Source organism: Streptomyces sp. NPDC051018 (genome assembly GCF_044456085.1).
In the GTDB taxonomy this organism is placed as follows: domain Bacteria; phylum Actinomycetota; class Actinomycetes; order Streptomycetales; family Streptomycetaceae; genus Streptomyces.
Map to the genome: position 1 here is coordinate 707,850 of NZ_JBITFN010000001.1, position 115,343 is coordinate 823,192.

The following is a 115,343-nucleotide window of genomic DNA, read 5'->3' on the forward strand; positions in this document are numbered from 1 at the left end:
CAGTCGACCTGTCGCCGGGCGGCGCGGGCATCACCCGCACCGCCCGGCGGCGCACGGAACGGAGCCGCGAACATGGCCGTACGGCCCACCGCCGGGGGACCGGCCATCAGTCTTCGCAAGGTCGAGGAGACGGCGCCCGCGCTGGTCAGCCTCTACAAGTCGGCGGGTACCTCCCTCGACAGGCACGGCCTCGGGGGCGGGCGTGCCGCGGTGTATCTGGTGCTCGACTACTCCGGTTCGATGCGGGACTACTACAAGGACGGCAGTGTGCAGGCACTGGCCGACCGGGTGCTGGGGCTGTCGGCCCATCTCGACGACGACGGCCGGGTGCCGACCGTCTTCTTCTCCACCGATGTCGACGCGGTCACGGACATCGCTCTGGAGGACCACCACGGCCGGGTCGACCGGATCGTCGCCGGCCTCGGGCACATGGGCAAGACCAGCTATCACCTGGCGATGGACGCCGTGATCGACCATTATCTGGACAGCGGCTCGACCGCCCCCGCGCTGGTCGTCTTCCAGACGGACGGCGGTCCCATCAACAGGCTCGCGGCCGAGCGCTATGTCTGCAAGGCGGCCAAACTGCCGCTGTTCTGGCAGTTCATAGGCTTCGGCAACACCCACAGCAAGCAGTTCGACTTCCTCCGCAGGCTCGACGAACTCGCGGTGCCCGCCAAACGCCCGGTCGACAACACCGGCTTCTTCCACGCGGGTCTCGACCCCCGCCAGGTCTCCGACGCCGAGTTGTACAACCGGCTCGTCGGCGAGTTCCCGCACTGGCTGGCGGCGGCGCGGGCGCAGGGCATCGTCCGCTGAGGCGTCACTCCTTGCCGGGCAGCCAGTGGTTGTAGACCTCGGTGACCTGCGGACGGTCGGGCGCCATGGGGAGACCCAGGCGCTCGGCGACCGGCATCATCACCGTGCCGAACTTGTCCATGGCCTCCTCCGACTCCCAGAGGTCGAAGACCTCGATGCCCCCGCCCGACGGCACACAGACATGGGCCAGACAGCCGGCGAAGGTGTCCCCGGGCAGATTCCGGAGTTCGTCGTTGAGCGTGTCGTACTGCGCGGTGCTGATGCCCGGCAGTGTGGCGTGCATAAAGATCGTCATGAGGATGCTCCTCGGCCGGTGGAGCCGGGCCTCCCCGCCGCCACGGTGGCGGCCCTGCCCCTGTCCACCAGCACAGCACGTTCCGGTGCCGATGTGAATCCCGACAGAAGGTGTCGGGATTCGGTGGTCTGCTGAGTCCATGACGAACGAGACATCCCTCCTGCCGTCCGCGCGTTCCCCCTGGTCGGACTTCCGGAAGGCGGAGCCGGAGTTCGCCCGCGAGGCCGAGGCCCGGTTCGGCGCGTACCGGCATCATGTGCTCGCCACCCTCCGCAAGGACGGTTCGCCCCGGCTGACCGGTCTGGAGATCACCTTCCAGGACGGAGAGGTGCTCCTCGGGATGATGCCGGACTCGCTGAAGGCGAAGGACCTGCGGCGTGATCCGCGCTTCTCCCTGTACGGGAACCCGGGGCCCGGGGACGACATGGACGGCGGCGATGTACGGATCACCGGGCGCGCCACGGAGGTGACCGATTCCGCGCTGATCGCCCGGTACACGGGGCAGGTCCGGCCGCCCGAGCCGTTCCACCTCTTCCGGGCCGACGTGGACGAGGTGGTACGCGTCCGGGTCGAGGGCGACCGGCTGGCCATCCGCTCCTGGCACCCGGGCGCACCGGCGATCACCCGCCGGCGGCGCTGAGGGGCGCGCCGGGCGGGGCCGGCGGCGGACCGGGGGCGCCGTGGCCTGAGCGGCCGGTGCTTCCCCTGGCCGCGGTGGCCGGTCACGTCGGCGGCCCGTCCGTGCCGGTGCTCGCCGGTGGTCCGAAGTGCCGGGCGGGTGCCCGGCGGCCGTGGTCGGCCACGCCGGTGTTTCCCCTGGTCGCGGTGTCTGATTACGTCGGCGGCCCAGTGTCCGTGGCGGTCTCTGCCGGTGCTCCGAGGTGCCGGTCCCGACGGGCCGGTGTCCCGCCCGGTGTTCCGTCCGGTACCGGAGACCGGCTCATTGGGTGCCGTCCAGTACCGCGGACCGGCAGACGGCCGGGGTGCCCCAGGCGTCCCGCAGAGGGCGGGCCTTGCGCAGCCAGAGGGCGAGGTCCAGTTCCTCGGTGTAGCCGACGGCCCCGTGCAGTTGGAGGGCCGTACGGGCGGCGGCGTACGCGGCCTCGCCGGTGGCGGCCTTCGCGGCGGCGATGTCCACGGGGTCCATGGTCACGGCCGCCCCGTACAGCAGCGGCCGGGCGAACTCCAGCCCGAGCAGGGTGTCGGCCAGCCGGTGCTTGACGGCCTGGAAGGCGCCGATCGGTGCCCCGAACTGGCTGCGCTGGCGGGCGTACGCCACCGTCCGGTCGAGCAGCGCGAGCCCGGTGCCGAGCGACTGCGCCGCGGTGGCGAGCCGGGCCACCCGTCCGGCCGCGATGGCGGCCCGTTCGAGGTGAGGGCCCTCGGCGAGGATCTCGCCGCCGGGCGCGGGTAGGGCGATCCGGCGTACGGGATCGGCCGAGACCCTCGGCGTCCCGTGGCCCGGCGCCAGCCGCAGCAGCGTCCGCGCTCCGACGGGCGAATCGCCTCCGGGGCCGTCCGGCCCGTCTCCCGAGCCCGTCGGGCCCGGCCCACCGGCCCCGACGCCCGGGACCGGCCCGCCCGTCTCATCCGGGGCGCCTCCGGGATCCGGTCCGGCCTCCGGACCCGTATCGCCCGGTCCTTCTGCCGGACCCGTGCCTCCAGGCCCGGCCCCCGGACCTGTACCTCCAGGCCCGGCCCCCGGACCCGTACCCCCATCCGGCGAGCCCTCCCCTTCCACCACCAGCACCGCCTCCGCCGCGTCCGCGTCCAGTGCGTAGCGTCCCCCGCCCGGGAGGGTGAGGGTCGCCAGGGTGTCGCCCGCCGCCAGCGAGGGCAGCAGCCGCTTCGCCGCCGCCGTGTCGCCCGACTCCGCGAGCCCGGCGAGCAGTACGGCGGCCGCGACCGTCTCCACGAGCGGCCCCGGCACCGCGTGGCGGCCCAACTCGACGAAGGCGACCGTCAGTTCTACGGTGAGCAGTCCCACACCCTCGTACGACTCCGGTGCGGCGAGCGCGAAGACGCCCGCCTCCCCGAGACGCGTGAACAGCTCGCGCCCCGGGCCCGGGGCGCCCGCCGCCCAGGCGCGGGCCACCGCCGGGGTGTCCGAGGCGGACAGCATGGCGTCCAGGGAGCGAGCGAACGCCTCCTGCTCGTCCGTGAGGAGAAAACGCATCAGCGGCGCCCCTTCGGCAGGCCGAGCAGGCGCTCGGCGATGATGTCGCGCTGGATCTCGTTCGTACCGGCGTAGATCGGACCCGCGAGGGCGAAGACATACCCCTCGGCCCACGGGGTGTCGCCGAGTTCGCTCTCCTCGCCCAGCAGATCGAGCGCCGTCTCGTGCAGCGCGATGTCGTACTCCGACCAGAAGACCTTGTTGAGGCTCGACTCCGCGCCGATGCTCCCGCCCGCCGCGAACCGTGCCGCCCCGGCGGCGGTGAACAGCTGATACGCCCTCGCCCCGATGACCGCGTCCGCGACTCTGTCCCGGGGCCCGGGTTCGGAGCCGCCCGCCCTCCACTGCCGTACGAGACGGTCGGCCGCCGCGAGGAAACGGCCGGGGGAGCGCAGGGTCAGCCCCCGCTCGTTCCCGGTCGTGGACATCGCGATCCGCCAGCCGCGGCCCGGCTCGCCGATGACGTCCTCGTCGGGCACGAAGACGCCGTCCAGGAAGAGTTCGGCGAAGGCGGGCTTGCCGTCGAGCCGGCCGACGGGCCGTACCGTCACCCCCGGCGCCGACAGGTCGAACATCAGATACGTCAGACCCTGGTGCGGCTTCGGCGCGCCGGGGTCGGTACGGAAGATCCCGAACGCCCGGTCCGCGAACGCCGCCCGGGACGACCAGGTCTTCTGCCCGGTCAGCAGCCAGCCGCCGTCCGTCCGCTCCGCGCGTGAGCGCAGCGACGCCAGATCGGAGCCCGCCTCGGGCTCCGACCACGCCTGCGCCCAGATGACCTCGCCGCTCGCCATCGGCGGCAGTACGCGCTCCCGCTGCTCCTCGGTGCCGTGGTCGAAGAGGGTGGGCGCCAGCAGGCTGATGCCGTTCTGCGAGACCCGGCCGGGCGCGCCCGCCGCCCAGTACTCCTCCTCGAAGACCAGCCAGCGGAAGATGTCCGCGTCCCTGCCCCCGTACCGCCCCGGCCAGGAGACGGCGGACCAGCCGTCCGCGTACAGCTCCGCCTCCCACGCCCGGTGCGCGGCGAAGCCCTCCCCGGTCTCCAGGGACGGCAGCGGCGTACGGGGCACATGTGCGGCGAGCCAGTCGCGGGCCTCGGCCCGGAAGGTCTCCTCGCCGGAGGAGTGGTGCAGATCCATGGGTACGCCCATCCTTCCCTAACAAGTGTTTGGTAGGTTAACGTGCCCCTGTGATGAACAAAAGGGCGGAGAACCACAGGGCGGGGAACGCACCGGACTACGTCCCCGGTCACGGACTCCTCCGGGGCCGCACCGCGGTGATCACCGCCGCGGCCGGCGCCGGGATCGGCGGCGCGACCGCGCGCAGATTCCTGGAGGAGGGCGCGCGGATCGTCGTCAGCGACACCCACGCTCGCCGGCTGCGGGAGACCGAGGCCGCGCTAGCCGGGGAGTTCGGATCGGACGCCGTCGCCGCGCAGCCCTGTGATGTCACCGACGAGGCGCAGGTCAGGGCCCTGTTCGCGCGTACGGCAGAGGAGCACGGCGGTCTCGACATCGTCGTCAACAACGCCGGACTCGGCGGCACCGCCGCGCTCGTCGACATGAGCGACGAACAGTGGGACAGTGTGCTCGACGTCACCCTGAACGGCACGTTCCGCTGCACCCGTGCCGCCCTGCGCTCCTTCCGCGACACCGGGCGCCGGGGAGTGGTGGTCAACAACTCCTCGGTCGTGGGCTGGCGCGCCCAGGCCGGGCAGGCCCACTACGCCGCCGCCAAGGCCGGGGTCATGGCGCTCACCCGCTGCGCGGCCGTCGAGGCCGCCGCGTACGGGGTACGGGTCAACGCGGTGGCACCCAGCCTCGCCATGCACCCGCATCTGGTGACGGTCACCTCGGCCGAGCTCCTCGAAGAACTGACCGCGAGAGAGGCGTTCGGGAGGTACGCCGAGCCGTGGGAGATCGCCAACACCATCGTGTTCCTGGCCAGCGACTACTCCTCGTATCTCACCGGCGAGGTCGTCTCCGTCAGCAGCCAGCGCGCGTGAGCGGACAATGAGAGCGTGCCGAACAAGAAGAAGACCCAGGTGACCGCCTCGCCCGAGCGCCGTCGCGAGCTGCTCCGCCTCGCTGCCGAGGTGTTCGCCGCCCAGGGGTACAACGCCACCACCGTCCGCAGGATCGCGGACGAGGCGGGCATGCTCGCCGGAAGCCTCTACTACCACTTCGACTCCAAGGAGTCGATGCTCGACGAGATCCTCTCCGGCTTCCTGGACGAGCTGTGGCGCGGTTACGACGCCGTACTCGCCGCCGGTCTCGGCTCCCGGGAGACCATCGAGGCCCTTGTCACCGAGTCGTTCCGGGAGATCGACCGTCACCGCGCCGCCGTCGCGATCTACCAGAAGGAGTCCCGGCACCTCGCCGCGCAGCCCCGCTTCCACTATCTGACCGAGTCCCAGCAGAAGTTCGAGAAGGCATGGCTCGGGACGCTGGAGCGGGGGGTCGCCGACGGAGCCTTCCGGGACGACCTCGACATCCGTCTGACCTACCGGTTCGTCCGCGACACCGTGTGGGTCGCCGCGTCCTGGTACCGGCCGGGCGGACAGCACAGTCCCGAGGAGATCGCCCGCCAGTACCTCTCGATGGTGCTGGACGGGATCGCCGTACGCACATCACCCACCTAGGAGTTGACATGGGCGAGGCCTTTATTGTCGAAGCGGTACGCACCCCGGTGGGCCGGCGCAGGGGCGGCCTCGCCGGCGCCCACCCCGCCGACCTGGGAGCGCATGTTCTGACCGCGCTCGTCGAACGCTCCGGAGCCGACCCGGCCGCGGTGGAGGACGTCGTCTTCGGGTGCCTGGACACGGTGGGCCCTCAGGCGGGCGACATCGCCCGTACGGCCTGGCTCGCCGCCGGACTGCCCGAGGAGGTGCCGGGCGTGACGATCGACCGCCAGTGCGGATCGTCGCAGCAGGCGGTCCACTTCGCCGCGCAGGCCGTGCTCTCCGGCACCCAGGACCTCGTCGTCGCGGGCGGCACCCAGAACATGTCCATGATCCCCATCGCCTTCGCCTCCCGGCAGGCCGCCGATCCGCTGGGGCTGACCGAGGGCCCCTTCGCGGGCAGCGAGGGCTGGCGGGCCCGGTACGGCGACGCGCCGGTCAACCAGTTCCACGGCGCCGAACTGATCGCCGCCAAGTGGGGCATCACCCGCCGCGACCAGGAGGAGTTCGCGCTCCGCTCGCACGAGCGCGCCGTCCGCGCGGCCGACGAGGGCCGCTTCGCGCGCGAGACGGTGGCGTACGGGGACGTCGTGGCCGACGAGGGACCGCGCCGGGACACCACCCTGGAGAAGATGGCCGGACTGAACCCGGTGGTGGAAGGCGGCACGATCACCGCCGCCTGCTCCTCACAGGTCTCGGACGGCGCCGCGGCCATGCTGATCGCGAGCGACCGCGCCGTACGGGAACACGGGCTCACCCCGCGCGCCCGGATCCACCATCTCTCCGTCCGGGGCGAGGACCCGATCCGTATGCTCTCCGCGCCCATCCCGGCGACGGCGTACGCCCTGAAGAAGACGGGCATGTCGCTCGCCGAGATCGATCTGGTCGAGATCAACGAGGCGTTCGCGCCGGTGGTACTCGCCTGGCTGAAGGAGACGGGCGCCGACCCTGACCGGGTCAATGTGAATGGCGGGGCGATCGCGCTCGGCCATCCGCTGGGCGCGACGGGCGTCCGGCTGATGACCACGCTGCTCCATGAGCTGGAGCGCACGGGGGGCCGGTTCGGGCTCCAGACCATGTGCGAGGGGGGCGGTCAGGCGAACGTCACGATCATCGAACGGGTCTGACCGGCCGTCCGGGGTGTCACCGCGCCGAAGGGACCGGTGGCGCCCGGCGCCCCCACCGGCTCACCCGGGACCCTCCGGCGCACTCCCGGCGCTGTGGGACACCAGGGCGGTGCCCGCAGATGTACGCATGAACGATTACCTTAAATCTCAGAACTCTGTTCATCAATACAGAACATCCGAAAATCTCTGACACTCCCCTGCGGCGGACGGCGACCGTTGTCCTGCTCCGCTGACCGAGCCCCCGGCGCGCCGCCGGGGGCTTTCTGCTGCCCACTTCCCGGCGCGGTCGCCGAACCTCTTGACAGGCGTGAAACACGGACTTAATTTTTCGGAACGCTGTTCATTGATGATGAACAACAAGGAACAGCCCGCCGGGATGTCGATGGCCTTCCGGTTCCCCCGAGCCGGCCGCCAGGTTGCCCGACCCCGACCACCTGGCGGCCCCCTCCCTTCACAAACCCGCTCACGCGGAGGAGGTGAGGCGCCCGTGCGACGCGGCACGGGCGCCCGACTATGGAAGAGAACACCTACTCACAGAAGCTTCTCGCCGAGACGCTGGGCACCGCGGTACTGGTGTTCATCGGCGTCGGCTCGGTCCCCGCGACGCTCATCGTCGGCGGTGACGCGCCGTTCACCATGGCGCAACTGGGAATGATCTCCCTGGCGTTCGCCACCGCGGTCGTCGCGATGGTCTACGCGATCGGCCATATCTCCGGCTGCCAGATCAACCCGGCCGTCACCCTGGCGCTGGCCGTCACCGGGAAGATGCCCTGGCGGGACGTCCCCGGATATCTCGCGGCCCAGGTGGCCGGAGCGGTGCTGGGCGCGCTGGCGATCGTCGGCGTACTGGGGAAGAAGGCGGTCGACGTCGGTCTCGGTATCGCCGCCTACGGCGCCGGTGTCCAGGCCGGCCAGGCCTTCTTCGCCGAGGCGGTCGGCACGTTCATCCTCGTGTTCGTCGTGTTCGGAGCCATCGACCGGCGTGCGGCCGGAGGCTTCGCGGGCCTGGCCATCGGCCTCGCCGTCTTCGCGATCATCATTCCGGTGGCGCCCGCGACCTCGGCGTCGATCAACCCCGCCAGAACACTCGGCCCCATGATCACCGGCGAGCTGTTCGACGGCACGGTCCACTGGGACCAGCTGCCGGTCTATGTGTCCGCCGAGGTCGTCGGCGCGATCGCCGCCGGCCTGCTCTACACCGCCCTCAACGCCCACCGAAGGCCGGCTCGCGCGAGCGCGGCCGAGAACCCGGCGGCCGAGACCGCCAAGGCCGAAGGAGCCCTGTCGTGAAGAAGCTCATCAACGCTCCCGAGACGGTCCTGGGCGATGCCCTGGCCGGTATCGCCGCCGCTCACCCGGAGCTGACGGTCGATACGGAGAACAAGGTGATCGCCCGCGCGGGCGGCAACCGCGGCGGCAAGGTGGCCCTCGTCTCCGGGGGTGGTTCCGGGCACGAGCCCCTGCACGGCGGTTTCGTGGGACCGGGCATGCTGGACGCGGCCTGCCCCGGAGAGGTGTTCACCTCTCCCGTACCCGGCCAGATGCTGTCCGCGGCCCGGAGCGTCGACGGCGGCGCGGGCGTGGTGTTCATCGTGAAGAACTACACAGGTGACGTCCTCAACTTCCGGATGGGCGCCGAACTCGCCGCCGAGGAAGGCATCGCGGTGGAGACCGTCCTGGTCGACGACGACGTCGCCGTCCAGGACTCCACCTACACCGCGGGCCGCCGGGGCACCGGGGCCACCGTCTTCGTCGAGAAGATCGCCGGGGCCCTCGCCGAGCAGGGTGCGGACCTCGCGGCCGTCGCGGAGATGGGCAAGCGCGTCAACGCCTCCTCCCGGTCCTTCGCCGTGGCCCTGACCGCGTGTACCACCCCCGCCTCCGGCAAGCCCGGATTCGAGCTGCCCGAGGACGAGATGGAGGTCGGCGTCGGTATCCACGGCGAGCCCGGCCGCCGCAGGGAGAAGCTGCGCACCGCGAAGGAGATCGTGGCCACGGCGCTGGACGCCATCCTCGAAGACCAGCCGCCGGCCGCCGGGGACGAGACCATCGTCATGGTCAACGGTCTGGGCGGCACCCCGCTCATCGAGTTGTACGTGGTCTTCAACGAGGTGGCCGCCGCACTGGCGGACAAGGGCGTGGCCATCGCCCGCAACCTCGTGGGGAACTATGTGACCAGCCTGGACATGGCAGGTGTCTCCATCACGGTGTGCAGGGCCGATGCCGAGATGCTGTCCCTGTGGGACGCGCCCGTGAACACCCCCGCCCTGCGCTGGGGCGTCTGAACCGGGCCGGGGGCGGGGCGGTTGTCACGGAGGACCGGGCCGGGCATCTCCGGAGCCTCAGCCGGCTCTCGGCGGACCGTACACCTCCGGATCCGGCCCCCGCCCCCGGCTCATCTCCTGCGCCGCCCGGCCCCCTGCTCATGGCCCTGCTCATGGCCCTGCTCATGGCCCTGGACGGGGCCCACCCCTGCTCACCCCCTCGTGAACCCGCTGCGTGAATCCGCCGTGAATCCGCCGTGAATCCGCCGCGCAAGCTTTGAACGGAGACCCCATGGACCTTGACCTCGACCTCGCCCCCGTACGGGCGCAGGCCATCGCCGTCGCCGTGGACCGGCACAGGGACCATCCCACCCGTGGTGCCTTCCGCGCCCCGGGTGCCTTCCGCGCCCCGGCGCAGACGGCGGAGGCCCGATGACCGGCCGCCGCACCTATGAAGGGCGCACCGCCGCCTCCGGCACGGCCCTGGGCTTCCTGTGCCGCACCGACCGCCCCACCACCCGCGGTCCCCTGCCCCAGCGCACCGGCGGCGACCCCTCGGAGCAGATAACCGGCGCCTTCGACGCGGTTGCCGCACGCCTGCTCGACCTCTCCGCCTCCCTGCGCGAACAGGGCAAGGACGAACAGGCCGACATCATGGAGGTCAACGGCTATATCGCCCAGGATCCGGATCTACGCGACCAGGCCGTCGAGCGAGCACTCGGCGGCAGCCCGGTGGCGGTCGCCGTCCGGGGGGCCATCGACGCCTACGCCGGAACCATCGCCGCCCTGGACGACCCGACGCTCGCCGACCGTGCGGCCGACGTCCGCCAGGTCGGCCGCCGTGTCGTGGCGTATCTGTACGGAGACAGCGGCCCGGCCCCCGACCGTCCCCTCGTCCTGGTCGCCCATGAGATCGGTGCCGCCGATCTGCTGGAACCCGGCCGGACGGTGACTGGAGCCGTCTCCGTCACCGGCGGCCCGAACTCCCATGCCGCGATCGTCGCCCGCTCCCAGGGCATCCCGCTGCTGCTCGCCGTCGACCCGGGGCTGCTCGACCGGCCCGACGGGCAGGAGATCCTCCTCGACACCGACCGGGCCACCGCCGTCGTCCATCCCGGCGACGACGAACGCGTCACGGCCCGCGATGCCATGGACGCCGCCAGGACCCGGGCGCTCGCACTCGCGAAAGAGCGCCATCTGCCGGCCCGGACACTCGACGGGCACGACATCGTTCTGCGGGCCAACGCGGCCACGCAGGCCGAGGCCCGGGCAGCCCTGACCGCGGGCGCCGACGGCGTCGGCCTGCTCCGTACCGAGCTGCCCTTCCTCAACCATGCCGCCTGGCCCACCCGCAACCAGCACGCGGCGGCCCTCGTCCCCGTCCTTCGCGCCCTCCACGGGCAGACCGTCACCGCCCGGACGCTCGACTTCGCCGACGACAAGCTGCCGCCGTTCCTCGCCAGGGGCCGCCGCGAGGGCGAGCGGCTCGGCCGTGGCCTGCCGCTGATGCTGGCCCGGCCCGACGCCTTCGCCGACCAGTTCCGCAGTCTGCTCGGCGCCGGAGCCGACACCGGCCTGCGCATCATGATCCCCATGGTCGCGAGCGTCGGCGAACTGCGCGCCTGCCGTGCCCTTCTCGACGGCGCCGCCGCCGAACTGGGTGTCGACGCACCCCCGCTGGGCATCATGGTCGAACTGACGGAAGCCGTCGCCGCCGCCGATGAACTCGCCCGTGAGGCGGCCTTCCTCTCCATCGGCAGCAACGACCTCACCAGCCAGATCCTCGGCATCGACCGGCGCGACCCCGCCGCCGGACCGGCCATGGCCGGACACCCCGCCGTACTGCACTCCATCGCCCGGGTCGTCACCGCCGCCCACCGCCACCACCGTCAGGTCTCCGTCTGCGGTGACGCCGCCGCGCACCCGCTCGTCACCCCTCTGCTCATCGGACTCGGCTGCGACAGCCTCTCCGTGGCCCCCGCCGCGCTCGACGAGGTCCGCGCCCGTATCCGCCGTCTCAGCCGTGAGACCTGCGCCTCCGTCGCCGCCGAAGCCCTCACCCGGGAGAGTCCCGAGGAGGTCTGGCGACTCGTACGGGAGTCCTGTATGCCGTCGCTGCCCTGACGCGAGTCCCGGCTGTGCGGTCGGCACGGCCGGGAAAGGGAGGCGAGGGAGTCGGTGCCGAGGGCGCCCGGACGGCGGCCCCGGCACCGACCGCGAAGAGGCCGTCGCGAAGAGGCCGTCGCGAAGGGGGCGAGGCGAGGAGGGTGCGAAGGGCCCGGCAGCGCGGCTTACGCCCAGGGCAGCCGGGACCGGTGCGCCCAGTAGGCGCTCGCCGGCTGGGCCAGCTCGCCGAGCCGCTCCAGCCGGTCGGGCGGGAGCTGAACGCGCGCCGACGCGAGATTGCTGGTGAGCTGGTCGACCGTGGCGGCTCCGGAGAGCACGATGTCCGCCCAGGGCCGCGCGGAGACGGCCGCGAGGGCGACGGCATCGCACGAGGCGCCCTCCTGCTCGGCGATCTCGCGCAGAGCGTCCATTCCGGGGGCGATATGGGGATCGGCCAGGCGGCCGTTGGCCAGGGCTTCCTTGACGATCACCGCCCAGCCGGCGTCGTGCGCTTCGGCGAGAGCGGCGCCCGCGGAGGGCTCCAGCAGGTTGTAGGTGCTCTGGACGCTGCCGAACAGCGGCCTTCCGCCCACGGTGACCGACAGCGCCGCGCGGATGGTGTCCGCCTGCCCCGGGCCGCTGGTGGACAGTCCGACGGTCACCCCCTCGTCCGCCAGTCGTGCCAGCCGCTCATGCAGGGCGGTGTCGCTCAGCGCGGGGCTGTCCGGGGTGACGGAGTGAATCTGGTACAGGTCGAGCCGGCCTCCGAGCAGGGCGCGGGATTCGGCGATCTGGCGGTCGTACGCGTCCGTGCTGTGGTCCTTGACCTCATGGACCTCCGCCCGGGTGCGCCAGCCGGCGGTGTAGGTGTAGCCCCATTTGCTGCCCACCACGACATCGGTGACGGCGGGACGGGCCCGCAGCCACTCGGCGAGGTAGGTCTCCGCCAGTCCGTAGGACCGGGCTGCGTCGAAGTAGCGCACGCCCTGGGCATGGGCCGCGTCCATCAGGGCGAAGGCCCGTGCCTTGAGGGCCTCGGCCGAGCGTACGGAGGGCAGATCCGTGTCCCGGCCCAGCGTGATGTACCCGGGACGGCCGACGGCGGCCAGCCCCAGACCGATCCGCGGGGGCGGGAGCGTCCGGAGTGTCGGACTCATACGGGGGAACCTTCCTGGCAGTTCGTACGACCGTGACCCGCCACAGCGGCCACAGCGGCCACAGCGGCCGGAGCGGCCGGAGCGGCCGGAGTCGCCGGAGTCGCCGGAGTCGCCGGAGTCGCCAGGACCGCCGGAGCCTGTGAGCGCCGGAGGGGCGTACCGGGCCGGTAACGGTACGCCCCCGATGCCGTAGGGCGGTCGGTCACGGACGCCCCGCCGTGTCGGCGAGGGCGCGGAAGATCAGGGCGGTCGACGTGGCCCCCGGGTCCTGGTGGCCGACGCTGCGCGCCCCGAGGTAGGAGGCGCGGCCCTTGCGGGCCTGCAAGGGGGTGGTGGCGCGCATGCCCTCTTCGGCGGCGTCGGCGGCCGCGGCCGCCGCGGTGGCGAAGTCACCTCCCTGCCGGGCCTGTTCCCCGAAGGCGGCCACGGCGGGCGCGTACGCGTCGGTCATCGTCTTGTCGCCGAGGGCGGCCGTCCCCAGCTTCTGGATGCTCTCCAGGCCCGCGGCGAGTGCCCCGGTGAACGCGAGCGGATCGGCGACAGGGGTGTCCAGAGCCTTGCCCAGGGCGCGGAACGCGCCCCCGTACAGCGGTCCCGAGGCGCCCCCGATGGTGGAGATGAGGGTGGTGCCGGTCTTGGTCAGGACGGCTCCGACCGTGTCGGGGGCGAGGTCCGACACGGCGACGGCTGCGGCGGTGAACCCGCGGTCCAGATTGGTCCCGTGGTCGGCGTCGCCGATCGCCGAGTCGAGCTGGGTGAGGTGATCCTTGTGCCGGCCCACGGCAACGGCGATGGCCTGCACCCACGCCCGGGCGAGGTCTATATCCATGGGGGTCTCCGTTCAATGATCGGTGCATACGGGGTCGGTGGTGAAAGGAGCCGGGGCGGTTCACCCTCGCGGTGCCCCGTGGCGGTGCCGATGCGGACACTCCACCGCGTGACGCGGATCGTGGAGGCCGGGCCGCCGGAGTGGTGAAGGGGAGTGGCCACAGGATCCCCCTCGTGGGGCGGAACCGGCGGCCGTGGGGAATCGGACGATCCACCCTCCCTGGCATTGTTCATCATTGGTGAACGTTGTTCCGGAAGTTAAGCCCACGTTTCCCGCCTGTCAAGAGGCGCGGTTCCCGGGCCGTCCGGATGCCCGGTCTCGGACGGGGGCGCGATACAGGGCGCTCTAGTGCTGTGACCGGAAACGTTCACCGGCCCGCGACGCCCTGCACGGCTCCCCTGGGCCTGGCGGCCCGGAGGTACCCCCAGCTGCGTTGTCGGACCGCGCGAGTACGGCGAGTACGAGCTGCGGACCTCCGCCTTGCGCTGCACCGCACCGGACGCCGCGGGCCCACGGCAAACCTTTCCGGCCACAGCACTAGGTGCCCGGGGTGTAGGCGCCCCGGCGCGGGGCTCCCAGGTCGCGGGAGAGGTTGCGGGCGGTCTCGCGTACCGCCACGGCGAGTTCCTGGCGCGCCGGCGCGGCCAGCATGCGCTCCGCCGGTCCGACGATGCCGATGGCGCCCGCCACCGCGCCGGAGCGGTCGAAGACCGGCGAGGCGATGCCCGCGTCCCCTATCGCCGACTCCTGGTCCTCGATCGCGTAGCCGGCTTTGAGGACCTCGTCCAGATGGCCCGCCAGCGCCTCCCGGTCGGTCATGCTGGTGCCGGTGAGCACCGCCAGCTCCCCGGCGAGCAGCCGCTCGCGTACGGCCGCGGGCGACGACGCCGCGATGGCCTTGCCCAGGGCGCAGGTGTTCCACGGGATGCTCGCGCCCACTTCGAGGATCTGTACGGCGCCCTCGGGGCGGAACGCGTGGTGGACGATCAGTACGTGGTCACCGGTGAGGAGCCCCACCCACACGGCCTCCCTGGTGCGGTCGGCCAGGGACGCCGCCCAGGTCAGCGATCGTGTCCGCAACTCGTGCGTATCCAGATAGGCGTTGCCCAGCTGGACGAGGTTGGGTCCCAGCTGGTACTTCGAGCTGTCCCGGTCCTGGGCGACCAGGCCCTCGATCTCCAGGGTGCGCAGCAGTGCGTGCACCGTCGGCTTCGCGACGCCCAGCCGGTCGGCCAGCTCGGTCACGCCCAGCCGGGGACCGCCGGAGGCGAGTTCCCGCAAGATCTGCACTGCCCTGTGCACGGACTGGACCATAGAGATCTCCGATTCGGTATTGCTGAACGGTGTTCCGAGATTTAATGTGGCTGTTCATGAGCACACCCGTCGGCATCGTACTCGTGTCCCACAGCGCCGAGCTTGCCGCAGGCCTGCGCCTGCTGGTGGAGCAGATCGGCTCCGACGCCGTTCCCGTCGTCACCGCGGCCGGAACCGGCGACGGCAGGATCGGCACCAGCTATGACCTCGTTCTCGACGCGATCAAGGAAGCGGACCGGGGCGGAGGGGTCCTGGTCCTTCCCGATCTCGGCAGTTCCGTACTGACCACCCGTACCGTCCTGGAAGACCACCCCCGCCCCGATGTCGTCATCGTCGACGCCCCCTTCGTCGAAGGGGCCGTCGCCGCCGTGGTCGCCGCCGCATCCGGTGCCGACCTGTCCACCGTCGCCCACTCCGCCGAAGAGGCCCGCCATGTCCGCAAGCTCTGACGCCACCGGCACCACCGGCCACGAAGCAGCCGTGGTCCTCCCCGCCAACCTCCACGCCCGTCCCGCGGGGCGGCTCGCCCGCGAGGCGAGTCGGTTCTCCAGCACCATCGAGCTGGACTTCAACGGCAGGACGATCAATCCCACCGGGGTTCTCGGTGTGATGGGGCTGGGGGCCACGGCCGGAAGCACGGTGATCGTACGAGCCGCCGGTCCCGACGCCCGGGACGCGGTGGCCGCGCTGACCGACATCCTGGCCAACGCCGAATAGCCGTGCCGGTGGTCATGAGGCCGTGGACGCGGGGCCGTGAGCTGTACGCGGCCCCGGCCGGAGCCGCGCCCGCCGGGGACACCCGTCCGCTGCCGCGCCTCGGAGAGACGGCCCGGCCCCGAGCCGCCGGGCGCGCACCCTCCCCGGGCATCGGCCCGTGCCCGGCGGAAACGGAGCGGGACGCGATCCCGGTGATGTCCGAACCGCTCACCGCCCCCGGCGCGGGCCCGCGATCGCGGGAGGCGGGCGCATCCGCCCGTCGCCGTCCGTCCGCACCGCCGGGAAGAAAGCCCGCCCGCCGGAGCCGCCCGAGAACCAGGAGCCACCGGAGGGCCAGGAGCCACCGGAGGACCAGAAGTCGCCGGAGAGCCAGGAGTCCCCGGAGCAGCAGAAGCCGCCAGAGCACCAGAAGCCACCAGAGCACCGGGAGTCCCCGGACCGGAGGACGGCCGCGGGGGCGGGGAGCGCGGTGCGGCCCCGGGGGCGGGAGCCCTGGGAGCCGGGCGCCCACCCCAGTGCGGGAGCCGAGTCCCACCCGGGGACCGGCCCCCTCACACCCTCCCCAGCCCCCGTACCACCTCCGACGCCTCCTTCATCATCCGCTCCACCAGCTCCGCGCAGCTCGGCAGATCGCCGATCACCCCGGCCACCTGGCCCGAGGCCATCACACCGAGATCCGTGCGCCCCTCGACCATCGAGGCGCGCAGCAGCATCGGCGTATTGGCCGCGAGCAGGACCTGTCCCCAGGTCAGATCCTTGCCGTGCTTCATCGCGAGGCCGTCGCGGACCATCGCCGACCAGGAGAGCCCGGACAGTTTCCGGAAGCCCGCCGCGTGGCGTACCGACCGCAGGAGGGTCCGGGCGCGGCCGTGGCGCTCCAGGGATCTGACCAGTTCCGTCCGCAGCATCCGGTGCGGCAGCCCGTCCACCGCCGTCGTCACCGTCACGTCCTTCACCGTCGCCTCCAGATACCGCGCCTTCACCGCGTCCGGCACGGTCGAGTCCGAGGTGAGCAGGAAGCGGGTGCCCATCGCCACGCCCGCCGCGCCCAGCGCGAGCGCCGCGACCAGGCCCCGGCCGTCGTGGAAGCCCCCGGCCGCGACGACCGGGATGTCCACGGCGTCCACCACCTGCGGCAGCAGTACGGTCGTCGCCACCTCGCCGGTGTGACCGCCGCCCTCGCCGCCCTGCACGATCACCGCGTCCGCGCCCCACGCCGCGACCTTCTCGGCGTGCCGGCGCGCGCCGATCGACGGGATGACGACCACACCCGCGTCCTTGAGGACGGCGATCAGCTCACGAGAGGGGGCCAGCGCGAAGGAGGCCACCCGTACGCTCTCGTCGACGATGATCCGCACCCGCTCCCGCGCGTCCGTCGCGTCCGCGCGCAGATTGACCCCGAACGGCGCGACCGTACGGGACTTCACCTCGCGTACGGCGGCGCGCAGCTCGTCCGTGGTCATCGTCGCCGAGGCGAGGATCCCGAGCGCGCCCGCGTTCGCGGTGGCGGACACCAGCCGGGGGCCAGCGACCCACCCCATCCCGGTCTGGACGATCGGGTGGCGGACTCCCGTCAGCCGGGTCAGCGCGGTCTCCAGCTCGCTCATCAGGACCCGACCTCCCGTTCGCGCAGCCCCCGCGGATCGATCACCTCGCGGATCAGCCGCAGTTCGTCCGCGGTGGGCTCGCGGGTGTACGGCACCTCGTCCGGGACCGTGAGCGCGAAGCCGGTGGCCTCCCTCACCCGCCCGACCGTGACCCCGGGGTACAGGGACACCAGCCGCATCGAGCGGTCGGGCGTCGCGAAGTCGAAGACGCCGAGGCCGGACACGACCCGGGGGATACGGTGGTACCGGGTCGCGCTCGGGCCGGCCGCGGCGGCGTTGTCGTACCCCACCCCGCACACCATGTCGACCTTCTCCACGAACACCCGCGCCGAGTGCTTGGGCACCCAGTAACTGACCGGGTTGTTGAGGGTGTTGACGGGCGCGCCCCGCACCCCGAGCAGTTGGCGCGCGGGCCGCTCCCAGTCACCGATGCAGGAGATGTTCTGGTTGCCGTACCGGTCGATCTGGCTCGCGCCCATCATCACGTGCCGCCGCCCGCCGGTGACCATCGTCAGATGACGGCGGTACGGCAGCCAGCCCTCCGGGCGGCCGTCGAGCCCGACCAGCATGGCCTCGCCGTCCGTGAGCAGGAGATCGGGGGAGAAGGTCCGCTTCGCCAGCCGGGCGCCGACGGACGGGATCAGCCCCATGGGACTGGCCAGCACCTCCCCGTTGTCGCGCCACGCCTCGGCGCAGGCGACGACGCAGTACTCGGCGCGTGAGACGGCGGCGCCCTCGGCGGCGCTCATCGGGACTCCTCCCGCCAGGTCTGGACGGCGGCCTGATAGCTCTTCTCGTCGCCGTGCAGAAACCGCCCGGCGAACTCCTCCCAGGGGGTGGCCGCGTACATCTTCTGGAACGCCTCGTCCCGGTCGTAGTCGGGCACACAGGAGGTGAAGTGCGCGCCGTTCGGGGCCTCGACGACCCCGGTGACCGAGTGCCGGCTGACCAGCAGGGTCTGGGGTACGGCGCCCGTGAAGCCGTCGACCACCTCCTCACAGGAGACATACGCGCTGTCGGCGGCCTCGCAGAACAGATCGTCGAAGTACGGATCCGGGCCGAGGTACTGCCCGTTGCCCGACCGGTCGGCGCGGTTGAGATGGACCAGTGCGGCGTCCATCCGCAGAGCCGGTACGGCGACGAACTCCTCGCCGTCCCCGTACGGCGAGGTGACCGTCCGCAGTTCCGGGTTGACGCGCATCACATCGGAGCCGATGCCGGCCCGCACGGGCAGGAACGGCAGCCGGTTCGCCGCCGCGTGCAGTCCCCACATGAACATCGCCTCGTCGATCTCGGTGAGCGCGAAGCCGCCGCGCTGGCGCGCGGTCCGGTAGTGGGGTTCGAGGGGGATCGAGTCCAGGGTGACGAACGCGGTGACCAGCTTGCGGATCCGCCCCGCGGCGGCCAGGAGGCCCACATCGGGACCGCCGTACGAGATCACCGTGAGATCGGTGATCCCGGACCGGAGCAGCGCTCTCACCAGGGCCATCGGTTTACGGCGCGAGCCCCAGCCGCCGATCCCGATCGTCATCCCGCTGCGCAGCCGGCCGACGGCCTCCTCGCAGGTCATGGTCTTGTCGGTCATGGCCCCTCTCCCTCATTCCTTCCGAAGGTGTCCCGGACGCGGGCGGCGACCCCGGCGAGATTCGCCTCGAAGGTGAAGCCCTGCTCGAAGCGGTAGCTGCGGCGTACGTCGACCGGGTCGATGCCGTTGATGGCGGCCTTGGCCAGCCGGATCAGAGTGCCGTCCTTGCGGGCGATCTCCCCGGCCAGCTCCAGGGCCGCCGCCATGAGGCCGGCGCGCGGGACGACCCGCCAGACCGAGCCGTGGTGGTGCAGTTCGGCCGCCGTCGCCGTCCGCGAGGTGTAGTAGAGCGCCCGCATCAGATGCTGGGGGACCAGCCGGGCCAGATGGGTGGCCGCGCCGAGCGCGCCCCGGTCCAGCTCCGGCAGTCCGAAGACGGCGTCCTCCGAGGCGACGATCGCGTCGGCGTTTCCGGCGAGCCCGATACCGCCGCCCAGACAGAATCCCTGGACCGCGGCGACGACCGGCACCTCGCACTCGTACACCGCGGCGAACGCCTCGTAGCAGCCGCGGTTGGCGCCGAGCAGCGCGTCCTGGCCGGGATCGCGCTGCAACTCCTTGATGTCGACCCCCGCGTTGAAGCCGCGGCCCTCCGCGGCCAGGACGACCGAGCGGACGGCGGGGTCGCGCCCGGCCGCGCGGACCGCGTCGGCGAGGTCGTACCAGCCCTGGACGGGAAGGGCGTTGACGGGCGGATAGTCGGCCGTGACGAGACGGACGCCCTCGGCCGGGCTCGCGGTGGAGACACCCATGACAGGATCAGCTACCTTTCCACCAAACATTTGTTAGGTGGAAGGTAGCAGCCCATGGAGCTGGACGGGAGGGTCACCGTCGTCACCGGTGGCACACGGGGCGTCGGCGCGGGCATCGCGCGCGCCTTTCTCCGGGCGGGCGCGAAGGTGGTGATCTGTGCCCGCCGGGAGCCCGAAGTCCCGGTCGAGGGAGCCGACTTCATCGCGCTCGACCTACGGGACCCGGAGGCCGTGGAGACGTTCTTCGACCGGGTCGCGGAGCGTTACGGCCGGCTGGACACCCTGGTCAACAACGCGGGCGGCACCCCCTACCGGCCGCTGGCCGAGGGCGGGCCCGCCCGGCACGCCCGGGTGATCGGACTCAATCTCACCGCGCCGCTGACCGCTTCACTCGCCGCCCACCGCCATCTCCGGGCCTCCCAGGGCTCGATCGTGATGATCGGCAGCGTCAGCGGCGGGCGCCCGTCCCCGGGCTCGGCGGCGTACGGGGCGGCGAAGGCGGGACTGGAGAGCCTGGCCCGCTCCATGGCGGTCGAATGGGCCCCCGAGATCCGGGTCAACACCCTGGTCCTCGGCTTGGTCCGCACCGAACTGGCCGCTCTGCACTACGGCGACGGGGACGGGGTCGCCGCCATCGGCCGCACGGTGCCGCTCGGCCGGCTGGCCGAGCCGTCGGAGATCGGGGACGCGGCCGTGTTCCTCGCCTCACCGCGAGCGGCCTACATCAGCGGCGCGTCCCTGCTCGTGCACGGCGGCGGGGAACGCCCCGCCTTCCTCGACGCCGCGACAGCCAACAAGGAGGCATAGGAGATGACGGGTATCTGCGAGGAACGGGTCGTCGTGGTCACGGGCGCCGGGCGCGGCCTCGGCCGGGCGCACGCCCTGGCGTTCGCCGCCGAGGGGGCGAAGGTCGTCGTCAACGACCTGGGAGCGGGCCTCGACGGCGGGGGATCGTCGACGAGCCCGGCGGCGGAGGTGGTGGCCGAGATCCGGGCGGCGGGCGGCGAGGCGGTGCCGCACGGCGGCGACATCGCCACCACCGAGGGTGCCGCCTCACTGGTGACGACCGCCCTGGAGACGTACGGGCGGCTGGACACCCTGGTCAACAACGCGGGCTTTCTGCGCGACCGGATGCTCGTCAATCTCGACGAGGACGACTGGGACGCGGTCGTCCGCGTCCATCTCAAGGGCCATTTCCTCCCGCTCCGGCATGCGGCGGCGCACTGGCGGGCCGCGTCCAAGGCGGGCCGCCCGGTCGAGGCCCGGGTCGTCAACACGACCTCCGGCGCGGGCCTGCTCGGCAGCGTGGGCCAGGGCAACTACGCGGCGGCCAAGGCCGGGATCATCGGCCTCACCCTGGTCGCCTCGGCGGAGATGGCCCGTTACGGGGCCCAGGTCAACGCCATCGCCCCGGCGGCCCGTACCCGGATGACCGAGAAGACCTTCGGGGATCTGACCGCGCTGCCCGAGGACGTCTCACCGCTCGTCGTCTGGCTCGGCTCCGGCGCGAGTGCGGGTGTCACGGGGCGCATCTTCGAGGCGGAGGCGGGCCGGATCACGGTGATGGAGGGCTGGCGCCGGGGACCGACCGCCGACAGGGGCGGACGCTGGAGCGCGGCCGGGGCGGGGGAGGCCGCCCGGGAACTGCTCGCGCGCTCGGCGGAACCGGCGCCGGTGTACGGAGCGGGCTGAACGCCGCCCGCCGTGTGCGGCCGGAACCGGGTCGGGCACGGGGCGCGCCGGGGCAGGGCCGGGAGCGGGGCACATCGGGGCCGGGCGCGGGCCTGGCCTGGCCGGTCGCGTCACGGCCTTGAGCCGGCGTACGCCCGTACGGCCCGGAGCACTCCACAGCGGCCCGGAACCGGAGCACCGCCGGACCGCACCGCGCACCGCCCCCGCAGCACCCCGGGCCCGCACCGCGCCCGGACACGCGCCGCCCCCGGTACGCGCCGACGCGCCGCGTACCGGGGGCGGTGGGGCCGCGGGCCCCGCGATGACGCGGGGCCCACCGCCGGTCAGACCAGGTCCTGCGCCATCTGGTCGCGCTCCTCCTTGGTTCCGTAGGGAATCTCGTAGGTGCGTTTGCCGCGGGTCATCCACAGGATCGCGGCCAGCGCGAGGACCGACAGCAGCGCGACGGGCGCGTAGTTGAACGACGCGGTCGTGATCGGGCTGACGGGCGGCAGGCAGAACAGCACGGTCACGAAGCCCACCCAGATCACGGCCGTCCAACCGATGGGTCTGCTCCAGCGGCCCAGCTGCCACGGGCCCGGTATGAACCCGCTGCCGGCCCGCAGCCTCAGATAGATCGGGATGGCGTAGGCGGGAGTGATGCCGATGACGTTGATCGAGACGATGGCGGTGTAGGCGGTCGTGGAGTAGAGCGACGGCAGGGCGATCAGGAACGGCACGGCGACCGCGAGCCACACGGCGGGCACCGGAGTACGGGTACGGGAGCTGAGGCGCCGCCAGGTGCTGGCGAACGGCAGGGCGCCGTCCCGGGAGAACGCGAAGACCATACGGGAGGCGGAGGCCAGTCCCGCGTTGGCGCAGAAGAGCTGCGCGATGATGATGACCAGCAGCAGCGCCTTGGCCGCGTTCACCCCGAGCGCGTCCAGGAAGATCTGCGCGGGTGGCACCCCGGTCGCGGTGCCGATGGTGCCCGCGTAGTCCTGGATGGCGAACAGCATGCCGGCGAGCAGGATGAAGCCGACGACCCACGACAGGAAGATGGAGCGGACGATGCCCCGGGCGGCGCTGACCTGGGCGTGTTTGGTCTCCTCGCTGAGGTGCGCGGACGCGTCGTACCCGCTGAAGGTGTACTGGGCCAGCAACAGGCCCAGCAGACCCACGTAGAGGGGATTGCTCCACCCGGTCTCGTTGGCGAACTCACCGAAGACGAATCCGGCCGACTGGTGGCTCGACGGCACGATGGCGAGCGCGCCGACGATGACCGCGACACCGCCGAGGTGCCACCAGACGCTGATCGAGTTGAGGATGCTGACCAGCCGTACGCCGAACAGATTGAGCGCGGCGAGCAGCAGCAGTATGCAGCCGAATATCAGGAGTGTCTTCTCCGGCGTCGGCGTCACGCCCCACTGGAGGTTCAGCCACGCGCCGATGAACAGCGCGGAGCCGTAGCAGCCTCCCGCCATACCGCCGAGCAGGCCGAGCAGGTTGAACCAGCCCGTGACATAGCCCCAGCGGGGGCCGCCGAGCCTGCTCGCCATGTAGTACAGCGCCCCGGACACCGGGTAGGCCGAGGTGACCTCCGCGAGCGCGGCACCCACGGCCAGCACCATCAGGCCGACGAAGGCCCAGCCCCACAGCATGACCGCCGGACCGCCGGTCATCAGTCCGAAGCCGAAGAGGGTCATACAGCCGGACAGGATCGAGATGATGGAGAAGCTCAGCGCGAAGTTCCCGAACGGGCCCATGCGCCGGGCCAGTTCGGGCTGGTAGCCGAGTCCTCTGAGGACATCTTCGTCATCGGGGACGGCTTTGCCGTTATGCGTATTCGCCACGGAAGTAACCTCCGGAAGAAGCGGACGGTGGATACCTGGGGGCCCCGGGCGCGGGGCCGCGCAGGGATGGCGCCTATTCGTCGTTCAGGCAGCGTCGACGGGCCTGAAGGAACTCCTCCTGCCACCGGTCCGGGGCATCGGCGACATAGCGCCAGGGCACCGGGGTGGCGCAGGAACCGATCGCCTGGAATACCTCGGCACAGGCCGCCGGTCCGAAACCACCGGAATAGAGGGCCTGTGCAAGGTAGTTCAGGTCGAGCGGAGACCAGGACGAGCGATCGGCGTGGGGGAACCACCGCTCCAGTGCGTGCCGGGTGTAGTACGAGACGGGCGCGGTCGTCCAGAACAGCGAGGTGAGCTGTCCGCTCTCCCGGCGCTCGCGGTATATGTCCGCGTACACGTACAGCGGGATCACCGCGAGCGGGGAGCCGGGCTCGGCCCAGGAGGACACCCAGCGTGCGAAATCCGATGTGTTGCGGCCGTATGCCTGAAGTGCCTGGAGCAGCCGGTGCCATGCCTCCCGGCTGCCCCGGTCGCGCTTGAGTACGGCGGCGAGCAGCCCCCATGGCCCCGCGGGCAGCGGAGGCTCCCAGGCGGCGATCCGGTGTTCGGGCCGGCGGTGGTACTCGTCGGAGGAGTCCACCTGGGCAAGCGTCAGCAGACCCAGCCACGGAACGGGATCGTCCGGGTGCTCGGCCGCGGCGTGCTCACAGGCGAGCCTGGCCCGGTCGGTACGGCTCTCCGCGTCGCGGTCACCGGTCCGGTGGGCGTTGAGCGCGCGCTGTACCTCGACCCGGGCGCGCATCATCCGGGCCGGGTAGGAGCGCGGCTCCTCCTGGGCCCATGCCTCGACCGCGTCCCCGCCGGCGGCCGCCGCCGCCAGGATCTGGCTGCGCGAGGTCCACGACGCCCAGGTGCTGGTGTTGTGCAGCAGCTCCCGCATCGCTATCCACCGCCCGGCGCGCACGTCATCGAGGGCAGGACGCAGTTCCACGTCGAAGCCCGCCGGATTGAACAGGGGTGCCGCCGCCGCCATCAGAGCGTCCCGCCCGGCGCGGCGGGGAGGCGGCGGCCCGACCCCGGCGAGAGGCGTAAAAAGGCCACCTGCTCTAAAAAGGCGACGGTGCGGGCACCGCCTGTGACGCACGGTGCCGACGCAACGGCTTGCCTGAGCGGGCTGAACATGAGGGTCCTCGGCAGGAAATCATCTGGCGGCAGGCCGCCGGTTACGGGGCGTGACGCGGTGGACGAGCGGCTCCTCACCGCCCCCGGCATGGCCGTGTTCCGACCGCGGTTCGGCGGGCACACTCCGGGTTCCGACTGCTTGCAGGCAATGGGCAAGAACACCGGCCGCGCGACCACGGGTATTTCTTGGGTCGACACGCGATATTCGGGCCAGGACCACGGCCTGCGCAACCCAATCACAGAAATCACCTCTCAGCAGCACTTCGCGTTACCGCTTGACACCCCTACTGCCCGACCTCTAGGGGAAGTTGAGGCTCCTGGGGCCTGTGTGACGAGTTGGAGACAACAGGATGCGGAGGCTCCGGATCCGATCCCGGGGTCGCTCCACCGTTGCGGCCCCGGTGAGGCACCCGCCCGCGGCGGAAGTGGAGCCGGTGCCACCGCCTCAACGGTTTCCTCGCGGACTGCTCGTCGATTCCGACCTGTTCCCTCCGGATTCCGTCCGGTTCTCTACGGTCGGTCCCCGGGGCGCTCGCTCTCTGTGACCGCCGGCCGCCGGTCACCCACAGTGCGCGGCGTACGGGTTCCCGGGCCGTCCCCCGCGCCCGGCCCGCGGCGGGGTTTCCGGCGGTACGGCCCCGGGCGGGGGTGCCGCCCGTGCCCCGGGACACAGCGGGCGGTGTCAGGGCGCGCGAGCCCGGCGGGATCCAGGGGAAGCGCCCTACCGGCACCTCGGGTGGATCCCCTCCAGCCGGGTCCGCAGGCTCTCGTCCTCGATCAGTCCCACCGCGTCAAGCGCCGTCTGCCGTGCGTACCCCTTCGGGTCCTCGTCCGCCAGGATCCGGATCAACACCGGTATCGCGCGCGGATCCTGACGCTTTGCCAGGCCAGCCACCGCCTCCGCCGCCGTCGTGGTGTCCCGGTCGTCGAGCCGGTCCGCCAGTGCCTCGCGGACCCCGGGCGCGTCCGTGTCGAGGACGGCCAGCGCGGTCGTCGCCCAGTCCCTGATCCGTTCGTCCCCGTCACGGCTGAGGGCGATGAGCGCTCCGACTCCCTCGGTGTGGTCACCGGGGACCAGCCCGAACAGCGCCTGCGCCACCTGGAGGCGCACCCGGGCCTGCGGGTGCCCGGCATGGCGCAGGATCTCCGGCAGCGCGGCCGGATCGCCGTGGTGGCCGAGCGCGAGCACGGTCGCCCGGATCAGCTCGGGGTGCACCGCCTCCCGTGCCGTCTCCCGCAGCACCGGTACCGCCCGCGCGCCGAACGGCCCCGGCGGGGCTCCGTCCGTCACCCCCAGATGCCCCAGCACATCGGCCCCGAAGGCCCGCCGCCGGGGATCGTCGCTCGCGCACCAGGCGACAGCGGCCTGGAACGTCTCCTCGCCGCCGCGCCGCCACAGCGTGCGCACCTGCTCGATCCAGTTGTCCTGCTCGCGGTCGCCGGGTCGGCCGGGTTCGCCGGGTTCGCCGGGTTCACCGCGGCCGTCGCGGCCCTCGCGGCCCAGCGCCCGTCCCGCCAGTTCCTCGTACGGGGTCCGGATACCGAGCTCGGCCTCCAGCAGCGTCGCTATCGCCGCGTGCCCGCACCCCCGCTCCCTGCCCGCGGCGGGCCTGCCGTCGCGCAGCAGCTCGACGACGACGGTCGTTCCGCCGTCCTCCGCCACCCGGCGCGAGACGGTCTCGTGCTCCGACTCGTACGGCTCCAGGAGTTCCCGGCGCAGTTCCTCCCCGACATCGAGCGCGAGCTGGGCGCGGGCCTCGGCCAGCGCCGCCTCCTTGGCACTCGCGCCGTGCTCCAGGAGTGCCCGTACGGTCGGCGGGGAGCCCCGGCGCACGGCGGACACCAAGGGCGGCTCGCCCTGCGGGCCGGGGAGATCGGGGTCGGCGCCGTGCTCCAGCAGCACCCGGACGGTGGCCGCGTACCCCTGCCGCACCGCCCAGGTCATCGCCGTGAAGCCCATCGACTCGGGCGTGCCGGGCCGTGCGCCCGCGGCGAGCAGCGCCCGCACCACCTCCGTATGACCGCCGACCGCGGCCCCGCACAGCGGGAGGTCGCCGCCCTCGAAGCCGCTGGGCCGCTCGGGCTCGGCGCCCGCGGCCAGCAGCAGCCGCACCGCGCAGAGATCGTTCTGGAGGGCGGTCAGATAGAGAGGGGTCTGTCCGTCCCCGTCCGTGGTGTCGGCCGGGAGCCCGGCCCGCAGCAGCCGTACGACGGCGTCCTCGTCGCCCTCGTACAGCGCCGTGAACAACTCCGCCGCCGACGGCTCCGGTTCCCGACTCATGCGCCGAGGCTACGGAGTCCGCTCAGGTGTCGCATTCCAGAACCGTGCGGCAGAGCCCGCAGCGGGCCCGCACCCGCCCGCGCACCGGGATCCGGATGCGCTGGTGGCAGGTGGGGCAGGGAAAGGAGACGCGCATACCGTCGGGCCCGTGCTCGAAGGCGTACGGCACGGCCGGGCCGCCTCCGGTGCCCGGGCTCCCCGGCCCCGGCCCGGCGTTCTCCAGCGCGTGCCGCCGGTCCTTCGCGTAACGGTGGCGGCCCGCCCAGCCCGCGGTGGTGAGCGGCGGCTGCTGCGCGTCACGCAGGGCCCGGGCGCGCCCCTTGGTATACGCCGTGTACCCCTGCGGGCTGGTGAACCACACGGAGGGGTCCTCGTCGAACGCCAGCGCCCGCTTGGCGAGGACGTATCCGAACTCCTCCGGAGTGAGATAGCCCAGCTTCTGGCTGGAGACGCCGTCCTCCCGGAACGCGTCGAGCAGCAGCCAGCCCGCGCCGAGATACGTGGTCACGGTGTCGGTGAGGATCTCGTTGGCGCCCGTGTCCGGGAACGCCAGCCCGAGCCGGTGCAGCAGCACATGGGTGATCTCATGGGCGAGGGCGGCCCCGATGTCCCTGCGGTGGGTGCGGAAGCGGTCGTTGAGCTCGATGAAGTACTCCGGTCCCGCGGTCAGTTCGACACTCGCCGCGTGGTGCATCTCCCGGAAGCTCACGATCATCCGCGCGTCCGGGAGATGCAGATGCTGCACCAGCGCGCGGGCCACCCGCTGCGCCCCGAGGTGGAGGTCGTCCAGATCCGAGAAGGCCACATCGGCCGGGAGCACGCTCGGGGCGTAGGAGAGGAGGGCCTCGGGCGACAGCGTCCGGTGCAGCGCCGTGATCGCCTCCCGTACGGTGCCGAGGTGCGGATAGCCGTGCGCGACCTCGCCACCGCTGCTTCCGCTGCCCTTCGCCACCACGTCCCGTACCCCCTGTACGACGGTCGGTCCCACCCAACTCTACGGGGAGCGCCCGGCGGATCCGGGCCGGTGACATGCCGGGGGCATGGCCGAAAAGTGCGCCTTGTGTGGCGGGCTCCGGGCTCCACATAATCCCACCACGTCTTGTCGGGCCCATGACAGATTCACGGTGTCTTGCGCCGTGGACTTCTTGGGTACGGCTTCGGCGTCAGACCGAACCCCCCACGAAAGGCAGCCCGTTGAAGCTCCTCCGTATGTTCAAGAGATGCGCCGCGGCCGGTGCCGTCGTCCTCGCCGCGATCAGCCTTCAGCCCACCTCGGCCTCCGCCGTCCCCGCGCCCGTCGTCGGCGGCACCCGGGCCGCCCAGGGTGAGTTCCCCTTCATGGTGAGACTCTCCATGGGCTGCGGCGGCGCGCTCTACACCCAGCAGATCGTCCTCACGGCCGCGCACTGCGTCCCCGGCTCCGGCAGCAACACCAGCATCACCGCCACCGCCGGGGTCGTGGACCTCCAGAGCACCGGCGCCATAAAGGTCCGCTCGACCAAGGTCCTCCAGGCCCCGGGCTACAACGGCACCGGCAAGGACTGGGCGCTGATCAAGCTCGCCCGGCCGATCGCCCTCCCGACGCTGAAGATCGCCGGCACCACCGCGTACAACAGCGGCACCTTCACCGTCGCGGGCTGGGGAGCGGCCCGCGAGGGCGGGGCCCAGCAGCGCTATCTGCTCAAGGCCCAGGTGCCCTTCGTCTCCGACGCGACGTGCCGGCGGTCGTACCCGGGCCTCGTCGCCTCCGAGGAGATCTGCGCCGGATACCCGCAGGGCGGTGTCGACACCTGCCAGGGCGACTCCGGCGGCCCGATGTTCCGCAAGGACAACACCAACGCCTGGGTACAGGTGGGCATCGTCAGCTGGGGCGAGGGCTGCGCCCAGCCCAACTACCCGGGCGTCTACACGGAGGTCTCCACCTTCGCCGCCGCGATCCGAGCCGCGGCTGCCACGCTCTAGTCGTGTGACCGTGGTGGTGGGGCAGGCCGCTCGCCTGCCCCATCGGCACCCCGTCCCACGTCCGGTGCACGCCCCGGCCGTCCTGTTTCGTAGGGCCGGCCTGGGATCGGCCCCGGCACATCGCGTCCGAGGCGCCCGGCCGGCCCGGCGCCCCGGCTGCCCGCCCTGCCGGCCCGTTCCACGCACACCGACACCGGATCCGCGGGCGGCCACCGGGGTACGGCAGCCGGGTCGGCTCGCGGTCACCGGGATACGGCCGGGCCCGTACGCGGACGCACGTGCGCGGCACCGGGGTACGGCAGCATGCATGCCCGGACACCGGGCCCGTACACGGACGCAGGTGTACATCCGTAGGCGTGCACGCAGGTGTTCAAACCAGCCGCAGGTGCGCCCGGACACCGGGCCCGCCCGTGCTCACCGGGACACGGCCGCCGGGACGGTACGGAATCCGGGCCGACCGGTCCCGGGACGGAAACCGGCCCCTGCCGACGCCCGGCACACGGCCCGGGACCGGCCGACCGTCCCGCACACGGCCCCGGACCGGCCGGGTGTCCGGCACACGGACCCGGCCCCCGGGGCGCCCCACCTGCCCGTAAGCTCGACGACCATGACGACCAGGGACATCGACGAGGGCGTGCGCGCCGAGCTGGACCGCCTGCGCGGGAGCATCGACAACATCGACGCCGCCGTCGTCCATATGCTCGCCGAGCGCTTCAAGTGCACACAGCAGGTCGGCCACCTCAAGGCCCAGCACCGGCTGCCCCCGGCGGACCCCGCCCGCGAGGCCCGCCAGATCGAACGGCTGCGACAGCTCGCGGAGAGCGCCAGGCTGGACCCCGCGTTCGCGGAGAAGCTGCTGAACTTCATCATCGCCGAGGTGATCCGCCACCACGAGACGATCGCGGCGAACCCCGTGACGGCGCCGTCGGACCCCGCCGCGAACCCCCGCTGACCCGGCCCGGGGCCCCTGCGCTGAGAGCGCAACCACTACCCCGTGTGCGAACCGGCCCTCATCAGGCAGCATGGCCCCCATGCCCGTACTCACGCGCGCCGAAGCGCAGACCCGAGCCCAGCTCCTCGACGTCCACCGCTACACGATCGCCCTCGACCTGACGGTGGGGGCCGACGCCCCCACCCGTACCGGGGAAGAGATCTTCGGCTCCCGGAGCGTCATACAGTTCACCGCTCGCGCGGACGGGGACACCTTCGTCGAGCTCAGGCCCGCGATACTGCGCTCCATCACCCTCGACGGACGGCCGCTGGACCCCGAGGCGCTCACGGAGAACCGGTACCCGCTGACCGGGCTGACCGCGGGCGAGCACGAGCTGGCCGTCGAGGCGGACATGAGCTACTCCCGCACCGGCGAGGGGATGCACCGCTTCACGGACCCCACCGACGGTGAGACCTATGTCTACAGCCAGATGTTCCTGGAGGACGTCCAGCGGGTCTTCGCCGCGTTCGACCAGCCGGATCTGAAGGCCGTCTTCGAGCTGTCCGTGACCGCGCCCGAGGGCTGGAGCGTCCTGGGCAACGCCGTCGCCACCGACCACGGCGACGGCACCTGGACCTGTGCGCCCACCCCGCCGCTCTCCACCTACTTCGTCGCCGTCGCCGCCGGACCCTGGCACTCCGTGCGCACCGAGCACGCCGGGCTCCCCTTCGGACTGCACTGTCGCCGCTCGCTCGCCCCGTACCTCGACGCGGACGCCGACGAGCTCTTCGAGATCACGCGCCAGTGCTACGACCGGTACCACGAGAAGTTCGAGGAGCCCTACCCCTTCGACTCCTACGACCAGGCGTTCGTACCGGAGTTCAACGCGGGCGCGATGGAGAACCCGGGGCTGGTGACCTTCCGCGACGAGTTCGTCTACCGGTCCGCCGTCACCGACACGGAGCGCCAGACCCGCGCCATGGTCATCGCCCATGAGATGGCCCATATGTGGTTCGGCGACCTGGTCACCCTCACCTGGTGGGACGACATCTGGCTGAACGAGTCCTTCGCCGAGTACATGGGCTACCAGATCCTCACCGAGGCGACCCGCTTCACCGACACCTGGGTCGACTTCGCCGTCAACCGCAAGGGCTGGGGTTACGACGCCGACCAGCGGCCCTCCACCCACCCGGTCGCGCCCGCCCCGGACGCCGTCCCCGACGTCGCGTCCGCGATGCTGAACTTCGACGGAATCTCGTACGCCAAGGGCGCGTCCGCGCTGCGGCAGCTGGTGACCTGGATGGGGGAGAAGGACTTCCTCGCCGGTATCAACATCCACTTCGCCCGGCACCGGTTCGGAAACGCGACCCTCGCCGACTTCATCGACTCCCTCGCGCAGGCCACCGACCGCGATGTGCACGCCTGGGCGGAGTCCTGGCTGCGGACCAGCGGTGTCGACACACTGAGGCCGGTGGTCACCGACGTCGGCGGCACCTGGTCGCTGACCGTGACGCAGAACGGCAGCCGTCCGCACCGCGTCGCCGTCGCCGCGTACGACACCGACCCGGTCGACCCGGACCGGCTGGTGCCGCGCGGGCGCTTCGAAACGGACGTCCCGGACGGCGGGGCGCCCGCCGAGGACCACCCCGGCCGCCGGCCGTCGCTGGTCGTCCTCAACGAGAACGACACCACCTACGCCAAGGTCCGCTTCGACCCGACCTCCTGGGACACGGTCGTACGCTCCCTGTGCTGCGTGCCCGAAGCGCTGTCCCGCGCGGTCGTCTGGAACACGGCCCGGGACATGGTCCGGGACGGAGAACTCGCGCCCACGGAGTATCTGGACGCAGCCCGTGCCCATCTGCCGCGCGAGTCGGACCTCGCGATCGTGCAGGGCGTCCTCGGCTTCGCGGCGACCCAGATCGCGGACCGGTATCTGCCGGCCGACCGCCGGCCCGCCGCGCTCGCCACGATCCGGGACATCTGCCGCGACTTCCTGCGTCGCACGGAGGACGGCAGCGACGGCAGTCTGCGCCTGATCGCCGTACGCCACTACATCGCCGCCGCCGCACAGCCGGAGACCATCCAGGAGTGGCTCTCCGACGGCAGCGTCTCCGGCGGCCCCGAACTCGACCCCGAACTGCGCTGGCGCATCCTCTACCGGCTGGCCGTCCTCGGCGCCCTCGACGAGGCCGCGATCGCGGCGGAGGAGCGGCGCGACCCCAGCGCGACCGGCCAGGAGGGCGCGGCCCGATGCCGGGCGGCGCTCCCGCTCCCCGAGGCCAAGGCCGCGGCCTGGGAACTCCTCTTCACCGACGACACGCTCTCCAACTACCTCTTCATCGCGACCGCCCAGGGCTTCTGGCAGCCCGAACAGGCCGATCTCGTACGGGAGTACATCCCGCGTTACTACACCGACGCCGTCGCCCTCGCCGACCGCCGGGGCCCGGCCATCGCGGACGCCGCGGGCCGCTACGCCTTCCCGCTCCACGCGGTGGACCGGGAGACCCTGGACCTGGGTGAGAGCTGCCTCGACGACTCCTCCATGATCCCGGCCCTCCGCCGAAAGCTCGCCGACCAGCTCGACGACCTCCGCCGCGCCCTCTCCACCCGCCCCCCGTCCGCCTGACCCCCGAGGCCCGGCCCCCCGCGGCTACCCGCGGGGGCGGCTTCCTCCGACTCCCCGGCGCTCCGGGGCCGCGCGTGCCACCGTATTTCCCGGGGCCGGGGCGGGCATTTCAGCCTCTCCGGTGTTCTGGCAGCTGTGTGTGCCACCGTGTTTCCCGGGGCTGGGGTGGGCATTTTCAGCCTCTCCGGCGTTTGAGGAGCGGGGTCCGGGGCGGCGCCCCGGCAGGGGCCCGCGCCGGGTCGTGCGGTTGTCTGCCGGTGTTCCCGTCGGTGAGGGGCTTCGTGCCGGCGCCCGTATCCGGTTTTTCCCGTAGGGCGCCTCGGACCAGGGCGGGCATTTTCAGCCTCTCCGGCGTTTGAGGAGCGGGGTCCGGGGCAGCGCCCCGGCAAGGGCCCGCACCCGCCCGCACCCGCGACACCGCGTCCCACCCCAACACCTCCCGCCCCTCCGGCTCGTTGAGCACACGCACCCCCTCCACCCGGGGGCGCCGCCCACCACCGGAGGAGCCCGCGATGACCGTGCCCCGCACACCCTCGCTCGCCGGCACCCCCGGCGGCACCGGACGGGGCGGTACGGAACCCGCCCCCAGGCCCCCCGGCCACCACGGACCCGCCCCCACGGCCCCCGCCCCCGCCGAAGACGGCCACCCCGAAGACGACCGCCCCGAACACAGCCACCCCGGGGACGGCCACCCCGAACACAGCCACCCCGGGGACGGCCCACCCGGAGACGGCCACCCCGGAGGGGACCCCCGTGGGCCGGACGCCCTCCGCACGCTCCTCGCCGTCGCCCTCGACGCCCTCCGCACCGGCGCGGCGGCCCGCGGCGGCCCCTTCCCGAAGGGCGGGCCCGACGCCGTCGCCGCCCGGACCCGGGAAGCGCTCGGCGAGGTGTTCCCCACCCACGGCACCGGCGCCGAGCCCGCGCTCCGACACCTCGTCCACGCGACGGCGGAAGGCGCGGCGGACCCAGCCGACCCCCTCTGCGCCGCCCATCTCCACACCGCCCCCCTCGCTCTCGCCGTCGCCGCCGATCTCGCCGTCAGCGCGCTCAACCCCTCACTGGACTCCTGGGACCAGGCCCCGGCCCCCTCCGAGGTGGAGAAGGCCGTGACGGCCGTGCTGGCCGCCGAGGTGTATCCGGGGCACCCGGGCACACCGACCGCGGACGCCCTGGTCACCACCGGCGGTACCGAGTCCAACCAGCTCGCCCTGCTGCTCGCCCGCGAACTCCACGGCGCGGTACGGGTGATCTGTCCGGCCGGAACCCATCACTCCGTGGTAAGGGCCGCTTGGCTGCTGGGACTGCCCGAGCCCGTCGTCGTACCGGCCCCCCGGGGCGTCCTCGACCCCGCCGCGCTGGACGACGCCCTCACCCGTACCCCCGGGCCCCGTCTGGTCGTCGCCACCGCCGGGACCACGGACACCGGACGGATCGATCCGCTGCCCCTGATCGCCTCAGTGTGCGAGCGCCACGGCGCCGAACTGCACGTGGACGCCGCCTACGCGGGCGCGCTGCTGTTCAGCGCGCGCCACCGGGCAGAGCTGGCCGGTATCGAGCGCGCCCACAGCGTCACCCTCGATCTGCACAAACTGGGCTGGCAGCCGGTCGCCGCGGGACTGTTCGCGGTACGGGACCGCACCCGTCTCGCCCCCCTCGCGGTCACCGCCGACTACCTCAACCCCGACGACGACACCCAGGCCGGGCTCCCCGACCTCCTCGGCCGTTCGCTGCGCACCACCCGGCGGCCCGACATCCTCAAGATCGCGGTGACCCTCAAGGCCCTGGGCCGTACCGGACTGGCCGATCTGGTGGACCGTACGCTCCGCCTCGCCCAGGAACTCGCCGACCGTATCGAGGCCGCCCCCGGGCTCGAACTGTGGGCGCGGCCGGCCCTGACGACCGTGCTGTTCCGGCCCGCCGGGGTCAGCGACGGCACGATCGCCGAGATCCGCCGGGCCCTGCTCACCGAGGGCCGCGCCGTCCTCGGACGGGCCACCGCCGATGGGCGGCTCTGGCTGAAGGCCACCCTGCTCAACCCTCACGCCACCCCCGGCGACCTCCGGAAACTGATCGAACTCGTGGAAGGCGGCACCCGCAGATGACCGGCACGCCCGCAACCGGATCCCCCGCAACCGGATCCCCCGCAACCGAATCCTCCGCAACCGAATCCTCCGCAACGACCCAGGAGACCTCCGCGGGGAGCGCCCCCGCTCCGGGCCCCTGGGGAGACTCCCGTCCCCGGGACCTCGTGGGCATCGGCATCGGCCCGTTCAACCTCTCCCTGGCCGCGCTCGCCGACGGCGTCCACGGCGGCCTGGACGCCGCGTTCTACGACCAGCGCCCCCACTTCAGCTGGCACTCGGGGATCCTGATCGAAGGAACGACCCTGCAAGTCCCGTTCCTCGCCGACCTGGTGACCCTCGCCGACCCGTCGAGCCCCTGGAGCTTCCTCAGCTATCTCCGCTCGCGCGAGCGGCTCTTCCCGTTCTACTTCGCCGAGAAGTTCCACATCCACCGCGCCGAGTACGACGCCTACTGCCGCTGGGTCAGCGGCAATCTGCCGTCCCTGCGCTTCGGCCACCAGATCGACGCGGTCCGCTGGAACCCCGAACGCGACCTGTTCGAGATCGACTTCACCCAGCTCGACGCCGAGGGCGAGGTGGAGGCCCTGGGCCGTACCCACGCCCGCAACGTCGTACTCGGCGTCGGCTCCGAGCCGTACGTCCCCGACCCGCTGCGCCCCCTGACCGACGCCCCCGCCGTCCCGGTGATCCACTCCGCCGACTATCTGGCGCACCGCGACCGGCTCCTCGCCGCCGGGCATGTCACCGTCGTCGGCTCGGGCCAGTCGGGCGCGGAGGTCTTCCTCGATCTGCTGAAGGCGCGCCCGGCCGGGGCCGAGGGGCTGCACTGGCTGGCCCGTACGGAGGCGTTCACGCCGATGGAGTACTCCAAGCTCGGTCTTGAGCACTTCACGCCCGACTACTCCCGCTACTTCCACGCGCTGCCCCAGCAGACGCGCGACCAACTCCTTCCGGGCCAGTGGCAGCTCCACAAGGGCATCGACGCGGGGACCGTCTCCGCGATCCACGAGGAGCTGTACCGGCGCAGCCTGCACGGCGGCTGGCCGGACGCCGTGCTGACCCCCGGGGTGCTGGTCCGCACGGCGGGCCGGGTCGCCACCACCAAGGTCGAACTCCATCTGGAGCATGTCCGGCAGGGCACCCGCTCCCGGCTCACCACGGACGCCGTCGTCCTCGCCACCGGCTACCGCGAGCGCCCGCTCGGCCCGATGCTCGCCGGGCTCGACCCGTATATGCGGTACGACTCGGCCGGACGGCCGCGTATCGACGAGGAGTCCCGGATGGTCCTGGACTCCTCGGTGACCGGCTCGCTGTACGTGCAGAACGCCGGGACCCACTCCCATGGCGTGGGCGCCCCCGATCTCGGCCTCGTGGCCTGGCGCAACGCGGGGATCCTCAACTCGGTCACCGGGCGGGAGCCGTATCCGATGCCCCGTCGCACCGCTTTCACCAGCTTCGGGCTGGAGCGGCACCAGGAGCCCGTGATCCCGGGGCAGGGCAGGGAACTCACGCCCCTGGCCCACGGAGCCTGAGGTCGGACGCCGGCGAGGGCGCGGCCGGGTGCCCGCCGGTTTCCCCGGGCACTCGCCGCCGGGTGCCGGGGAATGTGAGAGTGTCGGTACGGCGGCGGACGCCGGGCGGCCGACACCGCGCGACGCCCGGCGCCGGACGCCGAGGCCCGGCGGCGCGCCCGCCCGCCCCGGCCCTGAGCCGGCTTTGGGGAGAGGGAGAGAGCACGTGACCACCGACGTACCCGTACCCGGCGCACCGCCCGCCGCCGCGCCCTTCGGCACCCCCGAGGCACCCCGGGTCGCGGTGAGGGGTGAGGCCCGGCTGGAGTTCGATCCGGAGATCGCGCGGATCTCGGTCTCCGTCAAGGCCCGCGGAACGGACCGGCGCAGCGCGCTGGAGGACCTCACCCGCCGCAACTCCGCGGCCCTGGAGCTGATCAAGTCCTACGGTGACGCGGTGGAGAAGCTGGAGACCGGCGCCTTCTCCATCACCCCGGAGCTGACCCGCCACGGCAGGGGCGAGCGCGTCCGTACGTACCACGGCCATGTCCATCTGGGGGCCACGCTCTCCGACTTCACCGCGCTCGGTGAGCTGACCACCCGTCTCGCCGATCTGGAACTGAGCAGTGTCGGCGGCCCCTGGTGGGCGCTGCGGCCCGACTCGCCCGCCCATGGCGAGGCCCGCCGCCGGGCGGTGCTGGAGGCCGTCAAGCGGGCCCGGGAGTACGCGGGCGCGCTGGGCGCCCGGCTGACCGCCCTGGTCGAGCTGGCCGATCTGGGCGCGGAGGCGCCGACGGCCTACAGCGCGGCCCTGCCGGTTCCGTCGGGCACCCGCGCGGGCAGCTTCGCGGGTGCCGCCGAGGCTGCCCCGGCCCTCGATCTGGAACCCCGCCGCCAGACCGTCTACGCACAGGTGAACGCCCGTTTCACGATCACGCCCCCCGAGTTGTGACCCAAAGCCACCGCGCATTCACGCAGCGGCGCCCCGAAATGCTCATCGGAGCACCTCTCCGCACAATTCAACACTTGTCAATAAGCGTTAACGCAAAGGATGTTGGGCAGTCATGCGGTACCAATTCTCTACCCGCCGGTAAGCAATAGGCTCAGCCCATGCGCCGAGCAAAAATCGTCTGCACCCTGGGTCCCGCCACGGACTCCTACGACCAGATCAAGGCATTGGTCGAGGCCGGAATGGACATCGCCCGCCTCAACCTCAGCCACGGCTCGTACGCCGAGCACGAGGAGCGCTACGAGCGCGTCCGCAAGGCGTCCGACGAGACGGGGCGCAGCGTCGGGGTCCTCGTCGACCTTCAAGGTCCGAAGATCCGGCTCGGCCGCTTCCGCGAGGGGCCCGTACTCCTTGAACGCGGAGATGAATTCGTCATCACCGTCGAGGAGACGGAGGGTGACCGCAATCTCTGCGGCACCACGTACGACGGGCTCGCCGGCGATGTCACCACGGGGGAGCGCATCCTCGTCGACGACGGCAAGGTGACCCTTGAGGTCACCGCCGTTGACGGCCCCCGGGTGCACACCACCGTCGTCGAGGGCGGCATGGTCTCCGACAACAAGGGCCTGAACCTCCCCGGTGTCGCGGTCTCCGTGCCGGCGCTCTCGGAGAAGGACATCGAGGACCTCCGCTGGGCGCTGCGGACCGGTGCGGACATCATCGCCCTCTCGTTCGTGCGCAGCGGGCGGGACATCGTCGACGTGCACCGGATCATGGACGACGAGGGCCGCCGGCTCCCCGTCATCGCCAAGGTGGAGAAGCCCCAGGCCGTCGAGAACATCGACGACATCGTGGCGGCCTTCGACGGCATCATGGTCGCGCGCGGCGACCTCGGCGTCGAAATGCCCCTGGAGCAGGTGCCGATCGTCCAGAAGCGTGCGATCAAGCTCGCCCGGCGCAACGCCAAGCCGGTCATCGTCGCCACCCAGATGCTGGACTCGATGATCGACAACTCCCGCCCCACGCGCGCCGAGGCGTCCGATGTGGCGAACGCGGTCATCGACGGCACGGACGCGGTGATGCTCTCCGGCGAGACCAGCGTCGGCAAGTACCCCGTGGAGACGGTGCGCACGATGAGCCGTATCGTCGAGGCGGCCGAGGAGGACGTGCTCGCCAAGGGGCTGCCCCCGCTGACCGAGCGCAACAAGCCCCGTACGCAGGGCGGGGCGGTCGCCCGGGCGGCGGCCGAGATGGGGGACTTCCTCGGCGCGAAGTTCCTGGTGGCGTTCACCCAGTCCGGGGACACGGTCAAGCGGCTCTCCCGTTACCGCTCACCGATTCCGCTGCTGGCCTTCACGCCCGACCCGGCCACCCGCTCCCAGCTGAATCTGGTCTGGGGTGTGGAGACCTTCCTCGGCCCCCATGTCGAGTCCACGGACGCGATGGTCGCCCAGGTCGACGAGGAACTTCTGAAGATCGGACGCTGTGAGCGCGGCGATATCGTGGTGATCACGGCGGGTTCCCCGCCCGGAGTGCCGGGGTCGACCAACTTGGTGCGTGTACACCACATCGGGGAGAGTGATTCCCCCGGGTGACGCACCGAGGCCCCTCCGCGGAGGGGCCTCATCTATGACCTTGGAATGTGAGGGAAAGTACCCCGGGTGGGATTCGAACCCACGCTGGATGGTGTTTGAGACCATTGCCTCTACCGCTGGGCTACCGGGGCGCCCTTGGAAACTAAGGACTACGAACACCCTTCGTGCCCCAACCATACAGGAGCTGGGTAGTCTCATGGGGAGCACCCTGCCTTGGAATGAGGAGTCCTGTGACCGCCCCCGACCAGCCCCACCCCGTCGCCGACGACGACAAGTCCCATGTCCCTCCGCTCACGACCCGCGTCGTGATCGCCGAGGACGAGGCCCTCATCCGGCTCGACCTCAAAGAGATGCTGGAGGAAGAGGGATACGCGGTCGTCGGTGAGGCCGGGGACGGTCAGGCGGCCGTCGAGCTGGCCCGGGAACACCGGCCCGACCTGGTCATCCTTGATGTGAAGATGCCCGTCCTCGACGGCATCTCGGCGGCGGAGAAGATCACCGAGGAATCCATCGCACCCGTACTGATGCTCACCGCCTTCTCCCAGCGCGATCTGGTGGAACGGGCGCGGGACGCGGGGGCCATGGCCTATCTCGTCAAGCCCTTCAGCAAGAGCGATGTGGTGCCCGCCATCGAGATGGCCGTCTCCCGCTTCACCCAGCTGAGGGCGCTGGAGAAGGAGGTCGCCGATCTCTCCCAGCGGCTGGAGACCCGTAAGCTCGTCGACCGCGCGAAGAGTGTTCTCCAGACGGAGTACGGGCTGACCGAGCCCGCCGCGTTCCGCTGGATCCAGAAGACCTCCATGGACCGGCGGCTGTCGATGCAGCAGGTCGCCGAGGCGGTCATCGAGGACGCGGAGGAGAAGAAGGCGGCCAAGGGCGGCCAGTAGGCGGGCCCCTCGGCGGAGGCCGGCGGACCGGCGGACAGCGCTGACCGGCACGGCCGACGGACCCGTCCGGCTATGGACAGAGCAGAGCAGGGCCCGCGCTCCTTCCGGAGCGCGGGCCCTGCTGGTCTTCGTGCCGGTCGTCCCGGTACCCCGCCGGCCGGCTCGCGGCGGGGCGGCCCCGGGCCCGGATCAGTCCTCGCCGAGATACGCCTTGCGTACGGACTCGTCGTGGAGCAGATCCTGCCCGGTGCCGGACAGGACGACACGGCCGACCTCCATCACATGCCCCCGATCGGCCAGCGAGAGCGCGGCCTGGGCGTTCTGCTCGACCAGCAGAATCGTGGTGCCCTGCGCCTTCAGCTCCGAGATCGTCGCCATGATCTTCAGCATCATGATCGGCGACAGTCCCATGGAGGGCTCGTCCAGCATCAGCAGCTTCGGCTGGGACATCAGGGCCCGGCCCATGGCCAGCATCTGCTGCTCACCGCCGGAGAGAGTGCCCGCGGCCTGCTTGCTGCGCTCTCCCAGGATCGGGAACAGCTCGTAGGCCCGTTGGATGTCCCGCTGGATACCCGCCTTGTCCGTCCGCAGAAACGCACCGAGCTGGAGGTTCTCCGCGATCGTCAGCCGGGGGAAGATATGCCGGCCCTCGGGGGAGTGGGCCAGGCCCAGCGACACGATCTTGTGCGCCGGAACGCCCGTGAGCGGCCTGCCGTCGAAGTGGATCCGTCCGGCGGTGGGCTTCAGCAGTCCGGAGAGCGTACGCAGGGTGGTGGTCTTGCCCGCGCCGTTCGTCCCGATGAGGGTGACGATCTGCCCGGCCTCGACGCTGAAGGAGATGCCCTTCACGGCCTCGATCTTGCCGTAGGCGACCCTGAGGTCCTCGACCTCTAGCAGTGCGGTCACTGGGCTTCCCCTTCCGGGCCGGTGGCGGTGCTGGTGCCGCTCTGTGCCTCCGCCTCGGCCGCCTCGACCTCCGCGACTTCCTCCGCTCCGGGCGCTCCGTCGAAGGGGGTGCCCAGATAGGCGGCGATCACCCGCTCATCGCCCTGGACGACCTCGGGCGTGCCCTCGACGAGTTTCTCCCCCTGCACCAGACAGGCAACCCGGTCGCAGAGATTGAAGATGAAGCGCATGTCGTGCTCGATGACGAGCACGGCGATGCCCTGGTCCCGGATGGCGAAGATGAGGTCCTCGGCGGTCCTGGTCTCCTGCGGATTCATACCGGCCGTCGGCTCGTCCAGGAGCAGCAGCCCCGGATCGCTCGCCAGCGCCCGGGCGATCTCCAGCTTGCGCTGCTCGCCGTAGGGCAGATTGCGGGCCAGATGGTCGGCCTTGTGGTCGAGGCCGGTGAACGCCAGGAGTTCCATGGCCCGCTGGTGCGAGGCGGCCTCGGCCTTCTTGAAACCGGGGCCGCGCAGCAGTGCGGACCACAGGCCCTCCTTGGTCCGGGTGTGCCGTCCGACGAGGACGTTCTCCAGGACCGTCATATTGGGGAAGAGCCTGATGTTCTGGAAGGTGCGGGCCACGCCCGCCTTGGTGACCAGATGGGGTTTCGGCGGCAGGACGGCGCCCTTGTAGCTGACCCTGCCCTCGGTGGGGACGTAGAGACCGGTCAGACAGTTGAAGAAGGTGGTCTTGCCGGCGCCGTTGGGGCCGATGAGACCGACGATCTCGCCGGTGCGGACCGTGAGATCGACCGAGCGTACGGCGGTCAGACCGCCGAAGCGCATGGTCACTCCGCTGGCTTCGAGCACTGCCTCGGCCGTGGCCTTCGTGGTGGTGGTCGTCGTCATGCCGTTCACGCCCCCGCCTTGGCGATGCTGACGCCGGAGTCGGGACGTCCCTGGTCCGGGGTGTCGAGTTGATCGGTCTCGTGGAACTCCAGCTGCGCACGGCGGTTGGCGATGAGACCTTCGGGACGGAAGCGCATCAGCAGGATCAGGGCGATGCCGAAGCCGAGGAGCTGGTAGTCCTGGAGGAACTGGAGCTTCGCCGGGATCATATAGAGCAGGGTGGCGCCGATCAGCGGGCCGCTGATCGTGCCCATACCGCCGAGGATGACGGCCGCCAGCAGGAAGGCCGAGTTCGGGGGCACCGGACCGGCGAAGACGTACATCTCCGGGACCACGGTGTGCTGGACATGGGCCTGTACCGTTCCGGCGAGACCGGCGAGGGTCGCGCCGAGGGCGAAGGCGATCAGCTTCACCCGGAAGCCGTTGATGCCCATGGCGGTCGCCGCGGTCTCGTCCTCGCGGATGGCGACCCAGGCACGGCCGATCCGGGAGTTGCCCGCCCGGCTGAAGACCAGGACGACGACGATCATCGCCAGCAGCATCAGCAGGTAGTAGTTGGCGTACGCGCCCAGTTCGACGCCCAGCACGGTGTGGGGCTCGCCGAAGTTGTACCCGAAGAACTCCAGGTCCGGGATGTTGGGGACGCCGTTGGGGCCGTTGGTGAGCCGGGGCCCGGAGGTGCCGTCCAGATTGTTGACGGTGATACGGAAGATCTCACCGAAGCCCAGGGTCACGATGGCGAGGTAGTCGCCGCGCAGCCGCAGGGTCGGAGCGCCGATCACGACACCGAAGATCAGTGATACGGCCGCGCCGGTGAGGACGGCCGCCCAGAAGGGGAACTGCACGCCGAAGACGGACGCCGTCGATCCGGAGACGAGGGCGGCCGTGTAGGCGCCGACGCCGAGGAAGGCCACGTAACCGAGGTCGAGCAGGCCCGCCAGGCCGACGACGATGTTCAGGCCCAGGGCCACGGTCGCGAAGATGAGGATGTTGACCGCGATGAGCGTGTAGGTGTCGGTGCTCTGGGTGAAGGGGAACGCCGCTGCGGCGGCGAACGCGGCGACGACGGTCACCTGGCGGTACTTGGTGGTCAGGTCCGAGATCCTGGCCAGCAGGCCGGACTTGACGATCGCGGCGGCGGCGAAGCCGACGATGATGAGATAGCCGGTGAACAGCTCGGCGTACTCGGTGTCGATGCCGTAGGTGATGACGTACAGCCCGGTACCGAACACCGCCACGATGATCAGGATCTCGGCCCAGGAGGGGAGTTCCTTCGCCCGTTTGGCCTTGCGGGTGTCGTCGGGGAGCCGGAACGCCACCAGTGGTATGAGGGACGCCACGGCCGCGACGAAACCGCCCGGCTCCAGGTTCACCACACCGCCGAGCTTGGCCGCGATGGCGATGACGGTGTACCAGGTGGTGCCGAGGGCCCCGAGGGCGAGCAGCCTCAGCGCCCTGGTCGTGCCGGCGGGCGCGAGCCAGCCGAGGCCCTTGACGCCGAGCGCGCTCAGGGCGTGCACAACGATGAGCACTCCGGCCAGCAGGGTGAGAACCTGCAGGCCGCCCGGGTATCCGTAGACGGTCAGATCGCCGGGGAACTCATCGGTGAACGTCCAGGACATAAAGGTGCTGGCGACGGTGGCGAGGCCGCCGAACGCCGTGACCCACCGGAGTGCGGCGGTACGGGATTCGCTGTCCGCGGGTGTGATGTCCGCGGTCTTTGTGGTGTCGGTCATCGCCCTCACGCCCGATCCGCGACGCGCTCACCGAGCAGACCCTGCGGCCTGACCAGGAGCACGAGGATGAGAAGTACGAATGCCCAGACGTTGGACCAGGCGCCACCGCCGAGCTGCTGCATGCCGGGTATCTCCGCGATGTACGCGATGGACATCACCTCGGCGAGGCCGAGGACGACTCCGCCGACCATGGCTCCGTAGATATTGCCGATGCCGCCGAGCACCGCCGCGGTGAACGCCTTCAGCCCGAGGATGAAGCCCATCTCGTAGTGGATCTGCCCCTTGTCGAGACCGTAGGCGACCGCCGCGATCGCGGCGAACGCCGCGCCGATGGCGAAGGCCATCACGATGATGCGGTCCGTGTTGATGCCCATGAGCTTCGCGGTGTCCGGGTCCTGCGCGGTCGCCTGCATGGCCCGTCCGCTGCGGCTCTTCGAGACGAAGAAGCCGAGGGCGAACATGCACAGCGGGGCGAGCACCAGGAGGAACGCGTCGGCACGCTGGATGGCGAGATTGTCGAGGATCTTGAAGGAGCTACCCGTGAACTCCGGGAAACTCCGGGCCTTCTTGGCATCGGGATACCAGGCCCAGACGGCCTGCTGCAGGGCGAGGGACAGACCGATCGCGGTGATCAGCGGGGCCAGCCTGGGTGCGCCTCGAAGGGGCCGGTACGCGAACCGCTCCGCTGCCGTGGCGACGGCGACCGCCGCGACGGCGCCACCTATGATCATGAGCGGGACTGCCACGAACAGTGAGATCCCGTCAGGGAGCGCCATATAGGTGGTGAGGGCGCCGAAGCCCCCGATCATGAAGATCTCGCCATGGGCGAAGTTGATGAGCTGGACAATGCCGTAGACCATGGTGTACCCGATGGCGATGAGGCCGTAGAGGGCACCGAGGGCAAGGCCGTTGGCCAGCTGTTGCGGCAGTTCGTTCACCGCAGGGCCTCCGATGAGCGTGTCGGATATGACTCCGCGCGAGGGCGCTGTTTGCGCCCTCGCGCGGCATGAAGGTCAAGTGCTGCGGGGCTGAGGTTCGGGTCAGTCCTCGAAGGTCGAGCTCTTGATCGAGGTCCAGGCGCCGTTCTTGACGGTGTAGACCGTGAGCTGCTTGTTCGTCGTGTCACCGTATTCGTCGAAGGCGACCTTGCCGGTCACACCGTCGAAGGAGACCTGGGACACGGCCTCGGTGACCTTGGCGCGGGCGTCGGAGGGGACCTTGCCGTCGTTGGCGTCGACGACCGTCTTCACGGCCTGGATGATGGCCCAGGCGGCGTCGTAGGAGTAGCCGCCGTACGCTGCGTACGGGTCCTTGAACCCGGCCGCCTTGTAGTCGTCGATGAACTTCTTCGCGGTCGAGAGCTGCTCGATCGGGTAGCCGACCGAGGTCGCGAGGTCACCGTCGTTCGACTGGCCGGACGCCTTGATGAAGGCGGGGTCGTAGAGCGCGTCGCCGCCCATGGTGGGAATGTTCGCGCCGGCCTTCTTGACCTGGTCGGAGAGCAGGCCGCCCTCGGGGTACTGGCCGCCGAAGAAGACCGAGTCCGCGCCGGACGCCTTGACCTTGTCGGCGGTGCCGGAGAAGTCGGTCTCCTTCACCGTGACGTTGTCGGTGCCGGCGACGGTGCCGCCGAGGCGCTTGAACTCCTCCGCGAAGATCGCGGCGAGACCGGCGCCGTAGGTCTGCTTGTCGTCGACGACGTAGACCTTCTTCTTCTTGGCCTCGTTGAACAGGTACTGGGCGGCGAACTTGCCCTGGATGACGTCGGTGGTGGCGGTGCGGAAGTAGGTCTTGAAGGGGCGCTTCTTGTCGCCCGAGCCCCACTTGTCGCCCTGCGACAGCGACGGGTTGGTGTTGGCCGGGGAGATCTGGACCAGGTTGGCCCTGCCGAACTCACCCTGCATCGACTGCGCGACCCCGGAGTTGAGCGGGCCGACGACACCGAGGACGTCCTTCATACCGACCAGCTTGACGGCATTGGCCTGGCCGGACGCGGGCACGGCCTGGTCGTCGAAGGACTCGACCTTGAACTCGACGCCGGGCACCACCTTGTCCTTGTTGGCGGTCCTGGCCGCCAGCTCGACCGAGTTCTTGATGCCCTGGCCGAGCGCGGAGAGCGAACCCGTCAGAGGAGCGTCGAGGCCGATGACGACGGTGGTCGTCTTGTCCGTGTCCCCGTCGCCGGAGCTGTCGTCGCGCGATCCGCAGGCGGTGAGGGTGAGCGCTCCCGTGGTGACCACGGTGGTGAGTATGAGCAAGGAACGGTTTCGCACGATAAGTCCTTTCCCTGGCACGGCCCTCCCCTGAGGTGCCGTTTGGTCGCCGGGCCGTACGGGAATGCGCCGTGCTGGTATTGCCCGGCGGCGCGGTGACTGGCGGTGACTCTAAGCGCAGGTGGTTGGGTGGGGCAGTCTCGGGGTCAGGATGTGACTCTCTTGTTATGCCAAGCTCAAAAATCGCTCAGATCACGCGTGGGCGGACCGGGCGCGGCCCCGTCGGCGCGCCCGTTCACATGCTGAGAATGCCCTGTTCCACCAAGGCGCTTGAGGTGATCTTGGTGTGATTGGCATGGGTCCGGACCCGGGATTGGGGGCGAGTTCGCCCGTACGGAAAGGGCGTGGGGCGGGCGTTGTTTTGTCGATCTCTCCATTATTACGGAGAGTGAAGTTCAGCGAAGGTGATCTTCAAGGTCCATGGTGGGGCCACGCGGTGTTGCGCCGCGGTCGCGTGAAGTTCGCCCGGGGTGTCCGGAGAGGGGGCGCACGGCCCTTCGGCGCTTGAGCCGGAGCCCCGGTCATCGGTGTGCGCCGGGCCGTCGGCCGGACTCCGGACGCTGGATCACAGGCAGCGGACAGGGGTGAACGCCCGGGTGCGGTGGCCGGGTTGGCGGCTGACGGTTCGCTGTGTGCGAGGTTCGGCGCGTGCTGCCCTGCGGAGTGTTCCCGGTGGTGGTCGGAGCCCCGGGGTCATGGTCTCGCCGGGGAGGGCCCCACCCCGGACCGGGGGCGCTCCGGCGGTGGCGGAGCCGAGTCGGGATGCCGGGGGAACGCGGCGGTTCCGGTGTACTGACCACGGACAATGGTCGGCGGTCGGACGGCGGGTACGGGTATCCGGTGCCGCCGCTCACCCTGGTGGCCGCCAGTTCTCCGAGCTGCCCGTGGCCCCGTTCAGTGCCCGGCACTCCTGTCTGGTCCGGGCGTCGATCAGAGTGAGGGCCGCCCGGCGGCCCAGGCGTCTCTCCTCGGCGCGGGCCGCCGCGACGACCTCTTCGTGGAGGTCGTACTGCTCGTTGGAGAGCCCTTTCTGCTCCCAGTCGAGCCCCGCCCACTTACCGCCCTTCAGCGCCTCTTTCGCCCAATAGGCAACAAGTTTGGTGCAGATGTCGGCAAGTGAGGTCTTCTGCGGGGCGGGAGTTGCCGTCGCGGGCGGTGGGGCGGATGGGGGCGCCGTGCAGCCGCCGAGGGCCAATATGAGGAGAAGTGTGCCCAGGGTGTGCCGGATCGGGGTGTGCCATGAGGTCCCCATGGCGGCACGCTAAACCGTCACGATCGGTGACACAACGAGTCCCCGGGTGACCGCCGCGGAGGGCGGGGCTGCTGTTGGGTGATCGTCGAGGGCGGGCCGGTGACCACCCGGCGGGGCCGCCGGGTGGTGGCGCGTTGAACGGGGGTGCTACGCGGGACCGGAGCCCGGCGCGCCCGGCAGCAGGTCGGCGTCACCGGGACGCACTTCCCGCAGCATGCAGGTCAGCCGGGCGGTACAGACCCTTCTGCCCTGATCGTCGGTGATCACGATCTCGTACGTCGCCGTCGAGCGCCCGCGGTGCACCGGCGTCGCGACCCCGGTCACCAGCCCGGAACGCACACCCCGGTGATGGGTGCAGTTGAGGTCCACCCCGACCGCCATCCTGGTGCTGCCGCCGTGCAGCATCGAGCCGATCGAGCCCAGCGTCTCCGCCAGCACGGCCGACGCGCCGCCGTGGAGCAGTCCGTACGGCTGGGTGTTGCCCTCCACCGGCATGGTGCCGACCACGCGCTCCGCCGCCGCCTCGACGATCCGGACGCCCATACGGTTGCCCAGATGCCCGGCGGAGAAGAGCGCCGGGAGATCCACCCCGAGGGCGGCGTACTCGGCGACGACGTCTTGCGGGAACTTCACGGTGTGCTGCTCGCCCATGGGGCCCGGCTCCGATCTCGGTGTCTTGCGTGCGTATACACCGTCATACCAGATGCCTGAGCAAACGCTTAGCCGGGCGGTCGCATTCCCCCCAGCCCCTGGCCCCCGGGTCCCCGGACGATTACCCACTCGCCCCGTCCGCCGCCCGAGTCCGGACTCGGTGGGCGGGTGCGTGATCCCAGCCCGTCCGGGGCGTGAGGCCGGACGGTGCCCGCGGGCAGGGCTGCCTGTTTCCAGCCTGTCGGGCGTCTGAGGCCGGATGGTGCCTGCGGGCGGGGGTGGACTGTTCAGCCTGTCCGGCGTTTGAGGTCGGACCTGGTGGGTGGGGCCGGCCACTCGGCGAGGGCCCGCGGGTGGAGACCCGGCCCCACCCCATCCGCTCCGGACACCCCGGACCCGCCTACACCGCCTCGAACCGGACCACCACCGACTTGCTCGCCGGCGTATTGCTCGTGTCCGCCGTCGAGTCCAGCGGCACAAGCACATTCGTCTCCGGGTAGTACGCCGCCGCGCACCCCCGCGCGGTCGGGTAGTGCACGACCCGGAAGCCGGGGGCCCGCCGCTCCACCCCGTCCTGCCACTCACTCACCAGATCGGTGTACGAACCGTCCGCCAGGCCCAGCTCGCGCGCGTCGTCCGGGTTCACCAGGACGACACGGCGCCCGCCCTTGATCCCGCGATAGCGGTCGTCCAGTCCGTAGACCGTGGTGTTGTACTGGTCGTGCGAGCGCAGTGTCTGGAGCAGCAGCCTGCCTTCGGGCACCTCCGGGAACTCGACCGGCGCGGCGGTGAAGTTGGCCTTTCCCGTGGCGGTCGGGAAACGCCGCTCGTCCCGGGGCGCGTGCGGCAGGGTGAAACCGCCCGGACGGGCGATCTTCGCGTTGAAGTCCTCGAAGCCGGGGATCACCCGTGCGATCCGGTCGCGGATCGACGCGTAGTCCCGCTCGAACTCCTCCCACGGCGTCGACGAACGCGCCCCCAGGACCGCCCGTGCCAGCCGCGCCACGATCGCCGGTTCGGAGAGCAGATGCGGGCTCGCGGGCGGCAGGTTGCCGCGGGAGGCGTGCACCATGCCCATGGAGTCCTCCACCGTCACCACCTGCCGTCCGCCCGCCTGGACGTCCCTGTCCGTGCGCCCCAGCGTGGGCAGGATCAGGGCGCGTCTGCCCGTCACGGCGTGCGAGCGGTTGAGCTTGGTGGAGACATGGACGGTCAGCCGGGCCCTGCGCATCGCCGCCTCGGTGACCTCGGTGTCCGGCGTCGCCGCCACGAAGTTCCCGCCCATCGCGAAGAAGACCTGAGCCTCGCCGTCGCGCAGCGCCCGGATGGACCGTACGACGTCGAAGCCGTGGTGGCGCGGCGGCGCGAAGCCGAACTCCTTCTCCAGGGCGTCCAGGAAAGCGGGCGCGGGACGCTCGAAGATGCCCATCGTCCGGTCGCCCTGGACGTTCGAATGACCGCGCACCGGGCAGACGCCGGCGCCGGGGCGGCCGATGTTGCCGCGCAGCAGCAGGAAGTTGACCACCTCCCGGATGGTGGCCACCGAGTGCTTGTGCTGGGTCAGGCCCATCGCCCAGCAGACGATCGTCCGCTCGGACTCCAGCACCATCTCCAGCGCCCGCTCGATTCCGGCCCGGTCGAGCCCCGTCGCCGCGAGGGTCTCGTCCCAGTCGGCGGCGCGGGCCGCCGCCGCGAACTCCTCGTACCCGTGGGTGTACTCGCGGACGAACTCCTCGTCGACGGCTCCCGCGGTCTCCAGGATCAGCTTGTTCAGCAGCCGGAACAGCGCCTGATCGCCGCCGATGCGGATCTGGAGGAACAGATCGTTCAGCGCGACGCCCTTGAGCATGCCGCGCGGGGTCTGGGGGTTCTTGAACCGCTCCAGACCGGCCTCGGGCAGCGGGTTCACCGATATGATCCGCGCCCCGGCGGCCTTGGCCTTCTCCAGGGCGGCGAGCATCCGGGGGTGATTCGTCCCGGGGTTCTGTCCGGCCACGATGATCAGATCGGCCCGGTGCATGTCCTCCAGGGAGACACTGCCCTTGCCGACGCCGAGCGTCTCGGTGAGCGCCGAGCCGGAGGACTCGTGGCACATGTTGGAGCAGTCGGGCAGATTGTTCGTGCCGAACTCGCGGGCGAAGAGCTGGAGCAGGAACGCCGCCTCGTTGCTGGTACGGCCCGAGGTGTAGAAGAGCGCCTCGTCGGGGGAGGAGAGGGCGGTCAGTTCCTCGGCGATGATCGCGAACGCCCGCTCCCAGCTCACCGGCTCGTAGCGGTCCCCGCCCTCGGCCAGCAGGACGGGCTGGGTGATACGGCCCTGCTGCCCCAGCCAGTAGCCGCTGCGGGAGGCCAGATCGCCGAGCGGGTGCGCCGCGAAGAAGTCGGGGGTGACCCGGCGCAGGGTCGCCTCCTCCGCCACCGCCTTGGCGCCGTTCTCGCAGAACTCGGCGGTGTGGCGCTTGTCGCCCTCGGGCCAGGCGCAGCCGGGACAGTCGAAGCCGTCCTTCTGATTGACCTTGAGCAGGGTCTGCGCGGTGCGGCGGACACCCATCTGCCGCTGGGCGGTCCTCAGAGTGTGTCCGATGGCGGTGGCGCCGGCCGCCGCGTGCTGCGGGGCGGTGACCTGCGGCGCGTCCTGGACCGGGTCGTCTGTGGGCGGCTTGCTGGCCATCGTGCTCCCCTCGCGAGAGATCCCACCGCCGGGCGGGCGCAGCCCCCGCGCACCGCCGGTCCGCGCGGGCGACCGGTCACCGTACGTACGGACTGTGCTGCCGCCATGCGGATCTGTCACGGGCAATCCTGCCACGGGCCACCGACAGCGCCGCTGGTGAGCCCGGTGTGGGCGGCAATGTCAGTGGGGCGTGGCAGGATCGTGTCCGTGGCTGAGACAGCATCGAGGAAGACCCCAGACGACAACCGTCCGCGCCTGCTCCTCATGGACGGGCACTCCCTGGCGTACCGGGCGTTCTTCGCGCTGCCCGCGGAGAATTTCTCGACCGCGAGCGGTCAGACGACCAATGCCGTCTACGGCTTCGCGTCGATGCTGGCGAACACGCTGCGCGACGAGGCGCCCACCCATTTCGCGGTGGCCTTCGACGTGTCCCGCAAGACCTGGAGGTCCGACGACTTCCCGGAGTACAAGGCGAACCGCTCGTCGACCCCCGACGAGTTCAAGGGCCAGGTCGAGCTGATCGGCGAGCTTCTCGACACCATGAACGCGGTGCGGTGCGCGGTCGACGGCTTCGAGGCCGACGACATCATTGCCACCCTCGCCACCCAGGCGGAGGCCGCGGGCTTCGACGTGCTGATCGTCACCGGCGACCGGGACTCCTTCCAGCTGGTCAGCGACCGTGTCACCGTGCTCTACCCGACCAAGGGCGTCTCCGAGCTGACCCGCTTCACCCCGGAGAAGGTCCAGGAGAAGTACGGACTGACCCCGCAGCAGTACCCCGATTTCGCCGCGCTGCGCGGGGACCCGTCCGACAATCTCCCGGGCATCCCCGGTGTCGGCGAGAAGACGGCCACCAAGTGGATCAACCAGTTCGGCTCCTTCGCCGAGCTGGTCGAGCGCGCCGACGAGGTCAAAGGCAAGGTCGGCCAGGCTCTGCGCGATCATCTGGAGGCCGTCAAGCTCAACCGGCACCTCACCGAGCTGGTGCGGGACGTCGAGCTGTCCCGGACGGTCGCCGACCTGGAGCGGGCTCCGTATGACAGGACGGCGCTCAAGGGCTTCCTGGAGGTCCTGGAGATCCGCAATCCCAGCCTGCGCGAGCGGCTGCTCGCCGTCGACCCCGGCGCGGCGGCCGAGGAAGCCCCGGCCCCGGCCGCGGGTGTCGAGCTGGACGGTTCCGTTCTCTCCGCAGGAGAGCTGGGCCCCTGGCTGGAGCGTCACGGCGAACAGCCGCTCGGCGTGGCCACGGTCGGCAGCTGGGCCCTCGGTGTCGGGAGTGTCGCCGAGGTCGCGCTCGCCGCGGCCGACGGGAAGGCGGCCTGGTTCGACACGACCCAGCTGGACGAGGCCGACGAGCGGGCCTTCGCCGCCTGGATCGCCGACCCGCGGCGCCCCAAGGTCGTGCACAGCGCCAAGGAGGCCCTGCGGGTCTTCCCCGAGCACGGCTGGCGTATCGCGGGCATCACCATGGACACGGCGCTCGCCGCCTATCTCGTCAAGCCCGGCCGTCGCTCCTTCGCCCTGGACGCCCTCTCGATCGAGTATCTGGGCCGTGAGCTGGCCCCGGCCGCGGCCGACGGCCAGCTGGCGTTCGGCACGGACGAACAGGCCGAGGCCGACGCGCTGATGGCCCAGGCCCGTGCCGTCCTCGACCTCGGGGACGCGTTCGGCCTCCGGCTCACCGAGGTCGGCGCGACCGAGCTGCTGCACGATGTGGAGCTGCCCACCTCCCTGCTGCTGGCGCGGATGGAGCGGCACGGCATCGCCGCCGACCGCGCCCATCTGGAGGCGATGGAGCAGCTGTTCGCCGGAGCCGTCCAGCAGGCGGTGAAGGAAGCCCACGACGCGGTGGGCCACGAGTTCAACCTCGGCTCGCCCAAGCAGCTTCAGGAGGTCTTCTTCGGGGAGCTGAATCTTCCCAAGACCAAGAAGACCAAGACCGGTTACACCACGGACGCCGACGCGCTGGCCTGGCTCGCCGCCCAGACCGAGCACGAGCTGCCGGTCATCATGCTCCGCCACCGCGAGCAGGCCCGGCTGCGCTCCACGGTCGAGGGCCTGGTCAAGACCATTGCGGCGGACGGCCGTATCCACACCACGTTCAGCCAGACCGTCGCGGCCACCGGCCGTCTCTCCTCCACCGACCCGAACCTGCAGAACGTTCCGGTGCGTACCGACGAAGGCCGCGCCATCCGCCGGGGCTTTGTGGTCGGCGAGGGCTTCGAGTCGCTGATGACCGCCGACTACAGCCAGATCGAGCTGCGCGTCATGGCCCATCTCTCCCAGGACGAGGGCCTGATCCAGGCGTTCACCTCGGGCGAGGACCTCCACAACACCGTGGCCTCACAGGTGTTCGGCGTGGAGACCTCCGCCGTCGACCCGGAGATGCGCCGGAAGATCAAGGCCATGTCGTACGGCCTGGCGTACGGACTCTCCGCGTTCGGCCTGTCCCAGCAGCTGAACATCGAGGCGGGCGAGGCGCGGGCCCTGATGGACACCTATTTCGAGCGCTTCGGCGGGGTCCGTGACTATCTGCACCATGTCGTGGAGGAGGCACGGGCCACGGGGTACACGGCGACGATGCTCGGCCGCCGCCGCTATCTGCCCGATCTGAACAGCGACAACCGCCAGCGCCGGGAGGCCGCCGAGCGCATGGCGCTGAACGCCCCGATCCAGGGCACCGCCGCGGACATCGTCAAGATCGCCATGCTCAAGGTGGACGACGCGCTCCAGGAGGCCAAGCTGTCCTCCCGGCTGCTGCTCCAGGTCCACGACGAAATCGTGCTGGAGATCTCGCCGGGGGAGCGGGAGGACGTCGAGGCGATCGTACGGCGCGAGATGTCGTCGGCCGCGTCCCTGAGCGCACCGCTGGACGTCTCGGTGGGCGTCGGCCCGGACTGGGAGTCGGCGGCACACTGAACGCCTCCCGGGCCCTCCGCCTTCCCGCTTCCCGGTCGGTGACCGTGGCCTGGACCGGGAAACGGGGGCCCGGAGCTGAGGGTGTGCTCGGGGCTCGCGGGATTCCCAGGGGCGAGGGTCGCGCGTGGCGTATGCAGCGGGCGTACGGCGCCCGGGAGTTCCTTGCGTACCCGGCACCGGCCGAAGCGTTCGGACGGCCGGAACTCGGCGGGCGGGCCGGAAGGTATCGGGGCGGTGCGCCCCGGGGGTGTACGGCGAGCACCTGACGGCGTACGACACACCGGCCAGAGGCCGCGAGGTGGGCGCCCGGACGGTGAGGCGCGCCCTCGGCCGGTCTCCGTCGGCGGCGCAGGCACCGTCCGCTTGCGCTGCGGTGCGGTCGCCGGATCTCAGAGTCGGACGGACGTCCGTTCCCTCGCCCGCTCGCGCCGGCGCATTCCCGCCCCGTACACCACCAGGCCCAGGGCCAGCCCCGCCCCCGCACCGAAACAGGCGGTCCGGGATGATGTCGAGCACCGAACTCACCGGCCCGTTGACCCCGTACCACCGCACACATCGCTCGACGGCCCCGGCCAGCAGACACCCGCCCAGGACCGCGGCCGCGAGCCGCCGCGACCGTCGGTCCAGCACCGGTACTCCGGCAGGCGCGGGCAGCGCGGGCTGTCGGCGCAGCGCGGACACCGCCCAGCAGAGGATCACCGTGGCCGCGAGCACCGACGAACCGTACTGCGCCAGCTGATAGCCGTGAAGTCCGCCCACCCGCTCATTGAGTACGGGCAGCACCTCCGTACCCCATCTGCTGTGGTGGGTGAACGCGTCCCAGACGACATGCGTGGTCGCACCGATCACCGCCGACACGCAGAACCACCACCCCGACGCAAGGGACTTGTCCCGGCGCCGCCCGCGCAGTACGGCGTGGACACGGCCCTGCCACGCTCCCGGCAGCAGGGCGAGCAGGGGCTCGCGCATCATCAGCCACAGAGCCACCAGGACCGCCGTCACCGCCACATCGACGGTGAGCACGCCCGCAGGGGAGTGGGTGAAGCGCCCGAACCCCATGGCCCCGGGTACGAGCGTCGCCGCGAAGTACGTCATATCCGGTGCCAGCGAGCCCATCACCAGCGCCGAGGCGACCAGGGGACCGCGCGCGGTCCCGTCCGCGCGAAGGCCCGGCAGCACCGCGGCGACATGGCTCAGTGTGAACGGCATCGACGAACAGCCCCCCGTGACCCTTGCTGACCGGACCGGTCAGGAGTGTTGATCACCGCCGCCCAGTATGCGTGATCCCGTGTCGCTGATTCCGGGCGGCGGCGCGGAAGTGTCTAATCGGTGAATAACGGTCAAGGTCCGGTGTTCTGGCGCCCGTGGTTGCCGTAGGGTCGCCTGAGTCGACGCATCGGGAGCGCGGTCAGCCGCTCGGGGAGGGGACATACGTATGGCAGCGCAATTCCGCCGCCGGTTCCGCAGGGGAGCGACCACCACCGCGGTCGCCGCTGCCGCGGTAGCGGCACTCTCCGCATCACAGGCGCCCGGCATTACGCATGCCATCACCATTGACGGCCAGGGGAGCCTGGAGACGTCGGACGCGACACCGCCGCCCGGTACGCCCGTCTCGGGCAACTCCCCCTATTACACGGACCTCCCGCCGTTGAACACCCCGGCCAAGGCGGACGCCTCCACCGGCCTCCCGGTGACCGGACCGTCCGAGGCGGGCATTCCCGCCACGGTCCTCGCCGCCTACAAGCGGGCCGAGCAGACCATCGCGTCCTCCGACCCCGGCTGCAAGGTGCCGTGGCAGTTGCTCGCCGCGATAGGCAAGGTGGAGTCCGGCCAGGCGCGCGGCGGCAAGGTCGACGCCAACGGGACCACCACCTCCAAGATCCTCGGTCCGGTCCTCAACGGTGTCGGCTTCGCCAATATCTCGGACACCGACAACGGTGCCTACGACGGGGACACCACCTACGACCGCGCTGTCGGCCCGATGCAGTTCATCCCGTCGACATGGGCGACCTGGGGCCAGGACGGCAACGGCGACGGTCGCAAGGACCCCAACAACATCTACGACGCGGCTCTCGCCGCCGGTCGCTACCTCTGCGTCGGAAACCGGGACCTGACCGTCCAGGCGGATCTCGACCGGGCGATCCTCGGTTACAACCACTCACGTGAGTACCTCCGTACGGTTCTGTCCTGGTTCGAGTACTACAAGCGCGGCACGCACGAGGTGCCCGACGGGACCGGGGCGCTGCCCGACTCGGAGACCCCGGACAGTTCGGGTGGTTCGTCCCCGTCCACTCCGGCCCCTCCTTCCTCGCCGACGTCTCCCGCCACCCCGCCCAAGCAGAGCGACAAGCCGAAGGACAAGCCGAAGCCCGGCAACACGACCAAGCCGAAGCCCGAGCCGCCCACCCCTCCGACCACCCCCGTGCCCGTGTCCCGGGTGGAGAACGCGGGCACCGGAGAGCTGTCCGCGGTCACCGGACGGCAGTTCTCCGAGCGGGTCACCGTGCGGGTGAAGAACGCCATGGGCCGGGCCGTCGCCGGGCAGAAGGTGCGTTTCGAGATCTCGGGCGACACGGACACCGCCTTCCCCGGAGGCAAGAAGACCGCCCTCCTCGCCACCGGCAGTGACGGCAGGGCCGTCTCCCCGGCTCTGAAGGCAGGAGAGAAGACCGGTACGTTCACCGTCCGTGTCACGGCCGTGGGGCACCAGGTGCCCGCGGCCGAATTCCCCGCGAGGGTCACCGCGCCCACCGCCGATACCCTCATCCGGACCGACACCAAGGCCCTGACGGCCGCCCCGGGAACGGAGTTCGCGGACACCGTGGCTGTCCGGGCCACCTTCGGCGGCGACGCCGCCCCGGGTGTCGCCGTCACGGCCACCTTGATCAATCCCGTCCAGGGGGACCCGGCCGAGAACGACAAGGGCCCCCACTTCAAGGACGCCGACGGCAAGGCGATCCGCACACTCACCGATCTCAGGACCGGCGCCGACGGCGCCCTGCGCCTGCCGAAGCTCTTCGCGGACGACCGGACCGGCACCTTCACCCTCCGTCTCACCGCCGCCGGTGGCGCGACCCTGACCGTCGAACTCAAGGTCATCGCCACCCCCGCACCCACGGAGTCGGCCACTCCGGCATCCTGACCTCCACTGTCCCGACCTCCTTCACGGCTCACTCCTCGCACCGCCCCTCGACCGCCACCCGGTGGAGGGGCGGTGCAACGTGTTCTCATCTCACCGCCCGATTGCTACGGTGCCCCAGCCCTGACGTCGTGTCAGATGCATTGGGATCCGAACCCGGGAGGCCGAGCATGCGCGCCCTCGTCGCCGCCGCCATCGGGCTGGCCGCAGCCTTCGCCCTCATCCTCACCATGACCGGGATCGGCGCACCCCCGGGCGAGACCTCCCCCAGACCGCTGCTGACCACCGTCCCCGGCCCCAAGAAGTAGGGGGGCCGGCCCATGCACCGCCGAGCGAGCCTGGTACTTCTCGCCTTCGCCGTCTTCTTCGCCGCACTCTCACCCCTGCTGCGCTGGTACGCCTTCCCCCGGCTCGCCAAGATCCCGCCCAGCCAGTACCAGGAGGTCGTCATGGAGGCGAAGCCCGCCACCCTCCTCGACTACGGCACCCTCCGGGCCAAAGAGGTCGAGAAACTCACCATCGTCCAGACCCTCAAGGGCAATGTGGAGGAATCCGAGAAGATCGAACGCAGCGCCGGCCGCGATGTCGTCGTCTGGGACACCCTTTCCTATGTCCAGGGACCCGACGGCAAGATGGTGTCCCAGATCCCCGAGCGCTATATCTTCGACGCCCACAGTCAGGCACCCGTCCACGCGACCGGGGAATCCGTCGACGGCGAACCGGTCCGGCGCGAGGGCATCGAGTACAAGTGGCCCTTCCTCACCGAGAAGCGGGACTACGAGTACTTCGACGCCCAGACCCGTACCTCCGCCCCCATCCATTACCGGGGGACGCAGAAGTACCGCGGACTCGATGTGTACTACTTCGAGCAGACCATTCCCTGGACCAAGGTGCCGTTCCCCAAGAAGATGCCCATCCCCGGTATCGACGCCGGCACGCTGGAGAAACAGACCGGGACCACCCGCTGGTACACCACCAAGCGGATGTTCTGGGTCGACCCGGTGACCGGGGCCCCCGTCAACGGCGAGGAGATCCACACCGAGGAACTCCGGGGCGGCACGCTCCTGGGCGGCCGGGACAAGGTCACCGCCTTCGCGGGCCATGTGAAGATGCGCCCCGACTATGTGGACCACACCGTCGAACTGGTGAAGTCCCAGCGCCTGCTGGTCCTGCTGCTCACCTCGTATCTTCCCTGGGGATTCCTTCTTCTGGCCGGGGGGCTCCTGACGCTGTCCCTCGTCCTGGAGGCCCGCAGCCGCCGTCCCCGGCAACGCCGTCCCGACCCCGAGCCCGAACCGGTCCCGGTGTGACACCGCTCCGGACGCCGTGAATCCCGGGACCCGCGCGGCTCCCCTCCCGCCACGGGCGGTACCGGCGGGCGCGCCGCCGACAGCCTCGGCGCCCCACACCGTCCGGGCGCCGTGCGGGCCCCGCGGTACGGACCGACGCCCCGTTCCGCGATACGGGCCGACGCGCGGCGGACCTCGGGAGGAGCGCTGGAGCAGCCGGTGTGAGGCGTACCGCAGCGCCGCGTACGGCGGAGGCACCGCGTCCACCGGCGGCGCGGGTACCGGACCCGCGGGCTCCGAGGCACCTGGCAATCGGTCCGGAACCGCCGGGCAGGACCTGGCGCGGGGCTCCGGGGCGTCCGGCGAGCGCTCCGGAACCGCCGGGCAGGACCTGGCGCCCCAGCGGCACCGGACGGCGACGGACCCGAAGACCCCCGGGACCCACCGGGCCGGCCCGGTGATATCGCCCCCTCCGGTGGAGGTATCGCACGACCCGGGCCGCGGTCGTGCGTGCGACCGGAGCAGCCCGCACCTCCGGGGAGCTCCGGGCGGAGGGCGGTCCGCCTCAACGGCCCCTGTCGAGCCGCGCCTTGGTGTGGCGGGTCGGTTCCGCGACCGACGGGTCCTCCGGCCAGGGGTGCTTGGGATAGCGCCCCCGCAACTCCGCCCGTACGGACCGGTACCCCTCCTTCCAGAACGACGCCAGATCAGCCGTGACGGCGGCCGGCCTTCCCGCCGGGGAGAGCAGGTGCACCACCACCGGCACCCCCGCCACCCTCGGCGTCTCCCGCAGCCCGAACAACTCCTGGAGCTTCACCGCGAGGACGGGCTGCTCCCCGCCGTACTCGACGCGTATGCGTGATCCGCTCGGCACCTCGATCCGCTCCGGCGCCAACTCGTCCAGCCGGGCCGCCTCCCCGCTCGCCCACGGCAGCAGCCGCCGCAGGGCATGCTCTGTGGGGATCCGTCCCAGATCGGCCCTTCTCCGCGCTCGCGACAGCTCGGGTTCCAGCCAGTCCCCGGGGCGGCCGAGCAGCCCGGCGTCCGACATATCCGGCCATGGCTCGCCCAACTCCCGGTGCAGAAAGGCCAGCCGCTCCCGTAGCCCCCGGGCGTCCCGGGACCACGCCAACAGCTCCAGTCCTTCGCTCCGCAGTCCGTCGAGCAGGGCTTCCCGCACAAGGCCGGGGTCCGGGTCCCGGATACGGCGTACCGACAGCTCGATCGCACCCAGCCGCCGTACGTCCCGGGAGACGACATCGCCGTCCTCCCAGCGGACCTCCTCGGCCGAACCGAGGAGATGTGCGGCGGCCGTACGCGCGATGTCCTCATCGATCACCGCGGCGAGCCGCACCCGGGCGGATGCCGTGGACGCGGGCCGGTCCGCGACCGCGGCAGCCAGCCACCCGGCACCGCGCAGCCCCGAGCCGGGCCCGACCTCGGCCCTGGTCCCGGAGGTCATGAGGAACGCGCCCTCACCCCGCGCCCTGGCCACCCGCTCGGGGAACGCGAGGGCGGTGATCAGTCCGGCGACCGCGTCATCGCCGAGCCCATCCCCGGTCGGGCGGCCGGCACCGTGCGACCCGTCGGCCGACTCGGCACCCGCACGGGAGGCCGTCCGCTCTCCGCCCGTCCCGGTCTCCGCTCCGAGGCTGGAGCCGGCCGCCGCACCGAGCCCCGCGCCCGCACCCGGGTCCGCGGCCGGGCCGGAACCGCTCCCCGCACCGGGCGGGCCGGCGGCAGCGGCGTGGGGCCCGGCACCCGGACCGGTACCCGTTCCCGGAAGTGGTGCTCCGGAGTGCCGCTCCTGACCGGCGCCGGTCCTTCCGGCCGGGACTTCCGCCGGTGACAGCGAGGACGCCAGCCGCCGGGCCTCGGCGCGCCAGCGGGCCGCGTAGCCGTCGCCGCCGCGGCGGGCGGCCCGCCAGGCGGCGGCCAGATCGTCGCCGTAGTCGCGCGGTGGCTCCTCGCTCAGCAGGGCCACCACCTCGGCGGCCCTGCGCTCGCCCACCTCGGGGGCACCGTCGAGGAGGGCACGGGCCAGACGGGGATGCACCCCGAGACGGGACATCCGGACCCCTCGGTCCGTCGCCCGGCCGTCCCCGTCCAGCGCGCCGATCGCGGTCAGCGTCTGTCTCGCCGCGGCCATGGCTCCGGCGGGCGGAGCGTCCAGGAGGGCGAGTCCCGCCGCCGTGGGATCCCCCCAGCAGGCCACCCGCAGGGCGAACGCGGCCAGATCCGCGATCCTGATCTCGGGCGAGGGGAACCGCGGACGCCGCCCGTCGTCGGCCTCCGCCCAGCACCGGTAGACCGATCCCGGCGCCTCTCGTCCCGCGCGGCCGGAACGCTGGGCCGCGCCCGCGACCGATACCTGGACGGTCGCCAGCGACCCGAGACCGCGAGCATGGTCCATCCGGGGCTCGCGCGCCAGCCCCGAGTCGACCACCACCCGCACACCCGGCACCGTCAGACTGGATTCGGCCACCGAGGTGGACAGCACCACGCGCCGCCGCCCATCTCCGCTGCCCCGGAGCACGGCGTCCTGTACGGCGGCCGGAGCACGCCCGTGCAACGAGAGCACCTCGGCGTCCACTCCGTCCAGCATCCCGGCCGTCCGCGCGATCTCGCCCGTGCCCGGAAGGAAGCACAGGACGTCACCCTCGTGCCGTTCGAGAGCGAGCCGCACCGTCGATGCCACATGCCGCAGCAGCGCCGGATCGACCCACATCCCGTGTGCCGGCCGGATCCCTGAGGGAGGAGCGGCGAACCGGATCCCGCAGCTGTAGCCTTCGCCCCTGCTGTAGACGACCGGTGCGGGCCCCGTCCCGTCCAGGACGGTCAGCAGCTGTGACCACGCCTGGGCATCGCCCGTCGCCGAGGCCGCGACCAGGTTCAGCTCCGGCCGCAGGACCGCCCGTATGTCCACGAGGAACGCCATCGCGGTGTCCGCGTCGAGATGGCGTTCGTGGCATTCGTCGAGCAGCACCGCGTCCACCCCCGGGAGTTCGGGTTCACGGAGAAGGCGCTGCAACAGCACACCCGTCGTGACCACCTCGACGCGGGTGGCCGGGCCGGTCCGACGCTCGCCGCGGACCGTGTAGCCGATGGAGTCGCCGACCTCCTGGCCGAGCAGCCACGCCATCCGGCGCGCGGCCGCCCGCACCGCCATCCTGCGCGGCTCGGCGACCAGCACCCGCCGACGTGGGCCGTCACCGACGAGCCCGGCCAGTGCCAGCGGCACGAGGGTCGTCTTCCCCGTGCCCGGGGGAGCGTGCAGGACCGCTGTGCCGCGCTCGTCGAGCGCGGTCATCAGATCGGGCACGGCGTGGCGTACCGGCAGGCGGTCGAGTGCGTCGGTTCGGATCATGGCTTCAGTGTTGTCCGTCCGCGCGAGCCGTGTTCCTGGTTGTCCACAGCACATCGAATCCATCAGTTCATATGACAAATGGCATCGGATGCCAGGCCCGGATGCCCGCCGGGGCGGCCCGGCCGGGCGACGGCAGCCCCGTGAGGCAGGATCCCGTACCGCGGACCTGTTCCAGCGGCCTGATCACCAGCGTCGGCGAGCCGGACCCGGCGGCTGCCCGGCCCGGCCGAGGTCCGGACCCCGGGCCCGGTCGGGGTCCCGGCCCGGCCCCGGTCTTCTCCCGCACCCGCTTCCGGCCGACTCCCCGTCCCGGTCCTGCTCCCGGCCGAGATCCCGGACCCTCCGAGATCCGTTCCGCGTCCCGGTGTCCCGTCTGCCCCCGTCCTGCGAGCGTCGACCCCCGGGCGCCGGACCGGACCGCGCCCCACCGCGAGGCGGAGCCTCAGTCCCGTACACACACGAAGATCGCCGTCCCCGGAATGAGGCTCCCCCGCAGCGGGGACCAGCCGCCCCATTCCTGGCTGTTCCACGCCGGCCACTCCGGCTCGACCAGATCCACCAGCCGGAAACCGCCCGCGACCACGTCCCGTACCCGGTCGCCGACCGTCCGGTGGTGCTCCACGTACACGGCACGCCCCTCCGCGTCCTGCTCGATGTAAGGGGTGCGGTCGAAGTACGAGGCCGACACACTCAGGCCCTCCGGGCCCGGCTCGTCGGGGAAGGCCCAGCGGACGGGGTGGGTGACCGAGAAGACCCAGCGGCCGCCGGGCCGCAGGACCCGGTGCACCTCGGTGAACACCCGCACCGGGTCCGCGACGAACGGGATCGCTCCGTATGCCGAGCAGGCGAGATCGAAGGAGCCGTCCCGGAACGGCAGCGCCGTCGCGTCGCCCTCCACCAGGGGAACACCCCCGCCGATGCGGAGCGCGTGCTGGAGCTGCCGGTGGGAGAGATCGAGTGCCACGGCCCGCGCGCCCCGGCCGGTGAGCCAGCGCGAGCACTGGGCCGCGCCCGCGCCGATCTCCAGGACGTCGAGACCCTTCAGGGACTCCGCGGGGCCGAGGAGTCCGGCGTCCGCCTCGTCGAGTCCCTCCGGGCCCCAGACGAATCGGTCGTCGCCCAGGAACGCGCCGTGCTCGTTCTGGTAGTCATCCGCGTTCCGGTCCCACCAGCCCCGGCTGGCCCGGCTGCTCTCCGCGTCGTCCGTGTCACGGCGGGTGGCTTCCGGCTCCGGTTCCGGCGCTGCACCCGTGCCCGCGCGGGTGCCCGCCGACGCCGATCCCGCTTCCGTGTATTGGCTCATCTTCACCGTCGTTGTAGTTTGCGTTCAGCGCGGCCGAGGGCGGCCACGGTGGCCTCCGCAAACCTTAGTTGTGCCGGGTATGGGGCGATCCGCCCCGGGTGTGCGCCTTCGCGCATTGACCGTCTACCGCTGCCCCCGTATGCTACAAGTTGCGCTGCGGGCCTGCGTGCCTCAGACAGAGCAGGCCGCGCTCGCATCTGTATGTATGTCCCCTCGGTTCACGAGGCGCCTCCAGGCGGAATGTCGTTTCCGGAAGCTCGGTCTGCTTTCGGAGCGCCGACCGGCTCGGCGTTTCCTAGGCTGTCCGGCTTCTTGCAGCTGCGATACGGGCTCTCGGCGTAGCAGTACCTACGACTTCAATGTCCGTACCGGAGCCCTTTCCCACATGACGAGCAGCACCGAGACCACCGCCACTCCGCAGGTAGCGGTCAACGACATCGGTAACGAGGAAGCCTTCCTCGCCGCGATCGACGAGACGATCAAGTACTTCAACGACGGCGACATCGTCGACGGCGTCATCGTGAAGGTCGACCGGGACGAGGTCCTGCTCGACATCGGTTACAAGACCGAAGGTGTCATCCCGAGCCGCGAGCTCTCGATCAAGCACGACGTCGACCCGAACGAGGTCGTCAAGGTCGGCGACGAGATCGAGGCCCTTGTTCTCCAGAAGGAGGACAAGGAAGGCCGCCTGATCCTCTCGAAGAAGCGTGCCCAGTACGAGCGTGCCTGGGGCACCATCGAGAAGATCAAGGAAGAAGACGGCATCGTCACCGGTACCGTCATCGAGGTCGTCAAGGGTGGACTCATCCTCGACATCGGCCTCCGCGGCTTCCTGCCGGCCTCCCTCGTGGAGATGCGCCGTGTCCGCGACCTCCAGCCCTATGTGGGCAAGGAGCTCGAGGCGAAGATCATCGAGCTGGACAAGAACCGCAACAACGTGGTCCTGTCCCGCCGTGCCTGGCTGGAGCAGACCCAGTCCGAGGTCCGCCAGACCTTCCTCACCACCCTCCAGAAGGGCCAGGTGCGGTCTGGTGTGGTGTCCTCGATCGTCAACTTCGGTGCCTTTGTGGACCTGGGTGGCGTCGACGGTCTGGTCCACGTCTCGGAGCTGTCCTGGAAGCACATCGACCACCCGTCCGAGGTTGTCGAGGTCGGCCAGGAAGTCACCGTCGAGGTCCTCGACGTCGACATGGACCGCGAGCGTGTCTCCCTGTCGCTGAAGGCGACCCAGGAAGACCCGTGGCAGCAGTTCGCCCGTACGCACCAGATCGGCCAGGTCGTTCCCGGCAAGGTCACCAAGCTGGTGCCGTTCGGTGCGTTCGTCCGCGTCGACGAGGGCATCGAGGGCCTGGTCCACATCTCCGAGCTGGCCGAGCGCCACGTGGAGATCCCGGAGCAGGTCGTCCAGGTCAACGACGAGATCTTCGTCAAGGTCATCGACATCGACCTCGAGCGCCGTCGCATCAGCCTCTCGCTGAAGCAGGCCAACGAGTCCTTCGGTGCCGACCCGGCGTCCGTCGAGTTCGACCCGACGCTGTACGGCATGGCCGCGTCGTACGACGACCAGGGCAACTACATCTACCCCGAGGGCTTCGACCCGGAGACCAACGACTGGCTGCCGGGCTTCGAGACCCAGCGCGAGGCGTGGGAGACCCAGTACGCCGAGGCGCAGCAGCGCTTCGAGCAGCACCAGGCTCAGGTCATCAAGTCCCGCGAGGCCGACGAGGCCGCCGCTGCCGAGGGTGGCACGGCCGCTCCGGCCGCCGCGCCGACCGGTGGTTCGTACTCCTCGGAGTCGGACGACAACTCCGGCGCCCTGGCGTCGGACGAGGCGCTCGCCGCCCTCCGCGAGAAGCTGGCCGGTGGCCAGAGCTGAGGCTCTGACCGGCTGACTGACAGCTGATATGTAAGGCCCGCTCCCCCCTGGGGAGCGGGCCTTACATGATTCGGGGCCGCAGCCGGTCCGCCGCCACCTCCCGTGTGTTCGTACCGTGTGAGGGGAATGCCCGTGCGTCACCGCGCGTTCTCGTTCACAGAGACGAGGAGGAGCGGTAATCGTGCTTGATCCGCAGGGTTTGTACGAATGGGAGCCGAAGGGCCTCGCCGTCGTCGATGTGGCGCTCGCGCAGGAATCGGCCGGACTGGTCATGCTGTACCACTTCGACGGATACATCGACGCGGGTGAGACCGGCGAGCAGATCGTCGACAACCTGCTCTCCACGCTGCCTCATCAGGTGGTGGCCCGGTTCGATCACGACCGGCTGGTGGACTACCGGGCACGCCGACCGCTCCTGACCTTCAGACGCGACCGCTGGACCTCGTACGACACACCGGACATCGACGTCCGCTTGGTCCAGGACGCCACCGGAGCACCGTTCCTGCTGCTGTCGGGCCCCGAGCCCGATGTGGAGTGGGAACGATTCGCGGCGGCCGTCGGACAGATCGTCGAGCGCCTCGGAGTACGTCTGTCGGTCAACTTCCACGGCATCCCCATGGGGGTTCCGCACACCCGCCCGGTCGGCCTCACCCCGCACGGCAACCGAACCGACCTCATGCCCGGCCACCGCAGCCCGTTCGACGAGGCCCAGGTCCCCGGGAGCGCCGAGGCGTTGGTCGAGTACCGCCTCATGGAGGCGGGCCATGACGTCCTCGGTGTCGCCGCGCATGTGCCGCACTACGTCGCCCGCTCCAGCTACCCGGACGCCGCGCTGACCGCTCTGGAAGCGATCACCGCCGCTACCGGCCTCGTGCTGCCCGGCGTCGCCCACTCCCTGCGCACCGAGGCCCACCGCACACAGAACGAGATCGAGCGCCAGATCGGCGAGGGCGACGAGGAACTGGTCGCGCTCGTGCAGGGACTTGAGCACCAGTACGACGCCGTTGCGGGCGCCGAGTCCAGGGGAAGCCTGGTCGCCGAACCGGTCGACCTGCCCTCCGCGGACGAGATCGGTCTCGAATTCGAGCGCTTCCTCGCGGAACGGGAGGGCGACTCCTGAGACCACCGGCCGGAGGCCGATGCCGCAAGGCCGGAAGCTAAGCTGCCGCTCATGCTGTCTGTAGGCCTGACCGGTGGAATCGGCGCCGGCAAGAGCGAAGTCTCCCGGCTCCTGGAGTCGTACGGAGCCGTGCTCGTCGACGCCGACAAGATCGCCCGTGAGGTCGTCGAGCCCGGCACTCCGGGGCTCGGGGCCGTCGTCGAGGCGTTCGGTCGCGAGATCCTCACCGCCGACGGAACCCTGGACCGGCCAAAGCTGGGATCGATCGTCTTCGCCGACCCGGACCGGCTGGCGACCCTCAACGCGATCGTGCACCCTCTCGTCGGAGCGCGATCGCGGGAGCTGTCCGAATCCGCGGCGGAACACTCGGTCGTCGTCCACGATGTACCGCTGCTCACCGAGAACAAGCTCGCGGCACTGTATGACCTGGTCATCGTGGTGGACGCCGCACCCGAGACGCAGTTGGACCGATTGGTCAGGCTGCGCGGAATGACCGAGTCCGAGGCCCGGGCGCGGATGGCGGCCCAGGCCACGCGGGAACAGCGGCGCGCGATCGCCAATCTGATCATCGACAACAACGGCCCCCTGGAGAACCTGGAACCGCAGGTCCGTGCGGTGTGGGAGGAACTGGTCCGGCGGGCTGACACCCGATAGTCCTGCCCGTGGCAGGAACCCGCCACGACCGGCGCGCCGGAGCGGGGCCTCGGGACCAGGTCGGCAGTTCCGGCCACAGGTGCCCGGCCACGCCCGGCCACCCTGGCAAGCGGTGTCGGGAGCCCGCCGCCCGTCAGAGATCCGTCAAGCGAGCATGTGAGGGCCCCGAGCGCGGCTAGCGTGGACGTGGTGCAGATCGTCTTCGGCGCCATCACCGTGCTGGCCGGGCTGGTGGCCGTGCTCGCCGGCGCGTACGGCCTGCGGCAGACCCGTCGCATCAGGGGCGCGGGCCACTCCGCCACCGCCGTGGTGAAGCCTCCGCCGCCCGGCGGGGAGCGACCGCTGTTGCAGTACGAGACCCGGGACGGCCGGGTCGTGGAGATCGTCTCCCCGGTGCCGCGACTGCCCGAGGGGAGCAGGACCCGGCTGTCGTACGACCCCGATGATCCCCGGGAGGTCGTGGTGGACGGCCATGAGCGGACCGGGGTGGAATGGGCGTTCGTGGCTGCGGGGCTGGTGGTGATGGTGATCGGTCTGGGCGTCGCGGCCCTGGGTGCGGCCGGGGCGCGGTGATCCCGGAGTTCCGCGACCGTCCGGAATACCGCTGCCGGGACCGGTGTTGGAACGCCTCGGCAGTGGGAAGGATGTTGACCGTGCCCCCAAGCGATCCGCAGACGCACGTCATCGACTACCGCGCAGCCGAGCAACTGCTCGCCGCGCGGGATCCCCGTGGTGCCGTCAAACTGCTGGACGGGGTCATAGCGGCCCACCCCGAGAACACGGCCGCCCGGCTCCTGAGGGCCCGGGCCTTCTTCGCCGCGGCCCAGTTGCGCCCCGCGGAACTGGAATTCGAACTGGTCCTGGAGCGAGAGCCGGACAACGCGTTCGCGCACTTCGCACTCGCCCGCACCTTCGAGCGCGCGGGCCGCCCCGAGCAGGCCAAACGTCACTTCCGGCTGGCGGCGGCCCTCGATCCCAAGCCGGAGTATCTGAAGGCTGCCCGCTTCGATACGGAGGAGTGAGAGGGCGTTCCGGCTTCCACAGGCCCGCCCTGTGTCCTGCATCGCTCCCCTGCGTCCTTCACCGCCCGTCCTACGCGGCGTGGTCCGGCCCGTCGCGGTGCGGCCGCCCCGGATCGGAGCGGGCCCGGTGATCCTCGTGCACCGGCTCGTACGGAGGAATGTTCCGGCCCGGCTGGTAGTGCGGCCCCTGCCGGATGTGCCGCACGATCAGGACCATGTCCACGAGGACGATCAGCATCAGGACTCCGCACAGCACGGCCCAGCCGGGATGGGACGTGATCGCGAAGATCGCCGTGCCCCCTCCGGTCCAGATCAGACCCCATACGCTCAGCCAGAACCGCATCCGCAGCGGACTGCGTGCGGTGATCGGTTCACTCCCGGTGCGCATGGTGATTCACTCTCCGCCTTCCAGGATGCACCCGCGTCCGTGCTCCCGAAGAACCCGCGCGGGCCCTGTCCGTACACACCGCGCCGGTCCGGGCACGGCTGCCGGCGGATTCCCGCCGAGGACTCGGACCCGGTCGGTTGTGTGTCCGGCGATCCGGAACCGCCGCCGGAGTCGCCTCCCGGCGGGCTGGAGCGCGCCGTGTGCGACCGGCTCCGGGCGGGCAGCGACTGATACCGCGGACACGGCTGGTTCGAGCTCTGAGACCCGGCCCCTGGGGGGATTCGCACGTTCGCCCCGGGGACGGTCCTGGGCATACCGTGGTAAGGAGCGTCGGCTCGGACAGAAGGGGGTGCCCTGATGGTCGAGGAGCTGGTGATCGCCTGCATCGCGGCCGCTTCGGGTCTCGCCGTGTACACGATGGCGGCGGCCAAGGTGGTCAAGCAGTACGAACGAGGCGTGGTGCTGCGCCTCGGCAGGCTGCGAGGCGCCGTCCGGGGGCCGGGGTTCACGATGATCGTTCCTGTGGTGGACCGCCTCCAGAAGGTCAATATGCAGGTCGTGACGATGCCGATCCCCGCCCAGGAGGGCATCACCCGGGACAATGTGACGGTTCGCGTGGACGCGGTCGTGTACTTCCGGGTCGTCGCGGCGGCGGACGCGGTCATCGAGGTGGAGGACTACCGGTTCGCCGTCTCGCAGATGGCGCAGACGTCGCTGCGTTCGATCATCGGAAAGAGCGATCTCGACGATCTGCTCTCCAACCGCGAGAAACTCAACCAGGGCCTGGAGCTGATGATCGACAGCCCGGCCATGGGATGGGGCGTACAGATCGACCGTGTGGAGATCAAGGACGTCTCCCTTCCCGAGGCCATGAAGCGCTCGATGGCGCGCCAGGCGGAGGCCGACCGTGAGCGGCGGGCCCGGGTGATCAACGCGGACGCGGAGCTCCAGGCGTCGAAGAAGCTGGCCCAGGCGGCCGGGCAGATGTCCAGGGAGCCCGCGGCACTGCAACTGCGTCTGCTGCAGACGGTGGTCGCCGTCGCCGCGGAGAAGAACTCCACCCTGGTGCTGCCCTTCCCGGTGGAGCTTCTCCGCTTCCTGGAGCGCGCGCAGCAGGCACAGCCCGGAGCGGAGCCGTCGCTGCCGTCGGAGCGGGGGGCCGCGGGGAGTGCGGTGGCACCGGCACCGGCTGGGACCTCGGTGGAGGCTCCGTCGGCTCCGGTCGGAGAGCCGGGGATCGAGATCGAGCCGGAGCCGGCGGCCCCACGCGGGGACGAGCCGCGTGAGGTGCGCCCGGCCGTGGAGACGTATGAGATCGGGGAGGCGTACGGGGTCCCCGTGACCGGGCCGGAGCGGGCCGCGCAGCGGGAGGCCGAGGAGGACGCGGGCCCCGTCGGCGATCCGGAGGCCGTTCACCTGGACGGGGAGCCCGTGGACGCGGAGCCTCCCGCCGATGCCCCCGGCTCCCCGCGGATCCAGCCGCCGCCCCGGGTGCGCCGGACTCCGTGAACAGAGGGCGCCGGGCGCCGGAAAGAGCCGGGTACGTTTGGAGAAGGCCCTGGTCAGGGGGTGCTCCGCCGGGCGAACGGAGTCGCGCCCGTTCCCATGAATGAGCTCGATGTCAGACCCCGCCCGTAAGGTCGTAGATCAGCACTCCGGTACGCGACCGACGAGGGTGGGAGGTGACCCATGACATCCGGGACCGCGCGTCCGCTGCACACATGTGCCGCGGTTTTCCTTCCCGCGGCGCTGCCGCGTGAGGGCAGGGTCGCCTTCTGGGCCCCCGACGGAGACCTGCCGCAGGAGTCGACCGGCGAGATCACCGTCGTTCAGCAGACGATGCCGGAGCCTCCGGCGGACACCGCCATCCCCGACGCGACGGCTGTCCGAAGCCGTGCGGTCCCCGCCGTGCTGCTGTCCGTCGCCGAGGCCGTGCCGGTGCTGGCCCGCGCCCGAAGCCATCCGGCCGCACATCCCGCGGCGGCCTGCTGGGGCGCCGCCGCACTGCACGCCCTGCACCTGGTGGCCCGCGGCAGAATCCTGCCCGGACTCACCGCGGCCGATCACGACGCCTGGCGCGCGGGCCCCCTGGACGCCGCCGACATCGCCCAGCTCAGGGCGATCGCCGCCGCCATGCCGTACGAGGCGTACGCCACGCCCGCCACCGGTCCGGGACCACTCAGGCTGCCCGAGCCGGAGGCCCTGGTGCGGTCCTTCTTCGACTCGGTGGCCGATGCCCTGCCCCGGACACCGGCGGCGGCGCTGGCAGCCGGTGCGCCCTTCGCGGCCACCGCCGCCCAGCATCTGCCCGGCGCCCGGGAGTGGGCCGCCGAGGCCGCCGCGGGCATGGACGCGGGCGTACGGGTGTCCCTGCGGCTCGACCTGTCCGCGTTCCGGCTCTTCGACATCGCCGACGAGGAGGGCGCGGACGAGGACAGGCGGGGAGCGGCGGCCGCCCTGGTCCAGGTGCACAGCCTCGCCGACCCCACGATCGTCGTGGACGCGGCCCGGCTGTGGGCGGGGGAGGGCGAGGCGCACTTCGGGCCCCGGGCCAGGATCGACACCGTTCTGGCCCTGCGCCGGGCGGCGCGGGTCTGGGCGCCGCTGGCCGGGCTGCTGGAACGGGACGTGCCCGATGTGCTGGCGCTCACCGAGAACGAGCTGTACGAGCTGCTGGGACCCGGTGCCGCCCGGCTGGCCGCGACCGGGGTCACCGTGCACTGGCCGAAGGAACTGGCACGCACGCTTTCGGCCGCCGCGGTCGTACGGCCGGCTCCCGGGTCCGCGACGGACGGGACGCCCTTCTTCGACAGCGAGGAACTGCTGAAGTTCAACTGGCAGCTGGCTCTCGACGGAGATCCGCTCACCGAGCGGGAGATGGACGCCCTGGCCGAATCGCACCGCCCGATCGTTCGGCTGCGGGACCGGTGGGTGGTCGTGGATCCCGATCTCGTCCGCAAGGCACGCAAGAGGGAGCTGGGACTGCTTCAGCCCGTCGACGCGCTGGCGGCGGCGCTGACCGGCACGGCGGAGGTCGACGGCGAGACGGTGGAGGCCGTGCCGACGGGCGCCCTCGCGGCACTGCGCGACCGGCTCACGGCGGGTCCGGCCGTCGTCGAGGCCCCCCGGAACCTGACCGCCACCCTGCGCGACTACCAACTGCGCGGACTGGCCTGGCTCGACCTCATGACCTCGCTCGGACTCGGCGGCTGCCTCGCCGACGACATGGGCCTCGGCAAGACGGTCACGGTCATCGCCCTCCATCTCCACCGCGACCGCCCCGCACCGACCCTCGTGGTCTGCCCGGCATCGCTTCTCGGCAACTGGCAGCGGGAGATCACCCGGTTCGCCCCCGGGGTGCCCGTCCGCCGGTTCCACGGCACCGACCGGACCCTTCCGGACACCGGGGGCGGGTTCGTGCTCACGACCTACGGCACCATGCGCACCAGTGCGGAGCGGCTGGCCGGGCACACCTGGGGGCTGGTGGTCGCCGACGAGGCACAGCACGTGAAGAACCCGTTCTCCGCGACGGCCAGGGCCCTTCGGACGATCCCGGCACCCGCCAGGGTCGCGCTGACCGGCACCCCCGTCGAGAACAACCTCTCCGAGCTGTGGGCCCTGCTGGACTGGACGACCCCGGGGCTGCTCGGACCCCTGAAGACGTTCCGGGCCCGCCATGCCCGTCCGGTGGAGCTGGGTGAGGACGACGACGCGGTGGAGCGCCTGGCCCGCCTGGTCAGGCCCTTTCTGCTGCGCCGCAGGAAATCCGACCCGGGCATCGTGCCCGAGCTGCCGCCCAAGACGGAGTCGGACCATCCCGTCGCGCTCACCCGTGAACAGGTCTCGCTGTACGAGGCCGTCGTACGGGAGACGATGGCCGCTATCCAGGCCGCCGAGGGCATCGCGCGCCGGGGTCTGGTGATGAAGCTGCTCACCGACCTCAAACAGATCTGCAACCACCCGGCGCAGTTCCTCAAGGAGTACGGGGGACGGGGCGGCGGCCCCGCCGGCTCCCCGGGAGGCGGGGGCACCTCCGCCCGGGGAGGTGCGGTCCGGCTGGCCGGGCGCTCGGGCAAGCTCGCCCTCCTCGACGAACTGCTGGAGACCATCCTGGCCGAGGACGGATCGGTCCTGGTCTTCACCCAGTACGTCTCCATGGCGCGCCTCCTGTCACAGCACCTCACCACCCGCGCCATTCCCTCCCAACTGCTCCACGGAGGAACGCCCGTGGCCGAGCGTGAGCGCATGGTCGACCGCTTCCAGTCGGGCGCGGCACCGGTGTTCCTCCTGTCCCTCAAGGCGGCGGGCACCGGGCTCAATCTGACCCGGGCGGGCCATGTCGTCCACTTCGACCGCTGGTGGAACCCCGCCGTCGAGGAGCAGGCCACGGACCGGGCGTACCGTATCGGGCAGACGCGGCCCGTCCAGGTCCACCGCCTGATCGCGGAAGGCACCGTGGAAGACCGGATCTCCGGAATGCTCGCCGCCAAGAAGGCACTGGCCGACGCGGTCCTCGGCTCCGGAGAGGCCGCCCTCACCGAGCTGACCGACCGTGAACTGGCCGATCTCGTCTCGCTGCGGAGGCCCGGATGACCCCGCCACCGGGCCGCCGCACCGGCCCCTACTCCACCGGCCGTCACCACGGCTCTCCGGCGTCGCGGCACGGCTCCCCGGCCCTGCGGCACGACGACCGCAGGCGGACGTTCCCCGCCCTGGAGCCCCGCACCGGCCGGGAGTTCGCGTCCAGCTGGTGGGGGAACGCCTGGGTCCGGGCGCTGGAGGACACCGCCCTGGACCTCGCCAGGCTGGCCCGGGGCCGGACGTACGCGCGAGGAGGCCATGTCGACGCGATCACGGTCACCCCCGGCCGCGTCACCGCGTACGTCCACGGCAGCAGAGCGCGCCCGTACCGCACGGAGATCCGTCTGCGTACGCTCTCCGACGAAGACTGGCAGGACTTCCTGGCCGCCGCGGCCGACCGCCCCGAGCACATCGCGGCCCTGCTCGACAAGGACGTGCCCCAGGCACTCGCCACGGCGGCGGAGCTGCTGCCCACACCGGGCGACCTCGTGCCCGACTGCTCCTGCCCGGACGACGGCTACCCCTGCAAACACGCGGCGGCGCTCTGCTACCAGACGGCGCGGCTGCTGGACCGGGATCCGTTCGTGCTCTTCCTGATGCGAGGCATGGGGGAGCGGGACATCCTGGCCGAACTCTCCCACCGCAACGCCACCCGGTCGGCGTCCGAGCGCACCGCCGCAGCGCCCCTGCCGACCGTCCCGGCGCACGAGGTCCTGGCCCGCGGACGGCTTCCCGCCCTCCCGCCGCCCTTCCCGCTGCCGGGGCAGCCGGGCCGGCCGCCCGTGTACCCCGAAGCGACGGGCGCGCCCGACCCGATCGCCCTCGATCTCCTCGCCGGCGAGGCGGCCTCCCGCGCCCACACCCTGCTGAGCAGCGGTGCGGACCCCATCGCCGGGCTCAGCGTCTGGCAGGACGCGGTCCGGCTGGCCGCCGCGCACCCCGGCTCCGGGCTCACCGCCTCCACCCGCGCCCTGTACCGGGATCTCGCGGCCGCCACCGGCCGTACGCCCACCGATCTGGCGCGGGCGGTGGCCGCCTGGCGCCAGGGAGGGCGCCCGGCCCTCGACGTACTGGAAGAGCCCTGGGATCCGCCCGCCGGGCCTTTCGACCGCGCCCGGCCCGCCCTGGCGGCAGCCGACTTCCCGCACTTCCGCCCGCGGCGCAACCGCCTGTCCACCTCCGCGCTCCAGCTCCGCTTCGGCCGCGACGGCCTCTGGTACGGGTATGAGTCGGACACGGACCGCGAGGACTGGTGGCCCCGGGGCACCCCGGACAAGGACCCCGTCGGCGCGCTCACCGCACTGCTGGCCCACGAGGGGCACACCCGGGCGGACGGGTGACCCGCGGGCGGGCCGGGAGAAGAGGGCGGGGCCGGTGGTGCGGTTCCTCGGGCGGACGGGTGCCCCTGGGGTCGCCCGGCGGCCGGTTTCCCCGGGCAGGCCGGGCTCACAGTGCCTCCGCCCACCCCCGCAGCCGGGCGAAGTCGTCGTCCCGCAGACCCCACTTCGGATGGATACGCAACAACAGGGCGGGTGCGTCGTGGTGTTCGGCGACATGGGCCACGTCCCGCGCGGTCAGCATGTCGTCCACCCAGGCGAAGGGCCGCCCCGCCGCCCACTCCAGTACCGGGCGGGTCTTCCAGAGCAGACCGTCGGGGTCGGCGGTGAAGGATTCCGGCCATTCGACCACCGGCAGATCCGGGGGAAGACCGACACCGGGAGCGATCAGGGTGTTGGCCTCGTGCATCCACGCGCTCGCCCAGGCGAGTTCGAAGGGGAGTCCGGTGAGCCGCGGCCCGTGTGACGCGTTGAGACGGACCCGCAGGCCGCGCCGGTGGCGGCGGGAACCGGGAATCTGACGGGACAGCCAGACCGTGGGGCGCAGACGGTGGGTCGTGTAGCCGCGCAGGCGGGGCAGACGAGCGGCGAACGGGTTGAGCGGGCCGTCGACGTCGAGGAGGAGGAGTGGGCGGTCTGTCATGGGAGGGAACCTTCTCACCGTCCGGCCGGATCTCGGCGCAAAATCATCGCTTGACTTCCCTCACGGAGCAACCGTGAACGGCCCGGTATCTAGGGTGGCGCCATGACGATTCCCAGGGTGGCCCCATGACGATCGAGGACCCGACCGGCGAACTGCTCGCAGATCCGTACGGCGTGTACGACAGGCTCCGCGAGACCGCGCCGGTGCATCGGGTCACCGGACCGGACGGACTGCCCGTCTGGCTCGTCACCCGCTACGAGGACGTACGCCGCGGGCTCGCGGATCCACGGCTGTCGCTGGACAAGCGGAACTCGGCGCCCGGGGGTTACAAGGGACTCGGGCTGCCGCCCGCCCTGGACGCGAATCTGCTGAACATGGACCCGCCCGATCACACCAGGATCAGACGGCTGGTCTCCCGTGCGTTCACCGCGCGCCGGATCGAGGAACTGCGGGAGCCCGTCCGCCGTATCGCCGACGACCTCCTCGACGGCATGGCGGCGGAGAGGCGGGCGGACCTCGTCGCCGCGTACGCCGCTCCGCTGCCCATCACCGTGATCTGCGAGCTGCTCGGAGTGCCGCCGCACTCCCGGCGTGACTTCCGCGAGTGGACCGACGCGCTGCTCATGCCCGATCCGGCCGGCCCCGGCCGGACCAGGGACGCCATGGCGGCCGTGGTCGGCTTCTTCTCCGAACTCCTCGCGCACAAACGGGCCCGGCCGGGCGACGATCTGCTGTCCGCGCTGATCGGCGCCCGGGAGGAGTCCGGACCGGACGGCACCGACCGTCTCAGCGAGGACGAGCTGATGTCCCTCGCCTTCCTGATCCTGTTCGCCGGATACGAGAACTCCGTCCAGCTGATCGGCAACGCGACTCTCGCGCTGCTGCGCCACCCCGGGCAACTGGCGGCGCTGCGGGCCGATCCGGGCAGGATGGGGGCGGCGGTGGAGGAGTTCCTCCGGTACGAGGGGCCCGCGCTGCTGGCGCTGCGCCGTTTTCCCGTCGAGGACATGACGATCGGCGGGGTGACCGTCCCGAAGGGCGAGACCGTACTGCTCTCCCTGTCGTCGGCCAACCGCGACCCGGGCCGCTTTCCCGAGCCCGGACGGCTCGATCCGGACCGGGACACCGCGGGCCATCTGGCGCTCGGACACGGTATCCACTACTGCCTGGGGGCGCCCCTGGCCCGTCTGGAGACCGAGGTCGCGCTCACCGCCCTGCTGGAGCGTTTCCCGAAGCTGGAACTCGACGTCCCGGAGCACGAACTCCGCCATCGGCCTTCGACACGGGCCAGAGGACTGCTCGAACTGCCGGTTCGCTACTGACGTCTCGCCCCGCGCCGACGGGGCCGGCACACCGGTTCCGGCCATCGGCGCCCGGCCCGGGAAGCCCGGGCGGAAACCCGGGCGGCCACCGCCGCCGGGCCGGGCTCCTGACCACAGGCGCGGCGCTGTGTCCGCGTGTTGCCACCGGGGCGTCACCGGTTCGGGCACATGCGTGTGCTGCGGACCGCCGGACACGGGCACGGCGGGGCGACGGCGGCCGAGCCCTGTCGGTACACACCTGTCGGCACACACTCAGCGAACACCGGGAGCGGCCGCCCCGATGAACTCCGACAGCGTCTCGCGGGCCAGTTCCGAACGCTGGGAGCGGTCCTCCTCGTCCACCGCCTCGTGCATGCAGTTCGTGACGTCGAAGGCGGAGACGGCCAGTGCCAGCGCCTGGGCGTCGTCGCACACCAGCTGCACCCGGATCAGCGCCTGATGAGCGCCTGAGCGCAGCCGGTAGGAGTCGATGCGGGAGTCCTCGGCCGCGGCAGTGCCGGGGGATTCCCGTGCGCGGTACCAGCGGTCGTTCTGGCCGCGCCGGTAGTCGACCAGGGCTCCCGCGAAGGCGCTGTACGCGGAGATCCGCTCCTGGCGCAGCCGCTCGGCCCGGCTGAACTCCGAGGCGCGGTCGCTCGTCCGGCCCTGGAGTACATGGGTGACCATCGAGCCGAGCAGCGTGCCGATGACGGCGATGACGGCTGTCTCCATCGTGCGTACTCCCGAGATGTGGTGCGGGCGGGCTGCGAGCATCGTCAGGCGCCGGACGTTTCGAAGTATCCGAGGGTCCCGGAAAATGACTCGAACACCCGTTGCGGCTTTGCTAGCTTGAGCGTGTGGCAAAGCTGAATCAGATCATCGCAGTGGAGAAGGGCGTCAAGTCCAAGGCGCATCAGGACCTCACGTCCGCCCATCACGGCCTCCAGAAGCCCGCGCTGCTCGCCGGGATCTCGCGGACGTACCAGCCGAAGGACGAGGAGGGCGAGCAGTTGCCGTCCGAGTCCACCCGGGTGCAGGTCAAGGCCGAGGACGTGCTCCGTGAGACGGCGAAGACCCTGACCCGTCTCTTCGATGTCACCGCCACCAAGGACTGGGCCAACTGCTCCGCCCGTGCCGATATCACCGTGGACGGACAGGCGCTGGTGAGGGAGGTGCCGGTGGCGTACCTTCTCTTCCTGGAGAAGCAGCTGACGGACATCAACACCTTCGTACGCAAGCTGCCGGTGCTCGACGCCTCGGAGTCGTGGACGCAGGACCCGTCGACCGACGCGTGGAAGACGGACGCCGTGCGGACGCTGCGCACCAAGAAGGTCCCCCGCAACCATGTGAAGGCCGAGGCGACCGACAAGCACCCCGCGCAGGTCGAGGTCTACTACGAGGACATCCCGGTCGGCTACTGGACCACGGTGAAGTTCTCGGGTGCGCTTCCGGCCCGGCGGGTGAACGAACTGCTGGACCGGGTCGAGAAGCTCCAGCAGGCCGTGAAGTTCGCGCGCGAGGAAGCCAATGGCGCGGAGATCACCGACCGGAGGGTGGGTGACGCAGTTTTCGGCTATCTGTTCGGATAACGGGTAGTCTTATGAACTCCCCGCCCCAATGAGCGGGCGGGGTGCGCGAGGAGCGCAAGCTGAAACTGAGGCTTGTCGTGATCAGGCGGTTCCAGTGGAGGTTCGAATCCTCCCCGCGGCACTCGGAATACGGGCCGCGGTAGCCCAAGCCGGGCAGAGGCAGACCGCCGTCAGACTCAGACTATTGCTCCAGAATCAGCATTCGCCGCCGATCGCCGGATCGACCGGGCCCGAGCCCCGGACGTCGAATTGCCGGTTCAAGTCCGGCCCGCACAGCTCGATGTGCGGTGGTCCAAAGGCAGGACGCGACGACATAATGCTGACTCGGGTCCTCAAGCGTGCCGGCGTGCCGTATGGGCGGCACCATAGGGCCCGGAGGTTGGCCAACCCCTCCGGGCCCGCTCGCGTTTCACCTTTGTTTCCCCTTTCCGGTACCGGTGTTCGCCTTGCTACCGTAGGGCGGTTCGGCGAAAGGGCGCGGACGGAAGTCGGCGACGGAACGCCGGGGCCGCGCCACGGAGTTGGAGGGTTCCATGGAACTCACGGACAGGCCGCGGCATACGAGGCGCACGGGGTGTGCGGGGCGCACGGAGTGTGCGGGGCGCACGGAGTGTACGGGACGGGCGCGCGGGGCGAGGGGTCCGGCTGTCCGTCCGGCGGCGCCCTCGGGTGTGCCCGCGGCCGACGTCCCGCCGGGCGTCGGGGTCCCCGGCTCGGTCCTCGCGCGGGGCGTCTCGCAGGAATCGCTGCATCTGCGGGCGGAAGGCGCAACGGATGTGATCGTGCGGACCGTCACTCTCGCCCCCGGCGGCTCCACGGGCTGGCACTATCACCCGGGGCAGCTTCTCGCCGTCGTGACCTCGGGAACGCTGACACGGACCCTTGAGGACTGCTCGGTCGAAGTGACCTCCGCCGGGGGCGCCTTCATCGAGCCGCCCGGACCGCGGAACCGGCACATCGCCCGGAATCTCGGCAGCGAGCCGGTGGAGCTGTATCTGACCTGTCTGCTGCCGGCGGGCAGCCCTCTGTCGGTCGATGCGGACGCCCCGCCGTGTAGTGGTGACCAGTAGCACGGCAACTCGCGCCGGCCAGGTCGGCGGGCGCTGCTGTGAGGGGTCCGAGGTGTGCGAGGACTGCGGTGTGGTCGGAGGACCGGACGACTTCCACGGGCTTGTCGGCGACAGGGGGGACAGAGATGACGGAGCCGGGACCGTCAGGTCCGGGTGGGCCTCCGTGGATGTGGTCGACGCGGGCGCCGGGTTCGCATCCGGCCCCGGCGTCAGCCGGGCTCCCGCTCCGCTACGGGCCACAGAACGTCCGAACTCAAGTCGAAGGCGGCCTGACACATGTCGAAGTATTTGGAGTAGAGGCCAGGATTCTCCGCTTGATTCACATAAAATACAGGGCGTTCCCGCCCTGTGACCGCCGTCATAAGGGCGAACAGAAGGTCGCCGGAGAGTGCGGTGTTGTCCGGGTCGACGAACCAGAAAGTGTCGACGAGCAGGCCGATCTTCTTGATTCTTAATTGTTTCCGCAGTTGTTGGTGAACCTTGCTTCCCACTCGCGCGGTGATGAATCGGTCGAGGTAGAAGCGCGATTCCGGGTCGGTGAGTGTGTCATTGAGCCCCGAGAACTCCGACAGGGCGCTACCGAAGATGACCTTGTTGTATGTGTAGAGGATCTTTTCGTCCCATAGGTCGGCTATGAGGATGCGCACTCTCTTCGACGGATCCTTTGCCAGTGAGTCCAGCAGTGCGCCGAACATCTCCTCATTGTTGTGAAGATTGAGCAGAAAATTCAAGTTGTTTCCGACGAGGAAGAGCTCGCGCTGGTACTGCTCGAATACCCCGGGCATCTGGAAGTTCCGTGACCCGGCGATGTTGTCGTTGTAGGTCAAGGTTCCCGTAAAGCGATCGGGAAGCAGTCGCTTGCTGTCCACCGTTTCAGCGATCGCGCGCTCCAGCTGGGGAAAGGTTCGGTGGAAGTTCTCGCGGAGTTCGATCACCTGACTGTCGTCGAGGCCGAGGAGTTGGCAGAGCCTTTCGGTCAGACGCCGGACGTCCTGAACGTTGCGCAACGACACGGCCTGGAAGTCCGCCAGAGGAGGGCAGAGAGCCCGCAGTTCACCCGGGGAGAGGTCAAACAGCAGGGGGAAGACCCTACCTGCCCGGAGCGATGGATTGAGACACCCGCTCTCATAGATTACCCACGGGCTCCCGGCCGTCCTTTGCGACAGGAAGATGAAACCGAAGTCTGCTTCATTCAGCGCCTGGTAGATTCTCGGAACCGTGTGCTCACCCGGCTGGATCTCACGGGAGAAGAAGGAATCCACGCGCCCTTCGAACAGGGAGCTGAGCCACTGCCGGAAGAGTTGAGCCAGTGGTTCGATCCGTGGATCACGGGTGGACCAGCTCAGGAATGCTTTGGCTTTTGTCATGCCCGCTCCCCTTCGTAACCGATCTGCTATAACGCCATCAGGAAGTGCCGGATCTCCAGAACGTCGATCTCGTGAAGACTCGCCGGGGCTACGACAACGGTGAGTTCACGGGTCACCACCCGATCCCGGGAGGCCGCCGCGAAGGAGAGCAGAATCATCTTGAGCAGGTTCTCCTGACTCAGCGTGTCGACCCGCGCCAAGGCTCCGCCGATGACCGGCAGGGCAAGTGGTTCGCGATGCCCGTGCTCGTAGACCGCTTCCCAGAGCCGGCACAGGCTCACCCAGATCCTCTCGGCACTGGACTCGGCGACCAGGTTGTTTCCCAGACGGCTGTACGCCAGACCGAACGCTTTGCGTCCGTTCCGCGACAGGACCGCTACGGTGCCCACCGGATAGCGCTCGAGCTTTCCCCTCGGTTTGTCCGCACGAGACTCGGCCGATTCGACTGCGGTCGGTTCCAACGCCGCTGTCAGTGCCTGGTCCAGTTCCTCTTGGTTCCCCGCGTACCAGTGCCGCAGTAACTGTCCCTGTACACTGCTACGGCTGATCACGAGATCGTCCGCGACGCTCGTGTCGAATGTGTCGGTAAAACCGACGACAAGATGTCCACGTTGGTCGAACAGGTCGCCCACGACGACACGCACCTGCGTTCCGGGTTGGCCGAAGGAGCGTGCTGCCGACGCCGGGGGAAATGCCTGGACTGCTCCCCATACGGCACTGAGAGCCACGATGACCGTCATCACGAGCAGAGGTTCCGAGAAGGCCGGCGAGAACAACTGAAGCACCAGTTGCACCAGGCCCGACAGAAGGCCGAAGGCCGCCAGCGTGTGCGTGAGGAACACCGGCAGACTGCGGCGTCCCCGTCGAAGTCGGGCCGCGACGACGGATCCCGCGGTCATCGCCTGCTCGAATCACCTTCGTGGACCGGAAATCCCTGCATGATCCATCCCCCCTTGCCCCGGGGGTGAGTTACCCATGCGCGATCCGCTTGAACCGGTCTGTGAACGTTGGTGTCACGTCCCTGAATGTTTCCTTGCTCCTGATCTGTCTGTGCCGGTTCCCTGTGGCGAGGGCGGAGGTCTTGGATTCGCGGGGTTCCCGGCGCCGAACGCTCGCCTGCCCGCCCCGCGCGATGATGGACCGGTGAGACTCGAAGCGATCACCTGGGAGCGGCTGACCGAAGCCGTCGCCGACAAGGTCCTGGAGACCGGGGCCGGGGACGGCAGTCCCTGGGTGCGCGTCGGGGTGGACGGGGCCCCCGCCGCGCGCGGCGGGGAGTTCGCCGTACGGGTGGGGGAAGCACTGCGGCTGCGCGGGCGCGATGGCATCGTCGTCGGCACCGGCGGGTTTCTGCGCCCCGCGTCACTGCGGTACGAGCACGGGCGGTACGACCCCGATACGTACTACAGCGACTGGTTCGACACCGGCGCTCTGTGGCGTGAGGTGTTCGGCCCCCTGGAGACGGGCGGCAGCGGCCTGGTGCTGCCCGATCTCCGGGATCCCGTGACCGACCGGGCGACCCGGAGCCCGCGGACGGGACTGCCGCACGGCGGAGTGCTGTTGCTGCACGGTCCGTTCCTCCTCGGGCACTGGTTCCCGTTCGATCTGACGGTGCATCTGGGACTGTCGCCCGCGGCACTGCGCCGGCGCACGGACGACAGCGAGCACTGGACGCTGCCCGCGTTCCAGCGGTACGAGAAGGAGGTGGGGCCCGCGGAGGCCGCGGATGTCCTGGTACGGGCCGATGACCCGCGTCACCCGGCGTGGGGAGGCATGGGCTGAGGGGAACGGCCGGAGCGGGAGCCGGCCGGGGGAGCAGGCCGGCCGCCGACGAGCTTCACCGCCTCCGAGCCCGCCCGGCAGCCCTCCTCCGCCGCCGTCGCCGGGTCGGCGCCAGACAGCCGGGCGGCCAGAAACGCTCCGGTGAAGGCGTCACCCGCGCCGGTGGTGTCGACCGCTCGTACGGCGGGGGCCCGGACCCGGGCCGTGACCGAGCCGGACTCGGCGACCAAGGCGCCCTCACGCCCGAGGGTGACGACGGTCAGCGGAACGCGCCGGCTCAGTGCGGCGGCGGCCTCGGCCGGGTCGGTCAGACCGGTGAGGAGTCGGGCCTCGTCGGCGTTCGGTACGAGGACGTCCACGCCGTCGAGCAACGACAGCATCCGCTCCACGCCCAGGGTCCGGATGAAGCCGGTGGACGCGGGGTCCACGCTCACCGGTGTCCCGTGTGCGCGGGCCGATGTACGGGCGAGCCCGGCGAGTCGGCGGCTCGCGTCCGCGAAGAGCAGATAGCCGGAGAGATGGAGGTGGGCGACACCGTCCAGCAGGGAGGGCGACCAGTCGGCGGGCGAGATCCGCAGCGCCGTCCCGCTGTCGGTGAGAAAGGTCCGCTCGGCGGTCGCGTCGACAAGGGCGATGACCGTAGCCGTGGGCGCGGTGTCATCGGTTACCAGCAGCGAGTGGACCCCGGCGGCCCGGAGGTGCTCCGTGTGCCAGTCGGCCTGGTCGCGGCCGACCCGCGCCAGGAGCCGTACGCTCCCCTGCCCCCGGCGCGCCGCCCAGCAGGCGACATTGGCCCCCGCGCCCCCGGGGAGGATACGGATCCGGGCCGGGGTGTCCGTGCCGTGCGCCAGGGCCGTGGAGTGGCGGGCGACGACATCGGTCATCACCTCACCGAGAACCAGGAGGGCGGGGTGACCACCGGGGGCGGGAGCGGGGCCGAGGGTCTCGGCGACCGGGAGCCGGGGCTCCGCGAGTCCATGCCCGGCCGGGACCGCCGGCTGTCCTTGGGGAAGGCTCCCGTGTTCGGGTGCGCGGGCCGATGTGTCCGCACCGCCTCCGTGATCCGGGCCTGCGTGACCCTGTGTCTCCCGGTCTGCGCGAGCACGGTCCGGGTGGGCGACGGGTCCGGCCGGCGGGTTCCCGTGGTCACGGGAGGCCGTGTGGGGAACGCCCTTCCGGACATCACCATGCCCGGAGAGCTCGGGGTACCGGGGGCGCTCGGGCACGGGGCGTCCACGCCGGAGCCCTTCGTACGGGAGCCCTTCGTACGGGCGCAGGCCGGGCCGGGCGTCCCTTCGCCCGGAGTCCTCAACCGGAGAGCCGCCGTCCGCGGGGGCCGGGGGCCCCGGCCGGGTGCCCGTGCGACCGGAGCCGCTGTCCGCCGGGACCGGCGCGGTGGTCCCCGTGCCGCTCACAGGGCCGCCGCGACCTGGGCCGCGAGGCGGACATTGCCCCGGATCGCCGACACATTGGCCTCCAGTGACGCGCCGTTGGTGCGGCGTACGAGGAAGTCCAGCAGGAACGGTGTCACGGCCTGGCCCACGATGCCGCGTTCCGCGCACTCGTCGAGGGCCTCACCGAGGACGCGGTCGTGGAGGGCGGGGTCCAGCTGTTCCGACTCGGCGATCGGGTTGGCGACGATCAGCGCCGACTCGGGGCCGCCGAGGGCCTTCCGGGCGTGGATCACCTCCGCCACCTGCTCGGGGGAGTCGACGGTCCAGTCCACCGGCTCCCCGGAGGACGTCAGATAGAAGCCGGGGAACCGATCCGTCCGGAACCCGACGACCCCCACGCCGAGGGTCTCCAGCCGCTGGAGCGTCGCGGGAACGTCCAGTACGGACTTCACCCCCGCGCAGACCACGGTGATCCCGGTCCCCGCGAGCACCCGGAGATCCGCCGACTCGTCCTGCGAATGGGTCCACTCGCGGTGCACGCCGCCGAGTCCGCCGGTCGCGAACACACGGATCCCGGCACGTGATGCCAGGAACGCCGTCGCGGAGACGGTCGTCGCCCCGCTCGCCCCGGTGGCGAGGGCGGGCGCGAGATCCCGGTGGCCCAGTTTGCGTACGTCGTCGTCCCGCGCGACCCGCTCCAACTGGCCCTTGTCCAGGCCGATGCGGACCCGTCCGTCGAGCACGGCGATCGTGGCGGGGACGGCGCCCCCGGACCGTACGAGCCCTTCCAGTTCGGCGGCGACGGCGAGGTTGCGGGGGCGCGGCAGACCGTGCGCGATGATCGTCGACTCCAGGGCCACCACGGGCCGGTGCGCGGCGAGCGCTTCCTGTACTTCCTCTGATACGTCGGTGAGCAGCATGTCCCATCCCTGGCACGGGGAACAGCGGCCCAAACCCTCAGCCGAGCGACCTGCGTACCGTCAGGGCTGCCAGCGGCAGCAGCAGACTTGCGCCGATGACATTCAGCCATCCGTAGCCCGCCTGGGCGACGATCAGTCCCGCGAGCGCGCCGCCCACGCCCGCCGATGCGTTCATGACCAGATCGGACAGTCCCTGTACGGGCGCGCGGGCGGGCTGCGGCACGGAGTCGGTGAGCAGCGCCGAACCGGCGACCACCCCCGCCGACCAGCCGAGTCCGAGAAGGAACAGCCCGGCCGCGTTCTGGGCATGGCTCGGCCCCGCCGTGCCGGCGAGCAGCGCGGCCAGGGCGAGCAGGGCGACGGCGAGCCCGATCACGGCCAGCCGTCCGACCCGGTCCGCCAGTCGGCCCATCACCGGGGAGAACGCGTACATGCCCGCGATATGGCCGCTGATGACGAGACCGATCAGTTCGATGCCCGCGCCGTGGTGGCTCAGGGCGACGGGGGTCATCGACATGACCGACACCATCACCGTGTGGGACACGGCGATGGTGACCAGGGCGAGCACGGCCGTCGGCGACTCCCTCACGGCACGCACACTGGCACTCAGTGAGCGTTCCCGAGGCGAACCGTCGGCCGGGGACAGCGCGCGGGACGTCAGCAGCGGGTCGGGCCGCAGCAGCGTCTGCAGCACCACGGCGGCCAGCAGAAACACTCCCGCTGCCCAGACGAACGGTCCGGCCGCCGACGGGACACCGAGCCATGCGACGCTACGGCCCGCCGGAGCGGCGATATTGGGGCCGAGGACCGCCCCGATCGTGGTCGCCCACACCACGGTGGAGATCGACTGCCCGCGCCGTTCGGGCAGTGCGAGATCGGCTGCGGCGAACCGGGCCTGGAGGTTGGCCAGCGACGCGGCGCCGAAGGCGGCCAGTCCCACCAGCAGCAGCGGGAAGTTCTCGACGATGGCGCCGAGGACGACCACGCCCGCACCCAGCGCCCCGATCACATAGGCGAGTACCAGGCCCGGGCGCCGCCCCCGGGCGGTCATCAGGGCGGCCAGCGGCATCGACAGCAGAGCGGTTCCGGCGACGGACGCGGTGGACGCCAGCCCGGACAGCGCGTCCGACCCGGTCACCTGCCGCACCAGTACGGCCGCGAGGGCGACCCCGGTGGCCATCCCGAGGCCGCCGAGGATCTGGCTGATCACCAGGACCGAGGTGACCCGGCGGCGCAGCGCGGGCAGCGCGTCCTCGGGAACCTGTCCTTCCGTTGGAGCGGAGCCGGGGGACCCGGTGGCGGACGACGCGGGGCCCGCCGGGGATTGCCCGCCCGTCACCCCGGGAGCCGGTGCCGTGGAACCCGGAGGCGCGGTGACATGGCCGGGTTCCACGGCACCGGCATCGGATATGTCAGGTGCGTCGGGGTCCGTGCTCACGTGCGCAGTCTGCCAGCTCGTTCAAGCCTCAATGAAACGCCCTCCTGGCTCCCGCCTCCGCGTCTCCTGCGCCGGTGCCGGGCTGACACCGGCCCGGACAGGGCAGCAGCGTCGGCAGGGCATCGCTCCACCGGCCGCCGCCGACGCCAGGACGGCATCGGCTGTCCGCCCGTACCCCGGAAGCCCGGCGTACGCCCTCTGGCCGGTGCCCCGTGCCGCCGCGCGACAAACCGGTGCCGGGCGACGGGTTGCCGCACGCGGCCCGGCGCCGCACAAAGGGTTGCCGCATGCCCCGCCGTGCGACGGGCCGGTACAGCGCAGGCCGGCGCCGCGCACAGGAATTCGCGCACCGTGTGTGACGGCCCCTCAGAACAGCGGTTCCGGAAGGACACCTTCCAATGCGAGCAGCCTGCGCTTCGTCTCCAGTCCGCCGCCGAAGCCGCCGAGCTTGCCGTCCGTCTCCACCACGCGGTGGCACGGCACGACCACCGGCAGTGGATTGGACCCCATGGCCGCGCCCACGGCCTGGGCGGCGCCCGGCTGTCCGACGCGGGCGGCCAGGTCGCCGTACCCGACGACCGTGCCGAAGGGGGCCGCGGCCGTCAGCTCCCGCAGCACCTCGCGATTGAATCCGCCGGAGAGCGACCAGTCGAGGGGCAGCGAGAACTCCCGCAGCTCACCCGCGAAGTACGCCTCCAGCTGGCGTATCGGCTCGGCGAGCAGACCCGTCGCATCCTGCACGGGCTCGGCGGCGAGACGCCCCGACAGCTGCCGCAGCGCCTGGTCCCTGACGCCCGCGTCCGCATGGAAGACCACGCAGACGAGCCCCTCGCCGGTCGCGGCCAGGAGCAGCGGGCCGATGCCGGTGCCCAGGACGGTCCACTCGAAGCTCTTCATGCGAACCACCGTACGACCGGGCACTGACATCGCCCGCGCGACCGCTTCCGGGGCCGGGTCAGCCCACCGCGTCGCGCACCACATCCGGGTTGTTGGTGATGATCCCGTCCACCCCGAATCCGGCCACCCGGGCCGCGCCCGCGGCGTCGTTCACGGTCCAGGTGTGGACCTGGAGCCGCTTGCCGTGCGCGCCCTTGAGCCGCTGGACCGACGCCACGTAGTCGGCCGTGATGGTGGAGGCCGCAGGGTTGATCTGGTCGGTGAAGGCCGCGTACGAGGGCAGATCGGCGACCGCGGGGGTGCCGAGGAAGCCGGTGATCACATCCGGCCGCTGCCGGTGCACGGCCTTGACGCTGTCCGCGCCGAAACTCTGGACGACCAGCTTGTGCCGGACGTGCCCGCGGTCCAGCCACCCCTCCTCGCCCAGGACGCGCAGGGTGTCCTTCTCGACGCCCGGGTACAGCTCGGGCCGCTTGATCTCCAGCAGCAGCTTCTGGCCGTTGCGGTCGACCCGGTTCAGATACTGCTCCAGCGTCGGAATCCGCGCGCCCGCCCACTTCCGGCCGAACCAGCCGCCCGCGTCCAGGGTGGCGATCTCGGCGGCGGTGAAGTCCCGCACATTCCACGGAGCACGTCCGGGGAACCGTTCCTCCACATCCGTGGTGCGCGCGAGCGTGTCGTCGTGGTGACGACGAGTTCGCCGTCCTTGGTGCGCTGGACGTCGTTCTCGACCCAGGCGAAGCCCATGCGGTCGGCGAGGTCGACGGCGGCGAGGGTGTTCTCGGGCGCGTAGCCGGACGCGCCCCGGTGCGCGATGACGAGCGGTTCGCCGTGCCGGGCGTCCGGGACGGGCGCGGTCCGGTCCCTTTCGCCGGCCTGGGCCGCCGGGCCCGAGAACAGTGCCGCGCCGAGACCCAGAACGGCGGCGGTTGCTGCGACAGGACGTGCGTACACCTTGACTCCTCTGGAAGCCGGGTTACGGATGTGCCGAGCGTGGCAGTTGTCGGCCAATGAGGAGCAGTCAACGAGTGGCAGATATGTGAATGAATGCGCACAGAACGCGTCACGTGATGGCTTCTGTGGAGATAAATCTCCGCCCGCATGTTTGCCAAACCCTTTCGGGGTCATACCCTCACCCCCTGAACACACGTTCCATCGGGGGATCGCGCAATCACGACCAGGACTGCGGGATTCAAGGGCAAGGACCACACTCATGCAGGGAACCATGGACGGCTTCTCCTACGGGCTCGTCACGCCCGTAGCCGCCTATGCGATGGCCTCTCTCGGCGCGGCACTCGGGCTGCGCTGCACGACGAGGTCGGTACGGAACAGGGACTCGTTCAAGGCGGGCTGGCTGGCCCTCGGGGCCACCTCGATCGGCTCCGGCATCTGGACGATGCACTTCATCGCCATGATGGGCTTCACGGTCGACGAGGTCCCGATCACCTACGACCGCCCCATCACCTTCGCCAGTCTCGCCGTCGCCATCGTGATGGTCGGCATCGGGATCTTCATCGTCGGATATCGCGGCGCGACCCCGATGGCCCTCGTCACCGGAGGCACGATCACCGGACTCGGCGTGGCCTCCATGCACTACCTCGGAATGGCCGGAATGCGGCTCCAGGGAAGCATCAACTACGACACCCTCGCCGTCGTCCTCTCCGTCCTGGTCGCCGTCTTCGCGGCCACCGCGGCCCTCTGGGCGGCCGTGTCGGTCCACGGGTTCCTGGCGAGCCTCGGCGCCAGTCTGGTGATGGGCGTCGCGGTGACCGGAATGCATTACACGGGGATGGCCGGAGTCAGCGTCCATCTTCATGGAGTGCCCACCTCCGCGGGCGTCGGGGAGTCGGCGACCTCCCTGCTGCTGCCCATGATGCTCGGGCCCGTGATCTTCCTGCTGCTCGCGGGGGTCGTGGTGATGTTCGACCCGATGCTGGTGATGGGGGAACCCGAGTGGCAGAAGCCCGTCGGGAAGGGAGCCGCCCCCGGAATCCCCGCCGGGGGCGCCGGACTGACGCTCGGGACCCGTCCTCCCGCCGGGTGGGCGACCGATCCCTCGATGCACGAGGGGACTCCGCGCTCCGACGGCTGGTGACCTCGGCAAGGGGCGTCACCGGCCGTCTGACCAGGCACGGTCGCGCGGCCGGCCGCCCGTCCCGGGGCCCGCGCACGGCTTCGGGATCCCGGTTGTCAGTGGGGGGTCGTACGGTGGATCCATGCGGCCCGTTTCCAAGATCGAACGTACGGTGGCGCCCTTCGAGGTCGTCAGCCCCTTCCAGCCCAGCGGCGACCAGCCCACGGCCATCGCCGACCTGGAGCGCCGTGTCCTCGCGGGCGAGAAGGACATCGTCCTGCTCGGCGCCACCGGCACCGGCAAGTCGGCGACCACCGCCTGGATGATCGAGCAGCTCCAGCGCCCCACGCTGGTGATGGCGCCGAACAAGACCCTGGCCGCCCAGCTGGCGAACGAGTTCCGCGAGCTCCTGCCCAACAACGCGGTCGAGTACTTCGTCTCGTACTACGACTACTACCAGCCCGAGGCGTACGTCCCCCAGTCGGACACGTACATCGAGAAGGACTCCTCGATCAACGAGGAGGTGGAGCGGCTGCGCCACTCGGCGACGAATTCCCTGCTGACCCGGCGCGATGTGGTCGTGGTCGCCTCCGTCTCCTGTATCTACGGCCTCGGTACGCCGCAGGAGTACGTCGACCGGATGGTCCCCCTCCGGGTCGGTGACGAGATCGACCGCGACCAGCTGCTGCGCCGCTTCGTCGACATCCAGTACACGCGCAACGACACGGCGTTCGCCCGGGGCACCTTCCGGGTCCGCGGCGACACCATCGAGATCTTCCCGGTCTACGAGGAGCTGGCCGTCCGCATCGAGATGTTCGGCGACGAGATCGAGGCCCTGTCCACGCTCCACCCGCTCACCGGGGAGATCCTCAGCGAGGACCGGTCGCTCTACGTCTTCCCCGCCAGCCACTACGTCGCCGGCCCCGAGCGGCTGGAGCGGGCGGTCGACGACATCGAGAAGGAGCTGGACCAGCGGCTCGCCGAGCTGGACAAGCAGGGCAAGCTCCTGGAGTCCCAGCGGCTGCGGATGCGCACCACGTACGACATCGAGATGATGCGCCAGATCGGCTCCTGCTCCGGCATCGAGAACTACTCGATGCACTTCGACGGACGCGACCCCGGCTCGCCCCCCAACACCCTCCTCGACTACTTCCCCGAGGACTTCCTGCTGGTCATCGACGAGTCGCATGTCACGGTCCCCCAGATCGGCGCGATGTACGAGGGCGACGCCTCCCGTAAGCGGACCCTCGTCGACCACGGGTTCCGGCTGCCGTCGGCGCTCGACAACCGGCCGCTGAAGTGGGAGGAGTTCACCGAGCGGATCGGGCAGACGGTCTATCTGTCGGCCACCCCGGGGGCGTACGAGCTCTCCCGCGGCGACGGGTTCGTGGAGCAGATCATCCGCCCCACCGGCCTGGTCGACCCCGAGGTCGTCGTCAAGCCCACCGAGGGCCAGATCGACGACCTGGTGCACGAGATCCGGCTGCGTACGGAGAGGGATGAAAGGGTGCTGGTCACCACCCTCACCAAGAAGATGGCCGAGGACCTCACCGACTACTTCCTCGAACTGGGCATCCAGGTCCGCTATCTGCACAGCGACGTCGACACCCTGCGCCGGGTGGAGCTGCTGCGGGAGCTGCGCGCCGGTGAGTACGACGTACTGGTCGGCATCAACCTCCTGAGGGAGGGCCTCGACCTGCCCGAGGTCTCCCTGGTCGCCATCCTCGACGCCGACAAGGAGGGCTTCCTGCGCTCCGGCACCTCCCTGATCCAGACGATCGGCCGCGCGGCGCGCAATGTCTCCGGCCAGGTCCATATGTACGCCGACAAGATCACCCCGGCCATGGAGAAGGCCATCGAGGAGACCAACCGCCGCCGCGAGAAGCAGATCGCGTACAACACCGAGAAGGGCATCGACCCCCAGCCCCTGCGCAAGAAGATCAACGACATCGTCGCCACCATCGCACGCGAGGAGATCGACACCGAGGAACTGCTCGGTACCGACTACCGCAGGCCCAAGGGCGAGAAGCCGGGCAGGGGAGCCAAGGCCCCGGCGCCGGTCGCCCGGACGGGCGCGTCCGGCACCAGGGGCGAGCTGCTCACCGACCGCCCCGCGTCCGAACTGGCCGGGATCATCGAGGAGATGACCGAGCGGATGCGGGCGGCGGCCGCCGACCTCCAGTTCGAGGTGGCCGCGCGGTTGCGTGACGAGGTCGGCGAACTGAAGAAGGAACTGCGCCAGATGAAGGAGGCGGGCCTCTCCTGAATCATGGGCACCGGTGTGTTTCGGGTGCCCCGGATCCGGGGGCGGGGGCCCGGGCACCTGCTGTGTTGCAAGACCGACACAAAAACCGGCCATTTGTGCCGCACCGTTGACGCGACTGCGTAGGGTGCTGATGAGCCGCTCATATGGGCGGGGCACTCAATCGAGAAGGGGACAGCGCGTGACGGTCAATATGACCAAGGGTCAGGCCATCAGCCTGCAGAAGAGCGACGGGGGCACTCTCACGGCAGTGCGGATGGGGCTCGGCTGGCAGGCGGCCGCCCGCCGCGGTCTGTTCGGCTCGCGCACCAAGGAGATCGACCTCGACGCGTCGGCGGTTCTGTTCGCCGACAAGCAGCCGGTGGACGTCGTCTTCTTCCGCCACCTCGTCAGCGACGACGGCTCCGTGAGGCACACCGGCGACAACATGGTCGGCGGCGCCGGCTCGGGCGGGGACGACGAGGCCATCCTCGTCGACCTGGCGCGGGTACCGGTCCACATCGACCAGATCGTCTTCACGGTGAACTCCTTCACCGGCCAGACGTTCCAGGAGGTGCAGAACGCCTTCTGCCGCATCGTCGACGAGACCAACGGCCAGGAGCTGGCCCGTTACACGCTCGACGGCGGCGGCAACTACACCGCGCAGATCATGGCGAAGGTGCACCGCGTCCCGGGCGGGGCCGGAGGCTGGAAGATGACCGCCCTCGGCAACCCTGCCAACGGCCGGACCTTCCAGGACCTGATGCCGGCGATCCTGCCGCACCTGTAGGCACCGCCGGAGCAGGACCGCAGGACACCGTGCGGACGGACGTACACGCAGCTCCCGGAGGCGGGCAGGCCACCGGGAGCTGCACCGCTTACCACCATTCGGGCACCGCGCACCACGACCACCCGCGCCACGCCCGACGAGAGCACCGACTACAGCATCGAGGGGACAAGGCGATGACGGCCGAGCTGGTCCGTGGGCAGAATCATCCGCTGCCCGACACCCGCCTGGAGATCCGGGTGTCCGCCGGCCATCCGATGGTGGCCTGCGCCACCTGCTCCGACGAGCAGGGGGTCGTACGGGACGACTGGCTCGCCCATCCCGGCGCGCCCGCGCTGCCGGGGGTGGAGGTTCCCACCGGTGTCACCGAGGCACCCCGGTTCAAGGTCGACCTGGACGCCGTGCCCGCCGCCGTGCACCAGGTCGGTCTGCTGCTCGCCCTCCCCGAGGGCACCGGAGGCCCGGCGCACTTCGGGGCCACCGCGGCCCCGTTCCTGGCCGTCATCAGCCGGGACGGTGTGGAGGTGGCGAGCTTCACCATCACCGGTCTGGACACCGAGACCGCGCTCGTCGCGTTCGAGCTGTACCGCCGCCAGGGCGCCTGGAAGGTGCGCGCGGTCGGCCAGGGGTACGCGGGCGGCCTCGCGCAGCTGCTCGGCGACCAGCGGGTCGACCGGGCCCGGGAGAGGGCCGCCGAGATCCAGGCGGCCGTCACCCCGCGCCCGCCCCGGGCGGAGCCGGCGCAGCTGCGTACGCGCAGTGCCGCCGACGGTGCCTACGGGCGCTCCTCCGGCACCCGGCCGAACCAGACGCCCGCACCGGACGCCACCGTCGCCGACGGGCTCGCCGGACCGGGCGGCGCCCAGCCGGGCCCCGCCGACGGCCAGCAGGACGCCACGGCCGACACCCCGACCGTGCCGGGCGGCCCCATCAACTACGCGCACCCCCGCCGGCGCTCCGCCCCGCCCCCGCCGCCCCCGGCCGCGCCCGCCCCCGAGCCCGGGAGGCCGTCGCGCCCCGTCGCGGGCGACGCGACCGGCTGGTCCATGGAGGAGCGGCTCTACAACCAGATCTGGGGCATGTTCGAGGATCTGGCCCGTACCGTCGCCAGCTACCGCAGCGCCGTCGAGTTCGCCGAGTCCCGGATGGACCAGGAGCTGGACCAGGCCCTGTCCGACCCGCGCAACCGGATCGGAGGGGCCGGTGACGCCGCCCGCGCGGCGGCCCGGGCCAAGTGCGAGCAGCTCACCGTCCAGGCCCGCCAGGCACTCGACCGCGACCTCGCGCAGCTGGCCGCCGAATCCGATGTCGTCGAGCCCGCGCTGCCGCCCGCCTTCGCCCGCTGGGACAACCCCGTCTGGCATGCGTACCGCGTGCCCATGGAGAACCCGATGGCGCTGCGCCTGGGCGATCTCCAGCTGCCCGAGACCCCGGAGCTGCGCATTCCGTTCCTTATCAGGCTGCCGCTGGAGCGCGGTCTGTGGGTCGACAGCGGGCGCGCCGGTTCCGAGGCCGCGATCATGCTGGACGAGGCTCAGCTGCGGAAGCTGGCCGTGGACTGCGCGGTCACCCACGCGGCCCGGCTGCTCGCCGTCCATCCGCCCGGCGACTTCACGGTCCATGTCATCGACCCGGCGGGCACCGGAGCCACCTCCTTCGCTCCACTGGTGCAGTCCGGGGTCCTCGCGGCGCCGCCGGCCACCGGCGCTCAGGGCGTCACCGAGACGCTCGCCAGGCTGACCCAGCGGGTGGATCTGGTGACGATGGCGGTGCGCGGCGGCGCGGCCGACGCCCTCCCGCCCGATCTGGACACCTCGGAGCAGCTGCTCATCGTCAACGACTTCCCGCACGGCTTCGACGACCGCGCCGTCACCCAGCTGCGCTATCTCGCCGACGAGGGCCCCTCGGTCGGGGTGCATCTGATGATGGTCGCCGACCGCGAGGACGCGAGCGCGTACGGGCCGGTGCTCGACCCGCTGTGGCGCTCGCTGCTGCGCATCACCCCGGTGCCCGACGACCATCTGGCCGACCCCTGGGTCCGGCACTCCTGGACCTATCAGCCGCCCGCGGTGCCGCCGGGCAGCACGATCCTGCGCCAGGTGCTGGACCAGGTGACCGCCGCACGCCGATCCTGGGGCCGTTGACCTGCGCGTTTTAACATCCCTTTACGGAGCGCTTTACCTTTCCTTGGGACATCCTGTACGCTCCCTTGAGCGGAGGGGAGTACTCCCGGCTGCGACGTGCCCGTCAATACGGACCGACAGGTCCCGGGGCGTCGGCCCGAGGTGGCAGGTGTCACCGGGTGGAGGAGACCTCCGGCAGCGACGACGCTGATCAAGTAGCCGTACGACGCCGGAGGCGCAGTGGACGTTTCATTGACTCTTTGGGTGCTGACCATTCTCGGTCTGAGCGCCCTGATCGCCGTCGACTTCTTCATCGGGCGCAAGCCCCATGATGTGTCGATCAAGGAAGCCGGAATCTGGACGATCGTCTGGATCGTGCTGGCCGTGCTCTTCGGTATCGGCCTGCTGGTCTTCGGCAGCAGCCAGTCCTCCGGAGAGTTCTTCGCCGGCTTCATCACCGAGAAGTCGCTCAGTGTCGACAATCTGTTCGTCTTTGTCCTGATCATGGCGAAGTTCTCGGTGCCGTCCCACCTCCAGCAGCGGGTGCTGCTGGTCGGTGTGCTGATCGCGCTGGTCCTGCGGGCCATCTTCATCGCCGCGGGCGCCGCGATCATCGCCAGCTTCTCCTGGGTCTTCTACATCTTCGGCGCGTTCCTGATCTACACCGCCTGGAAGCTCATCCAGGAGGCGCGGGCCGGCGAGGACGAGGAGGAGTGGGAGGAGAACAAGCTCCTCAAGGCCGCCGAGAAGCGGTTCGGCGTCGCGGACAGGTACCACGGCACCAAGCTCTTCATCCGGAACAACGGCAAGCGCGTCCTGACACCACTGATGGTCGTCATGCTCGCCATCGGCACCACGGACATCCTGTTCGCGCTGGACTCGATCCCGGCGATCTTCGGCCTGACCCAGGACCCGTACATCGTCTTCACGGCCAACGCGTTCGCGCTGATGGGTCTGCGGCAGCTGTACTTCCTGATCGGCGGACTGCTGAAGAAGCTGGTCCACCTCAGCTACGGCCTGTCCGTGATCCTCGGCTTCATCGGCGTCAAGCTGGTGCTGCACGCGCTGCACGAGAGCGGGGTGCACGTCCCCGAGATCTCCATCCCGTTCTCGCTGGCGGTCATCTGCGGTGTGCTGATCGTCACTACGATCACCAGCCTCATTGCTTCCAAGAAGCAGGCGGAGCGGGAGGTCGCCGAGGCCGCGGCCAAGGGCGGCGAGAAGGAGTCCGTCTCGTCCTCGACGTCCCCGTCCCAGGACGGCGACAAGGGCGGCACCGGGTCCTGAGCCCGTGCCGCGGGCCGGCCCCACCGCGAGGGAAGGGCCAGCCCGCCGGGAGACGCCCTCGCCGGGAGCAGCCCGTACGTGCTGGATCCCGTACGAGCTGGGCCCCGCACGTGCTGGATCCCGTAGGAACTGGGCCCCGCACGAGCTGGATCCCGGACAACAGCAGGAGCCCGTACGGCACAGGACGGTGGGTGCGACGTTGAGCGTCGCACCCACCGTCCCCGGCTGTCCGGGCCCGGGCTGTCTGCCCGGCTCGGACGCTACGGCGTGGCCAGCGCCTCGGTGGGGGAGAGGCGGGAGGCGCGCACGGCCGGATAGAGACCGGCCAGCGCCCCGATGGCCAGCGTCGCGCCGACACCGCCGAACACCGCCCACGGCGGCACTACGGAGGGCCAGCCCTGATAGACGGCGTAGCCGACCGTGACAGCGGACCCCAGCACCGCCCCGCCCAGTCCGCCGAGCGCCGACAGCAGCAGGGACTCGGCCAGGAACTGCGTACGGACCTGCCCCCGGGTGGCCCCCAGGGAGCGGCGCAGCCCGATCTCGGCCCGTCGCTCCAGCACCGAGATGACCATGGTGTTGGCCACCCCGACACCGCCGACGAGCAGGGCGACCGCGCCCAGCCCCAGCAGCAGACCGGTGAACGCCTCACCCGCCGCCTGCTGTGCCGCCAGCGCGTCCGAGGGACGGGACACCTCGGCCTCGTTGGGCGTCTCGGGACTGGCCGTGGGCCCCAGCACATCGCGTACGGCCGGTATGGCGGACTCCTCGGACCGGGTGTAGATGGTCGTCGGATGCCCGTCGAAGCCCAGTTCCGTCCGTGCCACCGGCCAGCCCACCAGGACGGCGCTGTCCAGTTCCGGAGCCAGCGGGGCCTCCTCCAGAATGCCCACGACGGTGAACCACCGGCCGTCGATCAGTATCTGGGTCTCGGGGCCGATCCTGCCGATGCCCAGACGCTCGGCCGCCGTCGCGCCGAGGACGGCCGCCGGGTATGTGCTCGTCGCGTCGTTCAGCCAGCTGCCGGTGCGCAGTTCCGCGGCGACGGTCTCCCGCAGATCCGTGCGGGCGGCCAGGGCGACGAGACCGCCTGTCTCCGCCTTGGCGATCTTGTCGTTGCGGTAGACCTTCGCCTCGGCGATCTCACCGACCGCCGACACCGAGGTCACCGGGCCGATCCTGCTGACCATGGCCTCGGCCTCCAACGGCAGCTGGGCGGCCTCCCCGGTCAGGGTCGAGCCCGGGGCAACGGTCAGCAGGTTGGTGCCCAGCGCCGAGAGCGTACGGTCCAGCTCGGCGCGGGACGAGGACGAGATGCCCACGACCGCGACCATCGCGGCGATGCCGATCGCGATGCCCAGCGCCGACAGAAAGGCGCGCATGGGGCGGGTGCGCAGACCCACCGCACCGACCTTGACCACATCGCGCGGCCCCAGCCGGGCGGGACGCAGATCCCGTGCGTCGGCCGGCCGCCCCTGTGTCACATCCGGCTCCGGCAGCAGGGTGGGGGAGGTCACGGTCCCACCCCCACCGGCGCGGAGGCGCTGTCCTCGACCACCAGGCCGTCCCGCATCCGCACCTGACGGGGGAGCGATCCGGCGATCTCGCGGTCATGGGTGATGATCACCACGGTGGTGCCTCCGGCATGCAGCTCGCGCAGCAGCCTCATCACCCCCTCCCCCGAGACGGAGTCCAGCGCTCCGGTCGGCTCGTCGGCAAGCAGCAGAGGCGGATCGCCCGCCACCGCGCGGGCGATGGCCACCCGCTGGCGCTCACCGCCGGACAGCTCATGGGGCTCGTGGTCCATACGATGACCGAGACCCACCCGCTCCAGCGCGGCCGCTGCCCGCCGCCGGCGCTCGGCGGGGCGGAACCCCGAGTACAGGAGCCCGTCCGCCACGTTGTCGAGCGCCGCTGTCCCGGGCGCCAGGTGGAACTGCTGGAACACAAAGCCGATCCGGCTCGCCCGCAGCGCGGACAGTTTGCTGTCGGACAGCGTGCCCACGTCGTACCCGTCGATGTGCACCTGCCCCGAGGTGGGCCGGTCCAGCGTACCCAGCACATGCAGCATGGTGGACTTGCCCGAACCCGACGGGCCGACGATGCCCACGAGTTCGCCGCGCGCGATCCGCAGCGACACACCCCCGAGCGCGGTCACCTCGCCCGCGTAGACCTTGGTCACTTCCGTCAGAGAGATCACTTGGGTATCCCCACGGTCGTGCCCTCGGTGATGCCCGCGCCGGAGACCTCCACCCGGCCGTCGGCGAACAGGCCGGTGGTGACCGGGACGTACGAGGTCCTGCCGCCGCTGACGACCTCCAGGCCGAACCCGCCCTCGGCGAGCGCCAGCAGCGCGGAGACCGGCACGGTCAGCACGTCCTTGCGGGTCTCCGCGGTGAAGTTCACCGTCACCGACGCCAGGGCGTACGACTCCGCCGCCTTCTGGGCCTTCTTGTCCTTGAGACCCACCACCACCTCGATGACGGTCGAGGCCTCCTCCTCCTGCCCGGACGCGGCCTGGTAGATCGTGGAGACGTCGTCGACCCGCCCGCTGATCACCGTGTCGTCGGGCAGGGTGACACCGACGGTCGCACCCTCCTTCGCCAACTGCCGGTCGGCCACTTCGAGTTCCAGGGTGACGGCCTTCGCGGTCCCGGTGTACGTGAGCACCTTGCCGCCCATGGTGAGAGCGCCACCCACATCGGCGTCGAGCGCGTCGATCCGTACCTCGCCGGACTCGAAGACCACCCGTCCCAGCTCCACTGCTCCGGTCTCGTCGAGACCCAGGTCCTCCTGCCACTCCTTCACCGCGGACGCGGTGGTCTCGGTGAACTCCTCGTCGACGGTGAACCCGCTGTAGCCGAGCGCCGAGAGGTTACGCTCCAGCTGCTTGACATCGGGGCCTTCGACGCCCTGCTTCAGTTCGCGGTACGCGGGCAGCGAGCCGTACATCAGGGTCACCGGCTTGTTGTCCACCTCGTACAGCGGCTTGCCCCGGCCGATCCGGTCGCCCGACTCGGGAAGACCGGTGAGCGTGCCGGTCAGCCGGCCCGTGGCCTCCGTCGACGGTCCGTACCCCAACTGGCCGTCGGCGTCGTGGGTGTCCTCCAGGGTCTGCTTCGTCACCCTGGCGGTGTTCGGCGGCAGTTCGCTCGCGGAGCCGCCTTCCGACGATCCCCCGTCCCCGCCGAGGCCCAGGGTGGCGACGGTGACCGCGCCCCCCGCCGCGAGCACCGCGAGGGCGACGGCGACCTTCCGGCCTCGCCGTCGGCGGCGGCGCGTCCTCGGCGCACGGCCCTTCTCGCCGTCCCCCGGCCCCTGGGGGGCCGCGTCGGGCGCCGCCCCGGGTGTGTTCCCGGGCGGGTCGGTCCGGTGCCCGTCCGTCAGCTCCTCCACGGTCGGTTCCCCCATCACTGTCCCCCGGGCAGCTTGGGACCCTTGGCCTTGCACTTCTCGTGGGCGGCCTTGAAGTCGGGGTCCTCACCGACGCTCCGGTCCATCCTGATCCCGCCACCCGGGGCGGGGTCGGGGAAGCCCTCGACGCCGTTCTCCCGCATGCACTGGGCGAGCTTGCGCATCGATTCGGCGGCCTTCGGGTCCGTTTTGCCCTTCCCCTTGCCCGAGGGCTGGAACTCACGGCACGCCTTCATGGCCTTGTCCACATCGGCCTTGTTCGTCTTCTTGTCGAGTTCGAGGACGAACCTTCCGTCCTTCGGGTCCTCCATCGGAACCCCGTTCTCGCGCATGCACTTCGCGAACTGCAGGGCCTTGTCCCCGCCGCCACCGGCCGCCTCGGCGTCCTTGCCCTCCTTGCCGTCCTGGGAACCGGCCGCCTTGCCGGTCGCCGCCGAGGCCACGTCCTGCCCGTCCGAACCGGACGAGCAGCCGGCCAGCGCCAGGGTCAGCGCAAGCGGCAGGACCGCCAGAGCGGTGCGTGTCCTGCGGGTACGTGATCGCATGGGGTCGTCTCCTTCGCTGCGGGCCGGAGAGTTCCGGCCGCCCGAGGAGTGATGGAACGCAGTGGGCCGTTTCCTCGCTGTTTCCGGTCGGTCGCCGCCCGCACGGCGGACCGCGGCGGACGGGGACGAGCTCCGGCGGCCCCGGGCTGCTAACGGTGAGGAAACGTGACAGCCTCCACCATGGACCCCTGGGACCGCTCCGATCAGGTGCGGAGCGATCCCGCCGGAGAGGGAAGGGCACGGGGATGCGGGTTCTGGTGGTGGAGGACGAGCCGATGCTCGCCGGCGCGATCGCGGAGTGGCTGCGCGAGGAGACACACGCCGTCGACGTGGTCCACGACGGCGCGGCTGCGCTGGAGCGCATCGGCGTCAACGACTACGACGTGATCGTGCTGGACCGGGATCTGCCGGCCGTCCACGGGGACGAGGTCTGCCGCCGGATGACCGAGTCCGGTGCCGTCGCCCGGGTCCTGATGCTCACCGCCGCCGCCGAGATCGCCGACCGCGTCGACGGACTGGGCCTCGGGGCGGACGACTATCTCACCAAGCCGTTCGCCTTCCCCGAACTCGCGGCCCGGGTCCAGGCACTCGGGCGGCGCTCCCGCCCCGCCACACCCCCCGTGCTGCGCCGGGCGGGCATCACCCTGGACCCGGCCCGCCGTGAGGTGTTCCGCGAGGGACGGTACGTACCGCTGTCCCGGAAGGAGTTTGCGGTCCTCGCCGAACTGCTGCGCGCCAACGGCGCGCCGGTGTCCGCCGAGCATCTGCTGGAGAAGGCATGGGACGAGCACGCGGATCCGTTCACGGGGGCGGTCCGGCTGGCCGTGCTCAAACTGCGGCGCAAGCTCGGCGGCCCACCGGTCGTCGAAACCGTTACGGGAGTGGGGTACCGGATCCCGTGAACGACGCCGGACCCCGGGCGGGTCAGGACTCCCGGGCGGAGCGGGACTCCCGAGCGGAACGGGACCTGGGGGATGGACAGGACTCCGCATCCGGCAGGCCGTGGTGGCCCGGCCGGATCCTGCCCGCCCGTCTCGGGCTGCGCGCCCGTCTCACCCTGATCTACGGCGGGCTCTTCCTGGTCGCCGGCGTGGTGCTGCTCGGCGTCACCTATGTGCTGTTCAGCCAGCAGCTCAACGGTGGGGGAGCGAAGATCATCCGTTCCGTGGAGGGTACGGCTCCCACCGGTTCCGCCGGCCAGCCGCCGCTGCCGCCGAGCCTCGGCAACAAGCAGTTCAAGGCATCCGACACCGAGAAATGGCTGAAGGAGCAGCGGGAGAAGCTCAACGACGCCGCGGTGACGACCCTGCTCGGCCAGGGCGGACTGGTGCTCCTCGTCGTCGGGGGAGCCGCGGCCGGGTTCGGCTGGCTGGTCGCCGGCCGGGTCCTCGCCCCACTCCACCGGGTCACCGAGACCGCCAGCCGTATCGCCGCAGCCCCCGCGGCGGGCCGGGGGCTGCATGAGCGCATCGCCCTGAGCGGTCCCGACGACGAGGTGAAGGACCTCGCCGACACCTTCGACACCATGGTCGAGCGGCTGGACCGCTCCTTCGACGGCCAGCGGCGCTTCGTCGCCAACGCCTCCCACGAACTGCGCACCCCGCTCACCCTGGGCCGTGCGCTCGTCGAGGTCGCGATGCACCGCAAGTCGGCGTCGGAGGACGTCAAGCAGTTGGGCGAGACCCTTCTGGAGATCAATATCCGGCACGAGCGGCTGATCAGCGGGCTGCTGCTGCTCGCCGACTCGGAGAACGAGATCACCGACCGGCTCCCCGTGGACCTGGCCGATGTCGTCTCCCATGTGGTCGCCCAGACCGGGCCGGAGGCCGAGCGCGCGGGCATCGCCGTCCAGGAGAAGGCGGAGGAGGCCACGACCACGGGAAACGCGCTCCTGCTGGAGCGCATGGTGCACAACCTCGTCGAGAACGGCATCCGGCACAACTCCGGGAGCGGGGGCTCGATCCAGGTCGTCAGCCGCACGAGCCCCGACGGAAGCGCCCAGGTCGAAGTGAGCAACACCGGTCCCGTGGTGGCCCCGTACGACATTCCCACCCTGTTCGAACCGTTCCGACGCCTCGGCAACGACCGCCTGGTCAGCGCGAGGGGAGCGGGCCTGGGGCTGTCGATCGTCCGGGCGGTGGCCCGTGCCCATGGGGGCACGGTCGAGGCGAGTCCCCGCAACGGCGGGGGACTGGTGGTCACGGCGACACTTCCGCCATGACGGGCCAGGGCAGGGCCCGGCTCCGGCACGCCGTTCCGCCGGTGTGGAGCGCGGTGCGATGGGCCGTCCCTCTCCGCCGGCATACGCTCCCGATCCGGTACGCCGACGGGCGGCGCCCCGGGTGCGTACGGCGGGGTCCCGACGGGTGTACGGCTACGACCCGGGCCGCCCCCGCCCCGGTACCGGGCCCCGGCCGTGAGGCCGCGCCTGCTGGGCACCCGGCGATCCGGCGGGCGGCTCCGGCCCGGCGGCGACCATGCGATGCTGCGCCGGGCTTCCGTCCGGCACACGCTCACCGCGGGCCGGTCACGGGTCTGCCGGGCCTCGGGCCGCCGGCTACGTGGGGTCGGGGAGCGCGTCGGGCCCGCCCCGGGGAGCGGGAATCCGGTCGGTGTTTCCCGTGCGGGAGGCGGCAGAGGGCGCCTCCTGAGGGGGTGTCCGGCGGGTGCGGCTACCAGCCGCGGGCGCGCCACTCCGGCAGATGAGGGCGCTCGGCGCCGAGTGTGGTGTCCCTGCCGTGGCCGGGGTAGACCCAGGTCTCGTCCGGCAGCCGGTCGAACAGCTTCGACTCCACATCGCCGATGAGGCTCGCGAAGGCCTCCGGGTCCTTGCGGGTGTTGCCGACCCCGCCGGGAAAGAGGCAGTCGCCCGTGAACACATGCGGAGGGCCGTGCGGATCGTCGTACACCAGGGCGATCGAACCCGGGGTGTGCCCGACGAGGTGGCGCGCGGTCAGCTCCACCCGGCCGAACCGGATCGCGTCACCGTCCTCGACGGGCACATCGGTCGGGACGGGGATGCCCTCGGCGTCGTACCTGCCAGCGTAGGTGCGGGCGCCGGTCGAGGCGACGACTCCGGCGAGCGCCTGCCAGTGGTCGCGGTGGCGGTGCGTGGTGACGACGGACGCGATCGAGTCCTCGCCGATGAGCCGGAGCAGCGTCTCGGCGTCGTCGGCCGCGTCGATCAACAGCTGTTCGCCGGTCGCCCGGCACCGCAGGAGGTAGCAGTTGTTGTCCATCGGGCCGACCGCGACCTTGGAGATCATCAGGTCCGTCAGCTCGTGCACATCCGCGGGTCCGCCGACCTTCACCACTCCGCTGTACGTCATGGGGGAAGCCTATCCCCGGGGTCCGACACCGGGCGGCGAGGGAGTCGCCCGGCGGGTGACGGCGGCCTGGTCGCGGCGGGCGTCGCCCCGGCGCCGTACCGCCCCGTCCGCGATCGTCATACCGCCGCCCCGGTCATACGGGGGCGGCGCGGGACTCGTACCGCATCGGCACCCGGGGCGGCGCGGGACTCACAGCGGGGGCAGCGCGGGCAGCGGGCCGCCCGAGACCCGGAGCGCGGAGCCGTCACGGCGTCCCGCGAGCCAGCCCATGAGATCGGGTCCCGTGCCCTCGACCCCGATCGGGCCTCCCTCGGCGCCGCCGCCCGTCGTCCAGATCCGCTCCCCGCGACCCCCGCCGGTCTTCAGCCCGGTCGACGGCACGTCCCGGTGGCCGCCGAACCGCTCCGCGAGGAAATCGATCTCGCGGAGCACAAACTCCTCCGGCAGATCCTCCAGCTCATAGCCGATGTCGAGGTCGACATGGTGCAGCTCGACCTCGACGAGTCTGCGGAACGGCAGCCGCAGGGCCCGGTCGGTGACGCCGTTGCGCAGCTCGACCGTGCGCTCCCAGTCGCCGGGGAGCGCCGCCACGGCCGCCAGCCGGGCGGAGCTGTCGCGCAGATCGGCGAGCTGGACGTCGACGGGACGGCCGGCGTCCCGCTCGATGTCCGCGTCACGGGCCTCGGCGTTCACATACATGGGACGGCCCTCGAAGACGTTGAGGAGCGCGTCGGCGTTGCGGGAGAGATGGGCGAGGACATGACCGCGTCGCCAGCCCGGCAGCCGTGACGGACCGGCGACGGAGGCGTTGTCCATGGCGTCGGCCGCGGTGAGCAGCCGATCCGTGGCCGCCTGGAGTGAGGCGAGGTCGCTCTGTGGATCGATCATGGCGCCGACGATAGTCCCGCCACACGATCGGGTGAAGCCGGCGACCGAGCGGTCCGAAATCGAATGCGCGTGCTATAGCCTGGGGCGAGGCATCCTTGGTTGTCAGGCATTCACCGCTCAGACACTCACACGGCTTGGCGGCCCCCCATAGGCTGGAAAGGTCCGGTGCCGGGGGCCGGTGCCCCCGCTTCTGTCAAGCCCCCTCAAGAAAGGTGCGGACCCGGCGTGGCCGACCGTCTCATCGTTCGTGGCGCTCGCGAGCACAATCTCAAGAACGTCTCGCTCGACCTCCCCCGTGACTCCCTGATCGTGTTCACGGGGCTCTCCGGGTCGGGCAAGTCCTCGCTCGCCTTCGACACGATCTTCGCCGAGGGCCAGCGCCGGTATGTGGAATCCCTGTCGTCGTACGCCCGGCAGTTCCTGGGGCAGATGGACAAGCCCGACGTCGACTTCATCGAGGGCCTCTCCCCGGCCGTCTCCATCGACCAGAAGTCGACCTCGCGCAACCCCCGCTCGACGGTCGGCACCATCACGGAGGTGTACGACTACCTCCGGCTGCTGTTCGCCCGGATCGGCAAGCCCCACTGCCCCGAGTGCGGCCGCCCCATCTCCCGGCAGTCGCCGCAGGCCATCGTGGACAAGGTGCTGGAGCTGCCCGAGGGCAGCCGTTTCCAGGTGCTCTCCCCGCTGGTCCGCGAGCGGAAGGGAGAGTTCGTCGATCTCTTCGCCGACCTCCAGACCAAGGGATACAGCCGCGCCCGGGTCGACGGGCGGACGATCCAGCTCGCCGAGCCGCCGGCGCTGAAGAAGCAGGAGAAGCACACCATCGAGGTGGTCGTGGACCGCCTCACCGTCAAGGACAGCGCCAAGCGCCGGCTGACCGACTCGGTCGAGACCGCGCTCGGCCTCTCCGGCGGCATGGTCGTGCTCGACTTCGTCGACCTCCCCGAGGACGACCCCGAGCGCGAGCGGATGTACTCGGAGCATCTCTACTGCCCGTACGACGACCTGTCCTTCGAGGAGCTGGAGCCCCGCTCCTTCTCCTTCAACTCCCCCTTCGGTGCCTGCCCTGACTGCACCGGTATCGGCACCCGGATGGAGGTCGATCCCGACCTGATCGTCCCGGACGAGGAGAAGTCCCTCGACGAGGGGGCGATCCACCCGTGGTCCCACGGCCACACCAAGGAGTACTTCGGGCGGCTGATCGGCGGGCTGTCCCAGGCGCTCGGCTTCGCCACCGACATGCCCTGGGGCGGGCTGCCCCAGCGCGCCCGCAAGGCCCTGCTGTACGGCCACAAGACCCAGGTCGAGGTCCGCTACCGGAACAGGTACGGGCGGGAGCGGGCGTACACCACCCCCGCGTTCGAGGGCGCCGTCCAGTTCGTCAAGCGGCGGCACCAGGAGGCGGAGAGCGACACCAGCAGGGAGCGCTTCGAGGGCTATATGCGGGAGGTGCCCTGCCCGACCTGTGAGGGCACCCGGCTCAAGCCGATCGTCCTCGCGGTGACGGTGATGGAGAAGTCCATCGCCGATGTCTCCGCCATGTCGATCAGCGAGTGCGCCGACTTCCTCGGCCGTCTCCGGCTGAACGCGCGCGACAAGAAGATCGCCGAGCGCGTCCTCAAGGAGGTCAACGAGCGGCTGAGGTTCCTGGTCGACGTCGGCCTCGACTATCTCTCGCTGAACCGGGCGGCCGGCACGCTCTCCGGCGGAGAGGCCCAGCGCATCCGGCTCGCCACGCAGATCGGCTCCGGACTCGTCGGTGTGCTGTACGTCCTGGACGAGCCCTCCATCGGACTCCACCAGCGTGACAACCACCGGCTCATCGAGACGCTCGTCCGTCTGCGCGACATGGGCAACACCCTGATCGTCGTGGAGCACGACGAGGACACCATCAAGGTGGCGGACTGGGTCGTCGACATCGGCCCCGGTGCGGGGGAGCACGGCGGCAGGGTCGTCCACTCCGGGCCCCTGAAGGGGCTGCTGACCAACAAGGAATCGATGACCGGGCAGTATCTGGCCCGCAAGAAGTCGATCCCGACGCCCGACATCCGCCGGCCGTCGGACCCGGGAAAGCGGCTCACCGTCCAGGGCGCCCGGGAGAACAATCTGCGGGACATCGACGTCTCCTTCCCGCTCGGTGTGTTCACGGCCGTCACCGGAGTCTCCGGCTCCGGCAAGTCCACGCTGGTCAACGACATCCTGTACACCCACCTCGCCCGTGAGCTGAACGGCGCGAAGTCGGTGCCCGGGCGCCACACCCGTGTCGACGGCGACGACCTCGTCGACAAGGTCGTCCATGTCGACCAGTCGCCCATCGGGCGCACACCGCGCTCCAATCCCGCGACGTACACCGGTGTCTTCGACCATGTCCGCAAGCTCTTCGCGGAGACGATGGAGGCCAAGGTCCGGGGCTATCTCCCCGGCCGGTTCTCGTTCAACGTCAAGGGCGGCCGCTGTGAGAACTGCTCGGGCGACGGCACCATCAAGATCGAGATGAACTTCCTCCCGGATGTGTACGTTCCGTGCGAGGTCTGCCACGGAGCGCGCTACAACCGGGAGACTCTGGAGGTCCACTACAAGGGCAAGTCCATCGCCGAGGTGCTGGACATGCCCATCGAGGAGGCGCTCGCCTTCTTCGAGGCCGTTCCGACCATCGCCCGTCATCTGAAGACGCTCCACGAGGTCGGTCTCGGCTATGTACGCCTCGGGCAGTCCGCGCCGACGCTCTCCGGCGGTGAGGCCCAGCGGGTCAAGCTGGCCTCCGAGCTCCAGAAGCGCTCCACCGGGAGCACGGTGTACGTCCTGGACGAGCCGACGACCGGTCTGCACTTCGACGACATCAGCAAGCTGATCTCGGTGCTCTCCGGACTGGTCGACAAGGGCAACACGGTCATCGTCATCGAGCACAACCTCGATGTGATCAAGACGGCCGACTGGGTCGTGGACATGGGTCCCGAGGGCGGCAGCGGCGGCGGGCTGGTCATCGCCGAGGGCACACCGGAGGAGGTCGCGGCCGTCCCGGCCAGCCACACCGGAAAGTTCCTGCGCGACATCCTCGATCCCGAGCGGGTCAGTGACGCCGTGGTGCCACGGGCACGGTCCGCGGCGAAGCGGACCACGGCCAAGAAGACGGCGGTGAACCGGACGGCCGTGAACGAGAAGCCGGTCAAGCAGGCAGCCGTCAAGCAGACGGCGGCGAAGAAGGCTCCGGCCAGAAAGGCGGCAGCCCGCGCCCCCAAGTCGTAGGGGCCTTGCGGTCGTCCCTCCGGGTCCGGTGGCTGAACCGGACCCGGGCCCGGCGTTCCGGCGCCGCGGCGGGGTTTCTCGGCGTGGGTCGAGCCCGACCGGCCGCTGCGTCCGTCGGGCCCGGTGCTTCTCCCCGGGGCGCCGGGTGCCTGGACCGCGGGTTCGCCACGGCGCCCGGCCCTCGGGGATCGCCCCGGGCGCCCGGGCCAGGGGCCCCACGGCGAAAAGGAGCTCACGGGCCCGGCGGGGAGCGGGCGAAGGGCCGGGGAGAAGGCGCCGGAGCGCCTATTCGTGCAGTTCCCAGGCGTACGGAGGCTCCGCCCCGGTGCGGGAGCAGGTCACGGCGGCCGCATGGGCGGCGAACCGCAGGACCTTGCGCCAGGCGTCCGGGGGGAGATCCGCGAGGGCGGCGGACGACAGGGCGCCGAGGGAGGCCAGGCCCTGGAGCAGGGCGGCGTTCACGGTGTCACCCGCGCCGATCGTGTCCGCGACCGTGACCTCGGCGGCCGGGACCGAGATCTCCCCGCCCGCCCGGGGGAACACCGTCAGCCCCTCCGCGCCGCGGGTCAGCACCACCGCGGGCGGCCCCTCGGGCACACCGCCCAGCCAGCGGGCGTCGTCCTGCGAGAGCTTCAGCAGGGAGACATACGGGAGCCAGCCGCGAAACCGCTTCCGATAGGCGTCCGCATCCGGAATCAGCCCCGGCCGGACATTGGGATCCAGCAGGGTGAACAGCCCTCGCCCGGCCTCCCGCCGCAACAGCTCCTCGTAGGCGCTCGCACCCGGTTCGAGGACGAGCGAGCAGGTCCCGAACGCCACCGCGCGCGCCGCGCGGGGCAGCAGGGGCGGCAGTTCGAACAGCCGGTCCGCGGTGCCCTGGGCGTAGAAGTGGTACCCCGCCGAGCCGTCCGCGCCGAGGGACGCCACCGCCAGCGTCGTCGGCTCGGGCCCGCGCCGGACGAGAGAGGTGTCCACCCCGGCCTCACCCAGTCCGGCCAGCAGCGCGTCCCCGAAGCCGTCCGTCGACATCCGTGAGCAGAAGGCCGCCCGCGCGCCCAGGCGTCCCAGGGCGACGGCGGTGTTGTACGGGCCGCCGCCCGGACGCGGCAGCAGCGCGGGCAGGGGCTCGCCGGGCCCCTGCGGGACCAGGTCGATCAAGGACTCTCCGGCGACGACGATCATGGCGTGAAACGTAGCCCATCGCTCCTGTCCGCGGGAGGGAGCCCGCTCCGGGGCCCCGGGATCCACGCCGGTATGGTCGGGTCTGTCACCGCGTTCGCCCCCATGCTCTGACCAGTGGAGTTCTCATGTCCGGCCAGCCCTCAGCCGCCCGCCGCACCGTGCTGAAAGGCGCGGCCCTCGCCGGGGCCGCGGGTCTGGGGGTCACCGCCTGCTCCACGGAGTCGAAACTCGGGCATGCCGAGGAGCCCACCCCGACCGCGCCCGTGGACCTGGGCGCGGCCGACGCCGTACCGGTCGGCGGGGCCCGGCTCTACCGTGAGGAGCGACTGGTGGTGAGCTGCCCGGCGGAGGGCCGTTACAAGGCGTTCAGCGCCCAGTGCACTCACGCGGGCTGCCCGCTCGACAAGGTCGAGGGCACCGAGGCCAACTGCCCCTGCCACGGGAGCCGCTTCGACGTCACCTCCGGCAAGGCACTCAAGGGCCCGGCGACCGTACCGCTCCCGGAGGTCCCGATCACGGTGCGCGACGGCAAGCTGGTCGCGGGGCCGGGCGCGTAACGTCCCCGCCCGGCGCGCCCCGTCGGCCGCGAGCCCCTGTGCACGCACCTACGCCCGCGTGTGCTCCCTCTCCGGCGCACGCCGCGCGCACCCGCGTGCACGCCCGCGCACAGCGCCTCCCGCGCCCGCCGGCCGGCCCTCGACCGGCTGTCCCCGCCGAACCGGCCCTTCACCGACCGCCCCGCTCAGTCCCAGTCCCAGTCGATGCCCAGGATCCCCGGACGCACCCCCTGCTCGACGAGATGGACCGTACGGTGCCGGCCGCTCAGGGGGAGGTCGGTACGGGCGCCGCGCGGGGCACCCGTCATGGCCTGGGCGAACCGGCGGCACCGCACCGGCAGCGCGTCCTCGTCGAAACGGATCTGCAGGGCGTACTGCCCGCCCGCGGAGGTGAAACCGCGCATGTACTCGGTGCTCACACCGCCGGTCGCGTCCTCGAAGCCGTAACCGAAGAGATGGGTGTCACCCGCGCGCAGCCGGGCGTCGAAGAGCAGCTCGGCGACGACCACCCCGCTCTCCCGGTGCCGGCGCACCCGCCCCGTACGGCAGTTCTCCAGGGCGCTCACCCGGACCCGCTCCGGATCGCAGCCCGGGTCACCGTGGTGGATCGCGAGACAGCGGTCCACACCGTCGAGGCCGGCACGTACGACGAGCTGCGATTCCCGCCCGACCAGCTCCCGGTCCGGCCCGATCCGTACCCGCTCGGTGTGGCCCACCGTGTGCAGACCACCGTCCGGGGGCGGCTCCAGCTCCGCCAGCAGTTGCTCCACCGTGTCCGAGGCATCCATCAGGGAGCGGTGGGAGCGGGAGTCGGGGCGCGCGACGGCGGCGTTGACGGAGCCCTCGCCGACGCCGAGGAGCCGGATGAGGGAGTTCCCCGGCAGTTCGAGCACCTCCTCCAGGGCGCGTACGGCCCGCAGGGACTCGGGCCGCTGCGGACGGCGCGCGCCCTGCTGCCAGTAGCTGAGGCTGGTGACCCCGACCTTGATCCCGCGATGTGCCAGATGGTGCTGCACCCGCTGGAGCGGCAGTCCGCGCACGGCGAGCGCGGCACGCAGCGCCAGATGGAACGGGCCGGTGTGCAGCACCTGCGCCAGATCGGCCTCGGTGTGACCCATGGGAACCTCCAGCGGCGGTGATCTGCGGTCCTTTGACCCGACCCCGGTTCTGCTGCCGCGTGCGCGCCCGGACGTACAGGGGCCGTACGGCACCCGTGTCCCGCCCGGTGCGGGTCCACGGCTCGGTCCCGTCGTACGGCCGGGCGGGAACGGCCGTCCAGCCTGCCCGGGCACAGGCGTTCACCACCCCGCCGTGCGGTTCACAGCTCCGGATCCCCGCATTGAAGCGTGTCGACCTGCCCGCGACAAGGACTGATGCTCAATCAGCGCGGAGAACCCCGGGGCCGGCCCGCCCTGTCCGGACGACGGCGTGACGGTACGGGGAGCTGTCGGAAGGGCGGGGCCGGCTCGGCAGCGAGGCCGCTCGTGCGCCCGCATCCTCACCGCCGGGGCGCGGCTCGCCGAACGACTCGGGACGTGTCCCGCCCCGGGAAGAGGAGTGCGCACCCGCCCCCGGCAGAGGCTCGGGCCCCGCCCGGAGGGGTGCGCGCCCGTCCCCGTGCGGAGCGGGGAACGCCGCTCCCGGGCACGGCCCGGAGTCCCGCCGCTCTGTCAGCCCCCGCCAGTAGGGTGGACGGCATGGCAGACCCCTCCAGCTACCGCCCCAGGCCGGGAGAGATCCCCGACTCCCCGGGGGTCTACAGATTCCGCGACGAGCACCGCCGGGTGATCTACGTCGGGAAGGCGAAGAACCTGCGCTCGCGGCTCTCCAGCTACTTCCAGGACGTGGCCAATCTCCACCCGCGCACGGCTTCGATGGTCACCACCGCGTCCTCCGTGGAGTGGACGGTCGTCTCCACCGAGGTCGAGGCGCTCCAGCTGGAGTACACCTGGATCAAGGAGTACGACCCCCGGTTCAATGTGAAGTACCGGGACGACAAGAGCTACCCGTATCTCGCGGTCACCATGAACGAGGAGTTCCCCCGGGTCCAGGTGATGCGCGGCGCCAAGCGCAAGGGCGTGCGCTACTTCGGTCCGTACGGCCATGCATGGGCGATCCGGGAGACCGTCGATCTGATGCTCCGGGTCTTCCCGGTGCGCACCTGCTCGGCGGGCGTCCTCAGGAACCACCAGCAGAAGGGACGCCCCTGTCTCCTCGGCTACATCGGCAAGTGCTCGGCCCCCTGCATCGGGCGGGTCACCCCCGAGGAGCACCGGGAACTGGCCGAGGAGTTCTGCGACTTCATGGCCGGCCGCACCGGTACGTACATCCGCCGGCTGGAGAAGCAGATGACGGCGGCGGCCGAAGAGATGGAGTACGAGCGGGCGGCCCGCCTCCGTGACGACATAGGGGCGCTCAGACGCGCCCTGGAGAAGAACGCGGTCGTGCTCGCCGACGCCACCGACGCCGATCTGATCGCGGTCGCCGAGGACGAGCTGGAGGCAGCCGTCCAGATCTTCCACGTCCGCGGCGGGCGGGTGCGCGGCCAGCGCGGCTGGGTCACCGACAAGGTCGAGGCCGTCAGCACCTCCGGCCTCGTCGAGCACGCGCTCCAGCAGCTGTACGGGGAGGAGCGCGGCGACTCCGTCCCCAAGGAGGTCCTGGTTCCCGCCCTGCCCGAGCACCCGGAGGCCGTCGGCCAGTGGCTGAGCGAGCGCCGGGGCTCGCAGGTGTCGCTGCGCGTTCCCCGGCGCGGGGACAAGAAGGACCTGATGGAGACCGTCGGGCGCAATGCCCAGCAGGCGCTCGCCCTGCACAAGACCAAGCGCGCGGGCGATCTCACCACCCGCTCCCGTGCCCTGGAGGAGATCGCCGAGGCCCTCGGTCTCGACTCCGCTCCGCTGCGGATCGAGTGCTTCGACATCTCCCATCTGCAGGGTGAGGACGTCGTGGCCTCCATGGTGGTCTTCGAGGACGGTCTGCCGCGCAAGAGCGAGTACCGCCGCTTCCAGATCAAGTCCTTCGAGGGGCAGGACGACGTCCGCTCGATGCATGAGGTCGTCGGCCGCCGCTTCCGCCGCTATCTGGCCGAAAAGGACCGGACGGGCGAGTGGATCGGGGCGGACAGCCCGGAGGAGACGGCGGGCCCGGTGGCTGCCACGGCGACGGGGCAGACGGCGGACACGGGGGACACTCCCGAAGGCCCCGGGACGGCGTCCGGGCGGGCCGGTGGGACCGCCGGCGGCCCCCTGGAGGACGACGGCCGCCCCAGGCGCTTTGCCTACCCGCCGCAGCTCGTCGTGGTCGACGGCGGCCGGCCCCAGGTGGCCGCGGCGCAGCGCGCCCTCGACGAGCTGGGCATCGACGATGTCGCCGTCTGCGGTCTGGCCAAGCGGCTGGAGGAGATCTGGCTGCCCGGCGAGCACGACCCGGTCGTACTGCCCCGCTCCAGCGAGGGCCTGTATCTGCTCCAGCGCGTCCGCGACACCGCCCATGACTTCGCCATCCGCTATCAGCGCTCCAAGCGCACCAAACGCATCCGTACCAGCCCCCTCGACGCCGTCCCCGGACTCGGTGAAACCCGGAAACAGGCGCTGATCAAGCATTTCGGCTCGGTCAAGCGACTGAAACAGGCCACAATCGAGCAGATCTGCGAGGTACCCGGCATGGGCCGCAAGACAGCGGAGTCCCTGGTCGCGGCCCTCGCCACGGCGGCGCCGGCTGTCCCCGCCGTGAACACGGCGACAGGAGAGATCATGGAAGAGAACGACGGGGGTGGTACGACATGACCGAGCACGACGGAGACGGAGCAGCAGACGTGAGTACGGGCACCACGAACGAGCCCGGCGGTGCCGCGGAGGCGGCCATCCCCGAGCTGGTGATCATCTCCGGTATGTCAGGCGCCGGGCGCAGCACGGCCGCCAAGTGTCTGGAGGACCTCGGCTGGTTCGTCGTCGACAACCTGCCGCCCGCGCTGATCCCCACCATGGTGGAGCTGGGCGCGCGCTCGCAGGGCAATGTCGCCCGGATCGCCGTCGTCGTCGACGTACGCGGCCGGCGGTTCTTCGACAACCTGCGCGAATCCCTCGCCGACCTGGACGCCAAGCAGGTCACCCGGCGGATCGTCTTCCTGGAGTCCTCGGACGACGCCCTGGTCAGGCGGTTCGAATCGGTCCGCAGACCTCACCCCCTCCAGGGGGACGGCCGGATCGTCGACGGCATCGCCGCCGAGCGCGATCTGCTGCGTGAGCTGCGCGGGGACGCCGATCTGGTGATCGACACCTCCAGTCTGAACGTGCACGAGCTGCGCGCGAAGATGGACGCCCAGTTCGCCGGCGACGAGGAGCCGGAGCTGCGGGCGACGGTGATGTCGTTCGGCTTCAAGTACGGACTGCCGGTCGACGCGGACCTCGTCGTCGACATGCGCTTCCTGCCGAACCCGCACTGGGTCCCGGAGCTGCGCCCCTTCACCGGACTGAACGAGGAGGTGTCGAACTATGTCTACAACCAGCCCGGCGCCAAGGAGTTCCTCGACCGGTACACGGAGCTGCTCCAGCTGATCGCGGCCGGTTACCGCCGCGAGGGCAAGCGCTATGTGACCATCGCCGTCGGCTGTACGGGCGGAAAGCACCGCTCCGTCGCCACCTCCGAGAAGCTCGCCGCCCGGCTCTCCTCCGCGGGCATCGAGACCGTCGTGGTCCACCGGGACATGGGGCGCGAGTGACCGGACGCTCCCTGCGGCTGCGGCGGCTGCGCAGATACACCCACACGCCCGCTGGGCGTAAACGCGGAGCACAGCCCAAGGTCGTCGCCCTCGGCGGCGGCCGCGGTCTGTCCGCGTCCCTCGCCGCCCTGCGCCGTATCACCGGCGACCTCACCGCCGTGGTCACCGTCGCCGACGACGGCGGATCCAGCGGACGCCTCCGCGAGGAGCTGGGCGTCCTGCCGCCCGGCGATCTGCGCAAGGCCCTCGCGGCCCTCTGCGGCGACGACGACTGGGGCCAGACCTGGGCCCGGGTGATCCAGCACCGCTTCCACTCCCAGGGCGATCTGCACGACCACGCCGTCGGCAATGTGCTGATCGTGGCGCTGTGGGAGCAGCTGGGCGACCCGGTGCAGGCCCTGGACCTGGTGGGCCGGCTGCTCGGCGCGCACGGCCGGGTGCTGCCGATGTCCGCCGTCCCGCTGGAGCTCCAGGCGCTGGTCCGGGGCCATGACCCGGCCCGCCCGGACGAGGTCGACACGGTACGGGGGCAGGCGACCGTCGCCCTGACCCCTGGGGAGGTGCAGTCCGTGCATCTCGTACCGCACGACCCGCCCGCCGTACCCGAGGCGGTCGCGGCCGTCCGTGACGCCGACTGGGTGGTTCTGGGCCCCGGCTCCTGGTTCTCGTCCGTGATCCCCCATCTTCTGGTGCCGCAGCTGCTGGACGCGCTGGTGGAGACGAAGGCCCGCCGGGTCCTCTCGCTCAATCTCGCTCCGCAGCCCGGAGAAACTGAGGGCTTCTCACCGCAGCGTCATTTGGAGGTTTTGGGACGACACGCGCCTAAACTCGCCCTGGACGTGGTGCTGGCCGACGAGGCCGCCGTGCCCGACCGCGATTCCCTCGCCGACGCCGCAAAGCGCCTCGGCGCCGCGGTCGAGCTCGCTCCCGTGGCCGCCGGGGGGACTCCCGCCCGGGGCGAAGCCGCAGGAGGAGGAGTTCCGAAGCACGACCCGGAGCTGCTGGCCGCCGCGTACGACCGTATTTTTCGGATGCATGGAAGGATCGGCCCATGGCGATGACGGCAGCGGTGAAGGACGAGATCTCCCGGCTTCCCGTCACCCGGACCTGCTGCAGAAAGGCGGAGGTCTCGGCGATCCTGCGGTTCGCGGGCGGGCTGCACCTGGTGAGCGGGCGGATCGTGATCGAGGCGGAGCTGGACACCGGCATCGCCGCCCGCCGGCTGAAGCGGGACATCCTGGAGATCTTCGGCCATGGTTCCGAGCTGATGGTGATGGCCCCCGGCGGGCTGCGCCGGGGCTCCCGGTATGTCGTACGGGTGGTGGCGGGCGGTGATCAGCTGGCACGGCAGACCGGTCTGGTCGACGGCCGCGGCCGCCCGATCCGCGGTCTGCCGCCGCAGGTCGTCTCCGGGGCCACCTGTGACGCGGAGGCCGCCTGGCGCGGCGCGTTCCTCGCGCACGGCTCGCTGACCGAGCCAGGCCGCTCCTCCTCGCTGGAGGTCACCTGCCCGGGTCCGGAGGCCGCCCTGGCCCTGGTCGGCGCGGCCCGCAGGCTCTCCATCGCCGCGAAGGCGAGAGAGGTACGCGGAGTGGACCGCGTCGTCGTGCGCGACGGCGACGCGATCGGCGCCCTGCTGACCCGGCTCGGCGCGCACGAGTCCGTGCTGGCCTGGGAGGAGCGCCGGATGCGGCGCGAGGTGCGCGCCACCGCCAACCGCCTCGCCAACTTCGACGACGCCAACCTCCGCCGCTCGGCCCGTGCGGCGGTCGCCGCCGGCGCGCGGGTCCAGCGGGCGCTGGAGATCCTGGGCGAGGAGGTGCCCGAGCACCTCGCCGCGGCGGGCAGGCTGCGCATGGAGCACAAGCAGGCCTCGCTGGAGGAACTGGGCGCGCTCGCCGACCCGCCGCTGACGAAGGACGCGGTCGCGGGCCGTATCCGCCGGCTGCTGGCGATGGCGGACAAGCGGGCGCAGGACCTCGGTGTCCCCGGTACGGAGTCCAACCTCACCGAGGAGATGGCGGACGGCCTGGTCGGCTGAGTCCGCTCCGGGGGGACCGGGCCGGCGGGGCCCTCGGACGGAGCCCGGGGGAGGGAACGAAGCCACCGCCAACCTCCCCGCCGGGTAACCGCTCCCCGGTGCGCGCCCGCGCACGATCCCCGGGGCGCCTGACACACCGGGCGGAACCCCCCCCGTCACCTGTGCCACACACCGCTGCCGGTGTCCCCAGGACACCGGCAGCTTCTTGCTGCGCGCTCATATACCCACGACCGCCGTATTGACATGGCCATGGGGCGTGATCAGTCTGACTTCCGTTCACTTTCCTGGCACACACACCGGCAAGGGGGCTTTATGAGACGCAGAGCGAGATCGATCCTCGCCGCGGTTTCACTGCTGACCGCCACACTGGCGGCGGCTCCGATCGCCCGGGCTCAGTCCGGTGACGGCGGCGGCGACGGACTCTCCGTCTGGCACGCGAAAGTCACCAAGGCACAGGTCCCGCTGCTGCTCGCGGCGGGCGCCGACGGCCATGAACTCACCGAGCGGGTCCCGGACAAGGGCACCGCCACCGTCGAGCTGCACCTCACCGAGAAGCAGGCCGGCGAGCTGCGTGAGCAGGGCGTCGGCATCACCGAGCACACCCTCTCGGCCGCGGCGCACAAGCGCGTCGCCGCGGCGGGGGACGGCGTCTACCGCCCGTACAGCGGCGAAGGCGGCCTCAAGAGCGAGATTCTCGCCACCGCCCAGGCCCATCCCGGCCTCACCAAGGCCATCAGCATCGGCAAGTCGGTCAAGGGCCAGGACATCCTGGCCCTCAAGGTCAGCAAGGGCGCCAGGACGAGCCGCGACGGCTCCAAGCCCGCGACGCTCTACCTGTCCAACCAGCACGCACGTGAGTGGATCACCCCGGAGATGAACCGGCGGCTGATGCACCACTATCTGACGAACTACGGCAAGGACCCCCGTATCACCAAGATCATCGATACGACCGAGCTGTGGTTCGTCCTGTCGGCCAACCCCGACGGCTACGACTACACCTTCACCGGTACGACCGAGCGGCAGTGGCGCAAGAACCTGCGCGACAACAACGGCGACGGAAAGACCGGCCCCGGCGACGGCGTCGACCTCAACCGGAACTTCGCCTACAAGTGGGGCTACGACAACGAGGGTTCGTCCCCCGACACCTTCGACGAGACCTACCGCGGCACCGGCCCCGCCTCCGAACCCGAGACCAGGGCCATCGACGCCTTCCAGAAGCGCATCGGCTTCGAGTACGGCATCAACTACCACTCGGCGGCCGAACTCATCCTGTACGGGGTCGGCTGGCAGGTCGCCACCTCGACACCCGACGACGTCGCCTACAAGGCGCTCGCCGGCACACCGGGGAACCCCGCGATACCCGGCTACCGCCCCCAGGTCGCCTCCGAGCTGTACATCACCAACGGTGAGGCCGACGGCCACGCGGCCAACGTCAACGGGATGATGATGTACACCCCCGAGATGTCGACCTGCGCCACCGCGTCCCGGATCGACCCCGACGACGCCTGGAACGCGGCCGACTGCGCCTCCGTCTTCACCTTCCCCGACGACGAGAAGCTGATCCAGCAGGAGTTCGCCAAGAACATCCCGTTCGCGCTCTCCGTCGCCGAGACTTCCGCCACCCCCGACCAGCCGGCCTCCTCGCTCGGCCTCAAGGCGGCCGACTTCACCCCCGACCCGTTCACCGTCTCCTACGCGCGCGGTGGCGACCAGGAGGTCTCCGTCGTCGCCCGCAAGTCCCTGCGCGACAAGGAGCTGAACTACCGGATCAACGGCGGGCGGGTGCACGACGAGGACCTCGAACCCTGGAAGGGCGGCGAGACCTTCGGCGGCGACGACAACATCCGCTTCGACGAGTACCGCGCCGAGGTCGAGGACACCGAGGCGGGCGACCGGGTCGAGGTCTGGTTCACGGGCCGTACGAAGGAGGGGAAGCGCACCTCCAGCGAGCCCTTCACCTATACGGTCGCCGATCGGCCGCGCGCCGACACCCTGGTGATCGCCGAGGAGGGCGGCACCGCGCCCGCCGCGCACACCGCCGCGTACACCGGCGCACTTGCGGACAACAAGAAGCGCAGCGCCGTCTGGGACGTCGCGACCCAGGGCGCCCCGCACCCGCTGGGCGTACTCAGCCACTTCGACACCGCCGTCTGGTATACCGGGG

At 71.2% G+C, this 115,343-nt stretch carries 92 protein-coding genes, 1 tRNA gene and 2 pseudogenes (1 of these 95 only partly in view); 51 read left to right on the top strand and 44 right to left on the bottom strand.

Annotated elements, in window-relative coordinates; all coding sequences use genetic code 11:
• Positions 1–72 precede the first annotated feature (72 nt).
• On the top strand, positions 73–816 hold the full coding sequence (locus tag ACIBCM_RS02860; RefSeq protein WP_399239411.1) for a vWA domain-containing protein: 744 nt from the start codon (positions 73–75) through the stop codon (positions 814–816).
• Positions 817–820: 4 nt separating this feature from the next.
• Here ACIBCM_RS02860 and ACIBCM_RS02865 read toward each other — a convergent pair whose 3' ends face one another.
• Entirely contained in the window at positions 821–1,111 is a 291-nt protein-coding gene (locus tag ACIBCM_RS02865; RefSeq protein ID WP_399239413.1) for a hypothetical protein, read from the bottom strand.
• Positions 1,112–1,250: 139 nt separating this feature from the next.
• On the opposite strand from ACIBCM_RS02865, the gene ACIBCM_RS02870 reads away from it, so the two are divergent.
• Positions 1,251–1,751 carry a pyridoxamine 5'-phosphate oxidase family protein gene (locus ACIBCM_RS02870; RefSeq protein ID WP_399239415.1) on the top strand — a complete coding sequence of 167 codons (501 nt, stop codon included), beginning with the start codon at positions 1,251–1,253 and terminating at the stop codon, positions 1,749–1,751.
• Between the two features lie 300 nt (positions 1,752–2,051).
• On the opposite strand, the gene ACIBCM_RS02875 is transcribed toward ACIBCM_RS02870, so the two are convergent.
• A complete protein-coding gene (locus ACIBCM_RS02875; RefSeq protein WP_399239417.1) occupies positions 2,052–3,287 on the bottom strand; it encodes an acyl-CoA dehydrogenase family protein in 1,236 nt (411 codons plus the stop codon).
• Complete coding sequence (locus ACIBCM_RS02880) at positions 3,287–4,426, bottom strand: acyl-CoA dehydrogenase family protein (RefSeq protein ID WP_399239419.1); 1,140 nt, start codon at positions 4,424–4,426, stop codon at positions 3,287–3,289. The genes ACIBCM_RS02875 and ACIBCM_RS02880 overlap by 1 nt, the downstream gene beginning before the upstream one ends.
• Positions 4,427–4,479: 53 nt before the next feature.
• Between ACIBCM_RS02880 and ACIBCM_RS02885 the strand changes: the two genes are divergently transcribed.
• From ACIBCM_RS02885 to ACIBCM_RS02915, 7 genes are all read left to right on the top strand, one after another.
• The gene (locus ACIBCM_RS02885; protein WP_399239835.1) at positions 4,480–5,292 is read left to right on the top strand and encodes an SDR family oxidoreductase; all 813 of its coding nucleotides are present in this window, start codon (positions 4,480–4,482) and stop codon (positions 5,290–5,292) included.
• A gap of 15 nt (positions 5,293–5,307) precedes the next feature.
• Complete coding sequence (locus tag ACIBCM_RS02890) at positions 5,308–5,928, top strand: TetR/AcrR family transcriptional regulator (protein WP_399239421.1); 621 nt, start codon at positions 5,308–5,310, stop codon at positions 5,926–5,928.
• Positions 5,929–5,936: 8 nt separating this feature from the next.
• Positions 5,937–7,094: an acetyl-CoA C-acetyltransferase gene (locus ACIBCM_RS02895; protein WP_399239423.1), complete on the top strand. Its 1,158-nt coding sequence runs from the start codon at positions 5,937–5,939 to the stop codon at positions 7,092–7,094.
• A gap of 513 nt (positions 7,095–7,607) precedes the next feature.
• Positions 7,608–8,384 carry an MIP/aquaporin family protein gene (locus ACIBCM_RS02900; RefSeq protein ID WP_399239425.1) on the top strand — a complete coding sequence of 259 codons (777 nt, stop codon included), beginning with the start codon at positions 7,608–7,610 and terminating at the stop codon, positions 8,382–8,384.
• The gene (gene dhaK, locus ACIBCM_RS02905) at positions 8,381–9,379 is read left to right on the top strand and encodes a dihydroxyacetone kinase subunit DhaK (protein WP_399239427.1); all 999 of its coding nucleotides are present in this window, start codon (positions 8,381–8,383) and stop codon (positions 9,377–9,379) included. The genes ACIBCM_RS02900 and dhaK overlap by 4 nt, the downstream gene beginning before the upstream one ends.
• Before the next feature lie 271 nt (positions 9,380–9,650).
• Positions 9,651–9,794, top strand: coding sequence for a hypothetical protein (locus tag ACIBCM_RS02910; protein ID WP_399239429.1), 144 nt, complete (start codon positions 9,651–9,653; stop codon positions 9,792–9,794).
• The gene (locus ACIBCM_RS02915) at positions 9,791–11,482 is read left to right on the top strand and encodes a putative PEP-binding protein (RefSeq protein WP_399239431.1); all 1,692 of its coding nucleotides are present in this window, start codon (positions 9,791–9,793) and stop codon (positions 11,480–11,482) included. Before ACIBCM_RS02910 ends, ACIBCM_RS02915 begins: the two co-directional genes overlap by 4 nt.
• Positions 11,483–11,649: 167 nt before the next feature.
• On the opposite strand, the gene ACIBCM_RS02920 is transcribed toward ACIBCM_RS02915, so the two are convergent.
• The 3 genes from ACIBCM_RS02920 to ACIBCM_RS02930 form a co-directional block, all read right to left on the bottom strand.
• Positions 11,650–12,621 (bottom strand): aldo/keto reductase, encoded by a 972-nt coding sequence (locus tag ACIBCM_RS02920; protein WP_399239433.1) that lies wholly within the window; start codon positions 12,619–12,621, stop codon positions 11,650–11,652.
• Positions 12,622–12,823: 202 nt separating this feature from the next.
• A complete protein-coding gene (gene dhaL, locus ACIBCM_RS02925; protein ID WP_399239435.1) occupies positions 12,824–13,450 on the bottom strand; it encodes a dihydroxyacetone kinase subunit DhaL in 627 nt (208 codons plus the stop codon).
• A gap of 537 nt (positions 13,451–13,987) precedes the next feature.
• Positions 13,988–14,752: an IclR family transcriptional regulator gene (locus tag ACIBCM_RS02930; protein WP_399239437.1), complete on the bottom strand. Its 765-nt coding sequence runs from the start codon at positions 14,750–14,752 to the stop codon at positions 13,988–13,990.
• A gap of 68 nt (positions 14,753–14,820) precedes the next feature.
• Between ACIBCM_RS02930 and dhaM the strand changes: the two genes are divergently transcribed.
• Both dhaM and ACIBCM_RS02940 read left to right on the top strand, forming a co-directional pair.
• The gene (gene dhaM / locus ACIBCM_RS02935) at positions 14,821–15,213 is read left to right on the top strand and encodes a dihydroxyacetone kinase phosphoryl donor subunit DhaM (protein WP_399239439.1); all 393 of its coding nucleotides are present in this window, start codon (positions 14,821–14,823) and stop codon (positions 15,211–15,213) included.
• Positions 15,197–15,481, top strand: coding sequence for an HPr family phosphocarrier protein (locus ACIBCM_RS02940; protein ID WP_399239441.1), 285 nt, complete (start codon positions 15,197–15,199; stop codon positions 15,479–15,481). The genes dhaM and ACIBCM_RS02940 overlap by 17 nt, the downstream gene beginning before the upstream one ends.
• 551 nt (positions 15,482–16,032) lie before the next feature.
• Here the strand turns inward: ACIBCM_RS02940 and ACIBCM_RS02945 are convergent.
• Genes ACIBCM_RS02945 through ACIBCM_RS02960 form a run of 4 tightly spaced genes read right to left on the bottom strand, consistent with a single transcriptional unit; the run spans position 16,033 to position 19,425 of the window.
• A complete protein-coding gene (locus tag ACIBCM_RS02945; protein ID WP_399239837.1) occupies positions 16,033–17,079 on the bottom strand; it encodes an NAD(P)H-dependent flavin oxidoreductase in 1,047 nt (348 codons plus the stop codon).
• Positions 17,080–17,087: 8 nt separating this feature from the next.
• The gene (locus ACIBCM_RS02950) at positions 17,088–17,837 is read right to left on the bottom strand and encodes a CoA-transferase subunit beta (protein ID WP_399239443.1); all 750 of its coding nucleotides are present in this window, start codon (positions 17,835–17,837) and stop codon (positions 17,088–17,090) included.
• A complete protein-coding gene (locus ACIBCM_RS02955) occupies positions 17,834–18,673 on the bottom strand; it encodes a CoA transferase subunit A (RefSeq protein WP_399239445.1) in 840 nt (279 codons plus the stop codon). The genes ACIBCM_RS02950 and ACIBCM_RS02955 overlap by 4 nt, the downstream gene beginning before the upstream one ends.
• Positions 18,670–19,425 carry an enoyl-CoA hydratase family protein gene (locus ACIBCM_RS02960; protein ID WP_399239447.1) on the bottom strand — a complete coding sequence of 252 codons (756 nt, stop codon included), beginning with the start codon at positions 19,423–19,425 and terminating at the stop codon, positions 18,670–18,672. Before ACIBCM_RS02960 ends, ACIBCM_RS02955 begins: the two co-directional genes overlap by 4 nt.
• Positions 19,426–19,479: 54 nt before the next feature.
• Here ACIBCM_RS02960 and ACIBCM_RS02965 point away from each other — a divergent pair, with 54 nt between their 5' ends.
• Positions 19,480–20,232 (top strand): SDR family oxidoreductase, encoded by a 753-nt coding sequence (locus ACIBCM_RS02965; RefSeq protein ID WP_399239449.1) that lies wholly within the window; start codon positions 19,480–19,482, stop codon positions 20,230–20,232.
• 3 nt (positions 20,233–20,235) lie between these two features.
• Positions 20,236–21,117: an SDR family oxidoreductase gene (locus ACIBCM_RS02970; RefSeq protein ID WP_399239451.1), complete on the top strand. Its 882-nt coding sequence runs from the start codon at positions 20,236–20,238 to the stop codon at positions 21,115–21,117.
• 323 nt (positions 21,118–21,440) lie between these two features.
• Here ACIBCM_RS02970 and ACIBCM_RS02975 read toward each other — a convergent pair whose 3' ends face one another.
• From ACIBCM_RS02975 to ACIBCM_RS02990, 4 genes are all read right to left on the bottom strand, one after another.
• Positions 21,441–22,862, bottom strand: a complete 1,422-nt coding sequence (locus tag ACIBCM_RS02975) for an amino acid permease (protein WP_399239839.1) — start codon at positions 22,860–22,862, stop codon at positions 21,441–21,443.
• A gap of 160 nt (positions 22,863–23,022) precedes the next feature.
• A complete protein-coding gene (locus ACIBCM_RS02980) occupies positions 23,023–23,985 on the bottom strand; it encodes a hypothetical protein (protein WP_399239453.1) in 963 nt (320 codons plus the stop codon).
• A gap of 870 nt (positions 23,986–24,855) precedes the next feature.
• Positions 24,856–26,415, bottom strand: a complete 1,560-nt coding sequence (locus ACIBCM_RS02985) for an ankyrin repeat domain-containing protein (protein WP_399239455.1) — start codon at positions 26,413–26,415, stop codon at positions 24,856–24,858.
• 22 nt (positions 26,416–26,437) lie between these two features.
• The gene (locus ACIBCM_RS02990) at positions 26,438–27,403 is read right to left on the bottom strand and encodes a hypothetical protein (protein ID WP_399239457.1); all 966 of its coding nucleotides are present in this window, start codon (positions 27,401–27,403) and stop codon (positions 26,438–26,440) included.
• Between the two features lie 221 nt (positions 27,404–27,624).
• Here ACIBCM_RS02990 and ACIBCM_RS02995 point away from each other — a divergent pair, with 221 nt between their 5' ends.
• The 7 genes from ACIBCM_RS02995 to pyk all read left to right on the top strand — a co-directional run bounded on the left by ACIBCM_RS02995 (position 27,625) and on the right by pyk (position 38,076).
• Complete coding sequence (locus ACIBCM_RS02995; protein ID WP_399239459.1) at positions 27,625–28,377, top strand: serine protease; 753 nt, start codon at positions 27,625–27,627, stop codon at positions 28,375–28,377.
• A gap of 607 nt (positions 28,378–28,984) precedes the next feature.
• Positions 28,985–29,329: a chorismate mutase gene (locus ACIBCM_RS03000; RefSeq protein ID WP_399239461.1), complete on the top strand. Its 345-nt coding sequence runs from the start codon at positions 28,985–28,987 to the stop codon at positions 29,327–29,329.
• 79 nt (positions 29,330–29,408) lie between these two features.
• Positions 29,409–31,934 carry an aminopeptidase N gene (gene pepN / locus ACIBCM_RS03005; protein ID WP_399239463.1) on the top strand — a complete coding sequence of 842 codons (2,526 nt, stop codon included), beginning with the start codon at positions 29,409–29,411 and terminating at the stop codon, positions 31,932–31,934.
• A gap of 512 nt (positions 31,935–32,446) precedes the next feature.
• Complete coding sequence (locus ACIBCM_RS03010) at positions 32,447–34,039, top strand: pyridoxal phosphate-dependent decarboxylase family protein (protein ID WP_399239465.1); 1,593 nt, start codon at positions 32,447–32,449, stop codon at positions 34,037–34,039.
• Entirely contained in the window at positions 34,036–35,553 is a 1,518-nt protein-coding gene (locus tag ACIBCM_RS03015; protein WP_399239467.1) for a lysine N(6)-hydroxylase/L-ornithine N(5)-oxygenase family protein, read from the top strand. Before ACIBCM_RS03010 ends, ACIBCM_RS03015 begins: the two co-directional genes overlap by 4 nt.
• Before the next feature lie 205 nt (positions 35,554–35,758).
• A complete protein-coding gene (locus tag ACIBCM_RS03020; protein ID WP_399239469.1) occupies positions 35,759–36,484 on the top strand; it encodes an SIMPL domain-containing protein in 726 nt (241 codons plus the stop codon).
• A gap of 158 nt (positions 36,485–36,642) precedes the next feature.
• The gene (gene pyk, locus ACIBCM_RS03025; RefSeq protein WP_399239471.1) at positions 36,643–38,076 is read left to right on the top strand and encodes a pyruvate kinase; all 1,434 of its coding nucleotides are present in this window, start codon (positions 36,643–36,645) and stop codon (positions 38,074–38,076) included.
• A gap of 58 nt (positions 38,077–38,134) precedes the next feature.
• Here the strand turns inward: pyk and ACIBCM_RS03030 are convergent.
• Positions 38,135–38,207: transfer RNA gene (locus ACIBCM_RS03030), tRNA-Leu, on the bottom strand.
• Positions 38,208–38,306: 99 nt separating this feature from the next.
• Between ACIBCM_RS03030 and ACIBCM_RS03035 the strand changes: the two genes are divergently transcribed.
• Positions 38,307–38,963, top strand: a complete 657-nt coding sequence (locus ACIBCM_RS03035) for an ANTAR domain-containing response regulator (RefSeq protein WP_399239473.1) — start codon at positions 38,307–38,309, stop codon at positions 38,961–38,963.
• A 189-nt stretch (positions 38,964–39,152) separates the two neighbouring features.
• On the opposite strand, the gene ACIBCM_RS03040 is transcribed toward ACIBCM_RS03035, so the two are convergent.
• The 8 genes from ACIBCM_RS03040 to ACIBCM_RS03075 all read right to left on the bottom strand — a co-directional run bounded on the left by ACIBCM_RS03040 (position 39,153) and on the right by ACIBCM_RS03075 (position 49,342).
• A complete protein-coding gene (locus ACIBCM_RS03040) occupies positions 39,153–39,869 on the bottom strand; it encodes an ABC transporter ATP-binding protein (protein ID WP_399239475.1) in 717 nt (238 codons plus the stop codon).
• The gene (locus ACIBCM_RS03045; protein WP_399239477.1) at positions 39,866–40,759 is read right to left on the bottom strand and encodes an ABC transporter ATP-binding protein; all 894 of its coding nucleotides are present in this window, start codon (positions 40,757–40,759) and stop codon (positions 39,866–39,868) included. The genes ACIBCM_RS03040 and ACIBCM_RS03045 overlap by 4 nt, the downstream gene beginning before the upstream one ends.
• 5 nt (positions 40,760–40,764) lie before the next feature.
• A complete protein-coding gene (locus ACIBCM_RS03050; protein ID WP_399239479.1) occupies positions 40,765–42,495 on the bottom strand; it encodes a branched-chain amino acid ABC transporter permease in 1,731 nt (576 codons plus the stop codon).
• A gap of 5 nt (positions 42,496–42,500) precedes the next feature.
• Positions 42,501–43,433 (bottom strand): branched-chain amino acid ABC transporter permease, encoded by a 933-nt coding sequence (locus ACIBCM_RS03055; protein WP_399239481.1) that lies wholly within the window; start codon positions 43,431–43,433, stop codon positions 42,501–42,503.
• 102 nt (positions 43,434–43,535) lie between these two features.
• Positions 43,536–44,768 (bottom strand): branched-chain amino acid ABC transporter substrate-binding protein, encoded by a 1,233-nt coding sequence (locus tag ACIBCM_RS03060; protein WP_399239483.1) that lies wholly within the window; start codon positions 44,766–44,768, stop codon positions 43,536–43,538.
• An 850-nt stretch (positions 44,769–45,618) separates the two neighbouring features.
• Positions 45,619–46,020 (bottom strand): hypothetical protein, encoded by a 402-nt coding sequence (locus ACIBCM_RS03065; protein WP_399239485.1) that lies wholly within the window; start codon positions 46,018–46,020, stop codon positions 45,619–45,621.
• 147 nt (positions 46,021–46,167) lie between these two features.
• A complete protein-coding gene (locus ACIBCM_RS03070) occupies positions 46,168–46,671 on the bottom strand; it encodes a PaaI family thioesterase (protein WP_399239487.1) in 504 nt (167 codons plus the stop codon).
• Positions 46,672–47,071: 400 nt separating this feature from the next.
• The gene (locus ACIBCM_RS03075; RefSeq protein WP_399239489.1) at positions 47,072–49,342 is read right to left on the bottom strand and encodes an FdhF/YdeP family oxidoreductase; all 2,271 of its coding nucleotides are present in this window, start codon (positions 49,340–49,342) and stop codon (positions 47,072–47,074) included.
• A 207-nt stretch (positions 49,343–49,549) separates the two neighbouring features.
• Here ACIBCM_RS03075 and polA point away from each other — a divergent pair, with 207 nt between their 5' ends.
• Complete coding sequence (polA, locus tag ACIBCM_RS03080; RefSeq protein WP_399239491.1) at positions 49,550–52,261, top strand: DNA polymerase I; 2,712 nt, start codon at positions 49,550–49,552, stop codon at positions 52,259–52,261.
• Between the two features lie 389 nt (positions 52,262–52,650).
• Here polA and ACIBCM_RS03085 read toward each other — a convergent pair.
• Positions 52,651–53,470: pseudogene (locus ACIBCM_RS03085) on the bottom strand (DUF4184 family protein).
• Positions 53,471–53,696: 226 nt separating this feature from the next.
• Between ACIBCM_RS03085 and ACIBCM_RS03090 the strand changes: the two are divergent.
• The 3 genes from ACIBCM_RS03090 (at position 53,697) to ACIBCM_RS03100 (ending at position 56,710) form a co-directional block, all read left to right on the top strand.
• Complete coding sequence (locus ACIBCM_RS03090; RefSeq protein ID WP_399239493.1) at positions 53,697–55,403, top strand: lytic transglycosylase domain-containing protein; 1,707 nt, start codon at positions 53,697–53,699, stop codon at positions 55,401–55,403.
• A gap of 167 nt (positions 55,404–55,570) precedes the next feature.
• A complete protein-coding gene (locus tag ACIBCM_RS03095; RefSeq protein ID WP_399239495.1) occupies positions 55,571–55,708 on the top strand; it encodes an SPW_0924 family protein in 138 nt (45 codons plus the stop codon).
• Positions 55,709–55,720: 12 nt separating this feature from the next.
• Positions 55,721–56,710 carry a DUF3068 domain-containing protein gene (locus tag ACIBCM_RS03100; protein WP_399239497.1) on the top strand — a complete coding sequence of 330 codons (990 nt, stop codon included), beginning with the start codon at positions 55,721–55,723 and terminating at the stop codon, positions 56,708–56,710.
• A 544-nt stretch (positions 56,711–57,254) separates the two neighbouring features.
• Here the strand turns inward: ACIBCM_RS03100 and ACIBCM_RS03105 are convergent.
• Positions 57,255–60,056, bottom strand: a complete 2,802-nt coding sequence (locus ACIBCM_RS03105) for an ATP-dependent RNA helicase (RefSeq protein ID WP_399239499.1) — start codon at positions 60,054–60,056, stop codon at positions 57,255–57,257.
• A 442-nt stretch (positions 60,057–60,498) separates the two neighbouring features.
• Complete coding sequence (locus ACIBCM_RS03110; RefSeq protein ID WP_399239501.1) at positions 60,499–61,359, bottom strand: class I SAM-dependent methyltransferase; 861 nt, start codon at positions 61,357–61,359, stop codon at positions 60,499–60,501.
• 385 nt (positions 61,360–61,744) lie between these two features.
• Between ACIBCM_RS03110 and rpsA the strand changes: the two genes are divergently transcribed.
• The 5 genes from rpsA to ACIBCM_RS03135 all read left to right on the top strand — a co-directional run bounded on the left by rpsA (position 61,745) and on the right by ACIBCM_RS03135 (position 66,031).
• Positions 61,745–63,235 carry a 30S ribosomal protein S1 gene (gene rpsA / locus ACIBCM_RS03115; RefSeq protein WP_384719569.1) on the top strand — a complete coding sequence of 497 codons (1,491 nt, stop codon included), beginning with the start codon at positions 61,745–61,747 and terminating at the stop codon, positions 63,233–63,235.
• Positions 63,236–63,416: 181 nt separating this feature from the next.
• Entirely contained in the window at positions 63,417–64,355 is a 939-nt protein-coding gene (locus ACIBCM_RS03120; RefSeq protein ID WP_399239504.1) for a PAC2 family protein, read from the top strand.
• A gap of 51 nt (positions 64,356–64,406) precedes the next feature.
• Complete coding sequence (gene coaE / locus ACIBCM_RS03125; RefSeq protein WP_399239506.1) at positions 64,407–65,009, top strand: dephospho-CoA kinase; 603 nt, start codon at positions 64,407–64,409, stop codon at positions 65,007–65,009.
• Between the two features lie 189 nt (positions 65,010–65,198).
• On the top strand, positions 65,199–65,582 hold the full coding sequence (locus tag ACIBCM_RS03130) for a DUF3592 domain-containing protein (protein WP_399239508.1): 384 nt from the start codon (positions 65,199–65,201) through the stop codon (positions 65,580–65,582).
• Between the two features lie 71 nt (positions 65,583–65,653).
• Positions 65,654–66,031 carry a tetratricopeptide repeat protein gene (locus ACIBCM_RS03135; RefSeq protein ID WP_399239510.1) on the top strand — a complete coding sequence of 126 codons (378 nt, stop codon included), beginning with the start codon at positions 65,654–65,656 and terminating at the stop codon, positions 66,029–66,031.
• Between the two features lie 70 nt (positions 66,032–66,101).
• Here ACIBCM_RS03135 and ACIBCM_RS03140 read toward each other — a convergent pair whose 3' ends face one another.
• Entirely contained in the window at positions 66,102–66,419 is a 318-nt protein-coding gene (locus ACIBCM_RS03140) for a DUF6343 family protein (protein ID WP_399239512.1), read from the bottom strand.
• Between the two features lie 357 nt (positions 66,420–66,776).
• Between ACIBCM_RS03140 and ACIBCM_RS03145 the strand changes: the two genes are divergently transcribed.
• From ACIBCM_RS03145 to ACIBCM_RS03155, 3 genes are all read left to right on the top strand, one after another.
• Positions 66,777–67,928 (top strand): SPFH domain-containing protein, encoded by a 1,152-nt coding sequence (locus ACIBCM_RS03145; RefSeq protein WP_399239514.1) that lies wholly within the window; start codon positions 66,777–66,779, stop codon positions 67,926–67,928.
• A gap of 180 nt (positions 67,929–68,108) precedes the next feature.
• Complete coding sequence (locus tag ACIBCM_RS03150; protein WP_399239516.1) at positions 68,109–71,012, top strand: SNF2-related protein; 2,904 nt, start codon at positions 68,109–68,111, stop codon at positions 71,010–71,012.
• Complete coding sequence (locus ACIBCM_RS03155; protein WP_399239518.1) at positions 71,009–72,340, top strand: SWIM zinc finger family protein; 1,332 nt, start codon at positions 71,009–71,011, stop codon at positions 72,338–72,340. Before ACIBCM_RS03150 ends, ACIBCM_RS03155 begins: the two co-directional genes overlap by 4 nt.
• 106 nt (positions 72,341–72,446) lie before the next feature.
• On the opposite strand, the gene ACIBCM_RS03160 is transcribed toward ACIBCM_RS03155, so the two are convergent.
• Positions 72,447–72,980 carry a hypothetical protein gene (locus ACIBCM_RS03160; RefSeq protein WP_399239520.1) on the bottom strand — a complete coding sequence of 178 codons (534 nt, stop codon included), beginning with the start codon at positions 72,978–72,980 and terminating at the stop codon, positions 72,447–72,449.
• A 125-nt stretch (positions 72,981–73,105) separates the two neighbouring features.
• Between ACIBCM_RS03160 and ACIBCM_RS03165 the strand changes: the two genes are divergently transcribed.
• Positions 73,106–74,302 (top strand): cytochrome P450, encoded by a 1,197-nt coding sequence (locus ACIBCM_RS03165; RefSeq protein WP_399239522.1) that lies wholly within the window; start codon positions 73,106–73,108, stop codon positions 74,300–74,302.
• A gap of 252 nt (positions 74,303–74,554) precedes the next feature.
• Here ACIBCM_RS03165 and ACIBCM_RS03170 read toward each other — a convergent pair whose 3' ends face one another.
• Positions 74,555–75,013 carry a hypothetical protein gene (locus tag ACIBCM_RS03170; RefSeq protein WP_399239524.1) on the bottom strand — a complete coding sequence of 153 codons (459 nt, stop codon included), beginning with the start codon at positions 75,011–75,013 and terminating at the stop codon, positions 74,555–74,557.
• A gap of 125 nt (positions 75,014–75,138) precedes the next feature.
• Between ACIBCM_RS03170 and ACIBCM_RS03175 the strand changes: the two genes are divergently transcribed.
• Positions 75,139–75,870: a hypothetical protein gene (locus ACIBCM_RS03175; RefSeq protein WP_399239526.1), complete on the top strand. Its 732-nt coding sequence runs from the start codon at positions 75,139–75,141 to the stop codon at positions 75,868–75,870.
• 671 nt (positions 75,871–76,541) lie between these two features.
• Positions 76,542–76,940: a cupin domain-containing protein gene (locus ACIBCM_RS03180; protein ID WP_399239528.1), complete on the top strand. Its 399-nt coding sequence runs from the start codon at positions 76,542–76,544 to the stop codon at positions 76,938–76,940.
• 209 nt (positions 76,941–77,149) lie between these two features.
• Here the strand turns inward: ACIBCM_RS03180 and ACIBCM_RS03185 are convergent, their stop codons facing one another.
• Positions 77,150–78,307 carry a toll/interleukin-1 receptor domain-containing protein gene (locus ACIBCM_RS03185; protein ID WP_399239530.1) on the bottom strand — a complete coding sequence of 386 codons (1,158 nt, stop codon included), beginning with the start codon at positions 78,305–78,307 and terminating at the stop codon, positions 77,150–77,152.
• A gap of 26 nt (positions 78,308–78,333) precedes the next feature.
• Positions 78,334–79,149 carry a macro domain-containing protein gene (locus tag ACIBCM_RS03190; protein ID WP_399239532.1) on the bottom strand — a complete coding sequence of 272 codons (816 nt, stop codon included), beginning with the start codon at positions 79,147–79,149 and terminating at the stop codon, positions 78,334–78,336.
• 301 nt (positions 79,150–79,450) lie between these two features.
• Here ACIBCM_RS03190 and ACIBCM_RS03195 point away from each other — a divergent pair, with 301 nt between their 5' ends.
• A complete protein-coding gene (locus tag ACIBCM_RS03195; RefSeq protein WP_399239534.1) occupies positions 79,451–80,089 on the top strand; it encodes a uridine kinase in 639 nt (212 codons plus the stop codon).
• Here ACIBCM_RS03195 and ACIBCM_RS03200 read toward each other — a convergent pair.
• The 5 genes and pseudogenes from ACIBCM_RS03200 to ACIBCM_RS03220 all read right to left on the bottom strand — a co-directional run bounded on the left by ACIBCM_RS03200 (position 80,062) and on the right by ACIBCM_RS03220 (position 85,692).
• Positions 80,062–80,973 (bottom strand): carbohydrate kinase family protein, encoded by a 912-nt coding sequence (locus ACIBCM_RS03200; protein ID WP_399239536.1) that lies wholly within the window; start codon positions 80,971–80,973, stop codon positions 80,062–80,064. The genes ACIBCM_RS03195 and ACIBCM_RS03200 overlap by 28 nt on opposite strands.
• Before the next feature lie 527 nt (positions 80,974–81,500).
• The gene (locus tag ACIBCM_RS03205; protein ID WP_399239538.1) at positions 81,501–82,403 is read right to left on the bottom strand and encodes a pseudouridine-5'-phosphate glycosidase; all 903 of its coding nucleotides are present in this window, start codon (positions 82,401–82,403) and stop codon (positions 81,501–81,503) included.
• Between the two features lie 37 nt (positions 82,404–82,440).
• A complete protein-coding gene (locus ACIBCM_RS03210; protein ID WP_399239841.1) occupies positions 82,441–83,649 on the bottom strand; it encodes an MFS transporter in 1,209 nt (402 codons plus the stop codon).
• A 558-nt stretch (positions 83,650–84,207) separates the two neighbouring features.
• Positions 84,208–84,738 carry a methylated-DNA--[protein]-cysteine S-methyltransferase gene (locus tag ACIBCM_RS03215; protein WP_399239540.1) on the bottom strand — a complete coding sequence of 177 codons (531 nt, stop codon included), beginning with the start codon at positions 84,736–84,738 and terminating at the stop codon, positions 84,208–84,210.
• Positions 84,739–84,796: 58 nt separating this feature from the next.
• Positions 84,797–85,692: pseudogene (locus ACIBCM_RS03220) on the bottom strand (glycerophosphodiester phosphodiesterase).
• A 259-nt stretch (positions 85,693–85,951) separates the two neighbouring features.
• On the opposite strand from ACIBCM_RS03220, the gene ACIBCM_RS03225 reads away from it, so the two are divergent.
• From ACIBCM_RS03225 to ACIBCM_RS03245, 5 genes are all read left to right on the top strand, one after another.
• A complete protein-coding gene (locus ACIBCM_RS03225) occupies positions 85,952–86,833 on the top strand; it encodes an MHYT domain-containing protein (protein WP_399239542.1) in 882 nt (293 codons plus the stop codon).
• Positions 86,834–86,954: 121 nt separating this feature from the next.
• Complete coding sequence (gene uvrB / locus ACIBCM_RS03230) at positions 86,955–89,078, top strand: excinuclease ABC subunit UvrB (protein ID WP_399239544.1); 2,124 nt, start codon at positions 86,955–86,957, stop codon at positions 89,076–89,078.
• A gap of 178 nt (positions 89,079–89,256) precedes the next feature.
• Positions 89,257–89,844 (top strand): TerD family protein, encoded by a 588-nt coding sequence (locus ACIBCM_RS03235; protein ID WP_399239546.1) that lies wholly within the window; start codon positions 89,257–89,259, stop codon positions 89,842–89,844.
• Positions 89,845–90,017: 173 nt separating this feature from the next.
• On the top strand, positions 90,018–91,985 hold the full coding sequence (locus ACIBCM_RS03240) for a TerD family protein (protein ID WP_399239548.1): 1,968 nt from the start codon (positions 90,018–90,020) through the stop codon (positions 91,983–91,985).
• A 219-nt stretch (positions 91,986–92,204) separates the two neighbouring features.
• Complete coding sequence (locus tag ACIBCM_RS03245) at positions 92,205–93,251, top strand: TerC family protein (protein ID WP_399239550.1); 1,047 nt, start codon at positions 92,205–92,207, stop codon at positions 93,249–93,251.
• 260 nt (positions 93,252–93,511) lie between these two features.
• Here ACIBCM_RS03245 and ACIBCM_RS03250 read toward each other — a convergent pair whose 3' ends face one another.
• The 4 genes from ACIBCM_RS03250 to ACIBCM_RS03265 are packed head-to-tail and all read right to left on the bottom strand — an operon-like array spanning position 93,512 to position 97,210.
• On the bottom strand, positions 93,512–94,768 hold the full coding sequence (locus ACIBCM_RS03250; protein ID WP_399239552.1) for an ABC transporter permease: 1,257 nt from the start codon (positions 94,766–94,768) through the stop codon (positions 93,512–93,514).
• A complete protein-coding gene (locus ACIBCM_RS03255; RefSeq protein ID WP_399239554.1) occupies positions 94,765–95,451 on the bottom strand; it encodes an ABC transporter ATP-binding protein in 687 nt (228 codons plus the stop codon). Before ACIBCM_RS03255 ends, ACIBCM_RS03250 begins: the two co-directional genes overlap by 4 nt.
• A complete protein-coding gene (locus ACIBCM_RS03260) occupies positions 95,448–96,662 on the bottom strand; it encodes a peptidoglycan-binding protein (protein ID WP_399239556.1) in 1,215 nt (404 codons plus the stop codon). The genes ACIBCM_RS03255 and ACIBCM_RS03260 overlap by 4 nt, the downstream gene beginning before the upstream one ends.
• Positions 96,662–97,210, bottom strand: a complete 549-nt coding sequence (locus ACIBCM_RS03265; RefSeq protein ID WP_399239558.1) for a hypothetical protein — start codon at positions 97,208–97,210, stop codon at positions 96,662–96,664. Before ACIBCM_RS03265 ends, ACIBCM_RS03260 begins: the two co-directional genes overlap by 1 nt.
• A gap of 245 nt (positions 97,211–97,455) precedes the next feature.
• On the opposite strand from ACIBCM_RS03265, the gene ACIBCM_RS03270 reads away from it, so the two are divergent.
• Both ACIBCM_RS03270 and ACIBCM_RS03275 read left to right on the top strand, forming a co-directional pair.
• Positions 97,456–98,112, top strand: a complete 657-nt coding sequence (locus ACIBCM_RS03270; RefSeq protein WP_399239560.1) for a response regulator transcription factor — start codon at positions 97,456–97,458, stop codon at positions 98,110–98,112.
• Between the two features lie 65 nt (positions 98,113–98,177).
• Positions 98,178–99,431 (top strand): sensor histidine kinase, encoded by a 1,254-nt coding sequence (locus ACIBCM_RS03275; protein WP_399239843.1) that lies wholly within the window; start codon positions 98,178–98,180, stop codon positions 99,429–99,431.
• A gap of 451 nt (positions 99,432–99,882) precedes the next feature.
• Here the strand turns inward: ACIBCM_RS03275 and ACIBCM_RS03280 are convergent, their stop codons facing one another.
• Both ACIBCM_RS03280 and ACIBCM_RS03285 read right to left on the bottom strand, forming a co-directional pair.
• Positions 99,883–100,539 (bottom strand): MBL fold metallo-hydrolase, encoded by a 657-nt coding sequence (locus ACIBCM_RS03280; protein WP_399239562.1) that lies wholly within the window; start codon positions 100,537–100,539, stop codon positions 99,883–99,885.
• 189 nt (positions 100,540–100,728) lie between these two features.
• Positions 100,729–101,427, bottom strand: coding sequence for a maleylpyruvate isomerase family mycothiol-dependent enzyme (locus tag ACIBCM_RS03285; protein ID WP_399239564.1), 699 nt, complete (start codon positions 101,425–101,427; stop codon positions 100,729–100,731).
• Positions 101,428–101,652: 225 nt separating this feature from the next.
• Between ACIBCM_RS03285 and uvrA the strand changes: the two genes are divergently transcribed.
• Positions 101,653–104,676, top strand: a complete 3,024-nt coding sequence (uvrA, locus tag ACIBCM_RS03290; protein WP_399239566.1) for an excinuclease ABC subunit UvrA — start codon at positions 101,653–101,655, stop codon at positions 104,674–104,676.
• A gap of 285 nt (positions 104,677–104,961) precedes the next feature.
• Here the strand turns inward: uvrA and ACIBCM_RS03295 are convergent, their stop codons facing one another.
• Positions 104,962–105,858, bottom strand: coding sequence for a carbohydrate kinase (locus ACIBCM_RS03295; RefSeq protein ID WP_399239568.1), 897 nt, complete (start codon positions 105,856–105,858; stop codon positions 104,962–104,964).
• A 125-nt stretch (positions 105,859–105,983) separates the two neighbouring features.
• Between ACIBCM_RS03295 and ACIBCM_RS03300 the strand changes: the two genes are divergently transcribed.
• Positions 105,984–106,415 (top strand): Rieske (2Fe-2S) protein, encoded by a 432-nt coding sequence (locus ACIBCM_RS03300; RefSeq protein WP_399239570.1) that lies wholly within the window; start codon positions 105,984–105,986, stop codon positions 106,413–106,415.
• Positions 106,416–106,600: 185 nt separating this feature from the next.
• Here ACIBCM_RS03300 and ACIBCM_RS03305 read toward each other — a convergent pair whose 3' ends face one another.
• A complete protein-coding gene (locus ACIBCM_RS03305; protein ID WP_399239572.1) occupies positions 106,601–107,533 on the bottom strand; it encodes a hypothetical protein in 933 nt (310 codons plus the stop codon).
• Between the two features lie 579 nt (positions 107,534–108,112).
• Between ACIBCM_RS03305 and uvrC the strand changes: the two genes are divergently transcribed.
• From uvrC to ACIBCM_RS03330, 5 genes are all read left to right on the top strand, one after another.
• Positions 108,113–110,203, top strand: coding sequence for an excinuclease ABC subunit UvrC (uvrC, locus tag ACIBCM_RS03310; RefSeq protein WP_399239574.1), 2,091 nt, complete (start codon positions 108,113–108,115; stop codon positions 110,201–110,203).
• Positions 110,200–111,138 carry an RNase adapter RapZ gene (rapZ, locus tag ACIBCM_RS03315; RefSeq protein ID WP_399239576.1) on the top strand — a complete coding sequence of 313 codons (939 nt, stop codon included), beginning with the start codon at positions 110,200–110,202 and terminating at the stop codon, positions 111,136–111,138. Before uvrC ends, rapZ begins: the two co-directional genes overlap by 4 nt.
• Complete coding sequence (yvcK, locus tag ACIBCM_RS03320; protein WP_399239578.1) at positions 111,135–112,199, top strand: uridine diphosphate-N-acetylglucosamine-binding protein YvcK; 1,065 nt, start codon at positions 111,135–111,137, stop codon at positions 112,197–112,199. The genes rapZ and yvcK overlap by 4 nt, the downstream gene beginning before the upstream one ends.
• Positions 112,190–113,179 carry a DNA-binding protein WhiA gene (whiA, locus tag ACIBCM_RS03325; protein WP_389268547.1) on the top strand — a complete coding sequence of 330 codons (990 nt, stop codon included), beginning with the start codon at positions 112,190–112,192 and terminating at the stop codon, positions 113,177–113,179. Before yvcK ends, whiA begins: the two co-directional genes overlap by 10 nt.
• Positions 113,180–113,491: 312 nt before the next feature.
• Positions 113,492–115,343 carry the 5' portion of a M14 family zinc carboxypeptidase gene (locus tag ACIBCM_RS03330; RefSeq protein ID WP_399239580.1) on the top strand. 1,097 nt of this gene lie beyond the right edge of the window, so the window shows 1,852 of its 2,949 coding nt (coding positions 1–1,852); the start codon lies at positions 113,492–113,494; the stop codon falls past the right edge of the window.

What these genes read in the sequence shown, in the direction of transcription:
- ACIBCM_RS03110 (WP_399239501.1), bottom strand. Translation starts at nt 61,359, where the DNA reads ATGAGCCAATACACGGAAGCGGGATCGGCGTCGGCGGGCACCCGCGCG.
- ACIBCM_RS02885 (WP_399239835.1), top strand. Translation starts at nt 4,480, where the DNA reads ATGAACAAAAGGGCGGAGAACCACAGGGCGGGGAACGCACCGGACTAC.
- whiA (WP_389268547.1), top strand. Translation starts at nt 112,190, where the DNA reads ATGGCGATGACGGCAGCGGTGAAGGACGAGATCTCCCGGCTTCCCGTC.
- pyk (WP_399239471.1), top strand. Translation starts at nt 36,643, where the DNA reads ATGCGCCGAGCAAAAATCGTCTGCACCCTGGGTCCCGCCACGGACTCC.
- ACIBCM_RS03010 (WP_399239465.1), top strand. Translation starts at nt 32,447, where the DNA reads ATGACCGTGCCCCGCACACCCTCGCTCGCCGGCACCCCCGGCGGCACC.
- ACIBCM_RS03265 (WP_399239558.1), bottom strand. Translation starts at nt 97,210, where the DNA reads ATGCGATCACGTACCCGCAGGACACGCACCGCTCTGGCGGTCCTGCCG.
- rpsA (WP_384719569.1), top strand. Translation starts at nt 61,745, where the DNA reads ATGACGAGCAGCACCGAGACCACCGCCACTCCGCAGGTAGCGGTCAAC.
- rapZ (WP_399239576.1), top strand. Translation starts at nt 110,200, where the DNA reads ATGACCGAGCACGACGGAGACGGAGCAGCAGACGTGAGTACGGGCACC.
- ACIBCM_RS03070 (WP_399239487.1), bottom strand. Translation starts at nt 46,671, where the DNA reads ATGGGCGAGCAGCACACCGTGAAGTTCCCGCAAGACGTCGTCGCCGAG.
- uvrB (WP_399239544.1), top strand. Translation starts at nt 86,955, where the DNA reads ATGCGGCCCGTTTCCAAGATCGAACGTACGGTGGCGCCCTTCGAGGTC.
- ACIBCM_RS03155 (WP_399239518.1), top strand. Translation starts at nt 71,009, where the DNA reads ATGACCCCGCCACCGGGCCGCCGCACCGGCCCCTACTCCACCGGCCGT.
- ACIBCM_RS03090 (WP_399239493.1), top strand. Translation starts at nt 53,697, where the DNA reads ATGGCAGCGCAATTCCGCCGCCGGTTCCGCAGGGGAGCGACCACCACC.
- ACIBCM_RS02915 (WP_399239431.1), top strand. Translation starts at nt 9,791, where the DNA reads ATGACCGGCCGCCGCACCTATGAAGGGCGCACCGCCGCCTCCGGCACG.
- ACIBCM_RS03205 (WP_399239538.1), bottom strand. Translation starts at nt 82,403, where the DNA reads ATGCTGCTCACCGACGTATCAGAGGAAGTACAGGAAGCGCTCGCCGCG.
- ACIBCM_RS02870 (WP_399239415.1), top strand. Translation starts at nt 1,251, where the DNA reads ATGACGAACGAGACATCCCTCCTGCCGTCCGCGCGTTCCCCCTGGTCG.
- ACIBCM_RS03170 (WP_399239524.1), bottom strand. Translation starts at nt 75,013, where the DNA reads ATGGAGACAGCCGTCATCGCCGTCATCGGCACGCTGCTCGGCTCGATG.
- ACIBCM_RS03280 (WP_399239562.1), bottom strand. Translation starts at nt 100,539, where the DNA reads ATGACGTACAGCGGAGTGGTGAAGGTCGGCGGACCCGCGGATGTGCAC.
- ACIBCM_RS03285 (WP_399239564.1), bottom strand. Translation starts at nt 101,427, where the DNA reads ATGATCGATCCACAGAGCGACCTCGCCTCACTCCAGGCGGCCACGGAT.
- ACIBCM_RS03140 (WP_399239512.1), bottom strand. Translation starts at nt 66,419, where the DNA reads ATGCGCACCGGGAGTGAACCGATCACCGCACGCAGTCCGCTGCGGATG.
- dhaL (WP_399239435.1), bottom strand. Translation starts at nt 13,450, where the DNA reads ATGGATATAGACCTCGCCCGGGCGTGGGTGCAGGCCATCGCCGTTGCC.
- ACIBCM_RS02985 (WP_399239455.1), bottom strand. Translation starts at nt 26,415, where the DNA reads ATGAGTCGGGAACCGGAGCCGTCGGCGGCGGAGTTGTTCACGGCGCTG.
- ACIBCM_RS02970 (WP_399239451.1), top strand. Translation starts at nt 20,236, where the DNA reads ATGACGGGTATCTGCGAGGAACGGGTCGTCGTGGTCACGGGCGCCGGG.
- ACIBCM_RS03270 (WP_399239560.1), top strand. Translation starts at nt 97,456, where the DNA reads ATGCGGGTTCTGGTGGTGGAGGACGAGCCGATGCTCGCCGGCGCGATC.
- ACIBCM_RS02940 (WP_399239441.1), top strand. Translation starts at nt 15,197, where the DNA reads ATGTCCGCAAGCTCTGACGCCACCGGCACCACCGGCCACGAAGCAGCC.
- ACIBCM_RS03295 (WP_399239568.1), bottom strand. Translation starts at nt 105,858, where the DNA reads ATGATCGTCGTCGCCGGAGAGTCCTTGATCGACCTGGTCCCGCAGGGG.
- ACIBCM_RS03050 (WP_399239479.1), bottom strand. Translation starts at nt 42,495, where the DNA reads ATGACCGACACCACAAAGACCGCGGACATCACACCCGCGGACAGCGAA.
- ACIBCM_RS02975 (WP_399239839.1), bottom strand. Translation starts at nt 22,862, where the DNA reads ATGGGCCCGTTCGGGAACTTCGCGCTGAGCTTCTCCATCATCTCGATC.
- ACIBCM_RS03150 (WP_399239516.1), top strand. Translation starts at nt 68,109, where the DNA reads ATGACATCCGGGACCGCGCGTCCGCTGCACACATGTGCCGCGGTTTTC.
- ACIBCM_RS03065 (WP_399239485.1), bottom strand. Translation starts at nt 46,020, where the DNA reads ATGGGGACCTCATGGCACACCCCGATCCGGCACACCCTGGGCACACTT.
- ACIBCM_RS03135 (WP_399239510.1), top strand. Translation starts at nt 65,654, where the DNA reads ATGTTGACCGTGCCCCCAAGCGATCCGCAGACGCACGTCATCGACTAC.
- ACIBCM_RS02920 (WP_399239433.1), bottom strand. Translation starts at nt 12,621, where the DNA reads ATGAGTCCGACACTCCGGACGCTCCCGCCCCCGCGGATCGGTCTGGGG.
- ACIBCM_RS03260 (WP_399239556.1), bottom strand. Translation starts at nt 96,662, where the DNA reads ATGGGGGAACCGACCGTGGAGGAGCTGACGGACGGGCACCGGACCGAC.
- ACIBCM_RS02875 (WP_399239417.1), bottom strand. Translation starts at nt 3,287, where the DNA reads ATGCGTTTTCTCCTCACGGACGAGCAGGAGGCGTTCGCTCGCTCCCTG.
- ACIBCM_RS02860 (WP_399239411.1), top strand. Translation starts at nt 73, where the DNA reads ATGGCCGTACGGCCCACCGCCGGGGGACCGGCCATCAGTCTTCGCAAG.
- ACIBCM_RS03000 (WP_399239461.1), top strand. Translation starts at nt 28,985, where the DNA reads ATGACGACCAGGGACATCGACGAGGGCGTGCGCGCCGAGCTGGACCGC.
- dhaM (WP_399239439.1), top strand. Translation starts at nt 14,821, where the DNA reads ATGAGCACACCCGTCGGCATCGTACTCGTGTCCCACAGCGCCGAGCTT.
- ACIBCM_RS03145 (WP_399239514.1), top strand. Translation starts at nt 66,777, where the DNA reads ATGGTCGAGGAGCTGGTGATCGCCTGCATCGCGGCCGCTTCGGGTCTC.
- ACIBCM_RS02950 (WP_399239443.1), bottom strand. Translation starts at nt 17,837, where the DNA reads ATGAGCGCCGCCGAGGGCGCCGCCGTCTCACGCGCCGAGTACTGCGTC.
- ACIBCM_RS02965 (WP_399239449.1), top strand. Translation starts at nt 19,480, where the DNA reads ATGGAGCTGGACGGGAGGGTCACCGTCGTCACCGGTGGCACACGGGGC.
- ACIBCM_RS03095 (WP_399239495.1), top strand. Translation starts at nt 55,571, where the DNA reads ATGCGCGCCCTCGTCGCCGCCGCCATCGGGCTGGCCGCAGCCTTCGCC.
- ACIBCM_RS03165 (WP_399239522.1), top strand. Translation starts at nt 73,106, where the DNA reads ATGACGATCGAGGACCCGACCGGCGAACTGCTCGCAGATCCGTACGGC.
- ACIBCM_RS02895 (WP_399239423.1), top strand. Translation starts at nt 5,937, where the DNA reads ATGGGCGAGGCCTTTATTGTCGAAGCGGTACGCACCCCGGTGGGCCGG.
- ACIBCM_RS02955 (WP_399239445.1), bottom strand. Translation starts at nt 18,673, where the DNA reads ATGACCGACAAGACCATGACCTGCGAGGAGGCCGTCGGCCGGCTGCGC.
- uvrC (WP_399239574.1), top strand. Translation starts at nt 108,113, where the DNA reads ATGGCAGACCCCTCCAGCTACCGCCCCAGGCCGGGAGAGATCCCCGAC.
- ACIBCM_RS02865 (WP_399239413.1), bottom strand. Translation starts at nt 1,111, where the DNA reads ATGACGATCTTTATGCACGCCACACTGCCGGGCATCAGCACCGCGCAG.
- ACIBCM_RS03105 (WP_399239499.1), bottom strand. Translation starts at nt 60,056, where the DNA reads ATGATCCGAACCGACGCACTCGACCGCCTGCCGGTACGCCACGCCGTG.
- ACIBCM_RS03215 (WP_399239540.1), bottom strand. Translation starts at nt 84,738, where the DNA reads ATGAAGAGCTTCGAGTGGACCGTCCTGGGCACCGGCATCGGCCCGCTG.
- coaE (WP_399239506.1), top strand. Translation starts at nt 64,407, where the DNA reads ATGCTGTCTGTAGGCCTGACCGGTGGAATCGGCGCCGGCAAGAGCGAA.
- ACIBCM_RS03300 (WP_399239570.1), top strand. Translation starts at nt 105,984, where the DNA reads ATGTCCGGCCAGCCCTCAGCCGCCCGCCGCACCGTGCTGAAAGGCGCG.
- ACIBCM_RS03160 (WP_399239520.1), bottom strand. Translation starts at nt 72,980, where the DNA reads ATGACAGACCGCCCACTCCTCCTCCTCGACGTCGACGGCCCGCTCAAC.
- ACIBCM_RS02960 (WP_399239447.1), bottom strand. Translation starts at nt 19,425, where the DNA reads ATGGGTGTCTCCACCGCGAGCCCGGCCGAGGGCGTCCGTCTCGTCACG.
- ACIBCM_RS03185 (WP_399239530.1), bottom strand. Translation starts at nt 78,307, where the DNA reads ATGACAAAAGCCAAAGCATTCCTGAGCTGGTCCACCCGTGATCCACGG.
- pepN (WP_399239463.1), top strand. Translation starts at nt 29,409, where the DNA reads ATGCCCGTACTCACGCGCGCCGAAGCGCAGACCCGAGCCCAGCTCCTC.
- ACIBCM_RS02910 (WP_399239429.1), top strand. Translation starts at nt 9,651, where the DNA reads ATGGACCTTGACCTCGACCTCGCCCCCGTACGGGCGCAGGCCATCGCC.
- ACIBCM_RS02880 (WP_399239419.1), bottom strand. Translation starts at nt 4,426, where the DNA reads ATGGATCTGCACCACTCCTCCGGCGAGGAGACCTTCCGGGCCGAGGCC.
- ACIBCM_RS02980 (WP_399239453.1), bottom strand. Translation starts at nt 23,985, where the DNA reads ATGGCGGCGGCGGCACCCCTGTTCAATCCGGCGGGCTTCGACGTGGAA.
- ACIBCM_RS03045 (WP_399239477.1), bottom strand. Translation starts at nt 40,759, where the DNA reads ATGACGACGACCACCACCACGAAGGCCACGGCCGAGGCAGTGCTCGAA.
- ACIBCM_RS03075 (WP_399239489.1), bottom strand. Translation starts at nt 49,342, where the DNA reads ATGGCCAGCAAGCCGCCCACAGACGACCCGGTCCAGGACGCGCCGCAG.
- ACIBCM_RS03225 (WP_399239542.1), top strand. Translation starts at nt 85,952, where the DNA reads ATGCAGGGAACCATGGACGGCTTCTCCTACGGGCTCGTCACGCCCGTA.
- ACIBCM_RS03305 (WP_399239572.1), bottom strand. Translation starts at nt 107,533, where the DNA reads ATGGGTCACACCGAGGCCGATCTGGCGCAGGTGCTGCACACCGGCCCG.
- ACIBCM_RS03015 (WP_399239467.1), top strand. Translation starts at nt 34,036, where the DNA reads ATGACCGGCACGCCCGCAACCGGATCCCCCGCAACCGGATCCCCCGCA.
- ACIBCM_RS03240 (WP_399239548.1), top strand. Translation starts at nt 90,018, where the DNA reads ATGACGGCCGAGCTGGTCCGTGGGCAGAATCATCCGCTGCCCGACACC.
- ACIBCM_RS02995 (WP_399239459.1), top strand. Translation starts at nt 27,625, where the DNA reads ATGTTCAAGAGATGCGCCGCGGCCGGTGCCGTCGTCCTCGCCGCGATC.
- ACIBCM_RS03200 (WP_399239536.1), bottom strand. Translation starts at nt 80,973, where the DNA reads ATGACCGATGTCGTCGCCCGCCACTCCACGGCCCTGGCGCACGGCACG.
- ACIBCM_RS03100 (WP_399239497.1), top strand. Translation starts at nt 55,721, where the DNA reads ATGCACCGCCGAGCGAGCCTGGTACTTCTCGCCTTCGCCGTCTTCTTC.
- ACIBCM_RS02900 (WP_399239425.1), top strand. Translation starts at nt 7,608, where the DNA reads ATGGAAGAGAACACCTACTCACAGAAGCTTCTCGCCGAGACGCTGGGC.